The following is a 110,579-nucleotide window of genomic DNA, read 5'->3' as shown; positions in this document are numbered from 1 at the left end:
AGTATTTGGTAGGCCGTGCGGGATTCGAACCTGCGACCAACGGATTAAAAGTCCGCTGCTCTACCAGCTGAGCTAACGACCCAAAAACTTTTTACTACTACTGCGGTAACGCTGTGCCGTATCAACATGCTTGCCATGATGACGGCTGAATCTTGGTAGGCCGTGCGGGATTCGAACCTGCGACCAACGGATTAAAAGTCCGCTGCTCTACCAGCTGAGCTAACGACCCAAGGGCGGCTATTATGACGGCCATCGGCGGTTTTGGGAAGGGCTGGACGGGGCAAGGACGGAAAAAAAGCCTTGCGTGCCCCTCATGCACGGGCTAATATGGATAGATAGCCTACCTATTTATGTGATCCCATGCCCATTACCGAAGACCTTCCCATCCCCGAGCGAGCGCTGGCGCTGTCCGATGACTTGCGCGTGGCGTTCAAGCGCCTGTTGCGCGCCATGCAGCGCGAAGGGGGCGAGCTGGAGGGCGGCGTATCGATGATGCAGTACATGCTGCTGGCCCTGATCCACGAGCAGCCCGGCATCGGCGTGGCCGCGCTGGCGCGGCTGCAGAATGTGCGCGGGCCGACCGTCAGCGCCCAGGTCAAGTCGCTCGAAGAGGCGGGGCTGGTCGAGCGTAGCGCGCCCGATCCGCAGGACCGCCGGCGTTCGGGCCTGCAGGTGTCCGCGCAAGGCTTAACCATGCTCGAAACCTTGCGCGCGCGGCGCCGCGATGCGCTGGCGCGGCGCATCGCCCGCTTGTCGCCGCAGCAGGTCGATGCGCTGGAAGCCGCCATGCAGCCGCTGCTCGAGATCGGCCAAGCATGAGCCGCCACGATCAAGCCGCAGGCGCAGACAAGGACGCCGTAAAACCCGTCACCGAGCGCGAAGTGCGCGCCATCTACCTGGGCCTGATGGCCGTGCTGGGCCTCGGTGCGCTGGACCAGAGCATCGTCGCCACGGCCTTGCCGCGCATCGTCGACGACCTGGGCGGCATGGCGCATCTGTCGTGGGTGGTCACGGCGTATGTGCTGGCCTCGACGGCCACCATGCCCTTGTACGGCAAGCTGGCCGACCAGTATGGCCGCCGCCCCATGATCTTCACGGCCCTGCTGACCTTCTTGCTCGGCTCCGTGCTGTGCGGGCTGGCGCAGAACATGACGGAACTGATCATCTTCCGCGCCATCCAGGGCTTGGGTGCGGGCGGCTTCATGCCGCTGGCGCAGATCATCATCGGCGACATCGTGCCGCCTGCCGAACGGGGCAAGCGGCAGGGCATGGTGCCCATCGTATTTGCCGTCACCAGCGTGCTGGGCCCCGTGCTGGGCGGCGTCATCACGGATGCCTTGTCGTGGCACTGGATTTTCTATGTGAACCTGCCCATCGGCGCGGCTGCCTTTGTCATCATCGCGCGCACCATGCGCAAGCCGGCGCGCACGCATGCGCACAAGATCGACTACCTGGGTTCCGCCTTGCTGACGGGCGCCATCACGGCGGCCCTGCTGGTGCTGGCGCTGGGCGGCACGGAGTGGCCGTGGGACTCTCTCGCCATCAAGGTGTGCGGCGGCATCGCCCTGTTGCTGGGCGCCTGGCTGGCCTTCCACGTGGGCAGGGTGGACGAACCCGTGCTGCCGCCCGACCTGTTCGAAAACCGCACCTTCAATATCGCCAGCCTGGTGATGGCCATGACCTTCATGGGCCTGATGGGCGCCAGCGTCTTCTTTCCCCTGTTCTTCCAGCTGGTGATGGGTACGAGTCCCGCCGAATCGGGCGTGATGACGGTGGCGATGATGGTGGGGCTGGTGGCGTCGTCGATGTTCAATGGCCGGGTGCTGTCGCGCTCTGGCAAGTACAAGATGGTGCAGGTGGCGGGGCTGGCGGTGGCGCTGCTGGCGTTTGCCGTGCTGGCCTGGGCCATGGAAACGTCGCGCGGCTACTGGATCATCGAGCCGGCCATCTTCCTGCTCGGCACGGGGTTGGGCCTGGTGATGCCGAACATGACGATCGCCGTGCAAAATGCCTTGCCCCTGGCGCGCCGCGGCGTGGGCACGGCCATGCTGGCCTTTTTCCGCTCGCTGGGCGGCTTGCTGGGCGTGACGGCGTCCGGCGCCATCCTCGCGCACCAGCTGCACAAGCATGGCGTGGAAGCCGTGTCGGCGCTGGGCGCGCATGCGGCGGTGCAGACGGTCGAGGTGTACCGTCATGCGATCGCCAGCGTGTTTGGCGCCGGCGCCGTGCTGCTGCTGGTGGGACTGGTCGCCTTGCTGTTCCTGCCGGAACTGCCTCTGGAAGGGCATCCGGCAGCGGCGAAGGCGAAAGGTGATCAGTAGCGCTCGAGCCAGTGCGCGTACGGCGCCGGCAGGGTCCACGAGGCGCGTTCCACGCCGAGTTCCTTGGCGGCAAAGTATGCCCAGTGCGGATTGGCCAGGTGCGCCTTGCCGACCATCACCACGTCCAGCTGTTCGTCCTTGACGACGCGCTCGGCGATGGCCGGCGTGCCGAAGCCCCAGGCGGACGAGACAGGCACGCTCGCCTCCGTGCGCACGCGCTCGGCAATCGGTCCCATGAAGGCCGGGCCCCACGGAATCGATACGTCGGGAATGGTAAAGCCCATGCTGACGCTGATCATGTCCATGCCGGCATCCTTGAACTGGCGCACGAGGCCGATGGATTCGAGCAGGGTTTGCTCGTCGCGGCCGTCGAATTCCAGCACGCCGAAGCGGATGGTCAGCGGCAGGTGCTCTGGCCACACTTCACGCACGGCTTTCAATGTTTCCAGCAGGAAGCGGCTGCGGTTTTCCACGCTGCCGCCATAGATGTCGTCGCGCTGGTTCGAGTGGGCCGAAAAGAAGCTTTGCGCCAGGTAGCCGTGGGCAAAGTGCAGTTCCAGCCATTCGAAGCCCACTTCGCGGGCGCGTACGGCCGCGTCGACGAAGTTCTGTTTCACGCGGGCGATATCGTCGAGGTCCATGGCGCGCGGCACTTTCGGCAGGCCGCCGCCGAAGGCGATGGCGGACGGGGCGATGGTTTGCCAGCCGCGCGCGTCGCCTTCAGGAATGTGGTCGTCGCCTTCCCATGGGCGGTTGGCGCTGGCCTTGCGGCCCGCGTGGGCGATCTGGATGCCGGGCACGGAGCCGGCCGCCTTGATGGCTTTTACGACGGGCACGAAGGCTTGCGCCAGGTCATCGTTCCAGATGCCCGTGCAGCCGGGCGTGATGCGGCCTTCCGGTGCCACGGCCGTCGCTTCGACGATCACCAGCCCGGCGCCGCCACGGGCCATGCCCGCGTAATGCGACAGATGCCAGTCGTTGGCCTGGCCATCGACGGCCATGTACTGGCACATGGGCGGCACGGCGATGCGGTTGCGCAGGGTGACATTTTTGAGGGTGTAGGGCTGGAAGAGGGCGGACATGGTGGCCTTTGTGTGTGTTGATGAAAAGATAGGGAGATGCTGATTCGGTAGTTCGTAAATATTCGAAGAATGGAATTAGTATAGCGCATGCTGTATGATTCTGCTCATGCGTCCACACAAACATCCCCCCGCCAGCGAATTCGTGCTCGAAAGAGTGCTGTACGCCTTGAGCGATTCCATTCGCCTCGACATCGTGCGCCACCTGGCTAGAGTCGACGCGGCCGCTTGCGGCGATCTCGACGGCGGGCGGCCGAAATCGACCGTTTCCCACCATTTCAAGGTCTTGCGCGAAGCGGGCCTCGTCTACACGGAAAATGCGGGCACGACGCACATGAACACCCTGCGCCGCGCCGATATCGAGAGCCGTTTCCCCGGCTTGCTCGACGCCATCCTCGCACAGCAGCCGCAAGCGAATCCGCCCTGAGTCAGTCCTGAATCTGCCGTAGAATGCCTGCAAGATTGCCGAATTTGCAGCATGGGCGGGCAGTCCTGACCTGAAGGGCTGACGACGCATGAAAATTTTTGCACGGTACCGCTGGTGGTACGCCGCCGCTTTCGTATTGCTGACTGGCTGCTGGCCTTACACGGAGCCGGCCACGGGCGAATATGCCGCCGTGCTGCGGCGCGGCGAAAAGGTGACCAAGGCCGATACCTACGGGCGGTTTGCCGCCTTGTCGGTCGAGTACCGCCAGGGCGGCGGCTCCCTGATGTCCGCCGAGAACCACTCCATGCGGCTGATACATAACGACAAAATCGTCGTCAAAACCACGGATGGCATCGAACGCTGGACCGATTTTGCCCAGCCCGTGTATTTCGTCAAGCGGCAGGAAGACGACGGCATGCTGGCGCTGGTCCACGAGCAGGCGGGCAAGGCCGTGGTCGAGAAGATTGCGGCGTCGGAATACGGCTACCGTGGCAACGAGACGTACATGCATGGCTTTCCCCTGTCCCCGGGTGTGCGCTATTTTCCCGGCGACCAGCGTCCCGGTTTCCTGTTGCGTGGCTTGCCGCTGAAAACCACCGTGCTGCCCAGTCCGCCCGAAGGCGACGGCCACCTGCAAGCCTATGTTCTGGCGGCCATCTCGCCCGACGGGGCATCGTTTGCCTATGTCGACAGCGAATATGCGCCGTCCGTGGTGCTGGTGGTCGATGCGGACGGCAAGCGGCGCGATCCCATTCCCTTGCCGAGAATCTACCTGGCTGACGCGCCGATCTACCAATTCAACCCCTACGAGCGGCTGTGGGCCTGGTCCCGCACGGCGCTGACATGGCACAAAAACCGCACGGGCGGCTGGGAGGTCAGGCCGGACGGTGTCGCGCCGGGCGCGGCCGGCGCGCGTAATGCTGTCGAGGAATTGTTTATCAGCGATCAAACGGGCTACCGCAGCTGTTTTGCCGCCGCCAATGCCGCCTGCCTGCCGGGCTGGCGCACGCCGGACGCCGCCGAGCTGCGCCGTACTTTGCCGGGCGATGGCGACGCGCCGCCGTTTGCCTACGTGCCGTCAGCCCCTGTAAGCGCCTTTGGCGCCGGGATCGGCTTGCTGTTGTTGTCCAGGGGCTGCTGCAGCGTGGCGTCTTACCACCTGTATCTGGATGGCGCGCCGGCAGCGGTGACGGCGCAGTTGTCCGCGCGCTTGCGCGAAAGCAAGACGCCGTTCGTGCGCGTCGACGCGTGTCCGCGCCGCGCTGGCAATGACGGCAAGTGCGCGGCGCAGCTGGCGCAGCAGATCAAGCGGCCGGAATCGCTGGGGCGCGAGCTGGAGCAGTTGCTCGACACTTGGGACGGGCAGGATGGCATGCTGTTCGTCATGCCGTCGATGGTGGTCGCGGTGCGCGCGAACGCGCAGGGTGGCAGCATCATCCAGACCCTGTTGCGTGCCGATTTTTCGCGCAAGGACTGATATCGCTCATCTGCCGCGCGTCACCGAAGTGCCAGGCTCGGCTATCATGTCGGCCTTTCGGTAAATCCTCAGCCGCGCGCCTGTTGCGCGATGGGCTGGCGACGAGACCTGGCACGGCAAGGATTGGGAATGACGGCAGCAGCAGTGGTATCACAGGCGGACCTGGCACATCGTCCGCAGTTTGGCTGGATCAATGGTTTGAAGGCAGGCGCGGCGCAGTTGATCGTGTTGCATCACCTGGCGTTTTACGGGCCCATGTCCGACTACGTGCAGCCCCTGTGGCCCGAGTTGCTGGGCTGGCTGGGCGGCAGCGCGCGCATCGCCGTGCAAGTCTTTCTCGTCATCGGCGGCTTTCTCGTCGCCAAATCCCTCTCGCCCGCCGGCCGTCCCGGCATCGCCACGCCGCTGCAGGCCGTCTGGCGCCGCTATGCCAAGCTGGCGCCGCCTTTCCTGGCCGCTACCTTGCTTGCCGCAGTGATTACGCCTGTGGCCGGCATCTGGATGATGCACGACTCCATGTCGGCCGCCGTCACCCTGGGCCAGCTGAGCGCCCATGCCTTGCTGCTGCACGGCGTGCTGGGCTATGAATCGCTGTCGGCCGGCGCCTGGTACGTGGCCATCGATTTCCAGCTGTATATGCTGACGGTATCGCTGCTGTGGCTGGGCGGCCGCCTGGCGGGCCAGCGGCGCATGGGCTGGCTGATGCCGCTGGCCGTCACCGTAGGCATCGTGTTTTCCCTGCTGTATTTCAATCTCGACGCCGGCTGGGACAATTGGGCGCCGTATTTTTTCGGCAGCTATGGCCTGGGCATGCTGGCCTGGTGGGCCAGCGACCCGGTCCGCAAGCCGGGCGCCATGACCGCGCTCATGGCCATGGCCGCCGTGCCCGTGCTGCTGGCCCTGGCCGTCGACTACCGCAGCCGCATCGCGCTGGCGCTGATCGTCGCCTGCGCCCTGTTCCTGTTCGGCCGCGCCCGCACGCCGTCGCAGGGCGGCGCCTGGAACATCGTCAATACCCTGGGCCGGATTTCGTATGCCGTCTTCCTCGTGCACTTCCCCGTCAGCCTGCTGGTGAATGCGCTGTTTATCAGCTATGTCCCGCTCGAGCCGGAGTGGCAGGCGCTGGGCATGCTGACGGCCTGGGGCGCCAGCCTGGCGGCCGGCGCCGCGTTTTACCGCTGGGTGGAGGTGCCGCTGGGGCGGGTCGTGGGCGGCATGGCGGCGCAGCTGGCCGGGAGGCAGGTGTTGGTGTCGCGTTGAGACCAGGGATGTAGCTTTCCGATGGTGCCTTGCTTCGAAAACAGGGCTGGATGTTTCCATTATTTGTTACTACAATAAATAATGAAAATCACTTTTGATGCCGTTAGGTTGACGAAAGCAAATGAACGCGAAATCGCAAAATGCTGGCAAAGCCTCGGTTGATCCGGACGATGCGTCCGAATTGACGGACGGTTTTTTCGAGCAGGGCGTCTGGCAAGTGGGCGACAAGCCCGTTTCCCGTCCCGAGGCGCAACAGGAAGTGGCGCGCCGCCGCGGCAGGCCCGCCGGCACTGGCGGCAAAGTCAGCACGACCATACGCTTCGACGCCGAGATCCTTGATGCCTTCAAGGCCACCGGTGATGGCTGGCAAACGCGCATGAATGATGCGCTGAAGGAGTGGTTGCGATCCAGGCAAGCCTAGAAAACAAAAAAGCCAACCGCGAACGGTTGGCTTCTCTGAAGTATTTGGTAGGCCGTGCGGGATTCGAACCTGCGACCAACGGATTAAAAGTCCGCTGCTCTACCAGCTGAGCTAACGACCCAAAAACTTTATACTACAACTTCGGTAACACTGTGCCGTAAAAAAATGCTTGCTATAACAACTCGCAAGCAGATCAGTACTGCGTATTCGTGGTAGGCCGTGCGGGATTCGAACCTGCGACCAACGGATTAAAAGTCCGCTGCTCTACCAGCTGAGCTAACGACCCGAAGAAGAAAGATTATAGGGGGTGCCCGGGATTCTGTCAAACCTAACGGGCAACTTTTTCCCCGCTTTTACTTTTTGCCGCCCCGTTCCTTGGCGGCCTGGGCCGCGCTGGAGTCCGGGTAGCGCGAGATCAGCGCGTTCAGGGTCTTGGTGGCGTTCGGCTTGTCTTTCAGCTCCGTGTAGCAGCTGGCGATGTTGAGCATGGCGTCGGCCGCCTTCGGGCTGTCCGGGTAGTTCTTCAGCACTGCCTGCTGGGCGCTGATGGCGCTCTTGCAGTCGCGCTGGGCGTAATAGGCGTTGCCCAGCCAGTATTGCGCATTGGCGGCATAGGCCGATTCCGGATAGCGTTTCACGAAGCCGTCCAGTGCCGTGACGGCGCCCTTGTAGTCGCCCGACTTGAACAGGCCGAACGCGGATTCGTACGCGCTTTGCTCGGACACGCCCACGGCCGCTTCCTGGCCGTCGATGGTGACCTGGCGCGGTTCCAGCTTGCGCAGGCGCGCGTCGATGTCGGTGTAGAAATCCTTCTGGCGCTTTTGCACATTCGCCAGGTCGTTGCCCAGCACTTCGATCTGGCCGCGCAGGCGGGCGATCTCCTGCATGGTCTGGTCGTGCTGGTTGATCAGGCTCAAGGTGCTGGTCTTGTCCGCCTTGGCGTCGATGCGGCTGTTCAGGTCGCGCGCCATCGCGTCGACCTTGGCGCGCAGCTCCAGGATGGCCTTGCGTGCTTCGTCGTCGTCGAACAGGGCGGCGTTGGCGTGCAGGGGCAGGTAGGCAAACGCGGCCATCAAGGCGGCGGCGACGCCGGCTTTCGAGAATGTCATCATGGGTCGGGCTTTCTAAGGTTACGCAAAACATGCAAACGGGGCGCCGGGCGGTGAATCACCGCGCTGCGCCCCATTATTATGCCTATGACTGGCCAGTTAGGTAAGCGCCAATGCTGCTGCGCTCACCCGTCAACATCAATAAACGATGTCAGCGCGGCGGTTTTCAGCCCATGCTGCTTCGTTGCTGCCTTGTGCTTTAGGCTTTTCTTTGCCCAGCGACACGGCTTCCATCTGGCCTTCCGGCACGCCCAGGGCAGCCATCGACTTGCGCACGGCTTCAGCACGTTTCTGGCCCAGGGCCAGGTTGTACTCGGCGCCGCCGCGTTCATCGGTGTTACCTTGGATCAGGATCTTGCGTGCTGGGGTTTTCACCAGGTAAGCAGCGTGGTTTTGCACGACTGGGGTGTCCGCTTCGCGCACGACGTATTTGTCGAAGTCGAAGTAGATGCTGCGGTTAGCCAGCACGCCTTTTGGATCGTCCAGTGGATCGACCGATGCGGTCGTTACTGGCTGAACTTGACGGGTGTCAACTGGTGCGACGACTTTTTCAGGAGCGCGCTCAACCACTGGGGTTTCTGCTACTTTGACTGGGGTGCTGCAGGCGGACAGCAGAGCTGCGGTAGCGGCGATGAAAGCCAAACTTTTAAAGTTACTCATTTTTATTCTCCGGGTCATGGTTAAAGGTGAAACTGTACAGCATTTACTTCATAAAAGGACCCCAGGTGGGCTCCTTGATATTGCCAGCTTGCGTAGTCAAACGCTGTTTGACGCGGCCATCCACCGATACCACTGCCAGCGACTTGCGTCGTCCGGATTCGGTCGCGTACATGATATATTTCCCGTTGGGCGAAAAGCTCGGTGATTCGTCGTTGGCGGTGTCCGACAGGCGCAGTTCCTGGCCACTAGCCAGGTCGAGCGCGTAGAGCTGGAAATTGCCGTCGCGACGGGAAATATAAGCGAGTGTCTTCCCGTCGGAGGAGATCCGCGGGCTGATGTTGTAGGAGCCGCCAAACGTCACGCGCTTGGCTTCGCCGCCGCTGGTCGACATGCGGTAGATTTGTGGTCCGCCGCTGCGATCGCTGGTGAAGTAAATGCTTTGGCCATCGGCCGAGAATTGGGGTTCCGTATCGATGCCGCTGCTGTTGCTGACGCGGCGCAAGCCGCTGCCGTCGGCATTGACGGTGTAGACCTGGGTATGGCCATCGCGCGACAGGGCCACGGCCAGGCGCGAACCGTCCGGGCTCCAGCTCGGCGCCGAATTGCTGCCTTTTTCGTTCGAGACGATGGTGCGCTGGCGCGTCACCAGGTTTTGCACGTAGACGATGGGCTTTTTCTTTTCAAACGACACATACGCCACCTTGGTGCCATCCGGCGACCACGACGGCGAAATGATCGGCTCGTTCGAACGCAGGGCGACCTGGATGCCTTCGCCATCGGCGTCGGCGATTTCCAGGCGGTATTCGCGGCCCGATTGCGTGACGTAGGCGATGCGCGTGGCGAACGCGCCTTTGACGCCCGTCAACTTCTCATAGATATCATCGGCGATCTTGTGCGCCAGCAAGCGGTTGAATTGCGGCGCGGCCGCATTGTTCATGCTGGAGATCTGGGCGCCCTTGATGGTGTCGAACAGCTTGTAGCGCACGTCCAGGCGGCCATCGGCCATGCTTTGCACGCTGCCGGCCGCCAGCGCGTCGGCGCCGCGCGATTTCCACTGCTCGTAGCTGACGGGCGCCGTTTCCGACACGGGCGCATCGGCGTCGATCAGCTTGAACACGCCGCTGCGCGCCAGGTCGGCCTTGATAATGCCCGACAGCGATTGCGGCGCCGCCGATTCATTGACAAAGCTGGCGACTGCCACCGGGATCTGGTTGCTGCCGATCCCCGTAATTTCCACGCGCAATTGCGCCTGGGCGCCGGCCGCGCCCAGCATCAGGCTGGCGCAGAGCACGACATAGCTCATTTTTTTCATGGTCATCATTTAGGCAAATCCTTCATCTCGAATATGAGTTCAATCTCGCGTTCCACGGTGCCGTCTTTTTTCTTCGGCAGTGGCGACGATTTATTAATGGCGTTTTCCACCGAGCTGTCATACGCCGGCAGGCCGCTACTTTTTATCTTTCGGACCGAAATAATTTCCCCAGTTGGCAGTTGCTCGATCTTGAACACGGCGCGCGGGTTGCCCGGCACGTCCGTGCTACCGCTGTATGCGATATTGCTCTTGATCTTGCTCGTCAGGGCAGCGACATAGCCGCTGTCCTTGCGTGGCGCGGTCGCTTTCGCGGCCGTGCCCGTCGTGCCGGCGCCCGCCGCACCCGTGATGCGGCTCATTTCCGCGTCACGCGCCTTGTCGGCGGCTTTTTTCTCTTCCGCCGCTTTTTTCGCCTTGGCGGCTTTTTCCGCCGCCGCTTTTTTCTCGGACAGTTCTTTCTCGGCTTTTTCTTCCGCCGCTTTTTCTTTCTCTTTGGCCAGCTTGGCTTTCTCCAGCTTGTCGGCCTTTTCTTTTTCCAGCTTTTCAGCCTTGTCTTTTTCTTTCTGCTTCTGTTTTTCCAGTTCGCGCTTTTCTTCCTCGCGTTCCTTCTGTTCCTGCTTGCGGCGTTCTTCCGTTGCCGCTTTCTCTTTTTCTTCTTTCAGCTTGGCCTTCTTGCGTTCCAGGGCGATCTCTGCCTCGCGCAGATCGACCTTCGGCTCGGGCGCGGCCACGGGCGGCGGTGGCGGCGGGGCAGGCTGTTCCACTTGCGGTTCCGGCGGCGGCGTCGGTGTCGGCTCCGGTTGCGTCGCCACTTCGGGCGGCGGCGCGGCCGTCTGTACTTTCAGGTCCCACACTTCCGCTTCGACGGCGACAGGTTCCGTATTTTGCCAGTGTACGCCCACCCACAGGAAAAACAGCAGGCCAAGGTGCATCGCCAGCGCCAGGCCCAGCGAGGGCCAGCGGCTGCGTTCGCGCGGCACGCTGTAGGGCTTGCCGAGTACATGGTCGATTTGTTTGGTCTGCAAAGTCTAGTCTATCTAAAAACGGTCAAGTCTGGAAACAGGGTGCTGCGCTTACTTGGTGGCCAGGCCGACGCGGGTAATGCCCATCTTTTTCGCTTCCGAAATGAGCTGGATCACATCGTCGTACTTGCTTTCCTTGTCTCCCGCGATCATCACGGGATAGTCGGGATTGCTTTCGTGCAGGCCGCGCAGCTTGCGCAGCAGGGCGTCGCGGTTCGGTTCCGTTTCCGGCGACAGCTGTTCCTTGCCGATCACGCCGATCGACAGCGAACCATTTGGTTTCAGCACGATCTGAATATAGTCATCGGGCGGTTTCGCCGACCTTTCCGCGTTGGGCAGGTTCACCACGCTGGGATTGTTCGACGACGGCATCACCATGAAAATGATCAGCAGCACCAGCATCACGTCGATGTACGGCACGACGTTGATTTCCGACTTGAACTTGCGGCCACGGCCGCCGCGCATGCCGCCGCTATTGAATGAGGAACCCATGGACGCTGCTCCCTCTTAGCGCGACTGGCGCTGCAAGATGTTGGAGAATTCCTCGACGAAGCTCTCGAAGCGGATCGCCAGGCGGTCGATGTCATGCGAAAAACGGTTGTAGGCGACGACGGCGGGAATCGCGGCGAACAGGCCGATGGCGGTGGCGATCAGCGCTTCGGCAATGCCGGGCGCGACGGCGGCCAGGGTAGCTTGCTGCACGTTGGCCAGGCCGCGGAAGGCGTTCATGATGCCCCAGACGGTGCCGAGCAGGCCGATGTAGGGCGAGACGGAGCCGACGGAAGCGAGGAAGGCCAGGTGCGATTCGAGTACGTCCATTTCGCGCTGGAAGGCGGCGCGCATGGCGCGGCGTGCGCCGTCGAGCACGGCGCCCACGTCCAGCGCTTCGCGCGAACCGTAGGAAGCCTTGCCCTTGATGAATTCGCCCATGCCGGCGTCAAAGATACGGGCCAGCGCGCCGCTCTGGTCGCGGTTGCCGCTGGCGTTTTGATGCAGCGCATGCAGGTTGCCGCCGGCCCAGAAGCTGCGTTCGAATTCGATGGTTTGCTTGCGCGCCTGGCGCACGGCAAACATCTTGCGGAAAATGTAGGTCCAGCTGGTCAGGGAAATCAGCAGCAGCAGGGCCATGATCAGTTGCACGATCAAATGGGCATTGGTGATGAGCGCGAGGAAAGAAAGATCTTGTGTAACGTTCATTGGCTGGCAGTCTGTTGGGTGAATTATCCGGGGGTGGCAGTAGGGCTCAGGCGGCGCGCATGCGGGCCGCGACGGCATCGGGCACGGCGCGCGGGCGCAGTGCCGAGTCGACGCAGCCGATCTTGACGCGGGCCGTGTTGAGCAGGCGCTCGCCGCACCAGGCTTGTTGCAGGAAAACGATGGAGGCGCGCCCCATTTTTTCTATGCTTAGGGTTAATCTTACCGTGTCATCGAGCCTGGCTGGCGCATGATAGTCGGCGTTGACGCTTTTGACAACGAACATTGCGTCGTGCTGTTCCAGCAATTGCTGCTGGCCCACGTCGATGGCGCGCAGCCATTCGGTGCGCGCGCGTTCGAAGAATTTCAGGTAGTTAGCGTAATAGACGATGCCGCCGGCGTCGGTGTCTTCATAGTAGACACGTACGTTCCAGGTAAAGACTGAAGGCATGTTTATTGCGCCAGTAGTGAGATTGAGCAACATTTTACGCGATTTTTCTTCTTGTGACTGTGGGCGCTTGCTGGAAAGCCATGCAAAAGCAGCATATAAGTTGCACCGCAGCATTGTAAATCCGGGGTGGGCAATGGCAAGCCTCGTAACATACGCTTACAAGCAGCAGCCAGGTTTAAGTCCAGCTTAAGCGCCGCGGCCGTGCCCCGGGGCGGCCCGTGGCCGTGCCCGGGCTGCGGTGGCGCGCGGCGATTATAGCTGCACGGTTGCATTCCTTGCTCAATTTGGGCACTTAACTTACAATTTGACTTCCATTACGTCTCACGTGACTGGCGAAAAGTCGGGCGATCTCCATGAATGGCGATCGGCAAACCGGCGAAAGGTGGGCACCCACCGGGAAACGTGAGATTTTTCATCAGCCGTTCGCCTGGGTAGCCACTATGGAAAAGCACGAAGAGGCTGCCTATCCAATGTTGTTATTCACTTAACGCCGGCTCCCCTCATTCGATCCAACCTGCCAGTACAAGCACCCTCATACTTGGAGTTTTTACATGTTTGCAAAAGATCACACCCTCGCCAACGTCGATCCTGAATTGTTCGCCGTCATTCAAAAAGAAAACACGCGCCAGCACGACCATATCGAGCTGATCGCGTCGGAGAACTACACGTCGCCAGCCGTAATGGAAGCGCAAGGCTCGCAGTTGACGAACAAGTACGCCGAAGGCTACCCGGGCAAGCGCTACTACGGCGGCTGCGAATACGTCGACGTGGCCGAGCAACTGGCCATCGACCGCGTGAAACAGCTGTTCGGCGCCGAATGCGCGAACGTGCAGCCGAATTCCGGCTCGCAGGCGAACCAGGGCGTGTTCTTCGCCATGCTGAAACCAGGCGACCTGATCATGGGCATGTCGCTGGCCGAAGGCGGTCACCTGACCCACGGCATGCCGCTGAACATGTCCGGCAAATGGTTTGACGTCGTGTCGTATGGCTTGACGGCGGAAGAAGACATCGACTACGAGGCGATGGAACGCCTGGCCCGCGAACGCAAGCCGAAACTGATCATCGCCGGCGCATCGGCCTTCTCGAAAAAGATCGACTTCGAACGCTTCAGCAAGATCGCCAAGGAAGTGGGCGCCTACTTCATGGTCGACATGGCCCACTACGCGGGCCTGATCGCCGCCGGCCTGTACCCGAATCCGGTGCCGTTCGCCGACTTCGTCACCTCGACCACGCACAAATCGTTGCGCGGCCCGCGCGGCGGCATCATCCTGATGAAGGCCGAACACGAAAAAGCCATCAACTCGGCCATCTTCCCCGGCATCCAGGGCGGCCCGCTGATGCACGTGATCGCCGGCAAGGCCGTTGCCTTCAAGGAAGCGCTGAGCCCTGAATTCGTCGAATACCAGAAGCAAGTGATCAAGAACGCCGACGTGCTGGCGAAGACCCTGATCAAGCGCGGCCTGCGCATCGTGTCCGGCGGCACGGAATCGCACGTCATGCTGGTCGACCTGCGCGCCAAGAACCTGACGGGCAAGGAAGCGGAAGCCATCCTCGGTTCCGCGCACATCACCTGCAACAAGAACGGCATCCCGAATGACCCGCAAAAACCCTTCGTCACCTCGGGCATCCGCCTGGGCAGCCCGGCGATGACGACGCGCGGTTTCAAGGAAGCGCAAGCGGAAGAAGTGGGCAACCTGATCGCCGACGTGCTGGACAATCCGCATGACGCCGCCACCATCGAGCGCGTGAAAGCGGCCGTGAAAGTGCTGGCCGACGCGCACCCTGTGTACGCAGCATAATTATTTGTCCAGAATGTGTCATACGGAGTAAGATTCTGTATGACACATTCCAGTCGTGCCCCAGGGCGCCCGGAGTGATTCGGGCGCCCTTTGTACAAGGGCGGCGATTTCCCGTAATTATTACTATAAAGTTGTAGCCAGCCCATGAAATGTCCATTTTGCCAGCACGGCGACACCCAGGTTCTCGATACGCGCGTATCGGAGGAAGGGGATGCCATACGGCGGCGGCGCCGCTGCGGCAAATGCGACAAGCGTTTCACCACCTACGAACGCATTGAACTTATCATGCCCGCCGTCGTCAAAAAGAATGGCAGCCGGACGGAGTTCGCTGCGGATAAGTTGCGCGGCAGTTTGATGCTGGCCTTGCGCAAGCGTCCCGTCGCGGCCGCCTCCGTGGATACGGCCATCGCTTCCATCCAGGAAAAACTGCTGACCAGCGGCTTGCGCGAAGTCGATTCCGGCTATATCGGCGAACTCGTCATGCAGGAACTCAAGCGCCTCGACAAGATCGCCTACATCCGCTTTGCCTCTGTTTATAAAAATTTCGAAGACCTGGCCGAGTTCCAGGATGCGATTGCCGAAGTGGGGCAGGCACGCGGCAAGCCCTGACGCTCGCTCTGACGTTCACCTTTTGATGACGGGGCCGTTCATGTGCCCCGTTTTCACCACGCCAGCATTCGCCTGGCAAGCGGCCTGATCAATCCCTGCGCCGTTCTTCTCGCCTTATCGCGCTCCTGTTTGCGCTAGCGCAGACCCCGTTTTTTGCACGCGCCTATCTTGTAGCTGGGCCGCGCGTCCGTGCGGCTCCGGTCCTGATGCATTCTGTCCGCAGGAGAAGCTCATGTACGGCGTCGCGCGTGGTTCCATGGATGGCAGCAGCCTCGTCGAGGTGCTGGTGTCGCTGCTGCTGTTGGCGCTGGGCCTGCTCGGTGCCAGCATCTTGCAATTGAACTCCCTGCGCGCGCGCCATGAATCGGCGCTGTTGTCGGCGGGCGCGCAACTGGCCGCCGGCATGGCCGAGCGCATGCGCGCCAACAGCGTGCTCATGCAGGGCCCCGATGCGGGCAATCCCTACCTGAACGTGGCCTACGCGGCGGACGATGCCGACGCTGGCGGCGGCGCGCCCGACTGCTTCGGCGCTGCCGCCTGCGGCGCGGCCGAACTGGCGCAATTCGACATCGCCGAGTGGAAACAGCAAATGCATGCGGCCTTGCCCGGCGCGCGCCTGCATATCTGCCGCGATGCACCCGCCTGGGATGCCGTCGCGCAAGGCTTGCACTGGGCGTGCAGCGGCGGCAAGGGCGCACCCATCGTCATCAAGCTGGGCTGGCGCGCCCGGCTGCCCGATGGCTCGCCCGCCGTGAATGGGGCGGGCGAGTCCTTGCCCAGGCTGGTATTCCAGCTGGGCGGAGGCGGCGCATGAACAGCGTGCACGTCCACCGGCGCCTGCATCGCGGCCTGAGCCTGGTCGAGCTGCTGGTGACCCTGTCGCTGGGCGCGTTGCTGATGCTGGCCGCGAGTAGCGTGCTGCTGGCCGCCAGCGGCAGCTATGGCGACCAGTCCGCCAGCGCGCGCCTGGACGACAATGGCCGCTATGCGCTCGACACCATCGCCCGCGCCGTGCGCCAGACGGCGTACGTGAACTGGGACAGCAGCGCAGCGCCCGTCGCCCATGCCGATGACGACAGCGCGAATGTCGCCGGGCTCGACGCGCGCAGCCTGGGCAAGAACAGCGAAGGCATCAGCGGCGCGTTGTCCGGTGCCCTGCATGGCAGCGATGTGCTGGCCCTGCGCTATTACGGCGCCGGCAAGGACGAGGGCGGAGACGGTTCCGTGCTCAATTGCGCCGGCTTCGGCGTGGGCGCCGCGCAAACGGAGGCGCAGCGGGGCTGGAGCATTTTCTATGTGGCGCAGGGCGGCGATGGCGAAGGCGAACTGCGCTGCAAATACCGTGGCGCGAACGGCTGGGGCGCGGATGCCGTCATCCGTGGCGTCGACGGCTTCCAGGTGCTGTATGGCCTGGACACGGATACGCCGCCCGACGGCGTGGCGAACCGGTATGTCAATGCCAGCGCGCTCGATGCCTACGATGCGGCGCTGGTGCTGGCGGGCGCCGACGCGGCCGCGCGCCAGCGCGATTTGCAGCGGCGTACGCACTGGAAGCGCGTGGCCAGCGTGCGCGTGGCGCTGTTGCTGCATGGCGAGGAGGGCCAGGCGGACAAGATGGCGGAACTGGGGCCGGCGCAGTTCGACCTGTTCGGCAAGGCATATGCCGAGGCGCATGGCGCCGGCGACACGGGCGTGCGCATCGCGCGCGCGTCCTTGCCCGCCGCGACGCGCTCCCGGCTGCGGCAACTGGTGCAGACGAGCATCATGCTGCGCAACGGGCCGGCCTAGGAGGGCAGCGCGATGGCTGGCGCGGGCGTCCGCTGTTGCGTACTTCGTTGCGTGTCTTGTTGTTCACTTCGTGCGCGCCGCGGTGGCGCTACCCTCGTGTATGTGCTGTGCCTTCTGGTAATCATCTTGCTGCTGGGCATATCGGCGGCGCAGATGGCCTTGCAGGGTGAAAAGGCGGCGCGTGGCGAGCGCGACCGGCAGATCGCGTTTCAGGCGGCGGAGGAAGCATTGGTGGATGCGCAGAACGATATCGAAGGCTTGCCCGGCGCACCGGGGCGTAGCAGCCTCTTCGCACCAGGCAGCGCGGCCGGGTTTGCGGACGGCTGCGGCGAAGGAGGCGCGCTGGGCTTGTGCCTGCCCGCGGCCCCGGATGCGCCGGCGCTCTGGCTGAGCATGGACCTCGATGGCGCCGAAGGGAGCAGCCGCGCCGTGCCATATGGCCAGTTCACGGGCGCCGTCATGCAGACGGGGCAGGGTTTCCTGCCGTCGCACCGGCCCCGCTACCTGATCGAATTGCTGCCGTTTCACCCGCCCGGCGCTCGGGCGGCGGCAGTGGCCGGCGGCATGGCCACGGAAAGCTATGTGTACCGCATCACGGCCATCGGTTTTGGCGCGCAGGAAAGCACGCAGGTCGTGCTGCAAAGTTATTATCGCAAGCAGGCGGCTGGAGCGGCGCCATGAGGGCTTTGTCGTTTGCATTGCTATCCGCTTGGAGGTCCGCTTTGTCGGCCGCCTTGCGGCGCGCCGGCTGGGCCTGGCTGCTGCTGGCCTGTCTGGCTAGCCAGGTTTGCGGCGGCGCCCTTGCGGCTGCCGTTCCCCCGGTGGTGCTGGCGCGTGCCGACGCGGGTTTGTATGGTGCCAGAGTGCCGCCAAATCTGCTGCTCAACCTGTCCCTCACGCATGCGGCCGCTGCTGCCGCGCATGGCGGCGAGTATGCGCCGCAGCGCGAGTACCTGGGGTACTTCCATGCGCGCATGTGCTACAGCTATCCGTACCGCAGCAAGGATGGCGCCTTGCTGCCGGACTTGCGCGTAGCGACCGCTTACTTCTCCGTGCTGAAGCCGGCCGATGCGCTGCACGGCTGCGGCGGCGATAGTTTCAGCGGCAACTTTCTCAACTGGGCCAGCGCCAGCATGCTCGACATCGTCCGTTACGCCCTGACGGGCGGCGACCGCGTCATCGACGAAGTGCACAAGACGGTGCTGCAGCGTGCTTACCTGCCCGATGCGGGCAGCCCCATCGACTTCTATGCCCACCCCGTCTTTTTCCCGCGCAAGGTCTTGCACACCGGCGTGGCGGCGGCGACGCCGTTTGCGCTGGCGCAATTGGCCATCGTTTCTTGCCGTAATCGGCTGCTGTTCGGCGATGCCAGCTTGCCCCCGGGCGGCAATTGCGACGCGCCCGGCTTTGCTGCCACGCACGACGTGTTCCTTGCGCGCGTGCGCGTCTGCGATGCCGATGAAGGGCCGTTGCGCGACGACTTGTGCCTGGCGTACGGCAAGAACTACAAGCCGGCGGGCGCCATGCAGCGCCATGGCGGCCGGGTGCGCGTGGGCGTGTTTGGCCACTTGAACGGCATGCCCGCCGGCGCCGGTCCCGTGTATGGCGGCGTGCTGCGCGCGCCGCTGGCCCATGTAGGCAGGCAGCGCTGGACGGCGCCCGATTTTTTGCCGCAAGACAATACCGGCGCCGAGTGGAATCCCGCTACTGGCGTATATGCATATCCGGCTGGGTTCCAGGGTGCGGGGCCTGGCGGCGGGGTGACCGCTTACATCAATGGCCTGGGCCGCAGCAACGCCGCGCATCCGGGCGCGTACGCCAGCGCCGCGCCGCTGGCCGAATTGCTGTACGAATCGCTGCGCTACCTGCAGGGGCGGCAAGCGAGCGCCGCAGTGCCGCCTGCCACCGACGAGGGCTTGCCGGTCGTGACTGCGTGGAGCGACCCGCAAACGGCCAGTTGCCAGCGCCACATCGTCGTCAGCCTCGGCGATGCGGGCATGGCGCTCGACCGCTACGTGCCCGGCAATGTCCCGCTAGCTCCCGCATCGAACGGCGACCGCGCCCGCGCGCCGGACGGTTTTGCGCCGCCGCCGTTCGACGCGATGGCTTGGACGCGTGCGGTAGGCAGCCTGGAAAGCGGCGGCACGCCCGGCAATCCCGCACCACGGCCCGAACTGGCGGCGCTGGAATTGCTGGCCGACGGGGCGGGCGGCGCCAGCTACCATGCGGCTGGCCTGGCCTACTGGTCGCATGTGCAGGCGCTGCGTCCGGGCGGCAAGAACGACGGCGTTGCCAAGGTCGAGCACTATGCGGGCGACTTGCGCCAGGGCGACCCGGCCGGCGAATCTGCAGCCATTCCTGCCGCGACGCCCTTGTTGCTTACGGCCAAATATGGCGGTTTTCTCGATGCGAACGCCGACGCCAACCCCTACAAGAGCGCGGCGGGCAACGCGCTGGAGGAATGGAGCCTCGATGGCCGCTGGCCCACCCATTACCTGCCCGGCAGCGATCCGGCCGCCCTGATCGCGGGACTGCGCGCGGCCTTTGCGGCCGCCGACAAGGACAGCTTGCCGGCGACGCTGGCGGGGCCGGCCCTGATGGCGCTGGCCAGCGGCACGGAAGAGGCATACTGGTTCCAGACGCAGCTGCGCCTGGCCGACGGCAGCATGGTCTTGTCGCGCAGCGGGTTTGCCGTGGGCGCCGATGGCGCATTGCTTCCCGGCAAGCCATGGTGGCGCGCGGGAGGACAGGATCAGTCCGCGTCAGATGGAACGCCGGCGGCCTTGCGTCCCGTCTACACGCTCGATGCCAAGGGCGCCCTGATGCCGCTGGCCTGGGCGCGGCTCGACGCGGAACAGCGCGGCGCATTCGACGGCGGCGATGAAAAAGGCGAGGCGCGCCTGGCGTACCTGCTGGGCCAGCGCACGCACGAGGCGGGCCAGCCAGGCGGCTTCCTGCGGCGCAGGTTTGGCAGCCTGGGCGCGGCGCCATACGGCAATCTCGTGTACGTGGGCGCGCCGGGACTGGGGATGCCTGGGGCCGGTTATGGCGTGCACCGCCAGGCGCTGCTGCAGCGGCGCAAGATGCTGTACCTGAGCGCCAACGATGGCTTGCTGCACGCGTTTGATGCCCGCACGGGCAGCGAATTGTTTGCCTATCTGCCGCAGGCGCTGCTGCACGCCTCGGCAGCCGCTGCGAGCACTCACTATAGCCCCGGCCCGCTGCTCGACGGCGCGGCGGCCACGGCAGAGGTGCTGGCGCTGGGACATTGGAAGACGGTGCTGGTGTCGGGCATGGGCGGCGGGGCGCAAGGCGTGTTTGCGCTCGACATCACCGACCCGGCGCGCTTCGCGCAGGATGGGGCGCTGTGGGAATTCACGGACCGCGACGACAAGCTGATGGGCAACGTACGCGCGCCGCCCGCCATTGCCCGCATCAACATGGGCGGCAAGGAGGGCGCGGTGGCCTACCGCGATTTTGCCATCGTCGCCAGCGGCTATAACAACCATGTAAACGACGGCAAGGACACGACGGCGCCCGCATCGTCCGCCGCCATCTTCCTGCTGGCGCTGGACAAGGCTCCCGGCACGCCTTGGATGTTGGGAAGTAATTACTTCCGTCTCAAGGTGCCCGTGTCCAGCGGCGGCGATGGCGGCCATGACGCTGATGCGGGCGCGGATGCCATGCCCCAGGCGCTGGGTCCGCCCGCCGTGGTACCGGGCAGCGACGGTGCGCTGGCGTATATCTATGCAGGCGATTTGCAGGGCAATATCTGGCGCCTCGACATGGCTGGCGGGCCGCCGTGGAAGGATGGCCAGGGACGCAAGCTCGTGTTTGTCGCGCGCGATGCGCAGGGCCGGCGCCAGCCCGTGACGCAGCAACTGAACGTCGCGTACGCACCTGGTGGCGGCTATCTGCTGCTGTTTGGCACGGGCAAGCTGGTCGAGGCGGCCGATACCTGGCCTTCCGCCTTTCTGTCGCAGTCGTTTTATGCCGTGCACGACGATGTGCGGGAAACATCTCCCACGCGCAGCCGTGCCGACCTGGAACAGCGCAGCCTGGGCGAAGTTGCGGGCGGCGTGCGCGTCGACGGCGCCGAGCTGCGCTACACGGGCAGCGACGCCATGCGCGGCTGGTATCTCGATTTCCTCAATACCGCGCAGACGGGCGAGCGCAGCATCAATAGTCCCGTGCTGGCCGCCGGAAGGGTGCTGTTCAACACCGTCCTGCCGGGGCGCGATCCTTGTGCCAAGCCTGCCACGCGCCTGTACGTGCTCGATGTGCTGAGCGGCTTTGCCGCCGATGGCGCCGGTGTGGTGCAGGCGGGCGAGCAGACGGGGCGCTTGTTCGATGGCCTGGCGCGCGCGCCGCCGCTGGCGCTGGAACTGACCAGCACGGTGGGCGCCGCGACGGCGGCAGGGCGGGCCGAAGGGCGCAAGGAACTGGCGGTGCTGCAACCGGGTTTGCCCGGCGGGGCCAGCGGGGCGGGACTCAAGGTCGTCAGCGCGCCGCTGCCCGCCCGGCGCCTCAGCTGGCGCGAAGTGGCGAACTGGCGCGAATTGCACGAGGCGGCCAAGAAGAAATAGGCGTGGGCATGGCTGGCGTGTCGCAAGTAACAGGCGTGCAGGCTGGCCACTTGCGGCGGCTGGCGGTTTTTGCGAAGAGGGGAGGTCAGATGGAAACGCTGGCAAGCCGGAACTGGTCCGCTGCAAATGGTGGCGCCCCTGCTGCCACCCCGGGCTTCAGCCTGATCGAACTGCTGGCTGCGCTGGCGATCATGAGCCTGCTGCTGGCGCTGGCCGTGCCCGCTTATCACGGCCATGTCGTGCGGGCCAAGCGGGTACAGGGGCAGGCGGCCCTGCTGCGGCTGATGCAGCAGCAGGAGCGCTATTATTCGCAAAACAACCACTATCTGGCGTTTTCCTCGGCCTCGCCGGCGCCGCAGGCGCAAGCGTTTCCATGGTGGTCCGGCGAAGGGGGCGCAGCCGGCAGTGCGTATGAAATCGAGGCGCTGGCCTGTCCCGGCCTGGCGATCGGGCAATGCGTGCTGTTGCGGGCCACGCCGGGCACGTCCAAGGTCGATGCGCAGTTCCAGGATGCCGATTGCGGCGTGCTGTCCTTGAGCAGCACGGGCCAGCGCGGCAGCAGCGGCCCCGCCAGCCATTGCTGGCCCTAAGTAACCCCCAATAAATTATTGTGATTTCTGACTTCCATAACCGGCCCTCTGCGGCGTTGCCCGCTGCTAGCAGTGCTCGCACTGCGTCGCAGCGGGCGCCTTGCATAGCATCCGGTTCTGTTCGTCATAAATTCACAATAATTTCCTGAGGATTACTTAGGCCATGGCCACGCGCAAGCGGCCACCGCGGACTGGGCGTGCCTTCGGGCACACCCTGCTTGAATTGCTGGCCGTGCTGGCAATTGCAGCCCTGCTGGCGGCCGCGGCCTTGCCCAGCTTGCAGCAGGTGCTGGCGCGCCAGCAGGTGCGCGCGGCGGCCACGGACTTGTTTTCGGCCATCGAATTGACGCGGGCGCAGGCGATGGCGCGCGGCCGGCGCGTGCTGCTGATGCCGGCCGGGCCCGGTGGCACGGACTGGCGCACGGGCTGGCTGGTGTTTATCGACAGCAATGCCAACCTGGCGTTCGACGAGGGCGACGAATTGCTGTTCCGCCAGGGGCCGCTGCCGGCGGGCATCGCGGCCCAGTTCGTGTTTTCCTCGGTCACGGCGCCGTTTTATATCGCCTACAATGGCGCAGGACGCAGTTGCAGCGCGACCAATAGCCTGGCGGCGCGCTGGGGCACCTTGTCCCTGGCTTTGGGAAAGCAGGTGCGCCATATTAAAATCAATATGCTGGGCAGGGTGCGCGTGTGCGACCCGCAACAGCAAGCGGCCAATTGCAGCGGCGTGGCCGACAGTTCGTAACCCGACTTATCTATTACTCACTCTCAAAGAAGCCCGTGGAAATACTCAACGATATCGATGGCATGCGCCTGGCGCTGGAATGGGCGGCGCGCGGTTTATACACGACCTCGCCCAATCCCCGCATCGGCTGCGTGATCGTCCGGGATGGCCAGGTGATCGGTGCCGGCGTGACGCAGGCGGCCGGGCAGGATCATGCCGAGGTGCAAGCGCTGGCGAATGCGGCGGCGCGCGGCAACGACGTGCGCGGCGCCACGGCCTATGTCACCCTGGAACCGTGCAACCACCATGGCCGTACGCCGCCGTGCTCCGATGCGCTCGTGCGCGCGGGGCTGGGGCGCGTCGTGGCCGCCATGACGGACCCGAATCCGCTGGTGGCGGGGCAGGGGCTGGCCAAGCTGGAAGCGGCCGGCATCGCCGTCAGCACGGGCGTGCTGGCGGACGAGGCATATGAAATGAATATCGGCTTCTTTTCGCGCATGCAGCGCGGCAAGCCGTGGGTGCGCATGAAAACGGCAGCCAGCCTAGACGGCATGACGGCCTTGCATAATGGCCAGAGCCAGTGGATCACGGGGCCGCAGGCGCGCGCCGATGGTCACGCCTGGCGCGCGCGCGCCTGCGCCATCCTGACGGGCATCGGCACGGTCAAGGCGGACGACCCGCAACTGAACGTGCGCGCCGTCGAGACGCCGCGCCAGCCGCGCCGCATCGTCGTCGACAGCCGGCTCGACATCAGCCTCGACGCGCGCATCTTGCAGGGCGGCGGCACGTGGATTGTGGCGGCCGTGGCCAATCCGGAAAAGGAAGCGCAGCTGCGCGCCTTGGGCGCGGAAGTCATCATGTTGCCGAACGCGGCCGGCAAGGTCGACCTGGCCGCGCTGATGCTGGAGCTGGGACGCCGGCAAATCAATGAAGTCCACGTCGAGGCCGGCTCCAAGCTGAACGGTTCGCTGATCCGCGAAGGCTGCGTCGACGAGTTGCTGGTCTACCTGGCGCCCACCTTGCTGGGCGACGCGCAAGGCATGTTTGCCTTGCCCGCATTGACGGATATCAAGCAGCAGCGCACCTTGCAATTTCATCAGGTTCAGCAAGTGGGCGAAGATTTGCGTATCCTTGCAAGATTCGTCCAGCGCAATTAATACTTTTATACTTTATAGGGTTAGTTCATGTTTACAGGAATTGTTGCCGCCATCGGCAAGATTGAAACCGTGCAAGCACTCGAAGGCGGCCTCGACGCAGGCGTGCGCCTGACCATCCACGCGGGCGGCTTGCCGCTGGCCGATGTTGCCCTCGGCGATTCGATCGCCATCAATGGCGCCTGCATGACGGTGGTGGAAAAGTCGGACACGGGCTTTGCCGTCGATGTCTCGCGCGAAAGCCTCAATTGCACCGTGGGCCTCGATACGACGACGGAAGTGAACCTGGAAAAAGCCCTGACCCTGGCCGAGCGCCTGGGCGGCCATTTGGTGTCCGGCCACGTCGACGGCCTGGGCATCGTGCGCAAGTTCGAAGCCGTGGGCGAATCGTGGGAACTGGTGATCGAAGCGCCGCACGAACTGGCGAAATACCTGGCCTTCAAGGGTTCCGTCGTCGTCAATGGCGTGTCGCTGACCGTCAACAGAGTGGAAGACCTGGGCGCGGGCGCCGTCAACGGCTGCCGTTTCTCGATCAATTTGATTCCCCATACGATCGCCATGACGACCCTGAAACACTTGACGGTCGATGGCAAGGTCAACCTGGAAATCGACCTGATCGCCCGCTATGTCGAGCGCATGTTGTCGCTGGACAAGGCTGCCGCCTGATACAAGAACACCGCAACACATTCTCGCCTTGCCAAGCGTGTGTTGCTTTTCTTTCAGACGCGCATACTATGAAGCTTTCCGCAGTGGAGGCTAGCCATGGACCCGATTTCGCGCGCAACCGTGCCCAACACCATCCCGGCCACGTCCCGCGTGGATCAGACGGCGCCGCTGGCGCCCGCGCTGCCCGTGCCGTCGTCCAGCGCGGCGGCGGCCCTTGCCGCTTTGTCATCGACTCAGGTCGACATTTCCCCGCTGGGCCAGTTCCTGTCCGGCGTGGCCTTGTCGCGCCGGCAACTGCTGGCCTTGCAGGGCGCCACGGAGGAGGCCCGGGCGGCAAATACCCCCGTGAATGTCAATGACGACTTGCTGGCGCTGGCGCGGCAGCTGACGGAATCGTTCGCCCAGCTGCAAACGAGCGGCATCGATGCCAGCCAGCTGGCAACGGCGGGCGACACGCCGGGCAGCCTGGCGCAGCGCTACGATTTGCTGTCGGGCGACGGCACGACGGATGCGGCGGCCGCGCTGGCGCAGGACGGCAGCCTGCTCACGCAGGCGGGCCTGGCCCGCATCGGCATCGATTTGCGCAATGAAGATGTCAACCCCGCAACTTTACAGGCCGCGTATGCGGCCGACAGCCATGCCACCCTGAATGCCTTGCAGCAGGGAACGGACGTGCTGGCGCAGGTGGGCGCCGTGCTGGCCCAGCGGCAGGGCGCGCCGGTGGCGACCAATGTCGAAGCGGATTTGACGGGCGACGCACTGCCGGCCAGCCCCGCGCAGGCCGTGCCGCTGCAGGCCATCGACGAGGCGCCGCCGCAAACGGCCGCGATTGCACAGCGACAACTGGAATTGCAGCAGCAACTGGAAGCGGAAGAACTGAACCTGGACTTGCAGGAGCTGCGGCCCCAGCCGACGGCGCAAGCCGCCATTGATGCAGCGCAATTGCTGCAGACGCAGCGCACGGACAGCCAGCGCGTGGATGCCCAGCGTGTTGACGACGAACGCCTGGGCAGCGAACGCATCAATGCAGATCAGCAGGCGCAGCAGCAGGAAACCGCACGGGTGGATGAGTTGCGCCAGGGACAGGTGCAGCAGCAGGGCTTGCAAGAGCAGGCGCAAGCGGCGGCGGACGATGCGGCGCGGGCGCAGCTGGCCGCCAGCGACGCGCAACTGGCGGCCCAGGCGGCGAGCGAGCGGGCCCAGTCGCTGGCGCGCGCCGCGCAGGGGCAAGCCGATACGGGCCTGGCGACGGCGCAAGCCCAGCTGGCCCAGCAAAATGCGCAGGCGCAAGAGCTGGCCGCGCAAGCGGCGGGCCGTGCCGTGCCGCCGCCCTCGTCGCAAGACCCGTCCGTGGCGGCGGCTATTGCCGCGTATAACCTGAACAATGCAGCCCTGAACCCCGGCTTGATGAACCGGCCATTGCCGGCCAGCGACTCGCGCCTGCCGCTGGTGGCACCGGTGGCCCCCGTGGAACCCGTCAAGCCCGTGACGAAAATCTAGGGCAGCAGGGTAGCGTCCAGGGTAATGTTGGCTTTAAGCAGCTTCGACACGGGGCAGCCGGCCTTGGCCTTGCCCGTCAACTCCGCGAATTTCGCCTGGTCCGCGCCCGGTATCTTCGCTTTCAGGATCAAATGGACGGCCGTGATGGCAAAACCGTCGTCCACCTTGTCGAGGGTCACTTCGGCCGTCGTCTCCATCTTTTCGGCCGTCAGGCCCGCTTCGCCGAGGATCAGCGACAGGGCCATGGTGAAGCAGCCCGCGTGGGCGGCGCCGATCAGTTCCTCGGGATTCGTGCCGGGCTTGCCTTCGAAGCGGCTGGCAAAGCCGTAGGGATATTCCTGCAAGGCGCCGCTGCGCGTGCTGATGGCGCCCTTGCCGTCCTTGATGCCGCCTGACCAGATGGCCGATCCATTGGTTTTCATGTTGCCGCTCCTGTGTGGGGTGTCGCTGCGAGTGGAGTGTCAGCGCCGTGGCGGTGACTGGCTGATCTTATGCTCTTTGCAAGGCCGGCGGCGCGCGTTTTGCCGTCGCCGTTTGCGCCGGATCGAGGAATCGGCGCTTTGTGGGGCAGGCTGCGGCGTCCATGCCGCAAAGCTGTCTTATTTCAGGCCTGCAAGCGCCAAATCCTTTAAAATAGCAGGTTATAAGAAAATTCCCGGAAATTCGCGGAATATTCGCACGCGATGTTTCAGTTTTTAGTCTCACTAAGAGGATCAATGATGTCTATTTCCAGCACCGAAGAGATCGTCGCCGAATTGCGCGCCGGCCGCATGGTGATACTGGTCGATGAAGAAGACCGGGAAAATGAAGGCGATCTGGTGCTTGCCGCCGATTTCGTGACGCCTGAAGCCATCAATTTCATGATCACGCATGCGCGTGGCCTGGTTTGCCTGACCCTGACGGAAGAGCGTTGCGACGAGCTGAACCTGTCGATGATGACGTCGCGCAACGGTACCGCGTATGGCACCAACTTCACCGTGTCGATCGAAGCGGCCGAAGGCGTGACGACGGGCATTTCCGCCGCCGACCGCGCCAAGACCATCCAGGTAGCGGTTGCCAAGGGCACGCAGCCCAGCGATATCGTCCAGCCTGGCCATATCTTCCCCCTGAAAGCGCAAAAAGGCGGCGTGCTGATGCGCGCAGGCCATACGGAAGCCGGTTGCGACCTGACGGCCATGGCCGGCCTGACGCCCGCGTCCGTGATTTGCGAAATCATGAAGGACGACGGCACCATGGCGCGCCTGCCGGACTTGCTGGTGTTTGCCGAGCAGCATGGCCTGAAGATCGGCACGATTGCCGACCTGATCCATTACCGCAGCCAGACGGAGTCCCTGGTCGAGCGCGTTGCCGAGCGTACCCTGCACACGGCGCACGGCGAATTCCGCCTGATCGCGTTCCGCGACAAGCCCAGCGCCTCGGCCCATCTGGCCCTCGTGCATGGCGACCTGGCGCCCGGCCTGGAAGCGCTGGTACGCGTGCACCAGCCCGTTTCCCTGCTGGACGTGCTGGAAAGCGAAGCGACCACCCACTCGTGGACGGTGGCTGCCTCGATGGCCGCCATCAAGCAGTCCGAGCGGGGCGTGATGGTCTTGCTGAACTGCGGCGAGACGTCCAGCGAGCTGTTTGCCCAGTTCGCCGCGCTCGATACGCCGCAAGCCAAGCCGAAAGGCCGTGCCGCCAGCATGGACCTGCGCAGCTACGGCATCGGCGCGCAAATCCTGCGCGACCTGGGCGTAAGCAAGATGCAGTTGCTGGCCAGCCCCCGCAAGATGCCGTCGATGGTCGGTTTCGACCTGGAAGTCACGGGTTTTCAGTGCCATCCAGGCCAGGACGCCTGACCAAATCTACTGCGCGTCGCGATTTGCGGCCTGCGATGCTCACTGTACTATCCGTACAGTTGCGCTTCTTGACCACAACTCGCTGCCGCTCGCTACGATTTTGTCAGGCGTCGATGTAAGAGTAAACGATGGCGGCATGTGCATGCCGCCCTGAACCACCAGATTAAAGAGGCATATGATGACCGTAGGAGCATACGAAACCAATTTTGCCGGCGAAGGTTTGCGCGTCGGTATCGTCCAGGCACGATTCAATGAAATCGTCGGCGGTGGCTTGCTGTCGGCATGCCTGGAAGAGTTGAGCAAGCTGGGCGTGGCCGATGAAGATATCCTGCACGTGACCGTGCCGGGCGCCCTGGAAATCCCACTGATTCTGCAAAAAATGGCAGAAAGCGAGCAATTCGACGCCCTGATCGCACTGGGCGCCGTGATTCGCGGTGAAACCTACCACTTCGAGCTGGTATCGAACGAATCGGGCGCGGGCATCACGCGCGTCGGTCTCGATTACGGCATCCCCATCGCCAACGCAGTGTTGACGACGGAAAACGACGAGCAGGCGGAAGTGCGCATGCTGGTCAAGGGAGCCGAAGCGGCACGCGTGGCAGTGGAAATGGCTAATTTAGCGCAAGCGCTAGAAGAGTTGCAAGACACCGACGAAGACTAAGCGCGTGTGATAAGAATGCCATGGCTGCGTTGCAAGGCCTCGCCGTACTTTCGTACTGTCTTCGGCCTCGCGCCTTGCCCTGACATCCTTCTCACGCACGCTTGAATTGCGGCCGCGCTGCCTAAAAGCGCGCCGCAGTGTCTCGCCGGAATTTGTAGTGAACACGTACTTAAGAACAGGTAACAATCATGACTGAGAAAAATTTGCTCGCCAATCCCAGCAAAAACCGCACGCCGCGTCACCGCGCGCGCGAGTTTGCGCTGCAGGGCTTGTACCAGTGGCTGCTGAACAATGAAGACGCGACCACCGTCGTGAACAATATTCGCGCGGCCCACGGCTTCGACAAGGCCGATGGCGATCATTTCACGGTGCTGCTGTACGGCACCATCAAGGATTCGCTGGCGCTGCGCGACAGCATGGCACCCTTGATCGACCGCAATATTGCGGAATTGTCGCCCATCGAACACGGCATCCTGCTGATCGGCGCATTCGAGCTGAAGAACAACATGGAAATCCCGTACCGCGTCGTCATCAACGAAGCGGTCGAGCTGGCCAAGTCGTTTGGCGGCATCGACGGCCACAAGTATGTGAACGGCGTGCTGGATAAATTGGCAGTGAAATTCCGCGAGGAAGAAGTCAACGCCAACAAGCGCAAGTAATATAGTGAGTAGTTCCTGCGGCTGCTGCCGCAGGGCAACAAAAAAGCCACCGGCACTTGCGTGCGGTGGCTTTTTCTTTGGGTGCTGCTTTTCGGATGCTGCTGTGAGGGCTTTTAAAGGGTCACAGGCCGGCGATCTCGTTGTGCGGCAGCACTTTGATGGTGATGCCGCTTTCCGGCGCAGGCGCCTTGGCTGGCGCTGGCGTGTTCGATGCCATCACCGGCGTGCTGGTCGGCACGCGCTGGCCGGCCGACACTTGCTTCAGGCGGCGGTATTCGGCCAGCACGCGCGAGCCGTAGCCCGAGTCGGTGGCGAAGTTGGCGGCGCCCACATAGGTTTTCAAGCCCGCTTCGACGGAACCGCCACGCGTGACGTAGTCTTTCAGGATCAGGGAGCCGACGCGGATGTTGGCGACGGGATTCAAGGCAGCTTGCACGCCGCCCATTTCCTGGAAGCGCTCATGGTGCACTTTCGACATGACCTGCATCAGGCCTTGCGCGCCGACGGGGCTTTCCGCAAACGGGTTCAAGCCCGATTCGATGGCCATCACGGCCAGGATCAGCAGCGGGTCCAGCTTGATTTCGCGCGCCGTCAGGTAGGCCGTCGAAACGAGCATATTGGTCGCATCGTTGGCCACGCGGTAGCGCTTGGAGAGCCAGTTGGTGACCCATTGCTGCTGCTTTTGCGTGCCCAGCAGGGCTTTTTCTTCCTTGGTCAAAGGTGCTTCGCTGGCGGCGGCCGTCTGCACGGATGCCGGCGCTGCCATCAGGGCCGACAGGGCCGGCGCTTCGACGGCTTGCGCCTCTGCCATCGGCAGCGGGAACAGGCTGTGCGTCAGTTGCTTGCCCAGGTCGGGGCGGAACATCAGCAGGGCGATCAGTGCCAGGGCGGAAATGCCGAAGACTGTCAGAGTGTGTTGCGCGGTGGTCAAAACGCCACGTGCCGAAATGGCTTGTGCGCGGGCGCGCAAACGCGCCAACGCTGGCTGGCCAGCCACGGTTGAAGCAGGCAAGGCTGCTTCAGTGCTACGATGAGTCATAGAGTTCCCCGAAATGTCGCGTCAACAGGCAGCCCCTCCGCGGTCTCGCGGTGTTGTGGGTACTGCCAATGCCGTGCATCAGAAATATCATCGTTTCCGCCGCGTATGGATGCGTGCGAGAAACGCCGTCATTGCTTGCTTGAGCTGATCGGTCCCATGCTGGTATTGGATCAGTCGCAATACAACTTTTACCGGGGGTAAGGCAGACGCCTTTTGAAAACACTCCTTAAAATGTCATGTGGAGCCCCGACTCCGTGAATGAAAGAGAAACGCTAAAATCAAGCTCTGGGCCGGCGTGCTCTTTCAAGTTGGGCGAATTGTAGAAGCCGTTTTATATCAAGTCAATACTAACGAATCGATTCTTTATTACTTTTATGTCTTACTTTTTGACTTGCATTGTGCCAAAAGCCAATAAAATCAATTACTTGGCATAGATCCTTCAGCAACGGCGTCCGACGTCAAAAAAAATTAAAAACACATGAAATATTCAGATTTGCGAGATTTTATTTCTCAACTGCAACAAATGGGTGAACTTAAGCCCATTTCGACCCCCATTTCACCGATTTTGGAGATGACGGAAGTGTGCGACCGCACCTTGCGGGCGGGCGGACCGGCCTTGCTGTTCAACAATCCAACGGGATACGACATGCCGGTGCTGGGCAATCTGTTCGGCACGACGCGCCGCGTGGCGCTGGGCATGGGCGCGGAAGACGTCAGCGAATTGCGCAAGATCGGCCATGTGCTGGCGCGCATGAAGGAGCCGGAGCCGCCGAAGGATTTCAAGGATCTGCTGGGCCTGGGTTCCTTGGTGAAATCCGTGTGGGACATGTCGCCGAAGGAATTGCGCGGCGCCAAATGCCAGGAAATCGTCTGGGAAGGCAATGACGTCGACCTGGCGCGCCTGCCGATCCAGCATTGCTGGCCCGGCGATATCGCTCCCTTGATCACCTGGGGCCTGGTGATCACCAAGGGGCCGAACAAGAAGCGGCAAAACCTCGGCATCTACCGCCAGCAGGTGCTGGGGCGCAACAAGGTCATCATGCGCTGGCTGGCGCACCGGGGCGGGGCGCTGGACTTCCGCGAGCACGCGATCCAGAGCAAGGGCAAGCCGTATCCGATCGCCGTCGCGCTCGGTGCCGATCCCGCTACTATATTAGGGGCCGTCACGCCGGTGCCGGACAGCCTGTCCGAATACCAGTTCGCCGGCTTGCTGCGCGGCAGCCGCACGGAGCTGGTGAAAGCCATCGGCAGCGAGCTGCGCGTGCCCGCCTCGGCCGAAATCGTGCTCGAAGGCCATATCTACCCGGACGAAAACCATCCGAGCGGCTACGAGCACGCGCTGGAAGGACCGTATGGCGACCACACGGGCTACTATAATGAGCAGGACAGTTTCCCCGTGTTCACCATCGACCGCATCACCATGCGCCGCGACCCGATCTACCACTCCACGTATACAGGCAAACCGCCGGACGAGCCGGCCGTGCTGGGCCTGGCCCTGAACGAAGTGTTCGTGCCCCTGCTGCAAAAGCAGTTCAGCGAAATCACCGATTTCTATCTGCCGCCCGAAGGCTGCAGCTACCGCATGGCCGTGGTGCAGATCAAGAAACAGTATGCGGGCCACGCCAAGCGCGTGATGTTCGGCGTGTGGAGCTTTTTGCGCCAGTTCATGTATACCAAGTTCATCGTCGTCGTCGACGAAGACGTGAACATCCGCGACTGGAAAGAAGTCATCTGGGCCATCACCACGCGGGTCGACCCCATCCGCGACACCACCCTGGTCGACAACACGCCCATCGATTACCTGGACTTTGCCTCGCCCGTCAGCGGCCTGGGCAGCAAGATGGGCATCGATGCGACGAATAAATGGCCGGGCGAAACGACGCGCGAGTGGGGCACGACGATCGCCATGACGCCGGAAGTGAAGGCGAAGGTGGATGGGATCTGGCAAGAGCTGGGTTTGTAGGTATTGGGTAGGGCGGGGTAGGTCGGGTTAGCGCTTGCGCGTAACCCGACGTTGCGGCTCGGCAGTGTCGGCCGCGTACTCAGCAGTGTCGGCTTACGGCCTGCGGCCTAAGCCGACCTACGCCGACGCACACAGCATTGACACGGCAATTTCCCAATCCTGCGCAGACCGGTTATAATTGTCCCCGGCGGGCCCCTGCGCATCGTGGCATGGCTAACCTGGTCAGGTCGGGAACGAAGCAGCCACGGCTATTAACCATGAGTGCCGCAGATCAGGCTCGCCTCCTTCGGGAATGTTTTAATCAGGATCAACAATCAAGCTGCCATGGGCAGCTTTTTTGCTTTTACGGCGCCATTTTCCTGCGACGCCGCAGCATTGCCGGGCTTGCCGTGTTTTCCATATTTCCAGCTGGTCATGTTATACAATTGCTGCTTTGCCGCGTTTGCCAAGTATGACTGGCCCGGCCATGAGGCTTGCGCCCGCCGCGCAGGATCACCCGCAAAAATCGCATGGTAAAATCTCAGCATGTCCTATCAAGTCCTCGCCCGTAAATACCGCCCCAAGAATTTCGAGACGCTCGTCGGCCAGGAGCACGTCGTGCGCGCGCTCACGCATGCCTTGCACAGCGGCCGATTGCATCACGCCTACCTGTTCACGGGCACGCGCGGCGTCGGCAAGACGACCCTGTCGCGCATCCTGGCCAAATCGCTCAATTGCATCGGCCCCGACGGCACGGGCGGCATCACGGCCCAGCCTTGCGGCGTCTGCGAAGCGTGCACGGCAATCGATGCGGGACGCTTTGTCGACTATATAGAGATGGATGCGGCATCGAACCGTGGCGTCGATGAAATGGCGCAGCTGCTGGAGCAGGCGGTCTACGCGCCCAGCAATGCGCGCTTCAAGGTCTATATGATCGATGAGGTGCACATGCTGACCAATCACGCCTTCAATTCCATGCTGAAGACGCTGGAAGAGCCGCCCGAGCACGTCAAGTTCATCCTGGCCACGACGGACCCGCAAAAGATTCCCGTGACCGTGCTGTCGCGCTGCCTGCAGTTCAACCTCAAGCAGATGCCGCCCGGCCACATCATCAGCCATTTGGACAATATCCTGGGGCAGGAAGGCATCGCCTTCGAACAGCCGGCCTTGCGCCTGCTGGCCCAGGGCGCCCACGGCTCCATGCGCGATGCGCTGTCGCTGACGGACCAGGCCATCGCTTACGCGGCCGGCGAAGTCACGCTCGATGCCGTGCAAGGCATGCTGGGCGCGCTCGACCAGTCGTATCTGGTGCGCCTGCTCGACGCGCTGGCACAGCAGGATGGCGCCGATCTCCTGGCCGTGGCCGACGAGATGGCCTCGCGCAGCCTGTCGTATAACGGCGCCCTGCAGGATTTGGGCACCTTGCTGCACCGCATTGCGCTGGCGCAAACCGTGCCCGCCGCCTTGCCGCAGGATTTGCCCGAATACGCGGACATCGTGCGTCTGGCCGCCGCGTTCGACGTGGAAGAAGTGCAGCTGTTTTACCAGATCGCCGTGCATGGCCGCAATGAACTGGGCCTGGCGCCCGACGAATACGCGGGCTTTACCATGACCTTGCTGCGCATGCTGGCCTTTCGGCCCGGCATAGGCGGCGCCGAAGGCGTGCCGGCTGCCGCACCGGCGGCTGCCCCTGGCAACCGTCCCGCCGCCGTCGCCGCCGCGCGCGCCGCCGCTGGCGCATCCGCCCCGGCCGCCCGCGCCGCCACGAACAGCGTGGCCAGCCATGCCGCCGTGACCCCACCCGCCGTTGTTGCCGCTGCCGCCGCCAGCATGGCCCGCAGCGAAGCGCCGCCGCCGCGCGCAGCGGCGCCCGCAGCGGCACCCGCGCCTGCAGCAGCTCCGGCACCCGCACCAGCGGCGCCGCCCGCCGCTCCTGTTCCCGCGGCTGCGGCTGCCCCGGCAGCATCGGGCGCCCCGATCAGTTCCGCCCGCGCCGCCATCAATGCGGCGCTGGAAGCGGCCCGCGCCGCTTCGAAAGGCCGTCCGGGCAGCGCGCCGTCGGCGCCATCGTCGGCGCCCAAGCCGGCCGCACCGGCACCGGCCGCCGTAGTCGCCGCGCCAGCCCCGGCAGCGCCCGTCCAGGCCGCACCGCCGCCACCGGCCACCGCGCAAGCGCCGGCGCCGTGGGACGATGCGCCGCCCGTGGCCGTGATGGAAGCGCCCGTTGCCGTTGCGGCGCCCGTGCAGCAGGCACGTCCCGCCGCCCCGCCGCCGCCGCAGCAAGCAGATGACGACTTGCCGCCCTGGGTCACCGAATTTTCCGACGACAGCGCCTCGGCCGCCGTGTCGGCGCCCGCCGCGCAGGGCAACGAGCAACCCGCCGTCATCATGCCGCAACGTGCCGCCAAGCAAGCCGCGCCCAGCGGGCCGTACGTGATTACGCCCGTGCCGGGCCTGGACTGGGACGGCAACTGGCCGGCCGTCGCCGCCGTGCTGCCCCTGCGCGGCATAGCCCAGCAGCTGGCCGTGCAAGCCGAGCTGATCGAATGCCTGCACGACGGCCACAGCACCACGTTCCGCCTGCGCGTACCGATCGATACGTGGCGCAGTCCGGCCAACGTGGAAAAACTGGCGGCCGTGCTGAGCGAGCGTTTCGGCCGCAAGGTGAACGTGGATACGGAACTGGGCGCCGTCTGGTACACGGCCAGCGCGGAAGCGCAGGCCCACCGCGAGGCGTGCCAGCTTGCCGCGGAGGCAACCATCGCCAGCGATCCCTTCGTGCTCGACATGAAGCGTGCATTCGACGCTTTTGTCGTGCCGGGAACGATTACCCCTGCACCGGCCGGCTCCGCCGCGCCGACCCTGCATTGATGATTAACACACTCACAAACTGAATTAACGGAGCATTCTCATGATGAAAAATCAACTGGCTGGCCTGATGAAGCAGGCGCAAGCAATGCAAGACAACATGAAAAAGGCCCAGGAACAACTGGCCTTGGTGGAAGTGGAAGGCCAGTCCGGCGCCGGCCTGGTGAAGATCGTCATGACGTGCAAGAACGACGTCAAGCGCGTCTCCATCGACCCGTCGCTGCTGGCGGACGACAAGGACATGCTGGAAGACCTGGTGGCTGCCGCCTTCAACGACGCCGTGCGCAAGGCGGAAGCGACGTCCGCGGAAAAAATGGCAGGCTTGACCGGCGGCATGAACTTGCCAGCCGGCTTCAAAATGCCATTCTGATGCAATACCGCATGCGCTCGATCTGTGGCACTGGGCAGGGTTGATCCATGTCAAAGTCGCTTGAATTTTTGACCGAGGCGCTGCGGCGCCTGCCCGGCGTCGGCCCCAAGTCGGCGCAGCGGATGGCGTTTCATTTGTTGCAGCACGATAGGGAAGGCGCGGCCATGCTGTCGCGCGCCCTGTTCCAGGCCGTCGATGCCGTGCATCACTGCGGCCTGTGCAATACCTTTACCGAACATGAAGTGTGCGAGACCTGCCTCGACGAAGAGCGCGACAAGCGCTTGCTGTGCGTGGTGGAAACGCCCGCCGACCAGCTGATGATCGAGCAGACGCTCACCTACAAGGGCCTGTATTTCGTCCTCATGGGACGGCTCTCTCCGTTGGACGGCATCGGCCCGAAAGACATCCACCTGGAAAAATTGCTGAACCGCGCCAACGATGGCGTGGTGAGTGAAGTGGTGCTGGCCACCAACTTCACCAATGAAGGCGAAGCGACGGCCCACTACATCAGCGAAATGCTGAAGGCGCGGGGCTTGCGCGTGAGCCGCCTGGCCCGCGGCGTGCCCGTGGGTGGCGAACTGGAATACGTCGACGCGGGCACGATTGCCCGCGCGATGCTCGACCGCAGGGCAACCTAAATCATGCAAGAAAAAACGTCGGCTGGTCCATTGACGGGCATCAAAGTGCTGGAACTGGGCACCCTGATCGCGGGGCCGTTCTGCGCCCGCATGCTGGCCGAATTCGGCGCCGACGTGATCAAGATCGAGTCGCCCGATGGCGGCGACCCCATCCGTACCTGGCGCGTGCTGAAGGACGGCACCTCGCTGTGGTGGTCGGTGCAGGCGCGCAACAAGAAAAGTCTGACCTTGAACCTGAAGACGCCCGAGGGCCAGGCGATTGCCCGTCAGCTGGCCCTGGAAGCGGACATCATCATCGAGAACTACCGTCCCGGCGTGCTGGAAAAGTGGGACCTCGGCTACGAGCAGCTGAAAAAGGAAAAACCGTCGCTCATCATGGTGCGCCTGTCCGGCTTTGGCCAGACGGGCCCGATGAAGGATTTGCCCGGTTTCGGCGCCATCGGCGAGTCGATGGGCGGCTTGCGCTATGTGTCCGGCTTTGCCGACCGTCCGCCCGTGCGGGTCGGCGTGTCGATCGGCGACTCGGTGGCGGCCCTGCACGGCGTGATCGGCGCCATGATGGCCCTGCGCCACCGCGACGTGACGGGCGGGCGGGACGGCGGGGAAGGGCAGATGGTCGACGTGGCCCTGTACGAATCCGTGTTCAACCTGATGGAGTCCCTGGTGCCCGAATACGACCAGGCGGGCGTGGTGCGTGAGCGCACGGGCGGCTCGCTGCCCGGCATCGTCCCCTCGAATACTTACACGACGGGCGACGGCGAAAACATCGTCATCGCGGGCAATGGCGATGCCATCTTCAAGCGCTTGATGCTGGCCATGGGCCGCATCGACATGGCGGGCGACCCGCAGCTGGCGCGCAACGACGGCCGGGTGGCGCGCACGCAGGAAATCGACGACGCCATCGGCGCCTGGTGCGCCACGCACACCATCGACAGCGCGCTGGCCGTGCTGAAGGCCGCCGACGTACCTGCCGGGAAGATTTACTCGGTGCGCGACATGATGAGCGATCCGCAATTTCTCGCCCGCGACATGTTCGAACAACACCATTTCGCCGACGGTACCCCTGTGAAACTGCCCGCTATCAGCCCGAAACTGTCCGCCACGCCGGGCAAGACGCAGTGGCTGGGGCCGACCCTGGGCCAGCATAACGACGAGGTGCTGGCGTCGCTCGGCTATGATGCGGCCGCCATCGCGCAACTGAAGGCCGATGGGGTGGTGTGATTCATTCTTAGCCGACAGAATTAAAGCTGGGGTCTGACCCCTGAATTTCGATCTCAGTTTTGGCTGGGGTTATTTGAACCATTTCGGAATCAACATGCCTCCATTGTTCCGCCGCGCGCGTACCGCGCTTGCCCTGGCGTCCGCCGCCATCCTTGTCTCCGCCTGCAACATTCCGCCCGCCTCGCATTACGCCGATGCGCCTGGCGTGGGCGGCCTGCGCCTGATCGGCGAGCAGCGCATCGCGCTCAAGTATGCGTTCGAGGGCACCACGGTGGGCGGCTTGTCCGGCATCGACTTCGATGCGGCGAGCAATACCTGGGTGATGGAAAGCGATGACCGCTCGGAAATCAACCCGGCCCGCTTTTACCGTGCTGCCTTGAGTTACGACAGCAAGGCGTTCTCTAGCGTGACTTTGAGCAGCGTGCATTTCTTCACGCAGCCGGACGGCAGCCGCTATCCGAACCTGGCCCATGCAAAGCTGGAGCGGGGCGACCAGGTGCCCGACATCGAAACCATCCGCGTCGATCCGCAGGACGGCAGCCTGTGGTACGGCAGCGAAGGCAACCGCAAGGTGGGCTTGCACCCGTTCGTGCGCCACGCGGACCGCGATGGGCGTTATCTGGCTACCTTGCCCACGCCTGCCATGTTCAATGTCTCGAAGGAAGAAATCGGCTCGCGCAACAACATGAGCTTCGAGGCACTGTCGTTCTCCTCGGACGGCAAGAGCCTGTGGCTGGGCATGGAAGCGGCCCTGTACCAGGATGGCCCGCTGGCCACGCCAGATCGCGGTTCCGTGGTGCGCATCACGCGCCTGGACCGTGCCGGCAAGGTGCTGGGCCAGTATGCGTATCCGATCGAACCGGTGGCGTCGCGGCCTGCGCCGGGACGCGAGGCGGACAATGGCGTGTCGGAAATCCTCGCCGTGAACGACCATCAGGTGCTGGTGGTGGAGCGTGCCGGCGTGTCCAACGCGGACGGCCTTTACACGAATCACGTGCGCATCTATGAAATGGAGACGGATGGCGCCACCGATATCCAGGCCATCCCGGCCCTGGCGGGCGCGACTTATGTGCCGGCGCGCAAGCGCCTGCTGCTGGACCTGGAAAAGATCGGCCTGCCCCGCGTCGACAATATCGAAGGCATCAGCTGGGGCCCGCGCCTGGAAAACGGCCGCCGCAGCCTGGTGATGATTTCCGACGATAATTTCAATCCGCAGCAAGTCACGCAAATCCTTGCCTTCGAAGTGCTCTAGTTTCCAGGCTGGCCAGCTGGCCCGCCTGCCTGGCCAGCATGGCCGTGATCGTGTCGTGCGGCGACGGGTGGCCTAAAAAGTATCCCTGGGCCATGTCGCAGCCGTATTCTTCCAGCATCAGCAGCTGCTCGTCTGTTTCCACGCCCTCGGCCACCACCACCATTTTCAAACCGTGCGCCATGGCGATGATGGCGCGCGTGATGGCTGCGTTTTCCGTGTCCTGCGGCAAGCCGGCGATAAAACTCTTGTCGATTTTCAAAGCCCGCACGTCGAAGCGTTTCAGATAATTCATCGACGAGTATCCTGTGCCGAAGTCGTCGATCGACAGGTAGACGCCGATGCCGCGCAATTGCTCCAGGGTCACCATGGTGGCGCGCGCGTCGTCCATCAGGGTGCCTTCCGTCAATTCCAATTCCAGCAGGCGCGCGTCCAGGCCCGTGTCGGCCAGGGCCGAGAGCACGATCTGCATCAGATTTTCATCCTTGAATTGCTTGGCCGACAGGTTGACGGCCATGCGGATGGCCCGTCCGCCATCGCTTTGCCACGCCTTGGCCTGGTTGCACGCGGTGCGCAGCACCCATTCGCCGATGGGCACGATCAACCCCGTCTCTTCGGCCAGCGGGATGAATTCCGTGGGCGAAATGATGCCCCGCTCGGGATGGCGCCACCGGACCAGCGCTTCCACGCCGACGATCTGAGTGCTGGGCACGTCGATCTGCGGCTGGTACAGCAGATACAGCTCATTGTTCTGCAACGCTTTCCTCAAGCCCACTTCCATCTTGACGTGGCTCATGATTTCCATCGTCAGCGATGAACTGTACAGCTTGGCGTTATTCTTGCCGCAGTTCTTCGCGTGATACATGGCCGTGTCCGCGTATTTGAGCAGCGAGTTGCAGTCCTCGCCATCTTCCGGATACAGCGAGATGCCGATGCTGGCCGTGACGAAAATCTCGTGCCCCTCGATCATGAACGGCCGGCGCATGGCTTCCTTGACCCGGTGCGCCACGTTCAGCGCGTCTTCCACCCGCTCCAGGTCGGGGATCAGGATCGTGAATTCGTCGCCGCCCAGGCGCGCCAGATTGCTGCCGCCGGACGACGCCTCGAACTCGTGTTCGGCGCGCAGCACCAGGTCGCTGGGGCGGATGGTTTCGCGCAGGCGCTCGGACACCACCTTGAGCAGATGGTCGCCCACGTCGTGGCCCAGGGTGTCGTTGATGCGCTTGAAGGCGTCGAGGTCCATGAACAGCACGGCGAATTTCTTGTCGTGCTCCTTCGAGCGCGCCAGTTCCCGTTCCAGGGTTTCCAGGAAGGCCTGGCGGTTGGGGATGCCCGTCAGGCTGTCGCAATAGGCGAGGCGGCGGATCTGCTCTTCCGTGCGTTTGCGCTCGCTGATGTCGCGCACCAGGCCCAGCACTTCATCGGCGCCCGTCGCCACCAGGCGCGCCTCGAAGTGGCGCGTGCTGTCCTCGTGCGTGAGCGTGTAGTCGACCGAGCCGATATGCTGCGTGGCCAGCACGGCGTGCGCCTTGTCGAGCAGGCGCGCGGCGATTTCGGGCGGCAGCACGTCGCGGATATGGCTGCCCACGCAGTCGCTGATGGAAAAGCCCGCGCTGGCGTCGTGACCCTGTTCGTAGTCGAGATAAAAGCCTTCGCGGTTCAGGCGGAAGAAGGTGTCGGGGATGGCGGCCAGCACGGCGCGGTTGTGCGCGTCGGCGATGCGCAGGCGGGCGATGGCGTCGCTGGCGCGCAGCACGTACAGCACGCGGTGCCCGAGGATGGGCCAGTTGATGGGCTTGGAAATGAAGTCGGTGGCGCCCACCTCGTAGGCGCGCGTGACGGCTTCCAGTTCGTCGCCGCCCGTGACCATGATGATGGGCACCGTGCCGCCCACTTCCTGGTGGCGGATTTCGCGGCACACGGCAAAGCCGTCCATGGCCGGCATGTCGACGTCGAGCATGACCAGGTCCGGCCCGCTGTGCTTGTAGCTGGCCAGCGCCTGCACGCCATCTTCGGCCTCGATCACGTCCAGGCCCACCTGCGTGAGCATCTGCCGCATCAGCAAGCGCATCACGGGATCGTCGTCGGCCACCAGCACCAGGCCGCAGGGAGGGGAGAGGGGCGCTGTCATGTCAGTGTTCCTTCACGAGGATGGCGTTCAGCGATTCGCGTACGGCCAGGAAGGCTTGCTGCATCTGCTGCAGCAGGGCAGCCGCGCCCTCGGTGCTGCCGGCGCGGCCCAGTTTTTCCATCTCCTTGCACAGCTGCGCCAGGCCATCGGCGCCCACGTTGGCGCTGCCCGACTTGAGGCTGTGCGCCACCTTGCGCAGCGCTTCCGCATCCGCTCCGGCGATCGCGTCGCGCATGGCGCTCAACTGGCGCGGCGTCTCGCCCGTAAAAGCGAGGATGACCCGTTCCAGCAGCGCATCGCCATCGGTCTGGGACAGGGCGCGGATGTTTTCCAGCGCCTGCCGGTTCAGCGGCTGGGCCGCCGGCGTGGCGGCGGATGGCGGCGGTGCCTCGGGCGGCGGCTCGGGTGGCGCTTCCTGCGGCGCTTCTTGCGGCGGCTCCTGCGCTTCGCTGTGGTGCACGGTGGCCGCGCGCGGCAGGGTGATCCAGCGCGCGATCGTGTGGCCCAGGTCCAGCTGCGTGAACGGTTTGCTCAGGTAATCGTCCATGCCGGCTGCCAGGCATGCTTCGCGGTCGCCCTGCAGCGCATTGGCCGTGATGGCGACGATGGGCAGCACGCGCGCGTGGCCGCACTGCTGTTCGTGGCGGCGGATTTCCGCCGTGGCGGCAAAGCCGTCCATCACGGGCATCTGGCAATCCATCAGGATCAGATCGAAGTCCTCGGCTTGCGCCGCCTGCAGGGCCTGTTCGCCGTTGCGCGCGCAGACCACGTCCAGGCCCAGGCTGTCGAGCATGGCCAGCGCCACTTCCACGTTGACGGGATTGTCCTCGGCCAGCAGCACGCGGCGGCGCTGGCGCCGGCCCACCTGCCGCGCCGCATGCGGCGGATGGATGCGCATGCCCTCGCTTGCGCGCGGCGGCGTGACGATGCAGTCGAACAGATCGCATTCGCGGGCCGGCTTGATCAGCTGGAAGGCCACGCCCGCCTCGCGCCGCTGCACGGGGTCGGCCGCCGCCTGTTCCGTGCTCAGCAGCAATAGTTTGAGGTCGGCCAGCAGCGGGTCGCTCTTGATGGTGGCGGCCAGGGCCAGGCCGCTGGTGCGCGGCAATTCCATGTCGAGCAGGGCCACGCCATACGGCGTGCCCGCCTGCGCGGCCGCGCGCAGCTTGGCCAGGCAGTCGCTGGCCGTGCCGGCGCTGTCGCTGACGATGTGCCAGCTGGCCAATTGCCGTTCCAGCACGGCGCGCGTGGCGGGTGTGTGGTCGACGATCAAGGCGCGTAACCCTCGCGTGGTTTTCAGGTTGAAGGACGGGTCGTCGCTGTCGACGCGCCGCTTATCGAAATTTACTTCGAACCAGAAGATCGATCCTTGCGTTAAAGCATTATTAACGCCGATAGTGCCGCCCATCAGCTCCACCAGCTGTTTCGAGATCGTCAATCCCAGGCCCGTGCCGCCGTGCTTGCGCGTGGTCGAGCCGTCCGCCTGCGAGAACGATTCGAAGATGCGCGTCTGCGCCTCGCTTGATACGCCGATGCCCGTGTCGTGCACTTCGAAGCGCAAGCCCACGCTGGGTGCGTCTTCGCTGCATACGGCCACTTTCACGGTGACCTTGCCCGTTTCCGTGAACTTGATGGCATTGCCCAGCAGATTCACGATGATCTGGCGCAAACGGTTCGGGTCGCCGCAGATGGCGATGGGAATGTCGTAGGCGATATCGAATTCCAGGCTGATGTTCTTCGCTTCCGCCTGCGGCGCGAACACGTGTTCTATGTCGTCGAGCAATTCGCGGAAATTGAAGCGGATGTATTCCACGCTCAGCTTGCCCGCCTCGATCTTGGAAAAATCGAGGATGTCGTTGATGATCACCAGCAAGTTCTGCCCCGAGCGCTGCACCATGCTCGTGTAGTGGCGCTGCTGCGGGCTCAACGGGCTGGCCAGCAGCAGTTCCGTCATGCCCAGCACGCCATTCATGGGCGTGCGGATTTCATGGCTCATGGTGGCGAGAAACGCGCTCTTCGCCTGGCTGGCCGCCTCGGCCGCATCCTTGGCCTTTTCCAGCTGCGCCGTGCGCACGCCCACCTGACGCTCGAGCTGGTCGCGGTAATTGGCCAGGGTGCTGTCGCGGCTGTCGATCTGCGCCAGCATATCGTTGAAACTGTCGATCAGCACGCCCAGCTCGTCGCTGCGCTGGTGCGCGATGCGGTGGCTGTAGGTCTGGCTGCTCGACACTTTTTGCGCTGTATCAATGAGCTTGGTGATCGGTTCGGCGATCACGCTCTTGAAGCGTCGCGCCAGGAAGACGGCGATCAGGAAGGACAGCACGGTGGCGCCGCCGATGGCGCCCACGTGGCGGCCGATGTCGCGCCACATGTGGTTCAGGTCCGCCTCGATCAGCACGGCGCCGATCAGCTGTTGCGGCTCGCCTGGCCGGTAGACGGGCCGGTACAAACGCATGGCGGGCGCCAGGGTCGTGCCCGAGCCTTGCGTGACGGGCTGCACGGCCATGTCGGCCAGCAGGGCCGGGTCCATGTCTTCCGGCGCCGCCAGGCCGTCCGCATGCTGCGGCGCGCGGTACAGGGCGAACAGCCGGCCGCCCCGGTCGAACAGGGCCGCCTGGGCCACCTCGTCGCGCGCGGACAGCGCCGCCAGCACCTGATCCGCCTGCGCCGGCTTGCCCGCCAGCATGGGCACCGCGCTGGCCGCGCCGATCACGCCCGCCAGCGACAGCAATTGCCGTCCTTCGTCGTTCTTGTGGTTGAGCACGGACGTCAGCGCAAACGCCACGAACACCAGCAGCAGCGCGCAGCCCGACGACAGCACCGAAATCATGGTCAGCTTCTGGCTGATGCTGGAGCGTTGGAAATTGAACATGGTGGCGGCGCTTCCCCGGTCGGCCTGTTGACTGTTTTTTAATTCCTATTGGAAAAATATAGACGCGAAGACACATCTTGATGTTGATGTGGGTCTAAGGGAGGAGAGGGGAGGGGAACTTACTGAACGCAATAATGGGGTCAGACCCGGCGGGGACATGTGCCCCAATAGGGCACATGTCGATCCCGCAGGGACTGACCCCAGCACTTACACTAACAACAACCTCCACGTTTTCCCGCGCCGCCGTAGCGGGCTTCCTGCCGTTCGCGGAAAAACTCTTCATACGTCATCATCGGCTCGCCGGGATGGGTCACTTCCCGGTGCGCCACGTAGGTGTCGTACTCGGGCAAGCCGCACATGAGCCGCATGCTTTGCCCCAGATACCGTCCAGCCTTGATGATTTCGTCGATCATCATTGCACCGTGGGCATGGCCTGGAACGGCGTTTCCTTGGTGCTCGGACGGCTGTCGGCGCGCGCCTTCATGATGGTGCGGATGCCGAAGAACAGCACGCTGATCACGACGATGACGAAGAAGGCGGCCAGGCCGGCGTCCAGGTAATCGTTGAAGATGATCTGTTGCATCTGCGCCACCGACTTGGCCGGCGCCAGCAGGGTGCCTTCATCGAGGGCCGCCGAGTATTTCTTGGCGTGCGCGAGGAAACCCACGCGCGGATTGGCGTCGAAAATCTTTTGCCAGCCCGCCGTCAGGGTGCACAGCAGCAGCCAGATGGTCGGCGTGATGGTGACCCATGCGTACTGGCCACGTTTCATCTTGAACAGCACGCAGGTGCCGAGGATCAGCGCGATGGCCGCCAGCATCTGGTTGGCGATGCCGAACAGCGGCCACAGAGTGTTGATGCCGCCCAATGGATCGACCACGCCCTGGTACAGGAAGTAGCCCCAGGCCGCCACGCACAGGCCCGTGGCCAGCAGGTTGGCGATGACGTTTTCCGTCTGTTTCAGCGCTGGCACGAAGCTGCCCAGCAAATCCTGCAGCATGAAGCGGCCCGCACGCGTGCCCGCATCGACGGCCGTCAGGATGAACAGCGCCTCGAACAGGATGGCGAAGTGGTACCAGAAGGCCATCATGGCCTTGCCGCCGATGGCGCCGGACAGGATCTGCGCCATGCCGACGGCCAGGGTCGGCGCGCCGCCCGCGCGCGAGATGATGCTGTGTTCGCCAACGTCCTTGGCCGTCTGCGTCAGCATCTCCGGCGTCACATAGAAGCCCCACTGCGAGATCGCCTGTGCGGCCGATTCCGCCGTGGTGCCGATCAGGGCGGCCGGGCTGTTCATGGCGAAATAGATGCCCGGCTCGATGGTCGAGGCGGCCACCAGGGCCATGATGGCAACGAACGATTCCATCAGCATGGCGCCGTAGCCGATGAAGCGGGCGTGGCTTTCGTTTTCAATCATCTTCGGCGTGGTGCCCGAGGAAATCAGCGCGTGGAAGCCGGAAACGGCGCCGCAGGCGATCGTGATGAACAGGAAGGGGAACAGATTGCCCGACCAGACGGGGCCGGAGCCGTCGATGAACTTGGTCATGGCCGGCATTTTCAGGTAGGGCGCGACGACGATGATGCCGATGGCCAGGCCCAGGATCGTGCCGATCTTCAGGAAAGTCGACAGGTAGTCGCGCGGCGCCAGCAGCAGCCACACGGGCAGGACGGAAGCGATGAAGCCGTAGCCGATCAGCATCCACGTCAATTCCGTGCCCGTGAACGTGAACATCGGGCCGAGAACGGCATGTTCCTGCACGTACTGGCCGCCGATGATGGCCAGCATCAGCAGCACAAAGCCGATGATGGAGATTTCGCCGATGCGGCCCACGCGGATGAAGCGCGAGTACACGCCCATGAACAGGGCGATGGGAATCGTTGCCATCACGGTGAAGCTGCCCCATGGGGAACCCGTCAGCGCCTTGACGACGATCAATGCCAGCACGGCCAAAATGATGACCATGATCATGAAGCAGCCGAGCAAGGCGATCATGCCGGGAATTTCGCCCAGTTCAGCCTTGATCAGGTCGCCCAGCGAGCGGCCGTCGCGGCGCATGGAAATGAACAGCACGATGAAATCCTGCACGGCGCCCGCGAACACCACGCCCGCCAGAATCCACAGCATGCCGGGCAAATAGCCCATCTGTGCAGCCAGCACGGGGCCGACTAGGGGGCCGGCGCCGGCAATCGCCGCGAAATGGTGGCCGAACAGCACATATTTGTTGGTCGGCACGTGGTCCAGGCCATCGTTGTGCTTGAAGGCGGGCGTCATGCGGCGGGCGTCCAGGCCCAGCACCTTGTCGGCGATGAACAGGCTGTAGAAACGGTAGGCGATCAGGTAGACGCAGACGGCGGCGATGACGATCCAGATCGCGCTGATCGGTTCGCCACGTTGCAGGGCGACAACGCCCAGGGACCCGGCGCCTGCCAGCGCAAGCGCTGCCCAGCCGAGCTGTTTGAAAATGCGGTTCATGCTTCCTCCAGAGATGTGACGGGCGCTGTGCCGTGCGATGATGTGTGCTGCCGAGCCTGGTCGTCGCCAGTTTGGATGTTACTTTTGGTGTATCTGCAGCTTATGGCGAGTATTCAGGAATCGTATAATTGCCGCAAGCGCAGCACTACGCAGTAACGCTCAGTAATACTACGCAGACCGATCGCCGCGCCGCGACGTAAAATCACGCCTTCCCACCAGCACGGACGCCGCCGGAGCGCCAGGCCATGAAACTCAGACAGAAAGTCATCTTCCTGGCCATCACGCCGCTCATCCTCGCCCTGTGCGCCATCGCATTTGCCGTGCGGCACCAGGCGATTACCCTGGCCGAGCAGCAGCGCGCCACCATCCAGCAAGCGTATCTGGCCAGCAAGGAAGCCGAGCTCAAGCATTACGTGACCCTGGCCAGCCATTCCATCGCTTCCTTATATGGCTCGGGGCGCAAGGATGCCGCTACGCAAGAGGAGGCCAAGCGCATCCTGTCCGCCCTCAGCTATGGCGACGATGGCTATTTCTTTATCTACGATTTGCAGGGCAAGTCGCTGATGCATCCGCGCCAGCCCGAGCTGGTGGGGCAGAATCTGTGGGAGTTGCGCGACGCCGAGGGCAACCTGACCATCCAGCGCCTGATGCAGCGGGCGAAGAGTGGCGGCGGTTTCGAACGCTACAACTGGATCAAGCCGTCGACCAACAAGTCCGCGCCCAAGCTCGGCTATGTGATCCTGATGCCGGAATGGGGCTGGATGATGGGGACCGGCATCTACATGGACGACGTGGACCAGGCGCTGGCCAAGGTCGACGCCCAGCAGTCGCGCAATATCCGCTCGACCATGGAACTGATCGCCGCCATCGCCATCCTCGGCTCCCTGCTGGTGGCCGCCTGCGGGCTGGTGCTGAACTTGCGCGAATTGCGCGTGGCCGATGCCAAGCTGAAAGTGCTGGCGCAGCGCGTGGTCGAATCGCAGGAGGAAGAGCGGGCGCGGCTGTCGCGCGACTTGCATGACGGCATCAGCCAGTGGCTGGTGTCGATCAAGCTGCAGATCGAGGCGGGCATCGCGCGCCTGGCCGGCAACGCCGAACAGAAAGACAAGGCGCCGGCCACGTTCGAGCGGGCCGCCGAGCAGCTGAACAAGGTGCTGGGCGAGGTACGGCGCATCTCGCACAATCTGCGCCCGGCCATCCTCGACGACCTGGGCCTGGCCGCCGCGCTCGACCACCTGGTGCATGAATTCAATGACAGCAGCAGCGCGCAAGCCAGTTTCACGGCCAGCCCGGCCGCGGCGGGCGAGGGCTTGCCCGACATGGTGAATACCGTGCTGTTCCGCATCGCCCAGGAAGCGCTGACCAATTGCGAGCGCCATGCCCATGCCCGCGGCGTGGAAGTGAGCCTGCGCGAGACGGGCAAGGCGGTGGAATTGCGCATCGGCGACAATGGCGGCGGCTTCGACTTCGACGGCATCGCCCTGCACCCGCAGCGCGGCATCGGCCTGCGCAACATGACGGAACGCATGGAAGCCATCGGCGGCAGCCTGCACATCACGTCCTCGCCGGCCGGCACCGTGGTGCTGGCGCGGCTCGCCCTTCCATCCACACACTTATAGATACGCAACCATGACCGAGAAGATCAACATCCTGCTGGTGGACGACCACCCCCTCGTGCGCGACGGCTTGCGCGCGCGCCTGGAAGCGGTCGCGCATTTCGACGTGGTGGCCGAGGCGGGCGGCGCCGACGAAGCGTTGAATCAGGCGCGCTCGCACCAGGTGGACCTCGTGTTGATGGATATCAATATGCGCGGCACGAATGGCATCGAAGCGACGGCGCTGTTCAAGCAGGCGTTTCCGCAGATTGCCGTGCTGATCCTGTCCATGCACGACAAGCTCGAGTATGTGTCGCAAGCCATCGCCGCCGGCGCGCGCGGCTATGTGCTCAAAGATGCTCCAGGGAAAGATATTGTGTTTGCCATCGAGACGGTGATGTCCGGCGGCATTTATTACAGCGCGGCGCTGGCGCGGCAACTGTCGCGGCCGCAAGTCCACGATTCCTTCCTCACCACGCGCGAACAGCAGGTGCTGCAGCACATCGCGGCGGGCCAGGCGAACAAGCAGATCGCCCGCGCGCTGGACCTGAGCGTGCGCACGGTGGAGACGCACCGGCTGAACATCAAGCGCAAGCTCGGCATCGAAGGGCAGGCCGAACTGATCAAATACGCGGTCGAGCACGCGCATGGCGGCGGCGCCTGAGAAGGCGCGCGCGGCGCCGCGCTTTTATTAAACCCGCATGACAGGCGGGTCTCGCGGGGGAATGTTCTTTTTGAACATTTATTGCCAAAATTAAACTGTTTCGTGGGTGAGATTCGGATAGAATGATTCTCGCTGTCGAAATGGCATCCCTGTCGGGCCAGGGTTGCCAATGCTGGTCAGTTTATTTACTATGGCGCCCTACCCACACTGAGATACCGATGTCAGCGTCTGAATCAAACCTGTTTCCGTTGGTGGGATTACAAGCAGTGGCCAATGCTCATAACGAGTGGGTCGCTGTCACCCTGCATGTACCGCAAGCCTCGACGGCACCGCTGCTGGCGGCGCTGGCCGCCGCCGATGCGTATGCCTTCCTGGCGCCGCTCGACTGCATCATTCCCCTGGCCGACCCGCATGGCGTGGACGAGACCGTGCTGGCGCAACTGGCGCCGCAACGCACCATCTTCCGTTTGCCGGCCCATCTTGCCGGCGACAAAGGGCTGCAGAAAAAATGCCGGCAATGGCGCGACGCCGGCTACCGCATCCTGCTCGATGGCGCCGGGGCCGGTCCCGTGACGGCGGCGCAGGTCGACGCGCGCGCGCTGAGCTTTGACGCAGCCGGCGCCCGCCCGGCCCTGCATCAACTGCTGCCCTTGCCGGGGCCGCACCTGGCCTACAACATCGCCGACGCGGGACATATTGCCCAATTGCAAGAACTCGGCGTGAGCTGGTTTGCCGGCGATTACGCCCTGCATCATGCGCGCCAGCAAAGCGAGCCGGAAGACGCCACGTCGCGCCGGCGCGTGCTGGCGCTGCTGGGCTTGCTGGCCCGCGATGCCGACGCGCACGAGCTGGAAGTGCCGCTCAAGCAAGATCCATCGCTCAGCTATCATCTATTAAAACTGGTCAATTCCGCCGCCTTCGGTTTCACGGCGCCGATTGCCAGCTTCAGCCAGGCCATCACCCTGCTGGGCCGGCGCCAGCTGCAGCGCTGGCTGCAACTGTTGCTGTATGCGCGCCAGCAAGATGACGGCAAGATCCACGCGCTGCTGCCGCTGGCGGCCGTGCGCGCGGCGCAGATGGAAGCGCTGTGCCAGCTGCGCGGCGGCGACCGCGATGCGCAGGATCTGGCCTTCATGACGGGCGTGTTTTCCCTGCTCGACGTCTTGCTGGGCATGCCGATGGAGGAGATCATCGCGACCCTGAACCTGGCGCCCGAAGTGAGCGCCGCCTTGCTTGAACGCAATGGCGAGCTGGGCACCTTGCTGGCGCTGGTCGAAAGCGCCACGCCGCCGCCCGAAGGCTTGCGCCGTGCCGGCATCGATGGAGAAACCTATTGGCGCAGCCTGCTGCAGGCTTACCAGTGGGCCATCCAGGTCAGCCGGAACCTCTAGCATGACCCTGCTGCCGTTGTCGGATTACCTCGGTGACAGCGCCGCCCTGTGCGACGCCGTCGTGCGTTTGCGCGGCTCCGCGCTGGTGGCCGAGCTGGGCCGTATCGCCAGCGCCGTGATGGCCAGCCCGCATGGCCAGTTCCTGCCCGCGGCCAGCGCCGCGGCCGCCACGTCAGCTGCGCCGTCCGCGCCGTTTCCCCGCGATACGCCCGCTTTGCTGCAGGAAATCAGTTTTGATGGCCATTGTTTCGGCCATTACAGCGTGGCCGGCCGCCCTGTGTATAACGATGCCGACCGCCGCCACCTGGCCAGCCTGGCTTCGCTGACGGCTGGCGTGCTGCAGGTGCATTCGCTGGCGCAACGGTCGACCCATGCCTACGCGCAAGTGGAAGCCTTGCTGGCGCAACAGACGCAAATCCTCGACCAGCTGCACGAATCCGTGCTGACGATGGACTTGACGGGCTACATCACCAGCTGGAACAAGGGCGCCGAACGCCTGTTCGGCTACACCTCGGTGGAAGCCGTGGGGCGCAACATCCTGTTCCTGTACGACGACGAAGACACGGGTTTCCACGACGCCTTCCTGGAGCAGGGCGGGCGCCTGATGGAGGTGCGCCGCCGAAAGAAGTCGGGCGAGATCTTCTGGGCCAGCCTGTCCTTGTCGCCGCTGCAAGACCTGGATGGCAAGCCTATCGGACTCATCGCCTACCTGACGGACATCACGGAGCGCAAGCTGGCCGAGGAGCGGCTGCACCACCTGGCGTATTACGATCCGCTGACCAGCCTGCCCAACCGCACCCTGCTGGCCAAGCTGGTCGACCAGGCCCTCAGCGTGGCGCAGCGCAGCAAGATGCTCGGCTGCGTGCTGTTCATCGACCTGAACCGCTTTAAGCTGATCAACGACACCCTGGGCCGGCGCATCGGCGACGAACTGCTGCGGCAAGTGTCCTTGCGTTTCCGCCAGGCATTGCGCGACCAGGACCTGGTGGCGCGCCTGGGCGGCGACGAGTTCGCCGTCGGCCTGTTCGACATCGGCCAGCATTTCGAGGCCAGCATGGTGTCGCAAAAGCTGCTGGCCTCGCTGGTGGAACCGTTCCTGATCGAAGGCCACGACCTGCGCGTGGGCGCCAGCATCGGCATCAGCGTGTATCCGCAGGACGGGCAGGATGCGGAAACCCTGCTGCGCCTGGCCGACATCGCCATGTACCGCGCCAAGCAGGACAGCGGCGGCGAAGCGGAAAGCGTGGCCTTCTACAGCCAGGACATGAACCTGGGCATGCAGGCACGCATGCGCCTGGAAACGGGCTTGCGCCAGGCATTGTCTGAACAGCAACTATTGCTGCACTACCAGCCAAAATACGCGCTGGGCAGCGGCCGCATCATCGGCGCCGAAGCGCTGGTGCGCTGGCACCACCCGCAGCACGGCATGATCCCGCCCGCCGAATTCATCCCCCTGGCCGAATCGACGGGCCTGGTGGTGCAAGTGGGCGAATGGGTCTTGGAAGCGGCCTGCGCCCAGGCACAGGCGTGGAAACTGGCGGGCCTGCCGCCCATCCGCCTGGCCGTCAACGTTTCCGCGCGCGAATTCACGGCAGCCTTGCCCGCCAGGGTGGCGGCGACCCTGGCGCGCTACGGCCTGGAAGCGGCCTGGCTGGAACTGGAAATCACGGAAAGCACCCTGATGCACAACATCGAGAGGGTGATCGGCATCATGGACCGCATCACGGCGCTGGGCGTGGCCCTGTCGCTGGACGACTTCGGCACCGGCTACTCCAGCTTGTCCTACCTCAAGCGCTTCCCCATCGACACCCTGAAAATCGACAGGTCCTTCACCACCGGCATCCCCACCGACGCCAGCGACTGCGCCATCGCCAGCACCATCATCAGCATCGCCCAGCAGTTGCACCATAAAGTGATCGCGGAAGGCGTGGAAACGGCCGAGCAGCTGGCCTTCCTGAAGAGTTCCGGCTGCGACGAAGTACAAGGCTACCTGTTCTCGCGCCCCTTGCCGGCGGTGGAGTTCGAGACGGCGCTGCGGCAAAACTGGGGCCTGTAGCGCATCTGCCCCAGCCCTTGCCGTTGGGGGAGTAAGGCCACGGCAGTACTAGCCATTGGTAAGCCAGTGACCTTTATGTATAATGCTGCCATCTGGAAGCGTGGCCGAGTGGTTGAAGGCACTAGTCTTGAAAACTAGCGACGGGTTAAACTGTTCGTGAGTTCGAATCTCACCGCTTCCGCCAGGAAATAAAGAAACCGCCTTCGGGCGGTTTTTTATTGCCTGGCGGAAGCGAGCAGGGCGCCTTCGCGCCCTGCGTGTGAGATTCGAAGGGCTGGGCCTACCGGCCCAGCCCGCCCCGAATCCTCCAACCGCTGCCGCTGCGCGGCAGCCCCGCGCGCCGAGGGCGCGCGTTCGTGGTTCTAATCAGCTTTTCGACTGAGCCAGCTTTCATAGCACCCAACGCATAAGTCCGTGTCCGAATAGCGGACCTGACCCTCGTGCCCCGAATCACTCTCCCACCACCGTTGCTCAGGGTAGTATGCAGAGGGGAACCTGCCGCCTAATGTCAGGGCGTGAATCGAGTCATTTCAAGGGAGCCTTGTCACGCTCTGACAATGCCACTTTGTAAGCAATGCCGAAATAGTTAAATAACCGGGCCAGTTAAGTGTTGTAGGAGTCAAACAGATATTCACAGTTTTCAAGCAGAGGTGACTCGATCACTTTGCTGGGGGATACGCCATATTTTTTTGCAATTGCATGGATGCTTTTTCGCATTGATATGGACGCAAAGGGCGAGATAACCAAACTGTCTATAAGTTTCATCGCATCAATGTCAAGTGAAACAGACATTGGGGACGCGGCGGTTGGGTTTTTAGGATCAAAGTTACCTGTTATGAATAGGCGTACCTCATTTTCATGTGAGTACGCAATCCGTTTATTCATCCCGATCAGCATGCCATCTTCAGAAACGCAATCAGAAGGCTTTAGCTTGTCATTTGAAAAGTCTAGATATTTAATGGCACCCATATGTACTACGTGAGATTGTTTGTTCATTTGAAGTGCTGTTCTTATAGAGCTAACAGTAGTACGTATTGCAACCCCGCTATGTGAGTAAAGTCGCCACATGGCCTCGGACTCGTGTTGGTTTCGGTGCCAGCAGTTAACCATAAGGCACTTGGCAATCTTCTTAAACGCATCACCAATGTCCCTTTGAATCTGGCCACCATTCGCCCGAAGGTGCGAAATCTGATCTGGTGCTGTATTCGGACCGATGCGTTTTTCCAAATCATCTATGGCCATCAAGTGTTGCCGCTGGTAATTTGAGGACAAGCCAGCTATAGCATTCATTGCAATCTTAGGTAGGTAACCTTCAAAGGGGTCAGTGTCTTTATAAGTCTCAAGGGGAGAGAAATGAAGCGACTGGGAGTCAAGTGTGTTGATCAACCCCTCCAGAGGGACGTATCGCCAAAGTACGTCATCATCCGAAAGACTTCTGCCAACTTTAAGGTCTGCCATAGCTGTCCCATATAGTGAAATTTAAATTGATGTTCATATTACCTGTAGAGCGGTAGCCACCATAGAATAAGCCAAGTTAGTCAATAAAAGACGGAGTGGCACATTTAATTTTTCTGAGAGTTGGCAAGGCGAAAAAAAGGCCATCCAAAAACAGTTGGAAAATACGAAAATTGGCTACAAGCCGAAACCTATAACCATTTCATATACCTACTTATTCTGTGGGGTGACTGATGGGGCGAACCCACGACAACAGGAATCACAACCCTAGCGTTGAGCAATAATTTATAATTTAAAATTAAAGACTTGATAATTTTATCTTCCAACGATGAATTAATTTATCTCACCAGCCTATGTGGCCTGCAGACTTGCAGTTGGAAAATTTTTTAATTTTTAGGCAGAAGAGAGGCTATCTCGCTCCGCTCTCTTATACGTTCTTTTTTCTAAGAGTTCTGCTCGGCATCGGCACTTTAGCAACAGGTACTTTGGCTGAATGTTCGGATGCTGAGGCCTGAGGCGTTGGGCTGACCTCCGTAAGTTGTGACTCTGTTTTTGGTTCCAGATCTAGCGGCTTCTCTAGTTCTGACAAGCTCAGTCGGGCTAGGAACAGCTTGCCTTTGGCCGTAACAGAGCAGCGTTGGTAAACCACTCCAGCGACTTTTTGGTAGTCAACTAAGTTTAAGGTGGCGAGTAGAGGGCCTACGGAAAAGTAGAGGACCTTGTTCATTCTAGTCATCCCCGATGCGTTTGTAATCCCAGTCACAAAACTGTTTCGGTAAACGTTGAACATGTCGAGAGCAGTGGTTTCTACATCCTTGTCTTCCCCGTCGACAGTAATAGTAACAGTGAGTTTTTCTGCTTCCAGTATCAGCAGACTGTCATCAAAGTCGCTTTGCACCCCGCTTTTCTTTTCAACCTGTTTTTCCAACTGTGTTACTTTTGCCCGAAGCGTAGTGTTCTCGTTTGAAAGTTTTTTTACTTCGTCTACTAATGGTTGAGTATTTACAATTTGATCTCCTCGAACCCAACCAATGAGGTCCTTGTTGTTTGAGAGGTCAGGCAGGCTTTCAAAAACCGCCAAACGGATATCTTTTGGTTCATCAAAGAACGATGAAATGTTTGACAATACTTTTTTTCTAAATTCACGCAGGAGAATTCCGTGGTCTCGTTCCATCACCTCAGCGCCCTTATCTTTCAATTTTTTATTCAGGCCATCTTCGGTGATAACAACGGCAAACAGCGGCTTCCCCAGTTCCAGGGCGTAATCGTATTCAAGTTCCGTATATGAACGTCCAGATTCGGATTCGATGGACCCATACCGCCCACCTAGGATTAACATGTATGCATCGGATTGCTCAATCCAGCTCCTAATAGTCAGCAATTGTGATCGGTCACCAGCGCTGAATAGTTCCATCCCTGCCGGGATATGCCCAGCTTTAAGTACGGCAGCCACGGCCGCTTGCCGTTCCTCTATGAGATCAGTGAAAGTGCTTGAGATGAATACCTGTAGTTTTTTTGACATATATTTGTGTTAAGTAATTGCGATATGTTAATCTACTCCACATTGTCTGCTGGATCAAGAATTGCGCGTATTTCTACCCACGATGGGGCCAGGCCGGCCCATCGGGCCTAGATTCGGGGCTGCCTGAGCGGCAAGGTTACTCGGTAGCGCCAGCCTTCTTTATTTTCCTGCGATCATAGTGCTTGTGTGTGGTGCCTGGGTCCGCATGGGCGGCAAAGTCGTATGCGTCGGCGTTACGCTGTTGGAACTTGGTCGTGATAGTGGATGCGTGCTCATGGGGTTAACGGTCGATCAAGGAACCCAGCATGGCGTGCGCTTGCAGGTCGCTCCGGGCCGCCGTCTCTTCCTCGCCGCTTAAAATCCAGTGCGTCCTGCCGCCTTGCGTATTACTGCTGCCATATGCCTGCATCGCCTTGCGCAATGCCTGTTGACGCTCCGGCGGTAGCGCGTCGAGTCTGGACTGGCTGAAAATATTGATGGGATACACGTCACGTATATGCTCATACTGCAGCCCGTTGCGCTTGATGGCGCCCCAGTTATTGCCAGGATCGGAACTGGCTGGTACATACGGATGGGCTTCATCGATTATCCGATAGCCGCCTGCGTAACCCGTACCATAGCCCAGCGTTTCGCTGTAGCCGTACACATAATCGCAATGATCGAGCAAGCCAGATATGCCCTCTGCGCATTGAAACAGCTGTACCAGCGACAGTTTGCTGGCGTTGATAGCCAGCATCAGCGAAGAGCTATTTGAATACAGGGCGAGAACGTCGCAGTTCGCCCACTCGTCTATATCGTCGGGTGGTACGACCCGAGGCGAATACAGGCTGATGCTGTCGGCATCAGGTGCGAACAGGGTTTTCTCGTAGTTTTTCTGCGAAAACTTGACGACCTTGCCGGTCTTGCTGCCGTAGCGATCGACGCGCTCGCCCACCTGCTCAAACCAAGCAAACAGTTGCGCGCTGGCGGCGGCAGGAATAAATGGGCTATTCTTTTTGAATTCACCCACCAGGAAATGAAATTGCTCCATGTGTCACCATAGTTAATGTTCTGCGCGCATGATGCCATGCGCGTGGCCATGCGGCTAGCGTGCGCGAGAGTATGCGGCTGCGCGCCATTTCAGCCTACATTTGATTTTCATGGCCAAATCGCATTGGTGTAGGTATATAAAGACTTTTCAGCTTTTCGCCGAACCAGCTCTCACAGCACACCACACATCAGCCCGTGTCTGAATAGCAGACCAGACTCCGGTACATTTCATGGCAATTCCAATAACACCAACCCACCTGCATGGTATATAACGAATACATGTCACGGCATGTGTGACGCACGGAACCGGCGAGTGTCGTGCTCGCCCGGAAACTTCATAAGGAGACGGCTATGCCAAAGTACGTTATTGAGCGTGATATTCCCGGGGCTGGGAAGTTGTCTGAGCAAGAACTTCAAGCCATTTCGCAGAAGTCCTGCGGTGTCTTAAACAAGATGGGGCCACAAATTCAGTGGCTGCAAAGCTATGTTACTGGCGATAAAATCTATTGTGTTTACATCGCTGCAAATGAAGCGCAAGTTCGCGAACATGCCCAGCAAGGTGGCTTCCCTGCAAACCGCGTGTCGGAAGTCATCTCGGTCATTGACCCGACTACGGCAGAGTAGTGCCGCCGCCAATGTACTTGAGTCTCGTCCATGGCGGAGCTTGACTCGGGTAGGGGGCTTGACTCTTGCGCGTTTCGGAAGAGGGGGACTGAGCGGCATGGGGTGGAAGTCGCCATCAGTCCGCGTCATCAGCGTATCGGCCGCATCGAACTTCTGACGCGTCTGCCCAGGCTCGCCTAAAGTCTGCGCTGCCTGGGACCTTACTACAATGCAGTCTTTTTGCGACTCTCAGGAGTTTGCCGGAATAGTTGCGGCGCGTTGTGGCCTCTTGTCGACCGGCACAAACACTTCCCATTTATGTTGTATCGTCGGCTTTACAGTCCTGGCGCAACTCACAGCAACATTCGGTCCAGACAGGCCATGGCTCTTCGGCACCCATGTCACATGCAAAGGTAGCGCGCATTTCGCCACCAGAATCTTCCGGTTCGGCTCCAATACCTGCCACCGTGTGCCGTTTTTGGCATTTTCTGCTGCCATGAACTTGACTGCGGCCTCCCTGATCTCAAACAAGCCATGTATGTCACCGCGGGTTCTATCCTCGTCAAGCGTGGCAGCGATTGCCGAGGCGATACCAGCGACTAGAAAAAGAGAGCCGGCAAGGGCGGCGCACCCGCGTTGATTCCATCGTAACGGTAGCTGCATATTTACACCCCTTGCCAAGTCTGTTTGATATCCTCCGCCATCACAAGATCAAGCCGCTTCATCGCGCCTGAACACGAATTGTTGACGGCTGATGCCTTGCGTGACGAAGTCCGCATCGGGCGGGATTGTTTCCCAGAAAAAAACATGTTTAAAAATGGGGATTTTGTTGAATTTTTTCGAACGAAATATCCATCTGTTTTTCGTGAAATCGCTGTAACGGTCGCCCTTGAACTGTTTATGTACAGTTGTAAAAGGAAGCAACTTTTCCGCAATATCCGGGAAAGAATAATCTGGGTGGTTGTCCTTGAATTTCTCAAAAATCGCAAATTGATCTCTGCAGATAACTTGAATGGCCGTTTCTGGCATGCGATAGCGCGGGGACCACAGGACGTTCCAGCCTGATTCGATTTCATTTATGAAATTAACCAGGCGCGGCGTCATGATATAGGCGTCCGATTCGATATGGATGATTTTATCCACGCCTAATTCATTGGCCACATTAACCGAGTGCAGAAAACTGCGCCACCAGCCCGGGTAGTCAGCCCCGCTTTGTCGTCCCAGATTGTTGTCGAAGCGAATGATGAGGTTTTTATCGCCATTTTCAGCCAGCGCAGCGCTATGGGAAACAGTCTTGATAATGTCGGCAGGCGGAAGAAATGGCGATCCATCGTCAATCATTATCTTCTTTACTGCATTAATTGGAATGTTTTCGTAGTAATCGAGCCATCGTTGATACCGGCTTTCCCATGATGGTGCATCTTTTATAAAGCTGGTGCAGAATATAATGGCTTTCATTTGCTAAACACATTCCTTGTGTCTGAAAAATACAGGTTATTCACGGATCATTAAAATTTTCAACTATTTTAACAGATTGGAGGTGCTTTAATCACTGAACGGGCATGCCGGCGATGTGGCCGCTGGCAGCATGGCGCCTCTGACGCGCACTCCTGGCGCCCCGTCACCGATGCTGTATCGTCCACATGCCTCGATCGTCGCTGGTTATACTAGCTGCATGGCAGAGGTTTCCCATGCGCCATCTCCTTACCCTCGTGAACCAATGAAAAACACCACTGTCGAATATCGTCATAACTTTCCTCTTGATCCGCTGGACGTTGTTCGCGTCTTCGATCAGTCCGGTATCAAGCGGCCCACCAGCAACCTCCCGCGAATCGCGCGAATGTTTGCCGCGCCTTGCCTGGTGCTGTCGGCATGGGTGGATGGCCAGCTGGTGGGGCTGGCCCGGTCGCTGACCGACCATGCGTATTGCTGTTATCTCTCGGATCTGGCGGTAGACAAGCAATACCAGGGCCTGGGTATCGGCAAAGCGCTTGTCCAGCGCACCCGGGCCGTCATCGGCGACGAAGTGTCCCTGATATTGCTTTCTGCTCCCGATGCCATGTCCTACTATCCGACGCTTGGTTTTGAACCTGCCGCCAATGCTTTTATCATTCGGCGCAAACACTGAGTGAGCGCTTCCAGGAGCGCTTGTGCCCTTATGAGACCCGTCTACACCCTCGCCGAAGCCCTGGCACAAGACCCCGCTCGCGTGGCCAAGACTCAGGCTCTTAGCCTCGACAGCTCCAGGCCCCACATGGGCCTGAAAGGCAGGCACGGCCTGTTCGCCTCCGACGAGTGGTGGGAAAGCATCAAAGCCGGCCGTCTCCAGACGCAAACGTTGACGGGCTGCATCGAGCGCACGTATTTCGCGGGCCAGGATAGCCGGCGCGGCGATCAAGTCAACAGCTTCACTTTGCGCCTGGCCGATGGCTCGACAGTCAATGAGAGCATCTATACGCACCGCAAGCAGGACATCAAGCTGTTCGTGCCCGGCGCCACGGTGACGATGGTGTATGCGCTGGACGAACTCAAGGCACAGCCAGCCGCCGATGGCGGCGTCAATGTGGCGCGGACCGTGCTGGAAGTGTACTGCGTCTTGCCGCCACACCAGCCATCTGCATAGAATTGATCCCGGACAAATTCCTCGCCGAAATTCGTTTGACCGTCCCCCGCGCCAGGTCTAGAGTCGTCAAAGACACCTCAACCGACCCATCGCCCTCCCATGGCCAAGCCCTTTCCCTTGAACCCCAAGAACCCCGAACGCATCTGCTGGGGCTGCGACAAGTATTGTCCGCCGGACGCCATGCGCTGCGGCAATGGTTCCGAGCGCACGCAGCATCCGGTCGAGCTGTTTGGCGAAGGCTGGAATGACTGGGGGCTGGCGGCGGCCGATAAAGAAGAGGCGGAGAAAAAACCTTAGCGGTGATAGCGCCCCGATCCGCTACAATTTCCTATCGCATTCGCGCTGAGGAAATACCCATGCAAGAAACCCTGTCCCGCTGGCTGGCAAGCAGCGCCGGCGATTACGCCTTGGTCGAACACCCGGCCGTCCACACCATCGATGAAGCACGGATGCACGTGCCGGCCATGCCCGGCCTGATGGTGAAGAACCTGTTCGTGCGCGATGAAAAGGGCCGGCGGCATTTGCTCGTCATCGTGCCTTTCGACAAGCGCATCGACCTGGCGGCGCTGGGGCGGTTATTGCCGGCCAGTAAGCTGAGCATGGCCTCGCCCGAGCGCCTGCTGCAGCATCTGGGCATCACGCCCGGCTCCGTCAGCCTGTTTGCGCTGATCCATGACGGCGCGCAGGCGGTGGAGCTGGTGCTGGACCAGGCCGTGTGGGATGCTGAGCATATACAAGCGCACCCGCTGCGCAATACGGCCACGGTGGCACTGTCGCATGCCACCCTGGTCCGTTTCCTCGCGCATACGGGACACGTGCCCCGCATCGTGACGGTGCCGGCAACGCCATAAGACAATCTCAATGCCCGGCCACGGGCGCGCCGCCGCTGCGCCGTCCCGGCCGGAAGCCGTGTGCGCGGGCCGACCAGGCGACCACGAACGCCAGCAGCAGCAAGCTGACCATGGCCCACGGGAAAGCGTCCGCGCCCCAGGTTTCCAGCAGGGCGCCGCCCACCACGCCCGCGGCCGCAATCGCGCCATTCCACGCCACCACGTTCATCGACAAGGCCACGTCTGCGCCGCTGCCGGCCGTGTCGGCCAGTGCCGTTTGCAACAGCGTTGCCGCGCCGCCAAAGCTCAGGCCCCAGACGGCCATGCCGACATAGATGACGGCAGGAATGTGCGACGCGACGCCCAGCACCAGGGCCGTGGCGGCGAAGGTCGCCAGGCTGGCCAGCACGGTGGCGCGCAAGTGGCGCTCGACCAGCTTGCCCGTGATCCAGATGCCGGCCATGGCCGCCGCGCCGAAGACGAGCAGCACCAGGTCGATGCGCGCCGTCAGTCCGGCCGGCGCCACGAACGGGGCGATGTAGGTGTAGAGAATATTGTGCGCCAGCATCCAGGCGATGACGACGGCCAGCACGGGACGCACACCCGGCGTCGTGAAGACGCGGCGCAGCGGCATGCGCTCATGCGCGTGCTGGCCCGGGTAGTCCGGCACCTTGGCCAGCACCCACCCGATCAGGACCAACGTCAGGGCGGAAATGATCCAGAAGGCGGCGCGCCAGCCGACCAATGAACCGAGCAAGGTGCCCAGCGGCACGCCCAGGGACAGGGCGACGGGCGCGCCCACCATGGCCAGCGCCAGGGCGCGGCCTTGCTGGTGGGGAGCCACCATGCGCCGCGCGTAACCGGCCAGCAAGCTCCACGCCAGCCCGGCCGCCATGCCGGCAAAGAAGCGGGCTGCCAGGGTCAGCCAGTAGTGCGACGACAGGGCCGTGACGGTATTGAACACGAGAAAGCCGATGATGGTCAGCAGCAGCACGTTGCGGCGGCGCCAGCCGCGCGTGGCGATGGTCAGCGGTATGGCCGCCAGCAGGGAGCCGAGCGCGTAGGCCGTGACCATTTGCCCGGCCAGCGCGGCGCTGATGCCGAGCCCCGCGCTGATCTGCGGCAGCAAGCCGGCGGGCAAGGTTTCCGTGACGATGCAGATAAAACCCGTCATGGCCAGGGCTAATAAACCCGAAACGGGGAGGCGGTTGGCCAGCGCCGGGCTGGCTCCGGTGGTGAGTGTGGCGTGATTCACGGCAAACATCCTTGTAAAGAGATCAGGCGCAGGAGTGCCCCTGGCCGTCGTGGCGGTACATATGTATCGATCGGTATAAATATAGGCGATGGCGCGCCGCGTTGTCAATGACTTCTGTATCGAGTAGTATGTAAGTGGTGGTGCGTAGACGAGAAGGAGCGATGGATGGCGCAAATGGGACGGCCGCGTACGTTCGACCGGCAGGCAGCCGTCGAGCAGGCCATGTTTTTATTCTGGCAGCAAGGGTATGAATCGACGTCCTTGAGCCAGCTCAAGGCGAGCCTGGGCGGCGGCATTTCCGCGCCCAGCTTTTATGCGGCGTTCGGCTCGAAGGAAGCGCTGTTCCGCGAGGCGGCGCAATGCTATCTGGACACCTTTGCGCGCGTGACGGAGTGTTTGTGGGATGACGGCCTGGCGCCGCGCGAAGCCATCGAACTGGCCTTGCGCCAGTCGGCCCGCATGCAGTCCGAGCCGGGCCACCCGCCCGGCTGCATGGTGGCGCTTGGCTGCATGAGCGCGCCGACGGCCGAACACGCGGCCGTGGCCGCGCCGCTGACGGCTTCGCGCGCACGCACGCGGGCCGGCTTCGTGCATTGCGTCGAGCGGGGCAGGGACAGTGGCGAATTGCCGGCTGGTACGGATGCTGCGGCGCTGGCGGCCGTGTTCGACAGCTTTTTATCGGGCGTGGCGATCCAGGCCCGCGACGGCGTTGGCTACGCCGTGTTTGACGCTGCCATCACGCAGATCCTGCGCGTGTGGGATGCCAGCCGCGTGCCTGGCTAGGCGCTAGGCCGTCCAGCGAAACTCCAGCACGTCGTCGCCATACTTGTCCGTCTCGCCCGTCGCGGTCCAGCCCAGGTAGCGGTAGAAGCCGTACGAGCGCGAAGCGGGGTCGCTGGAGCAGCCGAGGAACAGCCGCTGGTGGCCCTGCGCGCGCAGTTCCGTCATCACCAGTTCCAGCAAGGTCTTGCCGATACCCAGGCCTTCAAATTCCGGCAGCAGCGCCAGGACGATGATTTCGCCCGTGTCGCGCTCGCCAAAGCAGTAGCCGACCAGCTGGCCGTCGTGATGGCAGACCTGGCCGGGCAGGCTGCCCGAGCGCATCATCCCGGCCCAGGTGTCGGCCGTGATGCCCACTTCCGCCAGGCGTTCGCGTGAAACGGCATTTTGCCGCGTCTTGCCGCGCAAGGCGATAAAGGCCGGGGTGTCTTCCGCCTGGGCGGGATGGAAAGTAATCGATGCGGGATGTGTCGTCATGTGTGCGTGAATTGTTGTGAATTGTTGAATGGTAGTGAAGGATTTACTCCCAGGATTTGCGCATGGTTTGCGCGTGGCGCTGCCAGTCATAGGCTTTGGTATGTTCGATGGCTTGCTGGCCGGGATTGGCGCTATCGATGATTTCATCCTTGACGATGACCAGGTCGTTTTTATCGTTCAATCCATATTCCCGGTAGCGCTCGCAATCCTGTGCGCGCCGGGCGACGGTGATTAACTTGTCAGTCCGCCACTTATAGCTGTCTTCATAAAAGCATTGCGCCGCGCAGCCGCAATTGGCGATGCCGCCTTCGATTCTTTGCTCGGCGATGTTGATATCGAGATTTGGAATCGCGGATAAGGCTTTGTTGAAACTGTATTGTTTTGCTTGCGCATCCCACAGCCACACATCGGAACAGCGGATGCGTCCCTGGCTATCCGTATAACCGGTGACCCACAGGTCGGCATGACCGTCGAAATTCATGTCGGCCAGCAGCGCGTGCAAATTGCCCGTGCCGCTGCTGCTGCAACTGCCATTGAGCCACTGCTTGCCGGTTTTCAGCCGGTAGGTCTGTTTTTCATCGTGATTGACATAGCGGATATCGGCCGCTTGCCGCACTGTTCCTGTCGCGGCTTTGTCCAGGTGCAAGGTGCCGCCATAAGCCGACGTGGCAATCAGGGATAAAAGCAGAACAATCAATTTCATGGCGTTATTCTTCGGGCACAATGCCCCGATTGCATCAGGTGGAGAATGATCATAACGCATGATTTGGGCAATGCGCCACACGGTTTCTATTGTGCATTCTGTGCGGAACAGTGCTGTGTACAATGCCAGAAAATCCCCGCATAAGGAATGCTGATGACATCTTCTCCCGAATCTTTGAATGAAGCGGGCATTCTCGCTTATAACGACGGCAATCATGCCGAGGCCTTTAAACAATTCGACGCCGCGGCGCGCACCGGCGATCCGGCCGGCCAGCATTTATTGGCCAGCCTGTATTACCAGGGCCATGGCGTGACGCAAGACGTGCCGAAAGCGGTGGAATTGTTCACGGCGGCAGCGCAAGCGGGCTTTCCGCCGTCGCTGGCCAACCTGGCCCTGATGTATGCGAGCGGCGATGGCGTCGCGCAAGACATGGCGCAATCGCTGGCCTACGGACGCCAGGCGGCCGAGGCGGGCGATGGCCAGTCGCAATTCAATCTGGCGCAGGCTTACCGCAAGGGTATTGATGTACCGCAAGACTACGCCGAGGCGGCATTCTGGTACAAGCAGGCGGCCGAGGCCGGTTCCCTGTCGGCGCAGAACGAGTACGGCTTGCTGTACGCGCAAGGGCAGGGCGTCGAGCTCGATTACGTGCAGGCGTATGCATGGATCGCCATGCCGGCCGAGGCGGGCAGCACGCAATCGATCAAGAACCGCGACCAGTTGCTGGAAATCCTCACGCCCTCACAGCAGCAGGCGGCGCGCGCGCTGGCGGCCGAGTATGCGGCGCAGTACGGCGTCAATCCCCACTAGACTTCCCCGGCAGCTTGCCGAGCACGCCCGCCGCATCGAGTTCATAGCTGTCGAAATCGCGCGCCAGGAACAGTTCGCCCGAGTAATGCAACCGCGCTTCCGCTTCCAGCTCGGCCATGCCTTCCGCATTGTGATAGCGGGCGCTGAAGTGGGTGAGGATCAGGTTCGGCAAGCGCACGGCTTCGGCGAACTGCGCTACGCGCTGCACCGAGCTGTGCGTGGGGCCGGGCCCCACTTTCTGCAGCATGGCTTCCGTGTAGGTGGCTTCATGCACGAGCAATTGCGCATCGGCACAGGCGTCCGTCAGCAAGGACGGCGTGTCGTTGTCGCCGCCGATCACCACGGTGGCGCGCTGCGTTTCCGTCTGGCGGAACGCGGTGGCGTGCAAGACCGTGCCATCGTCGAGCAGCGCATCCTGACCCGCCTGCAATGAACCCCAGGCGGGGCCGGGCGGCACGCCCGCCGCCTGCAGGGCGACCTTGTCCAGCTTCCACCTGCTCGTTTCCAGCGTAAAACGGTAGGCCACGCTCGGTGCGCGGTGCGACAGCGCGTGGCGCGAGATGGTCAGGCCCGCTGCTGCATGCACGACTGGCGCGCTGTCCACGTCGATGTGGATCAGCGGATACGTCAAAAACAGTTCCGTGTGCAGCAGGGTGGCGTCGATCCAGGCCTTGATGGCGGCCGGGGCGATCAGCAGCAAGGGCTTCTTGCGCCCCGTCATCGAGGCGCTGGCGAGCAGGCCCGGCAGGCCATAGCTGTGGTCGCCATGCACGTGGGTGATGCAGATGCCCACCAGGTCGTGCACGGACAGGGGAATGCGCTGCAAGCGGTGCTGCGTGGCTTCGCCGCAATCGATCATCCACCAGTCGCGGTTGTGCGTGGTTTGCAGGGCCAGCGAGGTGACGTTGCGGTGGCGCGTGGGCACGCCGGAAGACGTGCCGAGAAAAGTCAGTTTGAACATGCCCGCATTATGCGGCAAGCCTTGCCCGCTTGCCAACGCCGGTAGCCTCAGCCTGCCAGTGGCGCGCGCAATTTGTCCTTGTAGATGCGCCCGTTCTTCATGATCAGGAACAAGCTTTCCTCGGGATGCGCGAGGAAATCGAGGTTCTTCGCGGGGTCGCCGTCGGCCACCAGCAAGTCGGCCAGGGCGCCTGCCGCCAGCTTGCCCAGGGCGCCCGGGTAGGGCGCGCGCTGGCCGGACAGGGCCAGCAATTCGCCATTCTGCCCCGTCGCCTGCGCCAGCAGGGTCAGGGGATCGTAAAAGCGCGTGAGCTTGGCCAGCTGGCGGCCCTGGGTCGGCGTGTTTTTTGCGTTGAACAGGATATCCGTGCCCCAGCCCGTTTTGATGCCGTACTTTTGCGCCAGCGCATACGCCTTCACCGTGCCTTCCGATACGATGGCCTGGCTGGCCTTGCGCGCCGCGTCGGGATACACGTTTGCATCCGCGTCTTGCAGGAAAGGTTGCAGGCTCCACCACGTGCCCGTGTCGCGCATCATGCGGGCGGATTCGTCATCGGCCAGCTGGCCGTGCTCGATGCTGCGCACGCCTGCGCGGATGGAACGCTGGATGCCTTTCGGCGTGTAGACGTGGGTCATCACATACGTGCCCCAGTCGGCAGCCGCTTCCACGCCGGCGCGCAGTTCGCGTTCCGAGTACTGCGTGCTGTCGAGCGGATCGTACATGGACGCGACGCCGCCGCCGGCCATCATCTTGATCTGCGTCGCGCCCAGCATCAGCTGCTCGCGCACGCGGCGCAGCACTTCCGCCTCGCCATCGGCGATCATGGCCATGCCCGCCGTTTCCGCCATGCCCAGCGGCGCGTTGGCCGCGCGGGGAATCTCCGAGCGCAAACGGAAGTCGCCATGGCCCGAGGTTTGCGAAATCATGGCGCCGGACGGGAAGATGCGCGGGCCGTCGATGATGCCTTCATCGATGGCGCGTTGTAATGCAAACGCGGGGCCGCCGGGATCGCGCACGGACGTGAACCCCCGCAGCAGGGTGCGCCGCGCTTCCTGCGCCGCCACCAGGTACAGATAGCCGACATCGGACGTCATGGCCGTCACCTGGTTGATGGCGGCCAGCATGGTGTGCCAGTGGGCGTCGATCAGGCCCGGCATGACCAGCTTGCCCTGGCAATCGATCACTTGCGCGCCCTCGACTTTCTCGCCGGCCGGCAGCAGGGCAGTGATGGTCGCCCCCGTCACCAGCACGTGGATGCCTGCGCGGGGCGCCTTGCCCGTGCCGTCGAACAGGCGCAGATTGGTCAGCAACAGGGGGCGTTCGGATGCTTGCGGCTGCTGGGCGATGGCATTGCTGGTGGACAAGCCGATGAAGGGCGCCAGCATGGCGGCCGTGCCGCCGAGAAATTGCCGGCGCCGCATGTCCGCCATCACGCGCTGGTGCAGGATGGTGAAGACGGTGCCGCCGCAGTCGCAGGCGCGCGGTTTCAAGCCGCCCGTCTGCCAGGTGTCCGCCAGATGCTGCTCGTGTGCCAGGGCCATCGCGCCATCCTTTCATCGCTGCCGCGCCAGGAGCGTGGCAGCAGGCAAAGTTAATGATTAGAAACTAATGCCATTGAAAGCCGCCAGCGGGGGCAAGTCAAGCGTGCACTTGCTTTACGGAAAAAAATGTAGCATCGGCTGTTCACGGTGCATGCTGGCCGCTATTTTCCCCGTCGCCGGCCGTGTAGTCGACAAAGCCGTCGCGGCGGCAAAAGCTGGCCAGCTGCATGCCGGCCTGGCGCGCGATGCGGATGGCCAGCGAGGTGGGCGCCGAGATGGTGGCGACGAGCCCGATATGCATGCGCGCCGACTTGCGCACCAGTTCATAGCTGGCGCGGCTCGACAGGAAGACAAAGCCGTCGTGCATGGCGATGCGGTGCAGCGCCAGATAGCCGATCAGTTTATCGAGGCCGTTATGCCGGCCCACATCCTCGAACACTTTCACGATGGCGCCCTCGGCCGTGCACCAGGCGGCCGCATGCACGCCGCCCGTCTTGTGCATCAACTCCTGGTAGGGCAGCAGTTCGCGCGCGGCCCGGCCGAGGATGGCGCTGCTGGCGACCAGCGGCGGCAGCGGCCGCGTGATTTTTTCCGGCACCAGGTCCAGCAGGGCCAGGCTTTCGATGCCGCACACGCCGCAGCCCGTGCGCCCCGTCAGCGCGCGGCGGCGGGCCTTGAGCTTGATCAAATCGGGCTGCGCGATGGTCAGCCGCACTTCCGCGCTGTCTTCGCCGCAGCACACGTCGAGGTCGTAGATGTCGCGCACGCTGCCGACGATGCCTTCGGTCAAGGTGAAACCGACGGCGAATTCCTCGAGGTCGCGCGGCGTGGCCATCATCACGGCGTGGGCGATGCCGTTGTAGACGAGGGCCACGGGATACTCCTCGGCCACCATGTCGCGGCCCGCCGTGGCCGTACCTGCCTGGTGGCGCACCATGGGGACGTCCAGGTAACCGTCGCGTTCGATGGTGGTGATGTCGTATTCCATGCTGTATGTCCTCCAGTTAATCGATCTGATAGCGGGGGCAGGGCCGTATCGAGGGCGGCAGCGGGTCGCCGTTCAATTCCAGCAGCGAGCGTTCCGTTTCCCGCGTCATGGCGTTCAGGGCCAGGCAGTTGGGGGCCAGGCCGAACGGTTCGGCGATCTGCTGCGCGATGGCTTCCAGCGCGAACAGGGTGTAGGCAACGAAGACGGAAATGAGGGGCGTGGCCACGCCGATGGCGTCCACCAGGCCCAGCGGCAGTAAAAAACAGTACATGTAGACGGTGCGGTGCACCAGCACGCCATACGGATACGGAATCGGTGTGTTCTTGATGCGCTCGCAGCCGGCCACGGTGGCGGCCAGGTCGTTGAGCTGGGTGTCGAGCATCCACAGCAGCTGCGTCTGGCCCGGCTGGCGCTGCACGGCCTCGTGCAGCATGGCGCGCACCGTGTGCAGCACGGCGACGGGCTTGAAGTTGACTCCCTGCAATTGCTGCACTTCCGTGGCCGGCAGGTAGCGCGCCAGGTCTTCCTGCGGGTCCGTCTGGCGCAGCTGGTGCTTGAGCGCATACACGAAGGCGATCAGGCGGCGCAGCAGCAACTGGTGGTCCAGGCCGCTCGTCTGCTGCGGCAGATACGTGAGCGCCTGCGAAGTCAGGGCCCGCGCGGCGATCAGCAATTGCCCCCAGATATGCCGCGCCTCGACGAAGCGCGCATAGCTGGCGTTGTTGCGAAAGCCGAGGAAGATCGCCAGGCTGATGCCGACCATGGGAAACGGCGCCGTATCGAGCGGAATCTTGACGCCGAAGATGCGGCCGTCCGTCAGCAAGGCCAGCGAACTGACGACCAGCATCAGCAGCAATTGCGGGATGATGGCTTGCAGCACCGAGCCGTTCCAGACGAACAGCATGCGGAACCAGTTGGTGGTAGGCCGAATGATCATGATCTGATGCCGATCAATGCTTGCGGGGCACGACTTTGCCCTCGAAGACGTAATATTGGAACAGGTTGTAGCCGATCATGATCGGCAGCATGGAACCCATGCCGATCAGCATGAAGATCAGGGTCGGTTCGTCCGATGCGGCCTCCGCGATGCTCAGCTTGCCCGGCACGAGGTCCGGGAAGAAGCTGATGGCCAGGCCCGCGAACGACGCCAGGAACAGTACGATGGCGCCGCGGAACGGTCCGCGCACGCCGTTCACGTGCACGGCCCACAGGATGTAGATAAAGGCGCTGGCGGCGATGGCGGCCAGGGCCAGCAGCACGCCGAACACGCCCGGCTGCGCCCAGCGGTCGTGGCCGATGGCGCTGAAGACCATGGTGCCGGCCGACAGCACGATGGCGGCGGCGACCGTCGCCAGCACGCTGGCCGTGGCGTAGCGGCGCGCGGCCGCTTCCAGCTGGCCGCCCGTCTTCTTGATCAGATAAGTGCTGCCCAGCAGGCAATAGCCGGCCACCACGCCCAGCGCCGTGCAGGCCGTGAAGGTGCCGCTCAGCCAACCCGGCTGCAAGCCCGTGATCACTTCGCCCAGCACCACGCCCTGCGCCACGGCGGCCAGCAGGCTGCCCACACCGAAGATCATGTCCCACAGGCGCTTGTTGCCGGCCGCATGGCGGAACTCGATCGAGGCGCCGCGCATGATCAGGCTGGCGATCAGCAGCATGATGGGAATGTACAGCCCTTCCAGCAGGGTGGCGTAGGCGCTGGGAAAGGCGCCGAACAGGGCGCCGCCCACCACCACCAGCCAGGTTTCATTGGCGTCCCACACGTGCTCGATCGACTGGAAGATCAGGTTGCGTTCCTGCTCGCGGCGGGTGAACAGGCTGAGGATGCCCACGCCCAGGTCGAAGCCGTCCGTGACCACGTAAAACACCAGCATCAGGCCGATCAGGCCGAACCAGGCATTGCCCAGCATGGCATGCGAATTCATATCCATTACAAACTCCTTGATTGATGGGGGCGCATTTCAGTGCGGGACTTTCAGCAGGGCACCCATGGGCTGCACGGCGTCCGGCGGCAGCAGCGCCACGTCCGGGCCTTGCTGCAGCCATTTCCTGGCGAACACGAAGAAAGTGAGGAACAGCACGATGTAAAACACGAAGAACATCAGCATGCTGCCGGCCACGGCATGGGCCGCCACGTCGGAGACGGCGTCGCGCGTGCGCAGCAAGCCGTATACGACCCATGGCTGGCGTCCCACTTCGCGCACGATCCAGCCGCACTCGACGGCGATGTAGGGCAGCGGTATCGTCAGCACCCAGGCCAGCAGCAGCTTGCGGTTGCGCACGAACTCCTGCACCCGGCCGCCCACCTTGCGCCAGGCCACGAAGGTCCAGAACGCCAGCAGCACGAACCACATGCCGATGCCGGCCATGGCACGGAACGCGTAGTACAGCAGCGGCAGCATGGGCGGCTGGTCTGCGCGGGCGATGTCGGCCAGGCCCGTGATCTTGCCCGTGGCGCTATGCGTGGCAATCACGCTGAGCATGCCGGGCACTTCAAGCGACCAGTCATTCTTTTGTTCCGCCTGGTTGGGCCAGGCCAGCAGGGACCAGGCAGCGCCTTCGCCATCGCGGTTTGTGTGCCAGTGGCCTTCGATGGCCGCGCCCTTGGCTGGCTGGCTCTTGAAGACGTCGACGCCGCTGGAGTCGCCCAGCCACACTTGCAACGGTGCGATGACCAGCAGCAGCATCAGCGCCAGCTTGAACGAGCGGGCGAAGAAGGCCGGTTCGCGGCGCTTGAACATATACCAGGCGGAAATGCCGGCGATGACGATCAAGCCCGTTTCCACGGCGGCTACCCACATGTGTCCCACGGCCCAGGCCATGTCGGGATTGAAGATGGCGGCCACGTAGTCGGTGACGATGATCTTGCCGTCAAGCACGCGCACGCCGGCCGGCGTCTGCATCCAGGAATTGGCGACCATGATCCAGAACGAGGAAATGCTGGAGCCGAGCGCCACCATGCCGGTGGCAAACAGGTGCACGCCCTTCGGTACGCGGCCCCAGCCGAACATCATGACGCCGATGAAGCCCGCTTCCAGCATGAAGGCCATGGCGCCCTCGAAACCGAGGATGTTGCCGATGAACTGGCCCGAATGGTGCGAGAACGGTGCCCAGTTGGTACCGAACTGGAATTCCAGGGGAATCCCGCTGACGACGCCCACGGCGAAGTTGAGCACCAGCAACTTGCTCCAGAAGCGCGCGTGGCGGTAGTAGACGGGGTCGCTGGTGCGCAGCCACAGCGCCTCGACGACGAACAGGAACAGCGACAGGCTGATCGTCAAGATGGGCCACAGGATGTGGAAGATGGCCGTCATCGCAAATTGCGCGCGCGACAGGTCCAGGGTATCGAAACCGAACATGGCGTTCTCCTGATCAACTGAGGGCGGCCGAAGGCGCCAGCAGCACGGGGATGGATTTGAAGGTCGGCGTGCGCGAGCCTTCGCCCACGCTGTCGAGCGGCACCAGCGGATTGGTTTCCGGGTAGTACGCGCCGATGCAGCCGCGCGGAATGTCGTACTCGACCAGCAGGAAGCGGTCGGCGCGGCGTTCGATGCCGTCATGCCATACGCCGATCAGGTCGACCCAGTCGCCGGCCGCAAAACCCAGCATGGCCAGGTCGTCCTTGTTGATGAAGACGACGCGGCGCTGGCCGAACACGCCGCGGTAGCGGTCGTCCATGGCGTAGATCGTCGTGTTGTACTGGTCGTGCGAACGCGTCGTCATCAGCACCATCAGGCGCTCGCCGTATTGCTGGCGGGCGCGGTGGATGGGCGTATCGCGTTCCACGGCGTTGACGAGGAATTGCGCCTTGCCGCTTGCCGTCTTCCACACCCTTTCGCGCGAGGCAATTTCCAGGTGGAAACCGCCCGGTTTGGCCACGCGCAAGTTGTAGTCGAAAAAGTCGTCGAATACTTGCTCGATGGAATCGCGCAGCAGCGCATAATTGCCGGAATAGCGCAGCCAGTCGATCTTCTCGCTGCCCAGTGTCGCCTGCGCCATGCCGGCCACGATGGCGATTTCCGAGCGCAGGTTGGGCGAGGCGGGCTGGTTCATGCCGAACGAGATGTGCACCATGCTCATCGAGTCTTCCACCGTCACGCCTTGCGCCACGCCTTGCTGCACGTCGATTTCCGTGCGGCCCAGGGTGGGCAGGATCAGCGCATCCTTGCCGTGCACGAGATGGCTGCGGTTGAGCTTGGTGGCGATGTGGACCGTCAGGTCGCACGAGCGCAGCGCGTCCCAGGTGCGCGGCGTGTCCGGCGTGGCCATCGAGAAATTGCCACCGAGCGCGACAAACACTTTCACCTTTTTCTCCAGCATGGCCTCGATGGTGCCGACGGCGTCGTAGCCGTGGTGGCGCGGCGGTTCAAAACCGAATACCAGGCCCAGGCGGTCGAGGAATTCCTTGGTCGGCTGTTCCTCGATGCCCATGGTGCGGTCGCCCTGCACGTTCGAGTGGCCGCGCACGGGGCACAGGCCCGCGCCGCGCTTGCCGATATTGCCGCGCATCATCATCAAGTTCGACAGGATCTGCACGGTGGCCAGCGAATTCTTGTGCTGCGTCACGCCCATGCCCCAGGTCGCGATGACGGCCTTGCCCTTCACGTAGATCTGCGTGAGTTCCTCGATCTTGTCGCGCGCCACGCCCGATTCGGCCAGCAGCAAGTCCCAGCTTTCCGCGCGCAGGTCGGCGGCGAAGGCGTCGAAGCCGCTCGTGTGCTCGGCGATGAAGGCGCAGTCGAGCACGCGCTCCTGGCCATGGGCGATGGCGTCGTCATCGAGCTCGACGACGCGCTTGGCCATGGCCTTGATCAGCGCGAAGTCGCCGCCCAGGGTGGGGCAGATGAACAGCGAACAGATGTTCGTGCTGCCGCCCGTCAGCATTTCCAGCGGATGCTGCGGGCTGGTGAAACGCTCCAGGCCCCGTTCGTGCAGCGGGTTGATGGAAACGATGGTGGCGCCGCGGCGCGACGCTTCGCGCAATTCGCCCAGCATGCGCGGGTGGTTGGTGGCGGGGTTCTGGCCGAACAGCAGCAGGGTGTCCGCATGCTCGAAGTCGTCGAGCAGCACCGTGCCCTTGCCGATACCCACCGTTTCCGGCAAGCCGCGGCTGGTCGCTTCGTGGCACAGGTTGGAACAGTCGGGGAAGTTATTCGTGCCATAGGCGCGCACGAACAGCTGGTACAGGAAAGCCGCCTCGTTGCTGGCGCGGCCCGATGTGTAGAAGGCGGCCTGGTTCGGGTCGTCCAGCGCGTGCAAATGGTGCGCCACGAGGGCAAACGCGTCGTCCCAGGCTATCGCCTGGTATTTGTCGCTGGCAGCGTCGTACACCATGGGGTCCGTCAGGCGGCCATGTTGTTCCAGATCATAGTCCGACTGTTCCATCAATTCCGTGACCGTGTGTTCCTGGAAAAACTCGGGACGCACGCGCTTGCTCGTCGATTCGGCAGCCACGGCCTTGACGCCGTTTTCGCAGAATTCGAACGTCGACGCGTGTTCGCGGTCGGGCCAGGCGCAGCCGGGGCAGTCGAAGCCGTCGGGCTGGTTTTGCTCGAACAGCGAGCGGTAATTGCCTGCGCTGACTTTTTCCTTGAACAGGTTGATGGCCACGTATTTGAGGGCACCCCAGCCGGCCGCGGCATGGGTGTAGGGCGCGATGCGCGCGTCGGACTTTGGCTTGCTCATGATGACTCTCCTGGTGATATGCGATGGGACAATCACATGGTAGGGGCGGCGGACCGCCCCGTAGGCGCACAGTTCCGGACAAAAAAACAGAGTACAGATGGCAAGATGACGATGCCGGTCGCGCCGGCGCCGGCCGTGATTTATGATGTGGACAAGGAGAAAAAACATGCATAAGGAAGACAAGGACGACGGAGTCGACGCGGCGCTGATAGCCCTGCTGGCGCTGCTGTGGGAGGCGCGCCAGGAAGCGTCCGATAAACCGTGGTCGCTGGCCAAGCTGGCCAAGCGGGCAGGGGTACAGATGAGTACGTTGTTGCGCCAGCTCAATGCGCTGTCCAGCGCGCAACTGGTGAGCGTGACGACGGCGGAGAGCGGCGGCGGCAGCGCGCTGCTCACCGCGGCGGGTGCCGAGCTGTGCGCCAGCGTGTTCGCGCCGCCGCCGGCAGAGTAAAGCCGCATCTGTACTCTATCGGCTGGCGCCGGACTGTACCTCCTTGCGACCTGCCTTCGGGCTTATGCTGGACCCTGACGAATGCACATCAAGGGGGAAGCACAATGAATACCATCCTGTATCCGCAGCCAGCGCTCCGGCAGCCAGACTATCTTGAGCCCTGCGTGGACATGCTGGGCCGCCCCCTGACGGACTTGCGCATTTCCGTCATCGACCAGTGCAACTTCCGCTGTACCTATTGCATGCCGGCCGAACTGTACCCCAGCGATTACCCGTTCCTGCCATCGAGCGAGCGCCTGTCCTTCGAGCAGATCGAAACGATGGCGCGCGCCTTCGTGCGCCTGGGCGTGGACAAGATCCGCATCACGGGCGGCGAACCGCTGCTGCGCAAGAACCTGGAACGGCTGATCGAGATGCTGGCGCGGCTCACCACGCCGGACGGGCGCGCCGTGAGCATCGCGCTGACGACGAATGGCAGCTTGCTGGCGGCCAAGGCGCGCTCGCTGAAGGAGGCGGGCCTGGACCGGGTCACCGTCAGCCTCGACAGTCTGGACAACGGCATCTTCCAGCGCATGAACGGCGTCGACTTTCCCGTCGAGAAAGTGCTGCACGGGATTGAGGTAGCGCAAGCCGTCGGCTTGAACCCCGTGAAGGTCAACATGGTCGTGCAGAAAGGCGTCAACGATAGCCAGATCGTGCCGCTGGCGCGCCATTTCCGCCACACGGGCGTGATCCTGCGCCTGATCGAATTCATGGACGTGGGCGGCATCGGCGCCTGGTCGCGCACGCACGTCGTCACGTCGGAGGCGGCGCGCGCGCTGATCGCCGCCGAATTCCCTCTCGTATCGCTGGGCGAAGGCAAGCCGATCTCGCACGAGACGGCCAGCCGCTACAGTTATCTCGATGGCGGCGGCGAAGTGGGCTTCATTTCCAGCGTGTCGCAGCCGTTCTGCGGCGACTGCAGCAGGGTGCGCGTGTCGTCGGATGGCAAGCTGTTTACCTGCCTGTTCGCCCAGGACGGCCTCGACCTGCGGCCCCACCTTGATCTTGCGCAAGGCGCGCAAGGGCTGGAAACCGTGTTGCGCCGGCACTGGCAGCGCCGTGGCGACCGCTACTCGGAAGTGCGCGGCGCGCTCGCCCAGGTAGGCGGGCGCAAGCAGTATCCCACCGTGCGCATGTCGCTGGTAGGCGGGTGAATGGTCTACAGGAATTCGGTGATAAGTTTGCCGAGCAAAATAATGGCTTGCTCGACGTCCACGCTCCACGGATAGCTGTAGTTGAGGCGGATGCAATGCCTGTAGGCCTGGCTGACGGAAAACATGCGTCCCGGGCCCACCGTGATCTTGCATTCCAGTGCGCGCCGGTACAGTTGCATGGAGTCCACGTTGCCCGGCAGTTCCACCCACAGCACGTAGCCGCCCTGCGGTTGCGAGACTTTGGTGCCAGCAGGAAAAAAGCGCAGCACGGCGGCGGCCATGATGCGCGCCTGCTGGGCATAGGCCTTGCGGGTGCGGCGCAGATGCTGTTCGTAGCCATCGTTTTGCAGGTATTCGGCGATGGCCAGTTGCGGGAACGACGAGGTGGTCAGCGTGTTGAGGAATTTGAGTTCCTCCACCTTGCTGCGGTAGCGTCCGGCCAGGGCCCAGCCCACGCGCTGGGCGGCGCTGAGGCTCTTGGAAAACGAGGAACAGTGCAGCACCAGGCCCTTGCGGTCGCAGGACTTGAGCGAGGACGGGTGGGCGTCGCCGTAATACAGTTCGTTGTAGACGCCGTTTTCGATGGCGGGCACGTCGTGCTGCTCCAGCAGCTGGACCAGGGCCCGCTTGCGCTGGTCCGACATCTGGAAACCCAGCGGATTCTGGAAGTTCGGCATCACCATGACGGCAGCGATCGGTTGCCGGGCCATGATGTCGGCCAGCGCTTCGATGCTGATGCCGTCGTACGGATCGGTGGAAACCTCGACTACCTTCATGCCCAGCCGCTCGACGGCCAGCAGCATGGCATAGAAGGTGGGTGATTCGACGGCGATGGTGTCGCCCGGTTTGGCCACCGCTTGCAGGCACAGGTTGATGGCTTCCGTGGCGCCCACGGTGACGATGATTTCGTCGGGATCGACGGCCAGGCCGTTTTCCAGGTAGCGGCGGGCGATTTCGCGTATCAGTTGCGGGTTGCCTGGCGGCAGGTCGTCCGTCACGCTCCAGTCGCGGTTGCGGCGCGCCACGGCGCTCGCGTACTGGTTGATGCGTTCCCACGGAAACAGCGCGGGATCGGGGTAGGGCGAGCCCAGCGGGATGGCGTCGTGCAAGCCGATCGAGCGCAGGGTCGACAGCACCAGGCGGCTGACGTGCACTTCGGCCGGCACGGTGCTCGGCTGGGAGGCCTGCATGCACAGGTCGGCCGGCTGCGCATCGCCGTCGGCGCGGGGCCGCACGAAGTAGCCGGACTGGGGCCTACTTTCGATCACGCCCATGCTTTCCAGCTTGACGTAGGCGCGCAGCACCGTGGTGATGCTCAGCTTGTGCTGCTGGCTGGTCTGGCGTACGGACGGGATGCGTTCCCCGGGCAGGAGCACGCCCTGGGCCACCAGTTGCTCGATGTCGCCGACGAGCTTTTCATACAATTTCATTGGTATCCATTCTTGATTCTTGCTCTACGTCATTGCATTATCGTCCAATTCATGACGACCTATAGTTACAGATATCGCATGTTGCCTAAATGAAACTGCCATCCGGCACTTCTGGTTTAAGATTCACCTGGAAAACGAAAAAAGGAATATTGGTCATGGCAATTCCACAAAGCATGCTGTCTGTCGTCGCGCGCGACGAAGTGCATTTGCAGTTCAATGTGAAGGCCGGCGTTGAACCGGAGCAGCTGTTCAGGGTGTTGGGCAAACTGTGGGAATCCGGGGTCACGGGCATCTTGGACCCCACCCTGAACCGCCACCACCAGTTGACGGGCGGCACGGCCAATGTGGTGCTGGGATTCAAGCCCGAACTGTGGCGCGCAGCCTGTCCGGACGGCGTGCCGGACAACATGACATCGTTCGCGCACGACCTGGTGGGCGCCAACGGCAAGACGGCGCCCGCCACCCAGCACGATTTCTGGGTCTGGATCACGCAGTCGAACGCGGCCACCCTGTACGACAGCATGCGCACGACGCTCACCTTGCTGAGCCCCTGCGCCGAGCTGGCCAGCGAGCAGGTGTGTTTTCCGTATCACAATAACGTGACCTTCGACGGCTTTGCCGACGGCGTCGCCAACCCGAATCCGTTCCGCGCGAATGGCGTGGCCATCATTCCCGATGGCGAGGCGGGCGCGGGCGGCTCCACCGTGCTGCTGCAGAAATGGCGCATGGACGTGGAGCGCCTGCGCGCCTTGCCCGTGCACGCGGCGGAGCAGGTGTGGGGCCGCACCAAGGCCGGCAGCCACGAATTGTCGCCGCTGCCCGTCGATTCCCACGTGGGCCGCAACCAGTTTATCCGCGATGGCGAGGAAGTCGATATCGTGCGCCGCAATGCCAATTACGCCAATGCGACCGAGGCGGGCGTCATGTTTGTCGGTTTCTGCAAGGACATCACCGTGACCATGGGCATGCTGCGGCAAATGTACGGCGTAGGCTATGATGGCGTCACTCAGACGGACAGGCTGCTGGATTTTTCCACGGCGCTGTCGTCGGCGATCTATTTCGTGCCCAGCATCGACGCCTTGCTGGCCGTGGGTATTTCGCCGGCGGATCCCGGCTAAGGGCCGCCCCGGCGGTCCCTATTTTTACTTAACTAGGAGTTTTCCATGCGTATTCGTCCCGCCACACTGCTGTCCACCCTGATACTGGGCAGCGTCGTCTTCAGCGCTTCCGCTTCCGCCGTCGGCCTGGGTTTCCTGGCAGATACGCCGATGGCTTACCTGAACAAGAACGACAAGCCCGTCTTCGTGAAAGCCGTCACGGATGTGCTGAATGACAAGAAAGATGGCGAAACCGTGCAATGGAGCAATGAAGGCTTGCGCAATTCCGTGCGCATCGCCGCCGACATCACGGCCAGCGATACGGAAAAGACGGATGCGCAAACCTGCCGCAAGGTACAGGTGGGCTTGAACGCCAAGGGCCAGGAACAGACCCTCAAGCTGAAAGTCTGCAAGGCTGGCACGGCCGCGTGGAAAGTGGCGAAGAGCTGATCGCCCGCGCTTTCCCTTGCCGGTCCTGCGCCGGCAAGGTGACGACTTTCTCATAGGTAAGTCTGGCAGCGGTTAGAATCACGCTTTATCCTCACTTTCGTCACCTGCATGCAGCAAAGTCGCCTCCTGTTCTTCCGCCTGGCCGGCCAGTTTCGCCGCTATGGCGCCATCGTTGCCGCCACCTTGCTGGCCGTCGGCGTGGCGTCCGCCACCGATGTGTTGTTAATCCGCCAGTTGCAAAACGTCGTCGACGCCATGCGCGCGACGGCCAGCACGCAGGTCGCGCCCGTGTCCGGCGTCATGGGCATGCTGCAGGGCTGGGTTGACCGTTTCCTGCCGGCACAGGCAGGGCAGGTGGACTTGTGGGTGATTCCCGCCACCATCCTGGGCCTGGCCGTGCTGCGCATGGTGTCCAGCTTTGCCGGCGATTACGGTTCCGTCTGGCTATCGAGCCGCGTGCAGGCCGATTTGCGCGAAAAGATGTTCGCCACCATCATGCGCCTGCCCAGCCGCTTCTTCGATACCACCACCACCAGCCTGACGCAGTCGCGCGTGGCCTTCGACGCCAGCCAGGTGTCGCAGGCGGGCTTGAACGTGCTCAACGTGATGGTGCGCGATTCCGTCGCCACCATCGGCTACCTGGTCCTGCTGTTCAGCATCGACGTGAAACTGGCCCTGTTCTGCATGGCGTCGATGCCCATCGTCGCCATCGTCGTGACCCTGGCGGGCCGCCGCATGCGTCACCTGAGCAAGAGCTCGCAGCAAGCCGTGGGCGAGCTGACGTCCGTGCTGGACGAAAGCATCGGCGGCCAGCGCGTGGTGAAAATCTTCGGCGGGCAAGACTATGAACAGGCGCGTTTCGTCGACGTCGTCAAGCGCAACCGCCAGCTGGCCGTCAAGCATGCGGCCACCTCGGCCATGAATTCCGGCTTCATCATGATGCTCGTCGGTATCACCCTGTCGTCCGTGATCTATTTCGCCATGCTGCGCGCGCAAAGCGGCGCCATCACGCCGGGCGCCTTCGTTGCCTTCATGGGCGCGCTGATGGCCATGCAGTCGCCGATCAAGAATTTGACCAAGATCAATGAGCCGCTGCAGCGGGGCCTGGCGGCGGCCGAGTCCGTGTTTGGCCTGATCGACACGCCACTGGAACCGGACCCGGGCACCATCGCCCCGGCGGCCGTGCAGGGCAATCTGTCTCTGCAGAACGTCAACTTCCGTTACAACAGCGACGATCCCGATGCGCCCACCGCCTTGAGCGATATCACGCTCGACATCCGCGCCGGCGAAACGGTGGCCCTGGTGGGCGGCTCCGGCGGCGGCAAGACGACCTTGCTGGGCTTGCTGCCGCGTTTCTATGACGTCAGCGGCGGCCGGATACTGCTCGACGGCGTCGACGTGCGGGACTACGCCTTGCTGGCCCTGCGGCGCCAGTTTGCCCTCGTCAGCCAGGACGTGATCCTGTTCAACGACACGATGGCGGCGAATATCGCGTATGGCGACCCGGCCCCGGACCAGGACAGAATCGAAGCGTCGGCGCGCGCCGCCTATGCCCACGATTTCATCATGCAGTTGCCGCAGGGTTACGAAACACAGGCGGGGCAGAACGGTTCGCGCCTGTCGGGCGGGCAACGCCAGCGCCTGGCCATCGCGCGCGCGCTGTACAAGGATGCGCCGATCCTGCTGCTCGATGAAGCCACCAGCGCGCTGGACACGGAGTCGGAGCGCTCCGTGCAGGCGGCGCTGGAAGTGCTGATGCGCAACCGCACCACCATCGTCATCGCCCACCGCTTATCCACCATCGAAAGCGCCGACCGCATCGTCGTCATGCAGGGCGGCCGCCTGGTGGAGTCGGGCAGCCATGCCGCCTTGCTGCAGCAGGGCGGCGCGTATGCACGGCTGCATGCGAGCCAGTTGTCGCCCGTCAAGGATGGCGCGGCCTAGACCCTTAGAACACGTGAATTTCCTGTAATACCAGCCTGGCGCCCTCCACGCGAAAGGTGGCAGTCAGATCCGACCAAACGCCGTTCAGGGGCAGGGAATGGCGCGCTTCGGCGCTCACCATGCCGCCATCCTGGCCGTCCGGGCGTTCGACGCAGCGCTCGTGCGGCGTGCCGCTGGCCTGCGCCGCCGGGGTGACCCGGTAGACCCGGCCATCCGCATACGGCTGCGGCGAACCATAGCCTTCGATCACGGCGCGCAGCAGCGCCGGCGTCCAGCCGTAGTACGCGTCGTGCGCCGTGCGAGCATGGGCGCACGCATAATCGCTGCGCGCGAGGTCGGCGATCCAGGCATCGATGATGTCCAGTATCTGGGTGTCGCTCGGGGCGGCTGGCAAGTGCATGGCTTTCTTTCGTGACGGGGGAAAACGTTGCTTTCCATTATGATGGCAGCCGCACAATATCATCGCAACGGAACACAATGCACACACCACAGACGACGCGCGCGGCACTGGCCGCACTGTTGGGCATGGCCCTGGCCTTGCCGCTGGCGGCACAGGAACAGCCGGCGGCGCAGTCGCCAACGCCAGCGCCAACCTTGCAGGAGGAAGACCACACCATGTATCTGGATGAAAATTTCATGCCGAGCAACCAGCGCCGCGCCGCGTATGCGCTGCGCACGCCGCCCGTGCGCGACGAGGCGCTGGGCGCCTGGCATGTGCGGCTCGAATTTCCCGACACGCCGGGCGTGCTGGCCTTTGAAACCTATGCCACGGACCTGGACCTGAGCCAGATCAAGTTCGTGCGTTTTCGCAAGTACTACTACGAAAATGGCCAGCTGCTGCGCGAAACCTACTTCAATACCCAGGGCGAGGAGTTGCTGGGCGGCTGCGTGTACTTCGAGAATGGCCAGGTCAAGCAGAAGGTGACGGCGCTGCCGAACGGGCGCGACAGCATCTCGGAAACGTATCACGAGAACGGCCAGCTGATGAGCCGCACGCTGTACCACGGCGACGAGATGGCCGATGGCGAGCACGTGTCGTATGGCGCGAATGGCGCCGTCAGCAACCGCTCGTATCGGCGCAATGGCCAGATGGATGGCCTGGAGGAATCGTTTTATCCGGATGGCAAGCTGTTCCGAAGGGGACGGCACGTCGATGGCCAGCGCGAGGGCGAGTTTGTCATGCTTGCCGAGGATGGCAAGGTGCTGGCCAGGACCGTCTGGGTGCACGGCCAGCCCGACGGCTGGTCGTTTGAAAGCCATGGCAATGGCGTCGTGTCGAACAAGACGCTGTACCGGAAAGGCGCCGTGCTCAGCTTGCAAACGTGGGGGCCGAATGGCCGGCCCAATTTTGCGTGGCAGAAAGACGCGCAGGGGCGCGACCATGGCGATACGACCGATTGGCATGCCAACGGCGTGCGCGCCAGCGTGACGCCGTTTGTCGAAGGACAGCGCCACGGCTTGCTGCAGACCTGGTACAGCGATGGCAGCCTGCGGCAGATCGTGCCGTATGAACACGGCAAGAAGCACGGCATCGAGCGCCAGTGGGACAAGGCCGGCAAGCTGGTGCTGGAACAGACGTGGCACGATGGACAGCCCGTGGCGGCGCAGTAGGGGGGCGCATGCGGCATGCCCAGAAAATGCGCCTGGCGCTGGTGGCAGTGCTTATGACGGTGCTGCCGCTGGCGGCGCAGGCGCAGGCGCCGGCTGGCGGCACGTCGTTCTATGACAACGGCCAGCTCCAGCAAAAAGTGACCGTGCTGCCGAACGGGCGCGACCGTATTGTCGAGACGTACCACGAGAATGGCCAGCTGATGAACCGCATCCGCTACCACGGCCGGCAGATGGCCGATGGCGAGTATGTGTCGTACGGGCCGAATGGCAAGGTGAGCAGCCGCGCCTTCCTGAAGGGCGGCAGGATGCATGGGCTGCAGCAATTGTTTTATCCCGACGGCAAGCTGTTCCAGCGCAGCCATTTCATCCATGACAGGCTCGATGGCGAGGCCGTCACCCTGGCGCCGGACGGCAAGGTACTCGCCAGCACGACGTGGCGCCATGGCGAGCCGGACGGCTGGTCGTTCGACAGCCATGACAATGGTCAACTGGCGCAGAGAGCGCTGTACCGCAAGGGCAAGCTGCTGAGCATGCAAAAGTGGGGCAGCAATGGCCAGCCGACCGTTGCCTGGCAGCAGGATGCCCAAGGGCGCGAGCAGGGCGACCTGATGGAGTGGCACGATAACGGCGTGCGCGCCAGTGTCACGCCCATGCGTGACGGCCAGCGCCATGGCTTGCTGCAGACCTGGTACGCGAACGGCAGCCCGCAGCAGGTCGTGCCGTATGAACATGACAAGAAACAGGGCATCGAGCGCCAGTGGGACCCGGCTGGCAAGCTGGTGCTGGAACAGGCTTGGCAAGCTGGAGAGCCAGTCCCCATGCGCTAGGAATCCACCCGCTTTTGCAGGTATCATGCAGGGATTCCGGCCCGCCAGCAGGCGCGCAGCCGGCAGGATAATGGAGGCAATGGTGGTGGAAGCGGAAGTCTCGGCGGTAGCCCGGGCGCAGGGCATGGCCTTGCAAAACATGCGCGTCGTCATGCGCGCGGCGCAGCGGCACTCGGCGCAGATCGAGAAGCAATGCGGCGTGTCGGGTGCGCAACTGTGGGTGATGCAGGAATTGCTGGAGCGGCCGGGCCTGCGCATGGGCGAGCTGGCCGGCAAGATGTCGATACACCAGACGACGGCCAGCAACCTGGTCGAGGCGCTGGTGAAAAAAACCTATGTGCGCAAGGCGCGCGACCAGCCCGACCAGCGCGTCGTCACCCTGACCCTGACGGCGGAAGGGCAAGCCGTGATCGCCGGCGCGCCGCAGCCGGCGCGCGGCTTGCTGCCCAGCGCGCTGGCCCAGCTGGACCCTGACAGCCTGGCGCACCTGAACCAGGGCTTGAACGCCTTGCTGGCCGTCGTCGCCCCCGATGACAGGCAAGCGGGCATGCAGCCGTTTCCGTTTACGATGTAAGGTCCCGGCCCGCCTGCGGCAGCCGTTGCAGCTGCAGCTGCGCCAGCGCCCCGTACAGCGGCTCGCTGAGCACGCGCGACACGGTGCTGGCCACTACGGCGCAGGCCATCAGGCTCAGCACCATGCCGTGGCCATCGACCATTTCCATGACAATGATAAACGCCGTCAGCGGCGCCTGCGTGGCGGCGGCCAGGAAGCCCACCATGCCCAGCGCGATCAGGGCGGGCGCGTGCGGATAGTGCAGCAATTGCGCAATGTCATGCCCGATGCCGGCGCCGATGGCCAGGGACGGTGCAAAGATGCCGGCCGGCACGCCCGACCACACGGTCAGCCACGTCGCCACATATTTGAAGGCAACAAAGGCGGGTGCCACATCGGACGAGCCTTCGAGCATGGCGCGCGTCGCCACGGTGCCGCTGCCGAACGTGGCGCCGTGGCTGGCGATGCCGATGGCCGCCACCAGCAAACCGCAGACGGCGGCGAACAGCACGGGCCGGCCTGTTCGCCACGCGGACAATTTTCCCAGCGGATTGCCCCGGGCGGATGCCAATAGCAGCAGGGCGAACAGGCCGCCGGCCACGCCCGCTACCAACGTGACCAGTAAACCTGGCAGGGCCAGCGCCAGGCCGATGGGGCCGGGATGGATGATGCCGAAGTGGGTGGCGTTGCCGTGGATGGAGACGGCCATCATGCCGGCCAGCACGATGCCGGCGACAATCAAGCCGCTGTTGCGCTGCTCGGGCGAGCGCGACAATTCTTCGATGGCGAACATGACGCCCGCCAGCGGCGTGTTGAAGGCGGCCGCGATGCCGGCCGCGCCGCCCGCCACCAGCAGCGAATGGGCGCTCACCTGCGAGTGGCGGGGCAGCCAGCGCCGCGCGGCCAGCATCACGCCGGCGGCGATCTGCACGGACGGCCCTTCGCGCCCCAGCGAGAGTCCGCCCAGCAAGCCGCCCGCCGTCAGGACTATCTTCGCGGCACTGAGTTTCAGGGAGACGAACAAGGAGCGCTGTTCCGGCGCCACGGCCGGGTCCAGCGTCGCCATCACTTGCGGGATGCCGGAACCGGCCGCGCCCATGGCGTAGCGGCGCGTCAGCCAGACGAGCAGGGCGGCGCAGGCCGGCGTCCACAGCAGGGCGAACCACCAGGCCTTGCCGTTAAAAAAGAGAAAACAATCGAGCGCTGTTTCCGCCAGCCACGTAAAGCCCACGACGACGAGGCCCGCGACGGCGGCCATGCCGACGACGACGGCGCGCGACCACCACAGGCGCGGGTTGGCGAATTCATGCTTGAAGGCAGAGGGGATGTCGTGCAAGTGCTTCATTGCGGCAAGTCCTGGAAGGGGCGCGCAGGGCGTCGGGGAGGCTTGCCATTATAAAGCTATATTTGTCCAAATGTATTTCACCGCATCGATCTGTGGGCGGCTGGCAACAGAAGGTCTGTTCCGGCCAGGAAATCGACGAGGGCCCGCACTTTCGGCGCCAGGTGCGGCCCGGACGGCCACAGCAACCAGCAGCCGTGGGCCGGATGGCTATCGATCGCGTAGTCGTCCAACACTTCGACCAGGCTGCCGTCGGCGATGGCGCCGCGCACATGAAAGTCGGGCAGCCAGGCGATGCCCAGGCCTTGCCGCGCGAAGTGCAGCCGTGCCTCCACGTTGTTGCACACCATCGACAGGGGCAGCTCCGGCGCAGTGTCGCCATCGTCCTGGCGCAGTTGCCACGGTTCGATCTTGCCGCTGTGGCGGAAGCGGTAATGCAGGCAGGCGTGTTGTTGCAGATCAAGGGGGTGCCGCGGCGTGCCATGGCGCGCCAGGTAGGCCGGCGAGGCCACGAGGCAGGAGCGGAACTGGCCCAGCTTGCGGGCGGCCAGGCGCGAATCGCGCGGCGCGCCGATGCGGATGACGGCGTCGAAGCCATCGCCGACGACATCGGCCAGCGCGTCGGAAAAGTCCAGGTCCAGGGCGATGGCGGGATGCAGCTGGGCAAAATCGGCCAGCGCGGGCAGGAACAGGCCACCCAGTTCCGGCAAGCCCAGGCGCAGACGGCCGTGCGGCGCCAAGTTGCCTGCCAGTTCCTCCTGCGCCGCCTGCATTTCCGCCAGGATGCGTTCGCTGCGCGCAAGAAACAGCTTGCCTTCCGCCGTCAGGCTCAGCTGGCGCGTGCTGCGCTGGAACAGGCGCGCGCCGAGCCGCTGCTCGAGCCGCGCCAGGCTCTTGCTGACGGCCGACGGTGAAATGCCGGCCTGGCGCGCGGCCGCGACAAAGCTGCCCGCTTTGGCCAGTTGCACGAACAGGGCCACGCCGGAGAGATTATCGGTATGCTGGTTTTGCATGATTCATGACAGTTTGGTCAGTAGTGAAACGCATTGAAGCATATTTTTCTTTGCCACGTGGTTGCTTACCATGCAGATTTAGCTGGGAGCATGCAATGAAGATGATCGGTTTCAACAAGGGCAGCAGCGCGGACGACGTACATGGCTTGTTCGACATGACGGGGGCGATGCCCGTGCCCGGCCCGCGCGACGTGCTGGTGCAGGTGCGCGCCGTGGGCGTCAATCCGCTCGACACCAAGGTGCGCGCGGGGCGCGTCGCCGTGCCGGAAGCCGTCACGACCCTGGGCTGGGATGCGGCCGGCATCGTGCACGCGGTGGGCAGCGCAGTGACATTGTTTGCGCCGGGACAAGCCGTGTATTACGCGGGCTCGTTCGACCGCGCGGGGGCGAATGCTGAATATCAGCTGGTCGATGAGCGCATCGCGGCGCGCATGCCGGCGAGCCTGGATTTCGCGCAGGCGGCCGGCGTGCCGCTGGCGGCGCTGACGGCGTGGCAGCTGCTGTTCGAGCGCTTTGCGATCACGCCCGGCGACCGCCAGGAGCGGGGCAGCCTGCTGGTGCTGGGCGGCGCGGGCGGCGTGGGCTCGATGCTGATCCAGCTGGCGCGCCAGCTGACGGGTTGTATTGTGATCGCCACGGCCTCGCGCGAAGACAGCGCGGACTGGTGCCGCGCCATGGGCGCGCACCACGTGATCGACCACGCGCTGCCCATGCCGGAGCAGGTGGCGGCATTGAAAGTGGCCCCGGTCACACATATCGCCGCGCTGTCGCACACGGCGCGCCACGTCGCGGCCTTGACGCAGATCATCGCGCCGCACGGCAAGCTGGCCGTCATCGACGACCATGATGGCTTCGACGCGGCGCCGCTGAAGGGGAAAAGCGTGTCGCTGCACTGGGAAATGGTGTTTACGCGGCCTTTGTACGCGACCGACGACATGCTCGAGCAACACCGCATCCTGAACCGCGTGGCGCGGCTGCTGGACGAGGGCGTGCTGCGCCATACGGTGCGGCAGCAGTTGTCGCCGCTGGACGCGGCTGCCGTGCGGCGCGCGCATGCGCTGCTGGAGCAGGGCGGGCAGCCGGGCAAGATCGTCGTCAGCGCCGAATAGGGGCCGGCGCCTAGACGAACAGTTCGCGCCGCGCGCTCTGGCTGATGGCGACGGTGGCCGGGTGGCTCAAACGGCGTTCCGTGGTGATCGCATACACCTGCTCGACGAGGCTGTCGACCCGCCCCAGCGCCACCACGCCATGCTGTTCGCACACCTGGGGCGCGATCACGGTGGGGGCGAAGAACAGGCCGGCGCCGGATTGGCCGAAGGCCTGCATCATGGCGCTGTCGTCGAACTCGCCCACGATGCGCGGGTGCAGATGGTTGTCGCCCAGCCATTGCAGCAGGCGGCCATAGATGGCGAAATCCTCGCCCGGCAGCAGCAGCGGCGCGCCGTTCAGGCATAGCGGAAAGCCGCCTTCCAGGGTGGCGGCCAGCGCCGGCGTGCCGAACAGGGTCATGCCGCTTTCGCCCAGCAGGTGGTTGTAGCCGCGCACGCTCAAGTGGGACGGCATGGGGCGGTCGGCGATGATCAGGTCCAGCCGGTGCACGGCCAGGTCCGCCAGCAGGCTGGCCAGCCGGCCTTCGCGGCAGATCATGCGCAGCGGTTCGGCCAGGCCCAGCGCCGGTTCGACCAGGCGGCAGGCGATCAGTTTCGACACGGAATCGGCGCAGCCCACGCGAAACGTGGTCGTCGCCGTGCGTGACTGGTCGCGCACGATTTCCAGCAATTCGTCGCCCGTGCTGAAAATCTCTTCCGCATGGCTGAGGATGCGCCTGCCCGTTTCCGTCAATTCCAGCTTGCGCCCGCTGCGGCGGAACAGTTCCACGCCCAGGGTGTCGGCAAAGTCGCTGAGCTGGCCAGAAATCGATTGCGGCGTCAGGTGCAGCTGCTCGGCCGCGCGGGCGATGCTGCCCGTCTTGGCCACCATCCAGAAATAGCGCAAGTGCTTGAAGTTGAGTGTCGACATGGTGGTCCCCGGCAAATTAATACATCGAGTTTTTCGATGTATTCGTAAATTATATTCGATTTGTTCGATGTTTATATTCAGCCTATGATGACTGCTCAATTCATGCAAGGAGAGTGCCATGGGCATCAGGATACAGACAGACAGTTGCGGAGGCCGCCGATGAATGGCCTGGAGAGTATTGCAACGGCACCCATGTGGGCCGGCTTCATCGTATTCGTCCTGTTCATGCTGGCGCTGGACCTGTTCGTCTTCGGCGGCAACAAGGCGCACAAGGTGGGCGTCAAGGAAGCGGCGACGTGGTCGCTCGTGTGGGTCAGCCTTGCCCTGCTGTTCAACGGCGGCCTGTGGTGGTACCTGAACGGCACGGCCGGCCCCGAGATCGCCAACCAGAAGGCGCTGGAGTTTTTCTCCGGCTACCTGATCGAGAAAGCCCTGTCGGTCGATAACGTGTTCGTCTTCCTGCTGATCTTCAGCGCCTTCCAGGTACCGATCCAGTACCAGCGCCGCGTGCTGATCTACGGCGTGCTGGGCGCGATCGTCATGCGCGCCGTGATGATCATGGCCGGCGCATGGGTGGTGAGCGAGTTCAGCTGGGTGCTGTACCTGTTCGGCGCCTTCCTGTTGATTACCGGCATGCGCATGCTGGTGGCGGCCGATGCGGAACCGGACGTGGCGAACAATCCCGTGCTGCGCTTTGCCCGCCGCCACTTGCGGGTAGCGGACGGCGACCACGGCGAGCGTTTCTTCGTGGCAAAGGGCGGTTTGCGCTATGTCACGCCGCTGTTCCTCGTGCTGATCCTGATCGAGGTGACGGACCTGGTGTTTGCGGTCGATTCGATCCCGGCGATCTTCGCCATCACGACGGACCCGTTCATCGTCTTCACGTCGAACCTGTTCGCCATCATGGGCTTGCGTGCCTTGTACTTCCTGCTGGTGGACGTGGCTGACCGCTTTCACATGCTCAAGTATGGCCTGGCGATGGTGCTGGTGTTCATCGGCGCCAAGATGCTGATCATGCCGTGGTACCACGTGCCGGTGGAAGCCTCGCTGCTGGTGGTGGCGGTGCTGATCGTGTCGAGCTGCGTGGCGAGCGTGTTCATCACCCGCAGCGACAAAAAGTAAGACTGCAGTACGGCGCGCCCCGCAAGGCGGTGGCGCGCTTTTTAAACTCACAATGGAAAGTAAAAACTATGCGTACCTATGAAACGAACAGTCCCCAGGCAGCGGGACGTATTCTGGCCCTGATGATGGTGGTCGACGGCAACCTGGCCAGCGCCGAGCTGCAAGCCATGCACCGCAGCAAGATTCTCGAGCATATCGACCTGGCGCCGGCCGCCTTTCAACAGCTGCTGCAAGACCTGTGCGACGACATGCTGACGTCGACCGTGCATGGCGCCGTGCAGCTGGCCCATGGCGTGATCGACAGCCTGCTCGATGAAATCACGGACCCGGACTTGCGCCGCAAGCTGCTGCAAGCCATGTGGAAGATTGCCGATGCGGACGACTGGCTGGCCGATGGCGAAGCCGTGCTGCTGGCCCGCGCCAGCGCGGCATGGTCGGCGGAAACGAATTTCCGCGCGCATGCCGCTTGACGCACGTCAAGCCGTTTTATGCCCCATGGCAATGACGGCGGCGCCGGCCAGGGCCAGGCCCACGCCCGTCACATCCGTCCAGGCGGGCGTGATGCCGTCCACCAGCCACAGCCATCCCAGCGCCGTGGCGATGTAGATGGCGCCATACGTGGCGTAGACCCGGCCGCTGGCGGCCGGATGCAGGGTCAGCAGCCACACGAAGATCAAGAGGCTGATAGCGGCCGGCAACAGCAGCCAGGCGCTGCCTTTGTTGCTCAGCCATAGCATGGGCAGGTAGCAGCCCAGCAGTTCGGCCACGGCCGTGACGGTAAACAGCCCGAAAGTGCGGGCAAGACTGGTCCATTCGATGGCGTCGTTCATGGTGTTCCTGTTGTGCGGTCAGCCGCTATTGTAGACGGGCATCTGTTAATGGAGCGGCTGGGCATCGAGTTGCAGGGCAACATACAGCAGCAGGCGGTCATCCGTGTCGTCCAGGTCCAGCCCCGTCAGTTCGGCGATTTTCTGCAGCCGGTAATCGAGCGTGTTGCGGTGGATATGCAGTGACCTGGCCGTGGCCATCGGGTGGCTGTGATGGCGGAACCAGGCGGCCAGGGTGCGCATCAGGGTGCCCGACTTGCGGTCGTGCGCCTGCAGGCGGGCCAGGGTCTGGCGCAATTGCTCCGCCTGCCAACCGTCCTGCAGGCCGGACAGCAGCACGGGCAAGCTCAGTTCAAGATAGGAAAAAGTAGCTTGCGCGCCATCGCGGGCGCGCCCCACGCGCGCCGTCTGCTTCGCCGATTCATACGAGGCCGTCGCCCCGTCGAGGCCCGGCAAGGCCACGCCCATGGACAGGGTGGCGGGCGGCGCGAGGGCCTGCTGCGCCACCTGGTGCAGTTCGAGCAGGCGCTGCCTGGCTTGCGCCGCGCGCGCCTGCTGCGGGCCGCTGGCGGGAAAGGCGTCGAGCAGCACCAGTTCGCCTGGCGAGACGACGGCCATCAGCAGGGCAGGCCAGCGCGCCGACAGGTCGGACTGCACTTGCTGCAGCTGCGTCAGCACCTGGTCCAGCCGTTCGCCCGGGCCTTCTCCCGCATCGGGTATTTCCAGCACGAACATGGCACGCGGCACGCGCAAGTCCAGCGCCAGGCGCGCCGCCCACGCCTGCATGCTGGCATCCGAAATGCCCGTGCGGTAGACGAGCTGGAACACGAATTCCTCGCGGTAGCGCTTTTCGTGCTGCAATTCGCTGAGCAGCCGCGCCTGCTCCAGCATCATTTCCGCCATGGCGCGCACCAGTTCGCCGAACTGGCGCACGGCATCGGGCTCGCCCGTCAGGCCCAGCACGCCGCAAATCTCGCCGCGCACCGTCAGGGGCAGGTTGATGCCGGCCCGCGTACCGGGCAGCCTGGCCATGTCGGCCGCGCCGATTTCCACGCCGCTGCGCTGCGCCAGCGCCAGTTGCGCGCCCGGATGCAGGTCGCCCACGCGCTGCGGGTCGCCGCTGGCCAGGATCACGCCGCGCGCATCGATGACGTTGACGCTGAACGGGATGATGGCCATGGTGCGCCGGACGATGTCTTGCGCCAGGGGGAAATCGATGCTCGTCATGGCTGCTGCGCCTTATGGTATTGTGCATTTGCATGGAATCATCGTGGTAAACACTATATTTCTTCATGCATCCGCACGATGACTGTTTCTGCGGGCGATTGTACGATGGGCTGCTCGTATCCCATAAAAAAATACTCAGGAGACACCCATGACCACCCATCCAGGCGCCAGCCTGCCCGCCGGCGCGTCCGCGCAGGACAGCGTGCGCGAAGGCGCCTACCGCAAGGTCACCTTGCATCTGATCCCTTTCATCTTCATTTGCTACCTGTTCAATTACCTGGACCGCGTGAATGTCGGGTTTGCCAAGCTGCAAATGCTCGATGCGCTGCAATGGAGCGAAAGCGTGTACGGCCTGGGCGCGGGCATTTTCTTCATCGGCTACGTGGCCAGCGGCGTGCCCAGCAACCTGCTGCTGCACCGCCTGGGCGCGCGCAAGGTCATCGGCACCCTGATGATCGCCTGGGGCATCGCTTCGGCCTGCCTGATGTTCGTCACCACGCCGGCCGCGTTCTACTCGCTGCGCTTCATCACGGGCGTGTTCGAGGCGGGCTTCTTCCCCGGCATCGTGCTGTACTTTACGAACTGGTATCCCGCTTCGCGCCGGGGCCGCATCATGGGCCTGTTCATGTCGGCCATTCCCATTTCCGGCTTGCTGGGCAGCCCCTTGTCGGGCTGGATGATGCAATCGTTCGCGGGCCACGGCGGCCTGGCCGGCTGGCAATGGATGTTCTTGCTGCAAGGCATCCCCACCGTATTGCTGGGTTTTCTCGTGTACGTGCTGCTGAACGACGGCATCGCCCAGGCGAAGTGGCTGAATACGCAAGAAAAGCAGCTGCTGCGCGCCGACCTCGACGAAGACGAACGCCAGCGCCGCAGTGGCGCCAGCACCACCGACACCTTCGCCAGCGTGTTGCGCAACAAGCACGTGTGGATGCTGGGCCTCGTGTATTTCTGCATCCAGATGGGCGTGTACGCGATCAACTTCTGGCTGCCCACCATCGTCAAGTCGCTGGGTTTCGCCAGCCCCGTCGCCGTGGGCTGGATCAGCGCCATACCCTACCTGTGCGCCAGCATCTTCATGATCTGGGTGGGCCGTTCGGCCGACAGGCACAAGGAACGCCGCTGGCACCTGAGCGGCCCCCTGCTGATGGCGCTGTGCGGCTTGCTGCTGGCGACCCAGGCGCACGGCAACGTGGTCATCGCCATCATCGGCCTGTCGCTGGCGACCATGGGCGCGCTGTCCGGCCTGCCCATGTTCTGGCCCCTGCCCACGGCCTTCCTGGGCAGCGCGGCGGCGGCCGGCGGCCTGGCGCTGATCAATTCGCTGGGGCAGGTGGCGGGCTTCGTCAGCCCCTTCCTCGTTGGCTGGATCAAGGATGCGACGGGTGGCACCGACGTGGCCCTGTATATTCTTTCCGCAGTCATGCTGCTGGGCGCCATACTGGTGATGCGCGTTCCCGCGCGCATTGTGAACCGTTGAACGAACCTGCCATCGAACCGGAGGAATTGACAATGACGACTACCGCGGCGCCGCGCGCCTTGCTGCAAGCCATGTTCCACGCCGCCATCGAGGCGGCGCAGCCATCGCATTGCATACCGCCCCATCTGCCGCCCGCGCCCAGGGGCCGGCTGATCGTGATCGGCGCCGGCAAGGCGTCGGCCGCCATGGCGCAAGCCGTGGAGCGGCACTGGCCGGGGCCGCTGTCGGGGCTGGTCGTCACGCGCTACGGCTATGCCGTGCCCTGTGCACGCATCGAGATCGTGGAAGCGTCGCACCCCGTGCCGGATGCGGCCGGCATGGCGGCAGCGCGGCGCATGCTGGACCTGGTGGGCAACTTGCAGGCGGACGACACGGTGCTGTGCCTGATCTCGGGCGGCGGCTCGTCGCTGCTGGCCTTGCCTTTGGACGGCATCACCCTGGAAGACAAGCAAGCCTTGAACCGCGCGCTGCTGGCGTCGGGCGCCACCATCGGCGAAATGAATTGCGTGCGCCGCCATTTGTCCGCCATCAAGGGCGGCCGGCTGGCGGCCGCCTGCCATCCGGCGCAGGTGGTGACGCTGGCGATTTCCGACGTGCCCGGCGACAAGCTGGGCGATATCGCCTCCGGCCCCACGGTGGGCGACGCGACGACGTGCGCCGACGCGCTGGCCATCGTGCGCCGCTATGGCATGGACTTGCCGGAGAGCATAAGAGCAACGCTGGAAAGCGGGCGCGGCGAATCCGTGAAACCCGATGACCTGCGGCTGGCGCGCACGCGCACGACCCTGGTCGCCACGCCGCAGATGGCCCTGGAAGCGGCCGCCGCCGTGGCGCGCGCGGCCGGCGTCACGCCGTATATATTGGGCGACAGCCTGGAAGGCGAGGCGCGCGACGTGGGGAAAGTCATGGCCGGCATCGCGCTGCAGACGGCGATGCGGGGCCAGCCGTTTCCCGCCCCGTGCGTGCTGCTGTCGGGCGGCGAAACGACGGTCACCGTGCGCGGCAACGGCCGCGGCGGGCGCAACGTGGAGTTTTTGCTGGCGTTGGGCATCGCGCTGGACGGACACGCGGGTATCCACGCGCTGGCGGGCGACACGGATGGCGTCGACGGCCAGGAAGAGATCGCCGGCGCGCTTCTGGCGCCCGACACCCTGCAGCGGGCCTGGGCGCTGGGCATCAAGCCCCGCGACAGCCTCGACAACAACGATGGCCACGGCTTCTTCCAGGCGCTGGGCGACGCCGTGATCACGGGCCCGACATTGACGAATGTCAATGATTTCCGGGCCATTTTGATTACCTGATCAGTTAAAACCTTCCAGGACGATTTTTCCCTTCGCCGTATTGCTCTCCAGCAGGGCATGCGCGCGCTTCAGATTCGCCGCATTGATCGTGCCGAAGCGTTCGGCCACGGTGGTCTTGATCACGCCCGCGTCCACCAGCTGCGCCAGTTCTTCCAGCAAGGCGTGCTGCTGGACCATGTCGGCCGTCTGGAACAGCGAACGGGTAAACATCAGTTCCCAGTGCAAGGACACGCTCTTGCCCTTGAACTTGCGCACGTCGATGTGCTCGGGATCGTCGATCAGGGCAAATTTCCCTTGCGGCGCGATCAGTTCGACAATTTGCTCGAAATGCTTGTCGGTCTGGTTCAGGCTGATCACGTAATCGACTGGCGGCAAGCCCAGGCGCGTGATTTCGGCGGCCAGCGGCAGGCTGTGGTCGATCACGTGGTGGGCGCCCAGTTGCTTGACCCAATCGGCCGTTTCCGCGCGCGAGGCCGTGCCGATGATGGTGACGCCCGTCAACTGCCGCGCCAGCTGCACCAGCACGGAACCGACGCCGCCGGCCGCGCCGATCACCAGCAGCGACTTGCCGGTCAGATTCTTGTCGCGGCTGAGCTGCAGGCGGTCGAACAGCAATTCCCACGCCGTGATCGCCGTGAGCGGCAGGGCGGCGGCCGGGGCGAAATCGAGGCTGGCCGGCATGTGACCGACGATGCGCTCGTCGACTAATTGAAATTCGCTGTTGCTGCCGGGGCGGTTGATGGCGCCCGCGTACCAGACCTTATCTCCCGCCTGGAACAGGGTGACGTCGGGCCCGACGGCGGTGACGACGCCGGCCGCATCCCAGCCCAGCACTTCCGGCTGGCCGTCTTTCGGCGCGCGGTTCTTGCGCACCTTGGTGTCGACGGGATTGACGGAAATGGCCTTGACGGCGACGAGCAGGTCGCGTCCCGTGGCGACGGGCGTGGGCAACTCGATGTCGAGCAGGGCGTTGGCATCCGTGATGGGCAGGCTGTGGTGGTAGGCGATGGCTTTCATGCTGATCCTTGGTCGAGAGTGGCGAGGCGATGACGTATGATGGTTGCTTTCACGCCCAGGAAAAAGAGGGCGCGTACCGAAACACTTTCAAAGGAATGCTGAAAATTGCTGCGACTCGATGACTTGCAGGTGTTTGTCCGCACGGCCGACCGGGGCAGCCTCTCGGCGGCCGCGCGCGAGCTCGGCATTTCGCCCGCGCTGGCCAGCGCCGCCGTCAAGCGCCTGGAAGGGGAATTGGGCTTGCGCCTGCTGGCCCGCACGACCCGTTCGCTGAGCCTGACGCCGGAAGGCACGCAATATCTCGAGCACGCGCGCGAAGCCTTGCGCCTGCTGCGCGCGGGCCATGACGCACTGCTGGCCGGCAAGGACAGTTTCGGCGGAACCTTGAAAATTGCCATGCCTTCCGACCTGGGCCGCAACCTGATGCTGGGCTGGCTGGACGAGTTCCAGCTGCGCCATCCGAAGCTGCGGTACCAGCTCAGCGTCAGCGACCGGGTGGCCGACATGGTGCGCCAGCAAGTGGACATTGCCTTGCGTTACGGCCAGCAAGACGATTCGAGCATGATCGCCATGCCCATCGCCCCCGCAAACGACAGAGTGCTGGTGGCCTCGCCCGGCTACCTGCGCGAACATGGCCCCTTGCTGGCGCTGGAAGACTTGCCGCAGCACAATTGCCTGCGCTTCGCGCTGGAGGACGGCTTGCACGACCGCTGGACCTTTTACCGCCTGCCCCAGCGCGAGCAAGTGACGATTTCCGTCAGCGGCAACCGCAGCGCCGACGATGCCGAGCTGGTGCGGCGCTGGGCCGTGGCGGGCCTGGGCATCGCCTATAAATCGCGGCTGGACGTGTCCGGCGACGTGGCGGCCGGCCGCCTGCACGTGCTGCTGCCCGAAGTGGCGGGCGAGGCCACGCCCCTGCACCTGGTCTGCATGCACCGGGCGCAGGTGACGCCGCTGGTGCTGCAGCTGCGCGATTTCTTGCGCGACAAGTGCGTGGAGTTATTGAAACAGCATGATTAATTGCGGATGATTCCTGCGCGAGATGTACTCCGCTGATTTCAAGATCAGCGGTTTTTGAAAATCACATCGCTCATATATTGATTCAAATCGCGAAAATCCTTTACCCGCCAGGCGTATGGCGCGATCTTGACGCCATTCTCTTTCAAGGTCTTTGGAATCAAATCGCCATTCGGACGGAGTATGACCGAGGATACGATCACGCCCGGATAATCCTTCAGGCGTTTCTTGAAAGCGGCCGTTGTCAGGTCCGGCGTGGGAGGCGTGCTTTTATTCGCCAATGGCCCTGTGCCCTTGATCTCTGCTCCATGGCACACGGCACAGCGCTGGACATACAGCGTTTTCCCATTCAGATTCTCCGCGAAGGTTGACGGCGTTTGAATGAGCGATAACATTCCCAATGCAGCGATAAATAATATTTTCATTTCTTTTTAATGTGGACGTATTGTATGGATAATGTCTGGTTCAAGAGAAAATACGCAGCTGCCATTGCAATACGCAATTCTCTTGATAACATTTTATCCGAGATTATTCATCAGTCACGTGCCCGTATCCTCGAGAAATTGCCTAATGAGCAATCCTGCTTGATTACAACTCGTTGCAAATGGCAATCATGCGCAGGTCAACCTGGGCGTACTCTCAGGCATTCTGCATGAAACCGCTTGAAGGATTGCCATGACCCCGAACCGATTATTGCCGACGACCTTGATGTCCCTGCTGTTGCTGGCCGGCTGTGCCGCGACGGCGCCGCCGGCCGCGCAGCATGCCGTCGCCGCGCCCGACAATGCCGCGCAAGGCATCGCGATGCTCGAGCGCGTCAGCTGGGGCATCAACGGGGGCAGCGTGCGCCATTTGCAAGAGAAAGGCTGGAACGCTTACCTGCAGGCACAGTTGCACCCGAGCAAAGCCAGCCTGCCGCCCGCCGTGCAGGCGCAGATCGACGCCATGACCATCAGCCAGGTGCCGCTCGATCAGCTCGTCATGTCCGTGGAGCAAAAGCGCAAGGAATCGGCCGGCGTCATGGACGACATGGCGAAGCAGCAGGCGCAAAAGGAGTACCAGCAGGAACTCAACCGCCTGGCGCGCGAGGCGGCCACGCGTTCGCTGTTGCTGGACGTGTATTCGCCGAACCAGCTGCAGCAGCAGCTGAGCTGGTTTTGGCTCAACCATTTCAGCGTGCACCAGGGCAAGCACAACTTGCGCGCCATGGTCGGCGACTACGAGGCGAATGCCATCGCGCCGCATGCTTTGGGGAAATTCCGCGACTTGCTGGGCGCCACCGTCCACCATCCGGCCATGCTGCGCTACCTGGACAATGAAGCCAATGCCGTCAAGCGCATCAATGAAAACTATGCGCGCGAGCTGATGGAACTGCACACTCTGGGCGTCAACGGCGGCTACAGCCAGACCGACGTGCAGGAACTGGCGCGTATCCTGACGGGCGTGGGTGTCAACCTGGGGCCGGATACGCCGAAGGTGAAACCGGCGCTGCAATCGCAATACGTGCGCCGCGGCCTGTTCGAATTCAATCCGAACCGCCACGATTACGGCGATAAACAATTTCTGGGGCAAACGGTGAAGGGCAGGGGACTGGCCGAACTCGATGAAGCGCTGGACCGCCTGAGCCGCAGTCCCGCCACCGCGCACTTTATCAGCGGCAAGCTGGCCCAGTATTTCGTGGGAGATAACCCTCCCGAAGCGCTGGTGGCGCGCATGGCGGCCACCTTCCAGCACAGCGACGGCATGATCGCCGACGTGCTGCAGACCATGTTCGGCAGTCCCGAGTTCCGGCAGTCGCTGGGCAAGAAATTCAAGGACCCCATGCATTACGTGGTGTCGGCCGTGCGCCTCAGCTACGACGACAAGCCCATCCTCAACGCTGGCCCCATGCTGAGCTGGCTCGCGCGCATGGGCCAGCCTTTGTACGGACGCCAGACGCCCGATGGCTATCCGCTGACGGATGCGTCCTGGGCCAGCCCCGGCCAGATGACGACGCGCTTCGATATCGCCCGCACCATCGGTTCGGGCAGCGCCGGCCTGTTCAGGACGGATGGGCCGCAGCCGCAAGAAAAGGTCGCGTTTCCCCAGTTGGCCAGCGCCCTGTATTACCAGTCGCTGCAGCCAACCTTGAGTGTCGCCACGCGCCAGGCGCTGGAGCAGGCCGCCTCGTCGCAGGAGTGGAACACGTTCCTGTTGTCTTCACCGGAAATGATGCACCGCTAGATTGAAAGGATCGCCATGAACCGTCGTGACCTGTTGAAAGCCCTGGCCGCCGCGCCCCTGTTGTCGCATGCGGGCAGCTTGCTGGCCGCGCCCGCCACGAATGCGAAGCTGCTGTTCGTCTTCCTGCGCGGCGGCTATGACGCGAATAACCTGCTGGTGCCGGTCGGCAGCGATTTTTATTACGCATCGCGGCCGAATATTGCCATCGCGAAACCCGGTGAAGACAACGGCGCGCTGGCCTTGAACGCCGACTGGGCCCTGCATCCGGCCTTGCGCGAGACCATCTATCCCATGTTCACGGGCGGCGAGGCGGCCTTCATCCCGTTTGCGGGCACGACGGATTTGACGCGCAGCCATTTCGAGACGCAGGACAGCATCGAACTGGGGCAGGAACTGGGCGGCCGGCGCGATTTCCGCTCGGGCTTTTTGAACCGGCTGGCGCAAAGCCTCAACAGCGGCAATCACGCCATTTCCTTCACAGACCAGCTGCCCTTGATCTTCCAGGGCGGCGTGCAAGTACCGAACATGGGGCTGCGCTCCGTGGGCAAGTCCGGTATTGATGCGCGTCAAAGCCAGCTCATCGCCGCCATGTACAAGGGCACGCCCTTGCAGCAACCGGTCAGCGCAGGCTTTGCCGTGCGCGCGGACGTGAGCCGGGAATTGACGGGAGAAATGCAGGCGGCCAACCGCAACGCCATCAGTACCAAGGGTTTTGAACTGGAAGCGCAGCGCATCGCCCGCTTGATGAAGGACAAATACAACCTTGGTTTCGTCGACGTGGGCGGCTGGGATACGCACGTGGGGCAGGGCGGCGCCAGCGGCTACCTGGCGGGACGTTTCGACGAGCTGGGGCGGGGCCTGGCCGCGTTTTCCCAGGAAATGGGCAGCGAATGGCGCAATACCGTGGTCGTCGTGGTCAGCGAATTTGGCCGCACCTTCCGCGAAAACGGCAACCGCGGCACGGACCATGGCCACGGCAGCGTGTTCTGGGTGCTCGGCGGCGGGATCAGGGGCAAGCAGGTGGCGGGCGAGCAGGTGGCGATTTCGCAGGCGACGCTGTTCCAGAACCGCGACATGCCCGTGCTGAATGAATACCGCGCCGTGCTGGGCGGCTTGCTGCGCCGCACCTTCGGTTTGACGCCGGCGCAACTCGATCATGTGTTTGCCGGCGTCAAACCGGTGGAGCTGGGACTGGTATAAGCTTGGCTGGTGGCGTGTTACGCTACGCCTGCGCAACTGGCGCATAGCGAATACTGGCGGCCTGTGGCGCCGGGCATGAATGGAGTGGTATGACCGATACCCAGCGCGACATCGTCAGCGCAGGCTTTTCCCTGGCCCTGATCGCCGTGACGGCCTTCGTCATGCAGCGTTTCTTTTTGCCGCTCGTGTGGGCCGGCATCCTGTGCGTGGCCACCTGGCCCCTGTACCTGCGCGTGCGCGCGGCGCTGGGCCAGCGCACCATCATCGCGGCGGCCGTGCTGACCCTGGCGTTCGCCTGCATCTTCATCATCCCCGTGCTGTTCGGCGTGGCGCAGGCGGCGCGCGAAGTGCCCGTGCTGGCCAATTTCGTCGTCCATGCGAATACCGACGGCTTGCCCGTGCCGGACTGGGTGGCGCATATTCCGCTGGCCGGCAGCGCCATCGGCGACTGGTGGCAAGCCACCCTGAGCCAGCCCCACGGCCTCGGCCACTTCTTTGCGGGCAGCGCCGTGGGCGGCTTTCATTCCGCGCGCGACATGCTGAAAGTCCTCGGCGCGGACGTCTTCCACCGCCTGGTCGACTTCGGCCTGGCCTTTTTATGCCTGTTTTTCTTCTACAAGGATGGCGAAGCGCTGACGCGCCAGATCACGGCCGTCGGCAGCCATTTCCTGCGCCCTGAACGCTGGGGCCGCTATGCGCAAAAGATTCCGACCGCCATCCGCGCCACCGTCAACGGCCTGGTGCTCGTGGGCCTGGCCGAAGGCGTGCTGATCGGCTTCGCCTATGCGATTGCCGGCTTGCCGTCGCCGGCCCTGTGGGCGTTCGCCACCGGTATTTTGGCCATCATCCCGTTCGGCGCGCCGCTCGCTTACCTGTGCGCGGCAGCCTTGCTGGTGTTCCAGGGCAATGTGGGCGCCGCCATCGGCGTGGCCGCGTGGGGCACCGTGGTGCTGTTCGTGGCCGACCACTTCGTGCGCCCCGGCATGATCGGCAACGCTACCCGCTTGCCTTTCCTGGCCGTGCTGTTCGGTATTTTGGGCGGCGTGGAGACCCTGGGTCTCGTGGGCCTGTTCATTGGCCCCGTCGTGATGGTGCTGTTCGTTACGCTGTGGTACGAAGCGAATGTGTTTGACAAGGTGGCGCCTGTCAAGGCAGGCGCGAATACACCTGCCAGCCCGGCCGCACCGGAGCGCACGCAGTAATGAGGGGTCGGCCAGCGTTGCCGCTGGCCGGTACTGGCGCGCTCCCGGCGTGGCCGGGCGAGGCTTTCAAGCAATGTCGTCGAAAGCCCCGGAATACGCCGAGAAAAATCGTAGCGAACGGCAACGAGTTGTGGCTAAGAAGCGCAGCTGTACTTTAGTACAGCGAGCATCGCAGGCCGCAAATCGCGCCGCGCAGTAGATTTTTAAGGCGTATTTAATGCGCTTTAGATAAGATCAAAAGCCAACGGCGCATCAGCAGCACTTCAACATAGCCCGGCTCGATGCCCGTACCGCACTCGATCAGGGGATTGACGGTGTAGTAGCGCTTGCGGAAGTCGCGGCAGACGAGGATTTCGCGCTTGCCCATGCGGACGAGGAAAGAGCTTGGGGCGTATTCCAGGCCGAACCGTGAGCCAAAACCGCTATTCAATGTTGCCATGACAATTCCTTTGAGGGAGATGTGTTGAACGAGTCATCAGAATAGCATAACTACTGTATGAAAACACAGCTACTGTATGAATAAACAGTATTTTTTTTGCTGGTGTGGTTTTTTTGATCATCGCCAGGAATATGAAAGAGAGATCAGTTTGCAAGAGAAAAATGACATGGGCATGACCACGGGCTGGGCCATGAAACTGCGCCGTTTCGTCGAGGCGCGCCTGTCGCCCGAAGGCGAGCTGGGCCTGCATATGACGGTGGGCGTGGCCCTGATGCTGGTGGCCATCGTGGTCTTCCACGAGATCGCCGAAGCCGTGATGGGCATGGCCCGGATCACCGTGATCGACCTGCAGGTGGCGCAGTGGTTCAACCAGCATGCCGTGCCGTGGATCACCAGTTGCCTGCTGGTCGTCACGCATATGCATGGCGTGATCGGCGCCATCACCCTGGCCGCCTTGCTGGGCTGGTATCTGCACCGCAAGGGCGCCGATTACTGGCTGTTTACCCTGGCCATCACCATGCCGGGCGTCATGTTTTTGAACCTGCTGTTAAAGTACATTTTTGTGCGCGCGCGGCCCAGCTTTGACGAGCCCATCCTGCAGACGGCCTTTAGCACGTACAGCTTTCCCAGCGGCCATACGGCCACCTCGACGGCCCTGTACGGCTTGCTGGCCGCCTACCTGATTTGCCAGACGGCACCGGGCGCCTGGGGCAAGCGCATCGCCATCGCGCTGGGCGCATTCCTGATGGCGTCGCTCGTCGGCTTCAGCCGCATTTATTTGGGCGCGCATTACCTGAGCGATGTGCTGGCGGCCATGGCGGAAAGCTATGGCTGGCTGGCCATCTGTATCGCCGGCGTGTCGACCCTGCGCCGCCGCCGGCATATCCGGCAAACGAAATAAGGGGAACGATCCTGAGCAAAATCGCCGTCATCATCAATGCGGGCGCCGGCTGCGGCTATGCGCCGGACTGGGCGCAGCAGCTTGAAGCACAATTCCTGGCCGTGGGCCTCGACGCCGCCATCACCCTGGCGCAAAGCGGGGCAGAGATGATCGCCACGGCCGAGCAAGCCTTGCGCGATGGCGCGCCGATCGTCGTGGCCGGGGGCGGCGACGGCACCATCAATGCCGTCGCCTCCGTCGTCGTCGGCAGCGGCACGCCGTTTGGCGTCTTGCCGCTGGGCACCTTGAACCATTTCGCCAAGGATCTGAATATTCCATTGACGCTCGACGCGGCGATTGCCAACGTGGCGCAGGGCGTGCCGCACCAGGTTGACGTGGGCGAAGTCAATGGCCGCATCTTCCTGAACAATTCCAGCCTGGGCCTGTATCCCGATATCGTGCGCGACCGCGAAAAGCAGCAGCGGCGGCTGGGACGGGGCAAGTGGCTGGCTTTCAGCTGGGCGCTGGTGGCGGCCTTGCGCCGCTATCCCTTTCTCAGCGTGCAGCTGAAAGTCAACGACGCCGTGCATGCGCGCCGCACGCCTTTCGTCTTCATCGGCAATAATGAATACCGGATGGAAGGCTTGAATATCGGCGAGCGCGAACGGCTCAACGGTGGCCAGCTGAGCCTGTACGTGGCACAGCGTCCGGGCCGCCTGGGCTTGCTGAAGCTGGCCTTGCACGCGCTGTTCGGCAAGTTGTCGCAGGCCAAGGATTTCGACGTGCTGACGGCCACTGACCTGGAGATCGCCACGCGACACCGCCGCCTGCGCGTGGCCACCGATGGCGAAGTGACCGTCATGAATACGCCGCTGCGCTACTGCATCCGCACGGCCGCGCTCGAAGTGATCGTGCCGGCGCCCGTGCCCGCCGCCAGCTAGGAGAGCGCCATGCGTACCATCGTGCATTTATCGGATCTGCATTTCGGCCGGGTCGACGGGGACTTGCTGGCGCCCTTGCGCGCGCTGGTCGAGCGGCTGGAACCGGACGTGGTGGTGGTCTCGGGCGACCTCACGCAGCGGGCCCGCAGCGCCCAGTTCCAGGCGGCGCGGCACTTTCTCGACAGCTTGCCGGGGCCGCAGATCGTGGTGCCGGGCAATCATGACGTACCGCTGTACAACGTCTTTTCCCGCTTCCTGACGCCGCTGGTGAAATACCGGCGCCATGTGACGGACGATTTGTCGCCCGAATACGTGGACGAGGAAATCGCCGTGCTGGGCATCAACACGGCCCGCTCATTGACGTTCAAGGATGGCCGCATCAGTCACGAGCAGATCGATTTCCTGCGTGAACGCCTGGGCCGTTTGCCGCCCGGTTTGACGCGCATCATCGTCACGCATCATCCATTTGACTTGCCCGAGCACTTCGACGAGGATGACCTGGTGGACCGCGCGCCGCTGGCGCTGCAAATGTTTTCCGAATGCGGCGTGGATTTATTGCTGGCGGGGCATCTGCATGCCAGCGTGGCGGGCAACACGGCCGAGCGCTACAAGATCGCCGGCTACGCGGCCCTGATGGTGCAGGCGGGCACGGCCACGTCGACGCGGGGCAGGGGCGAGTCGAACTCCTTCAATGTGCTGCGCGTGGAAAACAGTTGCATCAGGGTCGAGCGCTACAGCTGGAATGAAGACAGCGCCGAGTTTGAAAAGGTCAGCACGGAAGCGTTCGAACGCCAGGGCGGCGTGTGGGCCAGCTTGCGGCCGCTGTGATCGATGATGTTTTAATTACAGATGGCGTGCCGCATCCATGCGGTCATGCAAAATGCGGACGATGGCAATGCCATAGTGAGTGATGCGGAAATAAATCATGTGCCGTCCGACTTTGCGGCGCCGGTAGCCGGGCCGGATCTGCTCGCATGCCGGTGCCGTCTCGGGCGCGCGTGCCAGCTCATCGAAGGCTGCCGTCATGTTGTCAAGATAAACACTGGCCTGCTGCACGCTCCACCGCTGCGACGTATACGCCCAGATCGCCTCAAGATCACGTTCGGCGGCGGGCGTCAGCCGGTATTCAGCCATGCGCTGCCAGCATTCTCTGCTTGAAAGCCCTGGCGTCGAAAGGCTGGGGTTCGCCGCTTGCCTCGCCTTCCACCAGCGCCGCGCGGATCGCATCGAGTTCGGCGCTGCGTTCCTGTTCACGCCGGATCAGGTCGCGGATGTATTCGCTGTCGTTCGTATAGCGCCCGGCGTCAATTTGCGCCTTGATCCAATCGTCCTGCTGGTCCGTCAAGGTAATGGTCTTGCGCACGGTTCCCATGGTGGTCCACTCCAGATATGAGCAGTACGACGATCGTCATACTATTGGTGCAATATAGTGCATATTTGTGCAAATATCCAGCCGCCTGATCGGTGCTTACAGCCAGTAATTCATGAAACGGGCCGCCCATTCCTTCATGCGGTCGGAGATGGGCCGCGTTTCCCATTTCGCCTTGGTGATCTCTTGCGAGTCGCGCAAGTCTTCCTGGAAAGCGTTTTCCATTTCCCGGCCGAAACTGTCACCCAGCACGATCACGTTCAGCTCGCTGTTGTGCAGGAAGCTGCGCATGTCGATATTCGTCGAGCCGACCGTTGACCAGGCGCCGTCGATGACGGCCGTCTTGGCGTGCAGCACGGCCAGTTTCAGATGGAAGATGCGGATGCCGCCGGCCAGCAGCTGGTCGTACAGCGCGTGTCCCGCATGGAACACGAGGCCGCTGTCGGATACGCCGGGCAGCACCACGGTGACGTCCACGCCCCGCTTGGCGGCCGCGACCAGCGCGTCGACCGTCTGCTGGTCGGGCACGAAATAGGCGGACGTGATGTGGATCGATTTTTTTGCTTCCTGGATGGCCAGGATGTAGGCCTTGTAGATTTCGAAGCCGCCGTCCGGCTCGCTGGCCACCACGCGCACCAGCTTGTCGCCCACTTCGGACAGCACGGGGAAATAATTTGCGTCCGGCAAGTCGGCCTGGTCTTGCTGGGCCCAGGTGCGGATGAACAGCCACTGGAAGGCGGCCACGGCCGGGCCTTCCACTTTCACGTGGGTATCGCGCCAGCCTACGTCCTTCTTGTCGGTGGGCTTCGATTTCGAGCGGAACAGCGAGCTCTTGGCATAGGTATCGCTGATATTGATGCCGCCCGTAAACGCCATTGTGCCGTCGACGATCAGCACCTTGCGGTGGTCGCGGTTGTTGATCTTCCAGTCGTCGCCCTTGAGCTTGGCGGGATTGACGGGGTTGAACGCCACCAGGTGCACGCCGGCCGCGCGCATGCGGTCAAAAAACGCCTGCGGCACGCCGATCGTGCCCACGCTGTCGTAGATGACGTTGACCGTCACACCCGCTTGCTGCTTTTCGATCAGCATGTCGGCAAACTTCAGGCCCAGCGGGTCCTGGTCGAAGATATACGTTTCCAGGTTGATGCTGTTTTTCGCTTCGCTGATGGCCTGGAACATGGCGGCCATGGTTTGCGGGCCATCAAACAGCAGGGTCACCTTGTTGCCCTTGATCAAAGGCACGCCCGTGGCCGCCTCTTCCAGCGCGGCCTGGGTCTTCAAGTCCATGCCGGACTTGGCCCAGCGCTTGTTGAGCAGGGCGGCCCGGCTGTTGACGTTCAGCATGGCGCCCTTGCCCGTGATGACATTGGGCTTGGCCACGGGTTCCAGGGTGGTATTGAGATTTTTAACGTTTGGCAACGCGGCGCATGCAGCCAGGGTCCAGCACAGCAGGAGGGCGGTGAGGCAGGGTTGCATGCGGCGAGCGGTCATTTTTGAGCCTTGGTCGTGGGTGACAGGTTTGCCGAGTCATCGGCCAGTGCCAGTGGCGGCGGGTTTTTCGAACCGAAGAAGAAGACGATGGGCGAGCGCAGGAAACGCTTGCCCAGGATTTTCAACAATTGCATGCCGTGCTTGAAGCGCACCTGGCGCGAACGCAGGGCCACCCACAGGGCCAGGCCGAAGCTGACCAGCAGGTTGGCCGTGCCGATGGCGAAGATGCCCGACAGCGACTTGACGGCCAGCTGCCAGCTCATATTGTGGTCGAGTCCCACCAGCGCTGTCGCAAAGTTGGCGGCCGAGAAGGTGATGTGGCGGATATCGATGGGCAAGCCGATCAAAAAGCCCAGGGTGCCGATGGAACCGAGCAATATACCGAAATAGAAGTTACCCATCAGGCCGCCCAGGTTGTTTTCCAGGTACAGGCCCAGCCGCTGCAGGCGCTCCTGGCCGATCACGCGGCCCAGGCCGCGCAATTGCGCGATGCGCTGCGCCCAGCGCGTGTACAGGGCCTGATTGTCGTAGTAGCCGGAAATCAGGCCGGCCACGAACAGGCACACGCCCGCGATCATGGCGTAGAAGATGGCGGGGCTGCCGATGGGGTCGATATCGTGCAGCAGATGCATGGCTTTTTCCGGCGATACCAGGTTGTGCCCGGTAATCGCCTTGTAGCCGAGCGCGATCAGCCACGCCGTGGGGATGGCCGTCGCCAGGTTGCCCAGCACGGCCATGTTTTGCGTGCGGAAGACCTTGTTGATCAGTTCCGCCATGCTGTCGAGGTCGATATTCCGGCCATCCTTGCTGTGCAGGCCGGCGGCGATGCGCGACGCCGTCATGGCCGGCTGCTTGGTGGCCACCGTGAAGTGCAGCAAGTGGATGAACATGAAGCCGATCGAGTAATTCATGCTGAACATGAACGCTTCGACCAGCGGCGCCGAGCGCAGGTAGGACATCAATATCTTGAACAGGGCCATGAAGCCGATGATCACGCCCGCGCCCGCGGACGAGAGGAACATGGCGCCCATTTCGCGGCGGTTTTCCGCGATGTAGTGCTCGCCCGTGCGGCTGGCGTTTTCCGTCACATTGCGCGCCAGCAAGTTGATATTGTCGGAAAACAGGTCGCTGACCTTGTATTTGTGGTTGTGCGCGCGGATCAGCTCCAGCGCCAGCCCGACGGCGCCCGCGCGGCGGCGGCTGACCGGTTGCGGGTGCAGCAAGTCCTGCGTGGCGTCTACCGTGATGGCGTCGATGTCCACGTTGTTCGATGCGGGCAGCTCGCCGCTCGTGTCGACGAGGAACAGCAGCTTGCGCAGGCGGTCGATGCTCTGCGCCAGCGCCACCAGCAGGTAGGTCAGAGGAATGCTGGTGCCCTGGTACAGGGCCTTCTTGCGGATCTTGGCGATGACGGCGTCGCACTGGTCCAGCATCACCAGCAAATGGCGCGCATCCTCGATGTGCTCGATATCGCCCTGCAGCAGGCTCGTGTAGGCGTCCAGGTAGGCGTTCACTTCCGTGTTCTGCACCATGAACGGCGACTGGAACACTTCAATTTCGCTGTGAAAACGCGTCAGTTCCGGTTCCAGGCCCATGGCGCAGACGCGGTAGGACAGGGTGCGGATGGCATCGAGCATGCCTGGCAACATGATATTGCCATCGCCGACGGCCAGTTCGATGTCGTCGCTGGTGAGCACGTCGAACAGTTCCAGCCAGTCCGTGGCGGGCACGTTGCTGATCCACAAATAATCGGTCTTCAGGTACAGCACCTGGTCGAGCGCGTCGTTCAGGTATTCGTCGCCGAGGGCGGGCGGCAGCATGCGGTAGGCGATGCGGCGTTTCAATTCTGTAAAGAAGCCGCTGTTCGACAGCACGCCGATGTCCGTGTACAGGCTGGCGTGGCGGCGCGCGGCCAGCACGCGCAGCACGTATTCGTGCAGGGCGCGCGCTTGCGCGGGGTTACCTTTGAGAAGCTGGCGCAGGGTGCGCACGTTGGCAATCGCGGTAGCGCTGTCGTGGGGGCGCTTGGGACGCAGTGAGTTGAATAATTCCACCAGCAAGTCGATATTGCTGGAGTTGGGGTCAATGCGTTCGAGGATAGCTAGCATGCAGAAAAAACGGGCGAGCCGCTGTCGGTAAAACCAGTAGTGTACCGCCTGCGTCAGATCGCGCAACGTTCGCCACCGAACATTGCTTTACGGCAGGGCCTGCAATTCACGCCATTTTGCCGCTAGTGCCACAATCATGGTCAACCTTGCGTGTTGTCAGTGCGCGACTCTTTTCGTGGGGCTAAGCTGAAGTTTCTGTTGTACAACGCACGGATGGCTGGACAAAAAGCGAGGATAAGGTAACACTGAGATCAGACACACAGCGCATGTCCTGATCAATACCGGGAAGTTTCAATTCACGTGACCGAGATATTTATCATGAAGACCTCGTATTTTGCGCTTGCTGTGATAGGGATGGGGCCATTCGCGCTGGGCGCGACGGCCCAGGCTGCCGATGGCGCGGGCAGTGCCGCATCCACCAACGTTGCCGTGTACGGCGTGCTCGACGCGGGTATCGTGGCCGAACGGGGCTGTGCCGCCGGTTGCGCCGGCACCAAGGTGTCCGGCGGCGTCGCCTCCGGCTCGCGCCTGGGCGTGCAGGGCCGCGAAGCGCTGGGCAACGACGTTTCCGCCGTGTTTACCCTGGAAGCGGGCATCCAGAACGACACGGGCCAGTCGGAAGATGGCCGGCTGTTCGGCCGCCAGGCCTACGTGGGCCTGGACAGCCGCCTGGGCGCGCTGACCCTGGGGCGCCAGTACAATCTGCAATACCTGGCCCTCACCGACGTGGCCGACCCGTTCAAGGGCGGCATGGCCGGCAGCGCCGGCAACCTGGCCGGCTACAGCGTGAAACGCTACGACAATACCGTCAAATACGTGACGCCCGCCTTGCGCGGCGTGACGGCCAGCGCCATCTACAGCTTCGGCGAGTCGCCATACAGCAGCGCCAACAACCGCGCGTATGGCGCCACCCTCGGCTATTCGGCCGGCGCCGTGAATGTCAGCGTGTCGCACCAGCGCAAGAACAACTTCATCCTCGCCTCCGGCACCTTGCCCGCCATCGATATGTCGTCGCGCAACACCCTGATCGCGGCGAACATCGACCTGAAAGTGGCCACCGCCTTTGCCGCCGTGGGCGTGAACAAGGGCTATGGCAGCTCGCCATGGGACCCGAACAATGCCTACAGCTCGCTGGCCCTGTCGATGTCGTCGTCGGACAGCCGCGACACCTTGCTCGGCGTGTCCGTGCCCGTGGGCGGCTTCAAGCTGCTGGCCTCGTACGTGCGCAAGGACGACCGCGACCTGGCCGACCGCGACGCCAATCAGGTGGCCGTCGGCCTCACGTATTCCCTGTCAAAACGCAGCGATTTCTACGCCTCCTACGCGAAGATCCACAACAAGAACGGCGCCCGCTACACGGTGGGCAATGCCAGCGATGCGGGACGCGGCGACGCCGCTTTCAATATGGGCTTCCGTCACGGCTTCTGAGCGGCGGCGGAAGGCGCGGGGCACGTTGCCCCCAGCCACTTGCCGTTGCTCGTCACATTCACCTGTTCCGGCGTGCCGCGCGCGCTGGTCGTCACCGCCAGTTGCATGCTGAACGCCTGGTCGCCACTGAAGCGCACCTGGCCTTCGCCGCTCGATTTCGGGTTGGCGCACGTGAACGACACGTTCATGCCGCCCGCGGTGTCGGTGTTCTTTGATTTGCAATCGCCGGGCTGGCCCGTGGGAATCTGCCTGCGCGCCGCCATTTCCGGCGTCACGCACGCCGTCACGCGCACGGCGCCGTCGGCGCCCACGGTGGGCATGGCCATGCCGCGGCTGGCGGCCATGCTTTCCAGCTGCTTGCGTTGATCGGGAGGAAGGTTGCCCAGCTGCTGCAGCACCATGGACATGGCGTTGTCGGTGGCGGCGTCGGGCGACGCCATCTTGCTGTCGACTTGCCACAGGCCAGGCTTGATGGCGGGGGATGGCGCGGCGGCCTGGGCTTGGCTGCCCAAGGCGGCGCAAGCCAGCAGGGTCAGGCGTAGCAAAGAATGTTTCATGTGGGCGTCTCCGGAAAAGGCAGACCCCAGCATACGGCATGGCAAGCGGGGCACGCTTGCCATTGTGTTACAAACTGTGATCGGGCTCGATGCGGCGCACGTCCACGCAGGCGATGCGGCGCTCGTCCGCCTCGAGGATCTCATAGCGCAGATCATCGAGTTCCAGCACCTCGCCCACGGCAGGCATGTTCTCGAAATGCGCCAGCAGGAAGCCGGCCAGCGAGTTGTACTCGCCGTCTTCGCTGACCAGGGTTTCCGTCTCGAACACTTGCTCCAGGTAATGCAGGTCCGTCGCGCCATCGATGCGCCAGTGGCCTGGGCCCAGCACTTCCACGTCGGGCTGCTCGTCCTCGTCGGGGAATTCGCCGGCGATGGCTTCCAGGATGTCGATGGGCGTGAGCACGCCTTGCACGGTGCCGAATTCGTCGACCACCAGCACCAGCTGGCCGCGCGAGCGCTTCAGGGTTTCCATGGCTTTCAGCACGCCGGCCGCTTCCGGCACGACGACGGCTTCGCGCATGCTGGCCGGATCGATCTTGCCATGCGAGACGAGGTCTTCGATCAGGTCCTTGCTGCGCGCGATGCCGACCACATTGTCGAGGTCATCGTTGCAGACAGGAATCATGCTGTGCGGCGTGTCGCGCAACAGTTGCAGCATTTTCTCGCTGCTGTCGTTCAGGTTGACCCACGAGACGTCGCCGCGCGGCGTCATCACGGAACGGATCGAGCGTTCGGCCAGGGTCAGCACGCCGCTGACCATGTTGCGCTCTTCCACGCCGAAGGCGGAGACGTCGGGCAATTCCTTGACTTCGTGCTCTTCCACGGCTTCGCGGCCCTTGCGTCCGCCCAGCAGGCTCAGCACGGCTTGCGCCGTGCGGTCGCGCAGCGGGGCGTTCGACTGCAGCTTGAGGAAGTTGCGGCGCGCCAGCTGGTTGAAGAACTCGATGACGATGGAGAAACCGATGGCGGCGTACAGATAGCCTTTCGGAATGTGGAAGCCCAGGCCTTCGGCCACCAGCGACAGGCCGATCATCAGCAAAAAGCTCAGACACAGCACGACGACGGTGGGGTGGGCGTTGACGAAGCGCGTCAGCACCTTCGAGGCCAGCATCATGACGATGATGGAAATGACGACGGCCGCCATCATCACGTACAGGTTTTCCACCATGCCGACGGCCGTGATGACGGCGTCGAGCGAAAAGACGGCGTCGAGCACGACGATCTGCGCCACCACGAGGCCGAAGCCGGCGTAGACTTTCGGCCCCGTCTGGGCATGCGTGACGCCTTCGAGGCGCTCGTGCAGCTCGCTGGTGGCCTTGAACAGCAGGAACAGGCCGCCGACGAGCAGGATCAGGTCGCGCCCGGAAAACGAAAAAGTCAGTATGGAAAACAAGGGCGTCGTCAGCGTGACGAGCCAGGAAATCAGCGAGAGCAGGCCCAGGCGCATGACGAGGGCCAGGGTCAGGCCCAGCACGCGCGCCTTGTCGCGCTGGTGCGGCGGCAGCTTTTCGGCCAGGATGGCGATGAAGATCAGGTTGTCGATACCCAGTACGATTTCCAGTACGACCAGCGTCAGCAGGCCGACCCAGATTGTCGGGTCAAATAACCATTCCATGTGTGTAACCTTGTAAAGTCAGTAAGTATCAAGCTTGCCTGGTGGCTATTGCCCCAGGGAACCGTGTTGCGAGTGCGTGATGTGGCGGCGGGGGGGGGGGGGGGGGGGGGGGGGGGGGGCGTAC

103 protein-coding genes, 5 tRNA genes, 1 other RNA gene and 1 riboswitch are annotated in these 110,579 nt (G+C 63.1%); of the genes, 60 read left to right on the top strand and 49 right to left on the bottom strand.

All coding sequences use genetic code 11. The annotated features are described in order from the left end of the window. Window positions 1-6 precede the first annotated feature (6 nt). Both AC1RJW_RS21455 and AC1RJW_RS21450 read right to left on the bottom strand, forming a co-directional pair. Window positions 7-82 (bottom strand) — tRNA-Lys (locus AC1RJW_RS21455). Between the two features lie 71 nt (window positions 83-153). After that, window positions 154-229, bottom strand: a tRNA-Lys gene (locus AC1RJW_RS21450). 131 nt (window positions 230-360) lie between these two features. Here AC1RJW_RS21450 and AC1RJW_RS21445 point away from each other — a divergent pair. Together AC1RJW_RS21445 and AC1RJW_RS21440 are read left to right on the top strand one after the other, a co-directional pair. After that, on the top strand, window positions 361-819 hold the full coding sequence (locus AC1RJW_RS21445) for a MarR family winged helix-turn-helix transcriptional regulator (protein WP_493046750.1): 459 nt from the start codon (window positions 361-363) through the stop codon (window positions 817-819). Continuing rightward, window positions 816-2,321: an MDR family MFS transporter gene (locus AC1RJW_RS21440; RefSeq protein ID WP_493046749.1), complete on the top strand. Its 1,506-nt coding sequence runs from the start codon at window positions 816-818 to the stop codon at window positions 2,319-2,321. Before AC1RJW_RS21445 ends, AC1RJW_RS21440 begins: the two co-directional genes overlap by 4 nt. Here the strand turns inward: AC1RJW_RS21440 and AC1RJW_RS21435 are convergent. After that, window positions 2,315-3,403: an NADH:flavin oxidoreductase/NADH oxidase gene (locus AC1RJW_RS21435; protein WP_493046748.1), complete on the bottom strand. Its 1,089-nt coding sequence runs from the start codon at window positions 3,401-3,403 to the stop codon at window positions 2,315-2,317. The genes AC1RJW_RS21440 and AC1RJW_RS21435 overlap by 7 nt on opposite strands. Window positions 3,404-3,509: 106 nt before the next feature. Between AC1RJW_RS21435 and AC1RJW_RS21430 the strand changes: the two genes are divergently transcribed. The 4 genes from AC1RJW_RS21430 (at window position 3,510) to AC1RJW_RS21415 (ending at window position 6,985) form a co-directional block, all read left to right on the top strand. Beyond that, entirely contained in the window at window positions 3,510-3,827 is a 318-nt protein-coding gene (locus tag AC1RJW_RS21430; protein WP_493046747.1) for an ArsR/SmtB family transcription factor, read from the top strand. A gap of 88 nt (window positions 3,828-3,915) precedes the next feature. Continuing rightward, on the top strand, window positions 3,916-5,304 hold the full coding sequence (locus tag AC1RJW_RS21425; RefSeq protein WP_493046746.1) for a hypothetical protein: 1,389 nt from the start codon (window positions 3,916-3,918) through the stop codon (window positions 5,302-5,304). A gap of 129 nt (window positions 5,305-5,433) precedes the next feature. Then, window positions 5,434-6,564 (top strand): acyltransferase family protein, encoded by a 1,131-nt coding sequence (locus tag AC1RJW_RS21420; RefSeq protein ID WP_493046745.1) that lies wholly within the window; start codon window positions 5,434-5,436, stop codon window positions 6,562-6,564. Window positions 6,565-6,685: 121 nt separating this feature from the next. Further along, complete coding sequence (locus AC1RJW_RS21415; protein ID WP_493046744.1) at window positions 6,686-6,985, top strand: BrnA antitoxin family protein; 300 nt, start codon at window positions 6,686-6,688, stop codon at window positions 6,983-6,985. 45 nt (window positions 6,986-7,030) lie between these two features. On the opposite strand, the gene AC1RJW_RS21410 is transcribed toward AC1RJW_RS21415, so the two are convergent. The 9 genes from AC1RJW_RS21410 to ybgC form a co-directional block, all read right to left on the bottom strand. Beyond that, window positions 7,031-7,106, bottom strand: a tRNA-Lys gene (locus tag AC1RJW_RS21410). Window positions 7,107-7,195: 89 nt separating this feature from the next. Then, window positions 7,196-7,271: transfer RNA gene (locus AC1RJW_RS21405), tRNA-Lys, on the bottom strand. Window positions 7,272-7,338: 67 nt separating this feature from the next. Then, window positions 7,339-8,097, bottom strand: coding sequence for a tol-pal system protein YbgF (gene ybgF / locus AC1RJW_RS21400; RefSeq protein WP_493046743.1), 759 nt, complete (start codon window positions 8,095-8,097; stop codon window positions 7,339-7,341). 135 nt (window positions 8,098-8,232) lie between these two features. Then, window positions 8,233-8,754, bottom strand: coding sequence for a peptidoglycan-associated lipoprotein Pal (gene pal / locus AC1RJW_RS21395; RefSeq protein ID WP_071078728.1), 522 nt, complete (start codon window positions 8,752-8,754; stop codon window positions 8,233-8,235). A 43-nt stretch (window positions 8,755-8,797) separates the two neighbouring features. Then, entirely contained in the window at window positions 8,798-10,066 is a 1,269-nt protein-coding gene (gene tolB, locus AC1RJW_RS21390) for a Tol-Pal system beta propeller repeat protein TolB (protein WP_493046821.1), read from the bottom strand. 5 nt (window positions 10,067-10,071) lie between these two features. Beyond that, window positions 10,072-11,091 carry a cell envelope integrity protein TolA gene (gene tolA, locus AC1RJW_RS21385; RefSeq protein WP_493046742.1) on the bottom strand — a complete coding sequence of 340 codons (1,020 nt, stop codon included), beginning with the start codon at window positions 11,089-11,091 and terminating at the stop codon, window positions 10,072-10,074. A gap of 48 nt (window positions 11,092-11,139) precedes the next feature. Then, window positions 11,140-11,580 carry an ExbD/TolR family protein gene (locus AC1RJW_RS21380; protein WP_242428498.1) on the bottom strand — a complete coding sequence of 147 codons (441 nt, stop codon included), beginning with the start codon at window positions 11,578-11,580 and terminating at the stop codon, window positions 11,140-11,142. 15 nt (window positions 11,581-11,595) lie between these two features. Then, window positions 11,596-12,285 (bottom strand): protein TolQ, encoded by a 690-nt coding sequence (gene tolQ / locus AC1RJW_RS21375; protein WP_046682323.1) that lies wholly within the window; start codon window positions 12,283-12,285, stop codon window positions 11,596-11,598. Window positions 12,286-12,331: 46 nt separating this feature from the next. After that, a complete protein-coding gene (ybgC, locus tag AC1RJW_RS21370) occupies window positions 12,332-12,733 on the bottom strand; it encodes a tol-pal system-associated acyl-CoA thioesterase (protein ID WP_493046741.1) in 402 nt (133 codons plus the stop codon). Window positions 12,734-13,048: 315 nt separating this feature from the next. Next, a riboswitch (ZMP/ZTP riboswitch) is annotated at window positions 13,049-13,173 on the top strand. Between the two features lie 111 nt (window positions 13,174-13,284). On the opposite strand from ybgC, the gene glyA reads away from it, so the two are divergent. From glyA to AC1RJW_RS21315, 11 genes are all read left to right on the top strand, one after another. Further along, a complete protein-coding gene (gene glyA, locus AC1RJW_RS21365) occupies window positions 13,285-14,532 on the top strand; it encodes a serine hydroxymethyltransferase (protein ID WP_034759173.1) in 1,248 nt (415 codons plus the stop codon). A 144-nt stretch (window positions 14,533-14,676) separates the two neighbouring features. Continuing rightward, window positions 14,677-15,141 (top strand): transcriptional regulator NrdR, encoded by a 465-nt coding sequence (gene nrdR / locus AC1RJW_RS21360; protein ID WP_086146069.1) that lies wholly within the window; start codon window positions 14,677-14,679, stop codon window positions 15,139-15,141. Window positions 15,142-15,373: 232 nt separating this feature from the next. Then, window positions 15,374-15,955 carry a type IV pilus modification protein PilV gene (pilV, locus tag AC1RJW_RS21355; RefSeq protein WP_493046740.1) on the top strand — a complete coding sequence of 194 codons (582 nt, stop codon included), beginning with the start codon at window positions 15,374-15,376 and terminating at the stop codon, window positions 15,953-15,955. Continuing rightward, the gene (locus AC1RJW_RS21350; RefSeq protein ID WP_493046739.1) at window positions 15,952-16,929 is read left to right on the top strand and encodes a PilW family protein; all 978 of its coding nucleotides are present in this window, start codon (window positions 15,952-15,954) and stop codon (window positions 16,927-16,929) included. The genes pilV and AC1RJW_RS21350 overlap by 4 nt, the downstream gene beginning before the upstream one ends. Window positions 16,930-16,941: 12 nt before the next feature. Then, complete coding sequence (locus AC1RJW_RS21345) at window positions 16,942-17,610, top strand: pilus assembly PilX family protein (RefSeq protein WP_493046738.1); 669 nt, start codon at window positions 16,942-16,944, stop codon at window positions 17,608-17,610. A gap of 41 nt (window positions 17,611-17,651) precedes the next feature. Next, complete coding sequence (locus AC1RJW_RS21340) at window positions 17,652-21,515, top strand: pilus assembly protein (RefSeq protein WP_493046737.1); 3,864 nt, start codon at window positions 17,652-17,654, stop codon at window positions 21,513-21,515. 89 nt (window positions 21,516-21,604) lie between these two features. Further along, a complete protein-coding gene (locus AC1RJW_RS21335; RefSeq protein WP_493046736.1) occupies window positions 21,605-22,105 on the top strand; it encodes a type IV pilin protein in 501 nt (166 codons plus the stop codon). A gap of 163 nt (window positions 22,106-22,268) precedes the next feature. Beyond that, entirely contained in the window at window positions 22,269-22,850 is a 582-nt protein-coding gene (locus AC1RJW_RS21330; RefSeq protein ID WP_493046734.1) for a GspH/FimT family protein, read from the top strand. A 62-nt stretch (window positions 22,851-22,912) separates the two neighbouring features. Beyond that, window positions 22,913-23,986: a bifunctional diaminohydroxyphosphoribosylaminopyrimidine deaminase/5-amino-6-(5-phosphoribosylamino)uracil reductase RibD gene (ribD, locus tag AC1RJW_RS21325; protein ID WP_493046820.1), complete on the top strand. Its 1,074-nt coding sequence runs from the start codon at window positions 22,913-22,915 to the stop codon at window positions 23,984-23,986. Between the two features lie 27 nt (window positions 23,987-24,013). After that, entirely contained in the window at window positions 24,014-24,649 is a 636-nt protein-coding gene (locus AC1RJW_RS21320; protein ID WP_070219574.1) for a riboflavin synthase, read from the top strand. Window positions 24,650-24,745: 96 nt separating this feature from the next. Continuing rightward, window positions 24,746-26,149, top strand: a complete 1,404-nt coding sequence (locus tag AC1RJW_RS21315; RefSeq protein ID WP_493046733.1) for a hypothetical protein — start codon at window positions 24,746-24,748, stop codon at window positions 26,147-26,149. Here AC1RJW_RS21315 and AC1RJW_RS21310 read toward each other — a convergent pair. Then, entirely contained in the window at window positions 26,146-26,571 is a 426-nt protein-coding gene (locus tag AC1RJW_RS21310; protein ID WP_409026887.1) for an OsmC family protein, read from the bottom strand. The two genes, AC1RJW_RS21315 and AC1RJW_RS21310, sit on opposite strands and share 4 nt — an antisense overlap. A gap of 297 nt (window positions 26,572-26,868) precedes the next feature. On the opposite strand from AC1RJW_RS21310, the gene ribBA reads away from it, so the two are divergent. The 3 genes from ribBA (at window position 26,869) to nusB (ending at window position 29,307) form a co-directional block, all read left to right on the top strand. Then, window positions 26,869-27,987: a bifunctional 3,4-dihydroxy-2-butanone-4-phosphate synthase/GTP cyclohydrolase II gene (gene ribBA / locus AC1RJW_RS21305; protein ID WP_070311568.1), complete on the top strand. Its 1,119-nt coding sequence runs from the start codon at window positions 26,869-26,871 to the stop codon at window positions 27,985-27,987. A 178-nt stretch (window positions 27,988-28,165) separates the two neighbouring features. Next, window positions 28,166-28,648, top strand: coding sequence for a 6,7-dimethyl-8-ribityllumazine synthase (gene ribH / locus AC1RJW_RS21300; protein ID WP_493046819.1), 483 nt, complete (start codon window positions 28,166-28,168; stop codon window positions 28,646-28,648). Between the two features lie 188 nt (window positions 28,649-28,836). After that, window positions 28,837-29,307 carry a transcription antitermination factor NusB gene (gene nusB / locus AC1RJW_RS21295; protein WP_071324693.1) on the top strand — a complete coding sequence of 157 codons (471 nt, stop codon included), beginning with the start codon at window positions 28,837-28,839 and terminating at the stop codon, window positions 29,305-29,307. Between the two features lie 121 nt (window positions 29,308-29,428). Here the strand turns inward: nusB and AC1RJW_RS21290 are convergent, their stop codons facing one another. After that, a complete protein-coding gene (locus AC1RJW_RS21290) occupies window positions 29,429-30,346 on the bottom strand; it encodes a transglycosylase SLT domain-containing protein (RefSeq protein ID WP_493046732.1) in 918 nt (305 codons plus the stop codon). 478 nt (window positions 30,347-30,824) lie between these two features. Here AC1RJW_RS21290 and ubiD point away from each other — a divergent pair, with 478 nt between their 5' ends. Both ubiD and ffs read left to right on the top strand, forming a co-directional pair. Next, the gene (gene ubiD / locus AC1RJW_RS21285) at window positions 30,825-32,309 is read left to right on the top strand and encodes a 4-hydroxy-3-polyprenylbenzoate decarboxylase (protein ID WP_493046731.1); all 1,485 of its coding nucleotides are present in this window, start codon (window positions 30,825-30,827) and stop codon (window positions 32,307-32,309) included. Between the two features lie 186 nt (window positions 32,310-32,495). Continuing rightward, an RNA gene (ffs, locus tag AC1RJW_RS21280) (signal recognition particle sRNA small type) lies at window positions 32,496-32,594 on the top strand. 29 nt (window positions 32,595-32,623) lie between these two features. On the opposite strand, the gene AC1RJW_RS21275 is transcribed toward ffs, so the two are convergent. After that, entirely contained in the window at window positions 32,624-32,836 is a 213-nt protein-coding gene (locus AC1RJW_RS21275) for a hypothetical protein (RefSeq protein WP_493046730.1), read from the bottom strand. Between AC1RJW_RS21275 and dnaX the strand changes: the two genes are divergently transcribed. The 5 genes from dnaX to AC1RJW_RS21250 all read left to right on the top strand — a co-directional run bounded on the left by dnaX (window position 32,835) and on the right by AC1RJW_RS21250 (window position 38,637). Beyond that, entirely contained in the window at window positions 32,835-35,159 is a 2,325-nt protein-coding gene (dnaX, locus tag AC1RJW_RS21270) for a DNA polymerase III subunit gamma/tau (RefSeq protein WP_493046729.1), read from the top strand. The genes AC1RJW_RS21275 and dnaX overlap by 2 nt on opposite strands. A gap of 40 nt (window positions 35,160-35,199) precedes the next feature. After that, window positions 35,200-35,526 carry a YbaB/EbfC family nucleoid-associated protein gene (locus AC1RJW_RS21265; RefSeq protein WP_034759121.1) on the top strand — a complete coding sequence of 109 codons (327 nt, stop codon included), beginning with the start codon at window positions 35,200-35,202 and terminating at the stop codon, window positions 35,524-35,526. A 47-nt stretch (window positions 35,527-35,573) separates the two neighbouring features. Beyond that, on the top strand, window positions 35,574-36,164 hold the full coding sequence (recR, locus tag AC1RJW_RS21260; protein ID WP_070291397.1) for a recombination mediator RecR: 591 nt from the start codon (window positions 35,574-35,576) through the stop codon (window positions 36,162-36,164). A 3-nt stretch (window positions 36,165-36,167) separates the two neighbouring features. Further along, window positions 36,168-37,385 carry a CaiB/BaiF CoA transferase family protein gene (locus AC1RJW_RS21255; protein WP_493046728.1) on the top strand — a complete coding sequence of 406 codons (1,218 nt, stop codon included), beginning with the start codon at window positions 36,168-36,170 and terminating at the stop codon, window positions 37,383-37,385. 94 nt (window positions 37,386-37,479) lie between these two features. Continuing rightward, on the top strand, window positions 37,480-38,637 hold the full coding sequence (locus AC1RJW_RS21250) for an esterase-like activity of phytase family protein (RefSeq protein ID WP_493046727.1): 1,158 nt from the start codon (window positions 37,480-37,482) through the stop codon (window positions 38,635-38,637). Here AC1RJW_RS21250 and AC1RJW_RS21245 read toward each other — a convergent pair. From AC1RJW_RS21245 to AC1RJW_RS21230, 4 genes are all read right to left on the bottom strand, one after another. Continuing rightward, on the bottom strand, window positions 38,606-40,765 hold the full coding sequence (locus AC1RJW_RS21245; protein WP_493046726.1) for a putative bifunctional diguanylate cyclase/phosphodiesterase: 2,160 nt from the start codon (window positions 40,763-40,765) through the stop codon (window positions 38,606-38,608). The two genes, AC1RJW_RS21250 and AC1RJW_RS21245, sit on opposite strands and share 32 nt — an antisense overlap. A gap of 1 nt (window position 40,766) precedes the next feature. Continuing rightward, the gene (locus AC1RJW_RS21240; RefSeq protein ID WP_493046725.1) at window positions 40,767-43,637 is read right to left on the bottom strand and encodes a hybrid sensor histidine kinase/response regulator; all 2,871 of its coding nucleotides are present in this window, start codon (window positions 43,635-43,637) and stop codon (window positions 40,767-40,769) included. 212 nt (window positions 43,638-43,849) lie between these two features. After that, entirely contained in the window at window positions 43,850-44,050 is a 201-nt protein-coding gene (locus tag AC1RJW_RS21235; RefSeq protein WP_010396213.1) for a YbdD/YjiX family protein, read from the bottom strand. Then, the gene (locus AC1RJW_RS21230; RefSeq protein ID WP_493046724.1) at window positions 44,050-46,110 is read right to left on the bottom strand and encodes a carbon starvation CstA family protein; all 2,061 of its coding nucleotides are present in this window, start codon (window positions 46,108-46,110) and stop codon (window positions 44,050-44,052) included. The genes AC1RJW_RS21235 and AC1RJW_RS21230 overlap by 1 nt, the downstream gene beginning before the upstream one ends. A 245-nt stretch (window positions 46,111-46,355) precedes the next feature. Between AC1RJW_RS21230 and AC1RJW_RS21225 the strand changes: the two genes are divergently transcribed. The 5 genes from AC1RJW_RS21225 to AC1RJW_RS21205 all read left to right on the top strand — a co-directional run bounded on the left by AC1RJW_RS21225 (window position 46,356) and on the right by AC1RJW_RS21205 (window position 52,000). Continuing rightward, entirely contained in the window at window positions 46,356-47,729 is a 1,374-nt protein-coding gene (locus tag AC1RJW_RS21225) for a cache domain-containing protein (RefSeq protein WP_493046723.1), read from the top strand. Between the two features lie 10 nt (window positions 47,730-47,739). Continuing rightward, window positions 47,740-48,369: a response regulator transcription factor gene (locus tag AC1RJW_RS21220; RefSeq protein ID WP_493046722.1), complete on the top strand. Its 630-nt coding sequence runs from the start codon at window positions 47,740-47,742 to the stop codon at window positions 48,367-48,369. A 266-nt stretch (window positions 48,370-48,635) separates the two neighbouring features. Further along, window positions 48,636-49,760, top strand: coding sequence for an EAL and HDOD domain-containing protein (locus AC1RJW_RS21215; protein ID WP_493046721.1), 1,125 nt, complete (start codon window positions 48,636-48,638; stop codon window positions 49,758-49,760). 1 nt (window position 49,761) lies between these two features. Continuing rightward, window positions 49,762-51,816: a putative bifunctional diguanylate cyclase/phosphodiesterase gene (locus AC1RJW_RS21210; RefSeq protein WP_493046720.1), complete on the top strand. Its 2,055-nt coding sequence runs from the start codon at window positions 49,762-49,764 to the stop codon at window positions 51,814-51,816. 94 nt (window positions 51,817-51,910) lie between these two features. After that, a tRNA-Ser gene (locus AC1RJW_RS21205) sits at window positions 51,911-52,000 on the top strand. 419 nt (window positions 52,001-52,419) lie between these two features. On the opposite strand, the gene AC1RJW_RS21200 is transcribed toward AC1RJW_RS21205, so the two are convergent. The 3 genes from AC1RJW_RS21200 to AC1RJW_RS21190 form a co-directional block, all read right to left on the bottom strand. Next, window positions 52,420-53,274: a DUF2971 domain-containing protein gene (locus AC1RJW_RS21200; RefSeq protein WP_493046719.1), complete on the bottom strand. Its 855-nt coding sequence runs from the start codon at window positions 53,272-53,274 to the stop codon at window positions 52,420-52,422. A gap of 424 nt (window positions 53,275-53,698) precedes the next feature. Next, complete coding sequence (locus AC1RJW_RS21195; protein WP_493046718.1) at window positions 53,699-54,793, bottom strand: DUF4062 domain-containing protein; 1,095 nt, start codon at window positions 54,791-54,793, stop codon at window positions 53,699-53,701. Between the two features lie 280 nt (window positions 54,794-55,073). Beyond that, window positions 55,074-55,823, bottom strand: coding sequence for a hypothetical protein (locus AC1RJW_RS21190; RefSeq protein ID WP_493046717.1), 750 nt, complete (start codon window positions 55,821-55,823; stop codon window positions 55,074-55,076). 350 nt (window positions 55,824-56,173) lie between these two features. Here AC1RJW_RS21190 and AC1RJW_RS21185 point away from each other — a divergent pair, with 350 nt between their 5' ends. Continuing rightward, a complete protein-coding gene (locus tag AC1RJW_RS21185; protein WP_493046716.1) occupies window positions 56,174-56,446 on the top strand; it encodes a DUF4242 domain-containing protein in 273 nt (90 codons plus the stop codon). A gap of 690 nt (window positions 56,447-57,136) precedes the next feature. Here the strand turns inward: AC1RJW_RS21185 and AC1RJW_RS21180 are convergent. Beyond that, a complete protein-coding gene (locus AC1RJW_RS21180; RefSeq protein WP_493046715.1) occupies window positions 57,137-57,883 on the bottom strand; it encodes a hypothetical protein in 747 nt (248 codons plus the stop codon). Between the two features lie 262 nt (window positions 57,884-58,145). Between AC1RJW_RS21180 and AC1RJW_RS21175 the strand changes: the two genes are divergently transcribed. The 4 genes from AC1RJW_RS21175 to AC1RJW_RS21160 all read left to right on the top strand — a co-directional run bounded on the left by AC1RJW_RS21175 (window position 58,146) and on the right by AC1RJW_RS21160 (window position 59,899). After that, the gene (locus AC1RJW_RS21175; protein ID WP_493046714.1) at window positions 58,146-58,553 is read left to right on the top strand and encodes a GNAT family N-acetyltransferase; all 408 of its coding nucleotides are present in this window, start codon (window positions 58,146-58,148) and stop codon (window positions 58,551-58,553) included. Window positions 58,554-58,583: 30 nt separating this feature from the next. Then, complete coding sequence (locus tag AC1RJW_RS21170; RefSeq protein WP_493046713.1) at window positions 58,584-59,048, top strand: immunity protein RhsI2 family protein; 465 nt, start codon at window positions 58,584-58,586, stop codon at window positions 59,046-59,048. Window positions 59,049-59,147: 99 nt separating this feature from the next. Further along, complete coding sequence (locus tag AC1RJW_RS21165; RefSeq protein WP_230517605.1) at window positions 59,148-59,345, top strand: DUF3079 domain-containing protein; 198 nt, start codon at window positions 59,148-59,150, stop codon at window positions 59,343-59,345. A gap of 59 nt (window positions 59,346-59,404) precedes the next feature. Then, window positions 59,405-59,899 carry a prolyl-tRNA synthetase associated domain-containing protein gene (locus tag AC1RJW_RS21160; protein ID WP_493046712.1) on the top strand — a complete coding sequence of 165 codons (495 nt, stop codon included), beginning with the start codon at window positions 59,405-59,407 and terminating at the stop codon, window positions 59,897-59,899. 7 nt (window positions 59,900-59,906) lie between these two features. Here AC1RJW_RS21160 and AC1RJW_RS21155 read toward each other — a convergent pair whose 3' ends face one another. After that, window positions 59,907-61,052, bottom strand: a complete 1,146-nt coding sequence (locus tag AC1RJW_RS21155) for an MFS transporter (RefSeq protein ID WP_493046818.1) — start codon at window positions 61,050-61,052, stop codon at window positions 59,907-59,909. Between the two features lie 246 nt (window positions 61,053-61,298). Between AC1RJW_RS21155 and AC1RJW_RS21150 the strand changes: the two genes are divergently transcribed. Then, entirely contained in the window at window positions 61,299-61,916 is a 618-nt protein-coding gene (locus AC1RJW_RS21150) for a TetR/AcrR family transcriptional regulator (protein WP_493046711.1), read from the top strand. 3 nt (window positions 61,917-61,919) lie between these two features. On the opposite strand, the gene AC1RJW_RS21145 is transcribed toward AC1RJW_RS21150, so the two are convergent. Both AC1RJW_RS21145 and AC1RJW_RS21140 read right to left on the bottom strand, forming a co-directional pair. Next, window positions 61,920-62,390 (bottom strand): GNAT family N-acetyltransferase, encoded by a 471-nt coding sequence (locus AC1RJW_RS21145; RefSeq protein ID WP_493046710.1) that lies wholly within the window; start codon window positions 62,388-62,390, stop codon window positions 61,920-61,922. Window positions 62,391-62,433: 43 nt separating this feature from the next. Then, entirely contained in the window at window positions 62,434-63,216 is a 783-nt protein-coding gene (locus tag AC1RJW_RS21140) for an XAC2610-related protein (RefSeq protein ID WP_493046709.1), read from the bottom strand. Window positions 63,217-63,246: 30 nt separating this feature from the next. On the opposite strand from AC1RJW_RS21140, the gene AC1RJW_RS21135 reads away from it, so the two are divergent. After that, window positions 63,247-63,903 (top strand): tetratricopeptide repeat protein, encoded by a 657-nt coding sequence (locus AC1RJW_RS21135; protein WP_493046708.1) that lies wholly within the window; start codon window positions 63,247-63,249, stop codon window positions 63,901-63,903. Here AC1RJW_RS21135 and AC1RJW_RS21130 read toward each other — a convergent pair. The 7 genes from AC1RJW_RS21130 to AC1RJW_RS21100 form a co-directional block, all read right to left on the bottom strand. Then, window positions 63,890-64,864 carry a ribonuclease Z gene (locus AC1RJW_RS21130; RefSeq protein ID WP_493046707.1) on the bottom strand — a complete coding sequence of 325 codons (975 nt, stop codon included), beginning with the start codon at window positions 64,862-64,864 and terminating at the stop codon, window positions 63,890-63,892. The two genes, AC1RJW_RS21135 and AC1RJW_RS21130, sit on opposite strands and share 14 nt — an antisense overlap. Window positions 64,865-64,911: 47 nt before the next feature. After that, window positions 64,912-66,405, bottom strand: a complete 1,494-nt coding sequence (locus tag AC1RJW_RS21125; RefSeq protein WP_493046706.1) for a metal-dependent hydrolase family protein — start codon at window positions 66,403-66,405, stop codon at window positions 64,912-64,914. 142 nt (window positions 66,406-66,547) lie between these two features. Beyond that, the gene (fdhD, locus tag AC1RJW_RS21120; protein ID WP_493046705.1) at window positions 66,548-67,393 is read right to left on the bottom strand and encodes a formate dehydrogenase accessory sulfurtransferase FdhD; all 846 of its coding nucleotides are present in this window, start codon (window positions 67,391-67,393) and stop codon (window positions 66,548-66,550) included. Between the two features lie 16 nt (window positions 67,394-67,409). Further along, entirely contained in the window at window positions 67,410-68,330 is a 921-nt protein-coding gene (locus AC1RJW_RS21115; protein ID WP_493046704.1) for a bestrophin family protein, read from the bottom strand. Window positions 68,331-68,343: 13 nt separating this feature from the next. After that, window positions 68,344-69,324: a cytochrome d ubiquinol oxidase subunit II gene (locus AC1RJW_RS21110; protein WP_493046703.1), complete on the bottom strand. Its 981-nt coding sequence runs from the start codon at window positions 69,322-69,324 to the stop codon at window positions 68,344-68,346. Between the two features lie 30 nt (window positions 69,325-69,354). Beyond that, window positions 69,355-70,752: a cytochrome ubiquinol oxidase subunit I gene (locus AC1RJW_RS21105; RefSeq protein WP_493046702.1), complete on the bottom strand. Its 1,398-nt coding sequence runs from the start codon at window positions 70,750-70,752 to the stop codon at window positions 69,355-69,357. A 13-nt stretch (window positions 70,753-70,765) separates the two neighbouring features. After that, the gene (locus tag AC1RJW_RS21100; RefSeq protein ID WP_493046701.1) at window positions 70,766-73,078 is read right to left on the bottom strand and encodes an FdhF/YdeP family oxidoreductase; all 2,313 of its coding nucleotides are present in this window, start codon (window positions 73,076-73,078) and stop codon (window positions 70,766-70,768) included. A 166-nt stretch (window positions 73,079-73,244) separates the two neighbouring features. On the opposite strand from AC1RJW_RS21100, the gene AC1RJW_RS21095 reads away from it, so the two are divergent. Together AC1RJW_RS21095 and moaA are read left to right on the top strand one after the other, a co-directional pair. Next, on the top strand, window positions 73,245-73,529 hold the full coding sequence (locus AC1RJW_RS21095; protein ID WP_493046700.1) for an ArsR family transcriptional regulator: 285 nt from the start codon (window positions 73,245-73,247) through the stop codon (window positions 73,527-73,529). Window positions 73,530-73,633: 104 nt separating this feature from the next. After that, the gene (gene moaA / locus AC1RJW_RS21090) at window positions 73,634-74,725 is read left to right on the top strand and encodes a GTP 3',8-cyclase MoaA (protein WP_493046699.1); all 1,092 of its coding nucleotides are present in this window, start codon (window positions 73,634-73,636) and stop codon (window positions 74,723-74,725) included. A gap of 5 nt (window positions 74,726-74,730) precedes the next feature. On the opposite strand, the gene AC1RJW_RS21085 is transcribed toward moaA, so the two are convergent. After that, complete coding sequence (locus tag AC1RJW_RS21085) at window positions 74,731-76,155, bottom strand: aminotransferase-like domain-containing protein (RefSeq protein WP_493046698.1); 1,425 nt, start codon at window positions 76,153-76,155, stop codon at window positions 74,731-74,733. 155 nt (window positions 76,156-76,310) lie between these two features. Between AC1RJW_RS21085 and AC1RJW_RS21080 the strand changes: the two genes are divergently transcribed. The 3 genes from AC1RJW_RS21080 (at window position 76,311) to msbA (ending at window position 79,646) form a co-directional block, all read left to right on the top strand. Beyond that, complete coding sequence (locus AC1RJW_RS21080) at window positions 76,311-77,273, top strand: Dyp-type peroxidase (protein ID WP_493046697.1); 963 nt, start codon at window positions 76,311-76,313, stop codon at window positions 77,271-77,273. Window positions 77,274-77,318: 45 nt separating this feature from the next. After that, window positions 77,319-77,702 carry a hypothetical protein gene (locus tag AC1RJW_RS21075; protein WP_326458365.1) on the top strand — a complete coding sequence of 128 codons (384 nt, stop codon included), beginning with the start codon at window positions 77,319-77,321 and terminating at the stop codon, window positions 77,700-77,702. A gap of 108 nt (window positions 77,703-77,810) precedes the next feature. Further along, window positions 77,811-79,646, top strand: a complete 1,836-nt coding sequence (msbA, locus tag AC1RJW_RS21070) for a lipid A export permease/ATP-binding protein MsbA (protein ID WP_493046696.1) — start codon at window positions 77,811-77,813, stop codon at window positions 79,644-79,646. A 4-nt stretch (window positions 79,647-79,650) separates the two neighbouring features. On the opposite strand, the gene AC1RJW_RS21065 is transcribed toward msbA, so the two are convergent. Beyond that, on the bottom strand, window positions 79,651-80,046 hold the full coding sequence (locus tag AC1RJW_RS21065; RefSeq protein ID WP_493046695.1) for a hypothetical protein: 396 nt from the start codon (window positions 80,044-80,046) through the stop codon (window positions 79,651-79,653). A 77-nt stretch (window positions 80,047-80,123) separates the two neighbouring features. Here AC1RJW_RS21065 and AC1RJW_RS21060 point away from each other — a divergent pair, with 77 nt between their 5' ends. The 3 genes from AC1RJW_RS21060 to AC1RJW_RS21050 all read left to right on the top strand — a co-directional run bounded on the left by AC1RJW_RS21060 (window position 80,124) and on the right by AC1RJW_RS21050 (window position 82,658). Beyond that, entirely contained in the window at window positions 80,124-81,257 is a 1,134-nt protein-coding gene (locus tag AC1RJW_RS21060; protein WP_493046694.1) for a toxin-antitoxin system YwqK family antitoxin, read from the top strand. A gap of 8 nt (window positions 81,258-81,265) precedes the next feature. Next, window positions 81,266-82,084: a toxin-antitoxin system YwqK family antitoxin gene (locus AC1RJW_RS21055; protein ID WP_493046693.1), complete on the top strand. Its 819-nt coding sequence runs from the start codon at window positions 81,266-81,268 to the stop codon at window positions 82,082-82,084. 70 nt (window positions 82,085-82,154) lie between these two features. Beyond that, a complete protein-coding gene (locus AC1RJW_RS21050) occupies window positions 82,155-82,658 on the top strand; it encodes a MarR family winged helix-turn-helix transcriptional regulator (protein WP_493046692.1) in 504 nt (167 codons plus the stop codon). Here the strand turns inward: AC1RJW_RS21050 and AC1RJW_RS21045 are convergent. Both AC1RJW_RS21045 and AC1RJW_RS21040 read right to left on the bottom strand, forming a co-directional pair. Continuing rightward, window positions 82,648-83,982, bottom strand: a complete 1,335-nt coding sequence (locus tag AC1RJW_RS21045; RefSeq protein WP_493046691.1) for a chloride channel protein — start codon at window positions 83,980-83,982, stop codon at window positions 82,648-82,650. The two genes, AC1RJW_RS21050 and AC1RJW_RS21045, sit on opposite strands and share 11 nt — an antisense overlap. Before the next feature lie 77 nt (window positions 83,983-84,059). Then, entirely contained in the window at window positions 84,060-84,992 is a 933-nt protein-coding gene (locus AC1RJW_RS21040) for a LysR family transcriptional regulator (protein ID WP_493046690.1), read from the bottom strand. Window positions 84,993-85,087: 95 nt separating this feature from the next. On the opposite strand from AC1RJW_RS21040, the gene AC1RJW_RS21035 reads away from it, so the two are divergent. Next, window positions 85,088-86,101: a zinc-binding alcohol dehydrogenase family protein gene (locus tag AC1RJW_RS21035; protein WP_493046689.1), complete on the top strand. Its 1,014-nt coding sequence runs from the start codon at window positions 85,088-85,090 to the stop codon at window positions 86,099-86,101. 10 nt (window positions 86,102-86,111) lie between these two features. Here the strand turns inward: AC1RJW_RS21035 and nhaR are convergent, their stop codons facing one another. Beyond that, window positions 86,112-87,011, bottom strand: a complete 900-nt coding sequence (gene nhaR, locus AC1RJW_RS21030; protein WP_230505880.1) for a transcriptional activator NhaR — start codon at window positions 87,009-87,011, stop codon at window positions 86,112-86,114. 159 nt (window positions 87,012-87,170) lie between these two features. Here nhaR and AC1RJW_RS21025 point away from each other — a divergent pair, with 159 nt between their 5' ends. Further along, window positions 87,171-88,133 carry a TerC family protein gene (locus tag AC1RJW_RS21025; protein ID WP_328571087.1) on the top strand — a complete coding sequence of 321 codons (963 nt, stop codon included), beginning with the start codon at window positions 87,171-87,173 and terminating at the stop codon, window positions 88,131-88,133. Between the two features lie 68 nt (window positions 88,134-88,201). Then, on the top strand, window positions 88,202-88,603 hold the full coding sequence (locus AC1RJW_RS21020; RefSeq protein ID WP_493046688.1) for a TerB family tellurite resistance protein: 402 nt from the start codon (window positions 88,202-88,204) through the stop codon (window positions 88,601-88,603). A 6-nt stretch (window positions 88,604-88,609) separates the two neighbouring features. Here AC1RJW_RS21020 and AC1RJW_RS21015 read toward each other — a convergent pair whose 3' ends face one another. Together AC1RJW_RS21015 and AC1RJW_RS21010 are read right to left on the bottom strand one after the other, a co-directional pair. Continuing rightward, window positions 88,610-88,963: a YnfA family protein gene (locus tag AC1RJW_RS21015; RefSeq protein ID WP_289951155.1), complete on the bottom strand. Its 354-nt coding sequence runs from the start codon at window positions 88,961-88,963 to the stop codon at window positions 88,610-88,612. 45 nt (window positions 88,964-89,008) lie between these two features. After that, window positions 89,009-90,187, bottom strand: a complete 1,179-nt coding sequence (locus AC1RJW_RS21010) for a sugar diacid recognition domain-containing protein (protein ID WP_493046687.1) — start codon at window positions 90,185-90,187, stop codon at window positions 89,009-89,011. A 148-nt stretch (window positions 90,188-90,335) separates the two neighbouring features. Here AC1RJW_RS21010 and AC1RJW_RS21005 point away from each other — a divergent pair, with 148 nt between their 5' ends. Together AC1RJW_RS21005 and AC1RJW_RS21000 are read left to right on the top strand one after the other, a co-directional pair. After that, entirely contained in the window at window positions 90,336-91,667 is a 1,332-nt protein-coding gene (locus AC1RJW_RS21005; protein WP_493046686.1) for an MFS transporter, read from the top strand. Window positions 91,668-91,699: 32 nt separating this feature from the next. Then, on the top strand, window positions 91,700-92,968 hold the full coding sequence (locus tag AC1RJW_RS21000) for a glycerate kinase type-2 family protein (RefSeq protein ID WP_493046685.1): 1,269 nt from the start codon (window positions 91,700-91,702) through the stop codon (window positions 92,966-92,968). On the opposite strand, the gene AC1RJW_RS20995 is transcribed toward AC1RJW_RS21000, so the two are convergent. Then, window positions 92,969-93,985, bottom strand: coding sequence for a zinc-binding alcohol dehydrogenase family protein (locus AC1RJW_RS20995; protein ID WP_493046684.1), 1,017 nt, complete (start codon window positions 93,983-93,985; stop codon window positions 92,969-92,971). It abuts the gene before it with no gap. A gap of 105 nt (window positions 93,986-94,090) precedes the next feature. Between AC1RJW_RS20995 and AC1RJW_RS20990 the strand changes: the two genes are divergently transcribed. Further along, window positions 94,091-95,005, top strand: a complete 915-nt coding sequence (locus AC1RJW_RS20990; RefSeq protein ID WP_493046683.1) for a LysR family transcriptional regulator — start codon at window positions 94,091-94,093, stop codon at window positions 95,003-95,005. Between the two features lie 44 nt (window positions 95,006-95,049). Here AC1RJW_RS20990 and AC1RJW_RS20985 read toward each other — a convergent pair whose 3' ends face one another. Next, on the bottom strand, window positions 95,050-95,427 hold the full coding sequence (locus AC1RJW_RS20985; RefSeq protein ID WP_493046682.1) for a c-type cytochrome: 378 nt from the start codon (window positions 95,425-95,427) through the stop codon (window positions 95,050-95,052). A 250-nt stretch (window positions 95,428-95,677) separates the two neighbouring features. On the opposite strand from AC1RJW_RS20985, the gene AC1RJW_RS20980 reads away from it, so the two are divergent. The 3 genes from AC1RJW_RS20980 to AC1RJW_RS20970 all read left to right on the top strand — a co-directional run bounded on the left by AC1RJW_RS20980 (window position 95,678) and on the right by AC1RJW_RS20970 (window position 99,627). After that, a complete protein-coding gene (locus tag AC1RJW_RS20980; protein WP_493046681.1) occupies window positions 95,678-97,225 on the top strand; it encodes a DUF1800 domain-containing protein in 1,548 nt (515 codons plus the stop codon). A gap of 15 nt (window positions 97,226-97,240) precedes the next feature. Continuing rightward, the gene (locus tag AC1RJW_RS20975) at window positions 97,241-98,425 is read left to right on the top strand and encodes a DUF1501 domain-containing protein (protein WP_493046680.1); all 1,185 of its coding nucleotides are present in this window, start codon (window positions 97,241-97,243) and stop codon (window positions 98,423-98,425) included. 89 nt (window positions 98,426-98,514) lie between these two features. Next, window positions 98,515-99,627, top strand: a complete 1,113-nt coding sequence (locus AC1RJW_RS20970; protein ID WP_493046679.1) for an AI-2E family transporter — start codon at window positions 98,515-98,517, stop codon at window positions 99,625-99,627. A gap of 214 nt (window positions 99,628-99,841) precedes the next feature. On the opposite strand, the gene AC1RJW_RS20965 is transcribed toward AC1RJW_RS20970, so the two are convergent. Beyond that, entirely contained in the window at window positions 99,842-100,066 is a 225-nt protein-coding gene (locus AC1RJW_RS20965; protein WP_010396348.1) for a hypothetical protein, read from the bottom strand. Window positions 100,067-100,232: 166 nt separating this feature from the next. On the opposite strand from AC1RJW_RS20965, the gene AC1RJW_RS20960 reads away from it, so the two are divergent. From AC1RJW_RS20960 to AC1RJW_RS20950, 3 genes are read left to right on the top strand one after another with little or no spacing between them, the layout of a single operon-like run. After that, window positions 100,233-100,967 (top strand): phosphatase PAP2 family protein, encoded by a 735-nt coding sequence (locus tag AC1RJW_RS20960; RefSeq protein WP_493046678.1) that lies wholly within the window; start codon window positions 100,233-100,235, stop codon window positions 100,965-100,967. A gap of 11 nt (window positions 100,968-100,978) precedes the next feature. Further along, window positions 100,979-101,887 carry a diacylglycerol/lipid kinase family protein gene (locus tag AC1RJW_RS20955; RefSeq protein WP_493046817.1) on the top strand — a complete coding sequence of 303 codons (909 nt, stop codon included), beginning with the start codon at window positions 100,979-100,981 and terminating at the stop codon, window positions 101,885-101,887. 9 nt (window positions 101,888-101,896) lie between these two features. After that, window positions 101,897-102,715, top strand: a complete 819-nt coding sequence (locus AC1RJW_RS20950; RefSeq protein ID WP_493046677.1) for a metallophosphoesterase family protein — start codon at window positions 101,897-101,899, stop codon at window positions 102,713-102,715. Between the two features lie 15 nt (window positions 102,716-102,730). Here the strand turns inward: AC1RJW_RS20950 and AC1RJW_RS20945 are convergent, their stop codons facing one another. From AC1RJW_RS20945 to AC1RJW_RS20930, 4 genes are all read right to left on the bottom strand, one after another. Next, complete coding sequence (locus tag AC1RJW_RS20945; RefSeq protein WP_493046676.1) at window positions 102,731-103,021, bottom strand: type II toxin-antitoxin system RelE/ParE family toxin; 291 nt, start codon at window positions 103,019-103,021, stop codon at window positions 102,731-102,733. Further along, window positions 103,014-103,259 carry a type II toxin-antitoxin system ParD family antitoxin gene (locus tag AC1RJW_RS20940; RefSeq protein WP_070224900.1) on the bottom strand — a complete coding sequence of 82 codons (246 nt, stop codon included), beginning with the start codon at window positions 103,257-103,259 and terminating at the stop codon, window positions 103,014-103,016. The genes AC1RJW_RS20945 and AC1RJW_RS20940 overlap by 8 nt, the downstream gene beginning before the upstream one ends. A 96-nt stretch (window positions 103,260-103,355) precedes the next feature. Beyond that, entirely contained in the window at window positions 103,356-104,747 is a 1,392-nt protein-coding gene (gene cls / locus AC1RJW_RS20935; protein ID WP_493046675.1) for a cardiolipin synthase, read from the bottom strand. Next, window positions 104,744-106,855, bottom strand: coding sequence for a site-specific recombinase (locus AC1RJW_RS20930; RefSeq protein ID WP_493046674.1), 2,112 nt, complete (start codon window positions 106,853-106,855; stop codon window positions 104,744-104,746). Before AC1RJW_RS20930 ends, cls begins: the two co-directional genes overlap by 4 nt. A 318-nt stretch (window positions 106,856-107,173) precedes the next feature. Here AC1RJW_RS20930 and AC1RJW_RS20925 point away from each other — a divergent pair, with 318 nt between their 5' ends. Continuing rightward, complete coding sequence (locus tag AC1RJW_RS20925; protein WP_493046673.1) at window positions 107,174-108,283, top strand: porin; 1,110 nt, start codon at window positions 107,174-107,176, stop codon at window positions 108,281-108,283. On the opposite strand, the gene AC1RJW_RS20920 is transcribed toward AC1RJW_RS20925, so the two are convergent. Then, complete coding sequence (locus AC1RJW_RS20920) at window positions 108,271-108,840, bottom strand: DUF3617 domain-containing protein (protein WP_493046672.1); 570 nt, start codon at window positions 108,838-108,840, stop codon at window positions 108,271-108,273. The two genes, AC1RJW_RS20925 and AC1RJW_RS20920, sit on opposite strands and share 13 nt — an antisense overlap. Before the next feature lie 67 nt (window positions 108,841-108,907). Next, a complete protein-coding gene (locus tag AC1RJW_RS20915; RefSeq protein WP_493046671.1) occupies window positions 108,908-110,455 on the bottom strand; it encodes a TerC family protein in 1,548 nt (515 codons plus the stop codon). Window positions 110,456-110,579: the final 124 nt, after the last annotated feature.

It is taken from the genome of Janthinobacterium sp. GW822-FHT07A03 (assembly GCF_058798815.1).
The sequence above is the reverse complement of the archived record's forward strand: the minus strand, read 5'-3'. Positions and strand labels throughout refer to the sequence as shown.

What these genes read in the sequence shown, in the direction of transcription:
- AC1RJW_RS21445 (WP_493046750.1), top strand. Translation starts at nt 361, where the DNA reads ATGCCCATTACCGAAGACCTTCCCATCCCCGAGCGAGCGCTGGCGCTG.
- AC1RJW_RS21440 (WP_493046749.1), top strand. Translation starts at nt 816, where the DNA reads ATGAGCCGCCACGATCAAGCCGCAGGCGCAGACAAGGACGCCGTAAAA.
- AC1RJW_RS21435 (WP_493046748.1), bottom strand. Translation starts at nt 3,403, where the DNA reads ATGTCCGCCCTCTTCCAGCCCTACACCCTCAAAAATGTCACCCTGCGC.
- AC1RJW_RS21430 (WP_493046747.1), top strand. Translation starts at nt 3,510, where the DNA reads ATGCGTCCACACAAACATCCCCCCGCCAGCGAATTCGTGCTCGAAAGA.
- AC1RJW_RS21425 (WP_493046746.1), top strand. Translation starts at nt 3,916, where the DNA reads ATGAAAATTTTTGCACGGTACCGCTGGTGGTACGCCGCCGCTTTCGTA.
- AC1RJW_RS21420 (WP_493046745.1), top strand. Translation starts at nt 5,434, where the DNA reads ATGACGGCAGCAGCAGTGGTATCACAGGCGGACCTGGCACATCGTCCG.
- AC1RJW_RS21415 (WP_493046744.1), top strand. Translation starts at nt 6,686, where the DNA reads ATGAACGCGAAATCGCAAAATGCTGGCAAAGCCTCGGTTGATCCGGAC.
- ybgF (WP_493046743.1), bottom strand. Translation starts at nt 8,097, where the DNA reads ATGATGACATTCTCGAAAGCCGGCGTCGCCGCCGCCTTGATGGCCGCG.
- pal (WP_071078728.1), bottom strand. Translation starts at nt 8,754, where the DNA reads ATGAGTAACTTTAAAAGTTTGGCTTTCATCGCCGCTACCGCAGCTCTG.
- tolB (WP_493046821.1), bottom strand. Translation starts at nt 10,066, where the DNA reads ATGAAAAAAATGAGCTATGTCGTGCTCTGCGCCAGCCTGATGCTGGGC.
- AC1RJW_RS21380 (WP_242428498.1), bottom strand. Translation starts at nt 11,580, where the DNA reads ATGGGTTCCTCATTCAATAGCGGCGGCATGCGCGGCGGCCGTGGCCGC.
- tolQ (WP_046682323.1), bottom strand. Translation starts at nt 12,285, where the DNA reads ATGAACGTTACACAAGATCTTTCTTTCCTCGCGCTCATCACCAATGCC.
- ybgC (WP_493046741.1), bottom strand. Translation starts at nt 12,733, where the DNA reads ATGCCTTCAGTCTTTACCTGGAACGTACGTGTCTACTATGAAGACACC.
- glyA (WP_034759173.1), top strand. Translation starts at nt 13,285, where the DNA reads ATGTTTGCAAAAGATCACACCCTCGCCAACGTCGATCCTGAATTGTTC.
- nrdR (WP_086146069.1), top strand. Translation starts at nt 14,677, where the DNA reads ATGAAATGTCCATTTTGCCAGCACGGCGACACCCAGGTTCTCGATACG.
- pilV (WP_493046740.1), top strand. Translation starts at nt 15,374, where the DNA reads ATGTACGGCGTCGCGCGTGGTTCCATGGATGGCAGCAGCCTCGTCGAG.
- AC1RJW_RS21350 (WP_493046739.1), top strand. Translation starts at nt 15,952, where the DNA reads ATGAACAGCGTGCACGTCCACCGGCGCCTGCATCGCGGCCTGAGCCTG.
- AC1RJW_RS21345 (WP_493046738.1), top strand. Translation starts at nt 16,942, where the DNA reads ATGGCTGGCGCGGGCGTCCGCTGTTGCGTACTTCGTTGCGTGTCTTGT.
- AC1RJW_RS21335 (WP_493046736.1), top strand. Translation starts at nt 21,605, where the DNA reads ATGGAAACGCTGGCAAGCCGGAACTGGTCCGCTGCAAATGGTGGCGCC.
- AC1RJW_RS21330 (WP_493046734.1), top strand. Translation starts at nt 22,269, where the DNA reads ATGGCCACGCGCAAGCGGCCACCGCGGACTGGGCGTGCCTTCGGGCAC.
- ribD (WP_493046820.1), top strand. Translation starts at nt 22,913, where the DNA reads ATGCGCCTGGCGCTGGAATGGGCGGCGCGCGGTTTATACACGACCTCG.
- AC1RJW_RS21320 (WP_070219574.1), top strand. Translation starts at nt 24,014, where the DNA reads ATGTTTACAGGAATTGTTGCCGCCATCGGCAAGATTGAAACCGTGCAA.
- AC1RJW_RS21315 (WP_493046733.1), top strand. Translation starts at nt 24,746, where the DNA reads ATGGACCCGATTTCGCGCGCAACCGTGCCCAACACCATCCCGGCCACG.
- AC1RJW_RS21310 (WP_409026887.1), bottom strand. Translation starts at nt 26,571, where the DNA reads ATGAAAACCAATGGATCGGCCATCTGGTCAGGCGGCATCAAGGACGGC.
- ribBA (WP_070311568.1), top strand. Translation starts at nt 26,869, where the DNA reads ATGTCTATTTCCAGCACCGAAGAGATCGTCGCCGAATTGCGCGCCGGC.
- ribH (WP_493046819.1), top strand. Translation starts at nt 28,166, where the DNA reads ATGACCGTAGGAGCATACGAAACCAATTTTGCCGGCGAAGGTTTGCGC.
- nusB (WP_071324693.1), top strand. Translation starts at nt 28,837, where the DNA reads ATGACTGAGAAAAATTTGCTCGCCAATCCCAGCAAAAACCGCACGCCG.
- AC1RJW_RS21290 (WP_493046732.1), bottom strand. Translation starts at nt 30,346, where the DNA reads ATGACTCATCGTAGCACTGAAGCAGCCTTGCCTGCTTCAACCGTGGCT.
- ubiD (WP_493046731.1), top strand. Translation starts at nt 30,825, where the DNA reads ATGAAATATTCAGATTTGCGAGATTTTATTTCTCAACTGCAACAAATG.
- dnaX (WP_493046729.1), top strand. Translation starts at nt 32,835, where the DNA reads ATGTCCTATCAAGTCCTCGCCCGTAAATACCGCCCCAAGAATTTCGAG.
- AC1RJW_RS21275 (WP_493046730.1), bottom strand. Translation starts at nt 32,836, where the DNA reads ATGCTGAGATTTTACCATGCGATTTTTGCGGGTGATCCTGCGCGGCGG.
- AC1RJW_RS21265 (WP_034759121.1), top strand. Translation starts at nt 35,200, where the DNA reads ATGATGAAAAATCAACTGGCTGGCCTGATGAAGCAGGCGCAAGCAATG.
- recR (WP_070291397.1), top strand. Translation starts at nt 35,574, where the DNA reads ATGTCAAAGTCGCTTGAATTTTTGACCGAGGCGCTGCGGCGCCTGCCC.
- AC1RJW_RS21255 (WP_493046728.1), top strand. Translation starts at nt 36,168, where the DNA reads ATGCAAGAAAAAACGTCGGCTGGTCCATTGACGGGCATCAAAGTGCTG.
- AC1RJW_RS21250 (WP_493046727.1), top strand. Translation starts at nt 37,480, where the DNA reads ATGCCTCCATTGTTCCGCCGCGCGCGTACCGCGCTTGCCCTGGCGTCC.
- AC1RJW_RS21245 (WP_493046726.1), bottom strand. Translation starts at nt 40,765, where the DNA reads ATGACAGCGCCCCTCTCCCCTCCCTGCGGCCTGGTGCTGGTGGCCGAC.
- AC1RJW_RS21240 (WP_493046725.1), bottom strand. Translation starts at nt 43,637, where the DNA reads ATGTTCAATTTCCAACGCTCCAGCATCAGCCAGAAGCTGACCATGATT.
- AC1RJW_RS21235 (WP_010396213.1), bottom strand. Translation starts at nt 44,050, where the DNA reads ATGATCGACGAAATCATCAAGGCTGGACGGTATCTGGGGCAAAGCATG.
- AC1RJW_RS21230 (WP_493046724.1), bottom strand. Translation starts at nt 46,110, where the DNA reads ATGAACCGCATTTTCAAACAGCTCGGCTGGGCAGCGCTTGCGCTGGCA.
- AC1RJW_RS21225 (WP_493046723.1), top strand. Translation starts at nt 46,356, where the DNA reads ATGAAACTCAGACAGAAAGTCATCTTCCTGGCCATCACGCCGCTCATC.
- AC1RJW_RS21220 (WP_493046722.1), top strand. Translation starts at nt 47,740, where the DNA reads ATGACCGAGAAGATCAACATCCTGCTGGTGGACGACCACCCCCTCGTG.
- AC1RJW_RS21210 (WP_493046720.1), top strand. Translation starts at nt 49,762, where the DNA reads ATGACCCTGCTGCCGTTGTCGGATTACCTCGGTGACAGCGCCGCCCTG.
- AC1RJW_RS21200 (WP_493046719.1), bottom strand. Translation starts at nt 53,274, where the DNA reads ATGGCAGACCTTAAAGTTGGCAGAAGTCTTTCGGATGATGACGTACTT.
- AC1RJW_RS21195 (WP_493046718.1), bottom strand. Translation starts at nt 54,793, where the DNA reads ATGTCAAAAAAACTACAGGTATTCATCTCAAGCACTTTCACTGATCTC.
- AC1RJW_RS21190 (WP_493046717.1), bottom strand. Translation starts at nt 55,823, where the DNA reads ATGGAGCAATTTCATTTCCTGGTGGGTGAATTCAAAAAGAATAGCCCA.
- AC1RJW_RS21185 (WP_493046716.1), top strand. Translation starts at nt 56,174, where the DNA reads ATGCCAAAGTACGTTATTGAGCGTGATATTCCCGGGGCTGGGAAGTTG.
- AC1RJW_RS21180 (WP_493046715.1), bottom strand. Translation starts at nt 57,883, where the DNA reads ATGAAAGCCATTATATTCTGCACCAGCTTTATAAAAGATGCACCATCA.
- AC1RJW_RS21175 (WP_493046714.1), top strand. Translation starts at nt 58,146, where the DNA reads ATGAAAAACACCACTGTCGAATATCGTCATAACTTTCCTCTTGATCCG.
- AC1RJW_RS21170 (WP_493046713.1), top strand. Translation starts at nt 58,584, where the DNA reads ATGAGACCCGTCTACACCCTCGCCGAAGCCCTGGCACAAGACCCCGCT.
- AC1RJW_RS21165 (WP_230517605.1), top strand. Translation starts at nt 59,148, where the DNA reads ATGGCCAAGCCCTTTCCCTTGAACCCCAAGAACCCCGAACGCATCTGC.
- AC1RJW_RS21160 (WP_493046712.1), top strand. Translation starts at nt 59,405, where the DNA reads ATGCAAGAAACCCTGTCCCGCTGGCTGGCAAGCAGCGCCGGCGATTAC.
- AC1RJW_RS21155 (WP_493046818.1), bottom strand. Translation starts at nt 61,052, where the DNA reads ATGACGGGTTTTATCTGCATCGTCACGGAAACCTTGCCCGCCGGCTTG.
- AC1RJW_RS21150 (WP_493046711.1), top strand. Translation starts at nt 61,299, where the DNA reads ATGGCGCAAATGGGACGGCCGCGTACGTTCGACCGGCAGGCAGCCGTC.
- AC1RJW_RS21145 (WP_493046710.1), bottom strand. Translation starts at nt 62,390, where the DNA reads ATGACGACACATCCCGCATCGATTACTTTCCATCCCGCCCAGGCGGAA.
- AC1RJW_RS21135 (WP_493046708.1), top strand. Translation starts at nt 63,247, where the DNA reads ATGACATCTTCTCCCGAATCTTTGAATGAAGCGGGCATTCTCGCTTAT.
- AC1RJW_RS21130 (WP_493046707.1), bottom strand. Translation starts at nt 64,864, where the DNA reads ATGTTCAAACTGACTTTTCTCGGCACGTCTTCCGGCGTGCCCACGCGC.
- AC1RJW_RS21125 (WP_493046706.1), bottom strand. Translation starts at nt 66,405, where the DNA reads ATGGCCCTGGCACACGAGCAGCATCTGGCGGACACCTGGCAGACGGGC.
- fdhD (WP_493046705.1), bottom strand. Translation starts at nt 67,393, where the DNA reads ATGGAATACGACATCACCACCATCGAACGCGACGGTTACCTGGACGTC.
- AC1RJW_RS21115 (WP_493046704.1), bottom strand. Translation starts at nt 68,330, where the DNA reads ATGATCATTCGGCCTACCACCAACTGGTTCCGCATGCTGTTCGTCTGG.
- AC1RJW_RS21110 (WP_493046703.1), bottom strand. Translation starts at nt 69,324, where the DNA reads ATGGATATGAATTCGCATGCCATGCTGGGCAATGCCTGGTTCGGCCTG.
- AC1RJW_RS21105 (WP_493046702.1), bottom strand. Translation starts at nt 70,752, where the DNA reads ATGTTCGGTTTCGATACCCTGGACCTGTCGCGCGCGCAATTTGCGATG.
- AC1RJW_RS21100 (WP_493046701.1), bottom strand. Translation starts at nt 73,078, where the DNA reads ATGAGCAAGCCAAAGTCCGACGCGCGCATCGCGCCCTACACCCATGCC.
- AC1RJW_RS21095 (WP_493046700.1), top strand. Translation starts at nt 73,245, where the DNA reads ATGCATAAGGAAGACAAGGACGACGGAGTCGACGCGGCGCTGATAGCC.
- moaA (WP_493046699.1), top strand. Translation starts at nt 73,634, where the DNA reads ATGAATACCATCCTGTATCCGCAGCCAGCGCTCCGGCAGCCAGACTAT.
- AC1RJW_RS21085 (WP_493046698.1), bottom strand. Translation starts at nt 76,155, where the DNA reads ATGAAATTGTATGAAAAGCTCGTCGGCGACATCGAGCAACTGGTGGCC.
- AC1RJW_RS21080 (WP_493046697.1), top strand. Translation starts at nt 76,311, where the DNA reads ATGGCAATTCCACAAAGCATGCTGTCTGTCGTCGCGCGCGACGAAGTG.
- AC1RJW_RS21075 (WP_326458365.1), top strand. Translation starts at nt 77,319, where the DNA reads ATGCGTATTCGTCCCGCCACACTGCTGTCCACCCTGATACTGGGCAGC.
- msbA (WP_493046696.1), top strand. Translation starts at nt 77,811, where the DNA reads ATGCAGCAAAGTCGCCTCCTGTTCTTCCGCCTGGCCGGCCAGTTTCGC.
- AC1RJW_RS21065 (WP_493046695.1), bottom strand. Translation starts at nt 80,046, where the DNA reads ATGCACTTGCCAGCCGCCCCGAGCGACACCCAGATACTGGACATCATC.
- AC1RJW_RS21060 (WP_493046694.1), top strand. Translation starts at nt 80,124, where the DNA reads ATGCACACACCACAGACGACGCGCGCGGCACTGGCCGCACTGTTGGGC.
- AC1RJW_RS21055 (WP_493046693.1), top strand. Translation starts at nt 81,266, where the DNA reads ATGCGGCATGCCCAGAAAATGCGCCTGGCGCTGGTGGCAGTGCTTATG.
- AC1RJW_RS21050 (WP_493046692.1), top strand. Translation starts at nt 82,155, where the DNA reads ATGGAGGCAATGGTGGTGGAAGCGGAAGTCTCGGCGGTAGCCCGGGCG.
- AC1RJW_RS21045 (WP_493046691.1), bottom strand. Translation starts at nt 83,982, where the DNA reads ATGAAGCACTTGCACGACATCCCCTCTGCCTTCAAGCATGAATTCGCC.
- AC1RJW_RS21040 (WP_493046690.1), bottom strand. Translation starts at nt 84,992, where the DNA reads ATGCAAAACCAGCATACCGATAATCTCTCCGGCGTGGCCCTGTTCGTG.
- AC1RJW_RS21035 (WP_493046689.1), top strand. Translation starts at nt 85,088, where the DNA reads ATGAAGATGATCGGTTTCAACAAGGGCAGCAGCGCGGACGACGTACAT.
- nhaR (WP_230505880.1), bottom strand. Translation starts at nt 87,011, where the DNA reads ATGTCGACACTCAACTTCAAGCACTTGCGCTATTTCTGGATGGTGGCC.
- AC1RJW_RS21025 (WP_328571087.1), top strand. Translation starts at nt 87,171, where the DNA reads ATGAATGGCCTGGAGAGTATTGCAACGGCACCCATGTGGGCCGGCTTC.
- AC1RJW_RS21020 (WP_493046688.1), top strand. Translation starts at nt 88,202, where the DNA reads ATGCGTACCTATGAAACGAACAGTCCCCAGGCAGCGGGACGTATTCTG.
- AC1RJW_RS21015 (WP_289951155.1), bottom strand. Translation starts at nt 88,963, where the DNA reads ATGAACGACGCCATCGAATGGACCAGTCTTGCCCGCACTTTCGGGCTG.
- AC1RJW_RS21010 (WP_493046687.1), bottom strand. Translation starts at nt 90,187, where the DNA reads ATGACGAGCATCGATTTCCCCCTGGCGCAAGACATCGTCCGGCGCACC.
- AC1RJW_RS21005 (WP_493046686.1), top strand. Translation starts at nt 90,336, where the DNA reads ATGACCACCCATCCAGGCGCCAGCCTGCCCGCCGGCGCGTCCGCGCAG.
- AC1RJW_RS21000 (WP_493046685.1), top strand. Translation starts at nt 91,700, where the DNA reads ATGACGACTACCGCGGCGCCGCGCGCCTTGCTGCAAGCCATGTTCCAC.
- AC1RJW_RS20995 (WP_493046684.1), bottom strand. Translation starts at nt 93,985, where the DNA reads ATGAAAGCCATCGCCTACCACCACAGCCTGCCCATCACGGATGCCAAC.
- AC1RJW_RS20985 (WP_493046682.1), bottom strand. Translation starts at nt 95,427, where the DNA reads ATGAAAATATTATTTATCGCTGCATTGGGAATGTTATCGCTCATTCAA.
- AC1RJW_RS20980 (WP_493046681.1), top strand. Translation starts at nt 95,678, where the DNA reads ATGACCCCGAACCGATTATTGCCGACGACCTTGATGTCCCTGCTGTTG.
- AC1RJW_RS20975 (WP_493046680.1), top strand. Translation starts at nt 97,241, where the DNA reads ATGAACCGTCGTGACCTGTTGAAAGCCCTGGCCGCCGCGCCCCTGTTG.
- AC1RJW_RS20970 (WP_493046679.1), top strand. Translation starts at nt 98,515, where the DNA reads ATGACCGATACCCAGCGCGACATCGTCAGCGCAGGCTTTTCCCTGGCC.
- AC1RJW_RS20965 (WP_010396348.1), bottom strand. Translation starts at nt 100,066, where the DNA reads ATGGCAACATTGAATAGCGGTTTTGGCTCACGGTTCGGCCTGGAATAC.
- AC1RJW_RS20960 (WP_493046678.1), top strand. Translation starts at nt 100,233, where the DNA reads ATGGGCATGACCACGGGCTGGGCCATGAAACTGCGCCGTTTCGTCGAG.
- AC1RJW_RS20950 (WP_493046677.1), top strand. Translation starts at nt 101,897, where the DNA reads ATGCGTACCATCGTGCATTTATCGGATCTGCATTTCGGCCGGGTCGAC.
- AC1RJW_RS20945 (WP_493046676.1), bottom strand. Translation starts at nt 103,021, where the DNA reads ATGGCTGAATACCGGCTGACGCCCGCCGCCGAACGTGATCTTGAGGCG.
- AC1RJW_RS20940 (WP_070224900.1), bottom strand. Translation starts at nt 103,259, where the DNA reads ATGGGAACCGTGCGCAAGACCATTACCTTGACGGACCAGCAGGACGAT.
- cls (WP_493046675.1), bottom strand. Translation starts at nt 104,747, where the DNA reads ATGACCGCTCGCCGCATGCAACCCTGCCTCACCGCCCTCCTGCTGTGC.
- AC1RJW_RS20930 (WP_493046674.1), bottom strand. Translation starts at nt 106,855, where the DNA reads ATGCTAGCTATCCTCGAACGCATTGACCCCAACTCCAGCAATATCGAC.
- AC1RJW_RS20925 (WP_493046673.1), top strand. Translation starts at nt 107,174, where the DNA reads ATGAAGACCTCGTATTTTGCGCTTGCTGTGATAGGGATGGGGCCATTC.
- AC1RJW_RS20920 (WP_493046672.1), bottom strand. Translation starts at nt 108,840, where the DNA reads ATGAAACATTCTTTGCTACGCCTGACCCTGCTGGCTTGCGCCGCCTTG.
- AC1RJW_RS20915 (WP_493046671.1), bottom strand. Translation starts at nt 110,455, where the DNA reads ATGGAATGGTTATTTGACCCGACAATCTGGGTCGGCCTGCTGACGCTG.